Origin of the sequence: Lutibacter sp. (assembly GCF_021647475.1) — a bacterium.
Classification (GTDB): Bacteria; Bacteroidota; Bacteroidia; order Flavobacteriales; family Flavobacteriaceae; genus Lutibacter.
This window is the reverse complement of the sequence record NZ_JAKIUR010000005.1, coordinates 1-91,126: the sequence shown is the minus strand read 5'-3', so window position 1 is coordinate 91,126 and position 91,126 is coordinate 1. Positions and strand designations below refer to the sequence as shown.

Genomic DNA, 91,126 nt, shown 5'->3' with positions numbered 1-91,126 from the left:
ATTTTGTTTTAGGATTAATCGTTCTCAATTTAAGGAAAACATATTTCATAAAACAATTAGTAGAATGGTAGAAAGTAAACCTATTTACCAAAATCAAATAAAACAGATACTAAGTGTATAACTCAATAAATTTAAATCTAATGTATTAAAAAAAGCAGCCAATTGGCTGCTTTTTTTAATACTCTAATTTCCTTAAATAATTTATTTTAGACTTCCAAATTTCTAAATTAGATTTATAATTATTAATATCTTTTCTAACCTTTTTAACTAAAGGATTATCTTCAGTTACATTAGAAATAAACCCTAAATTATTTTCAAGCTGTTGAATTTCTCTAACAGTTTCATCTATTTTTTTTCTAATAAATAATTGCTCTGAATCTAATTTTCTATAATTATTTTGTTCTAAATAACCATTAATTAAGTTTTTAAACTTAATCATTTCTATTTCTGTTTTATCTAATTTATCAGAAGATTGAATAATTTTATCTAACAACTTATTAAATTTAACTTCAATATGTTTCATTTCATAAGGCACTCTACCCAAAGTTCTCCATTCATCCACATATTTTGTAACAGTTTCCAAAGTGAATTCAGTTTTATTATCCACTTCCAATTTTAATTGAGCATACATTTCCTTTTTCTTATTAAAAACTTCAATTTGCTCTTTATTACCTTCATTTTGTTTGTTATGTAACCTATCAAAATAATAATTACAAGTATCTTTAAATTCTTTCCAAAGTTTATCAGAATATTTTCTAGGAACGTGGCCTATATTTTTCCAATCGGCTTGAATTTTCTTAAAAATATCCGTAGCTACATCCCAGTCATCACTATCTTTTATAGATATTGCTTGTTCAATTAGTAGCTTTTTTTTGTTTAAGTTTTCAAGTTGTTCTTTTTTAACTTCTTTAAAATAGGTGTTTTTTTCTGCATTAAATTTCTTAGTTGCAGTTTTAAATTTTTCCCAAATTAAATTACTTTTATTTCTGGGAACTTGTCCTATACTAAAAAATTTATTTCTTAGCTTTTCAATTTCATTAATGCTTTTTTGCCAATCAGATCTATTAGCATTTTTTGAAGTATCTACTAATTCTATTTCAGAGATAACTGCTAATTTTTTATCGATATTTTCTTCAAATTTAGATTTCAATTCTTTATAAAACTCATGTCTTTTATTATGAATTTTATTGGTTGCTTCACTAAATTTATTCCAAACTTCATCTCTGTATTCTCTGGCAACAGGCCCAACTTCTTCTTTCCAAAGTTTATGTAACGTTTGCAATTCTTTAAAAGCAAAGGAAACGTCTTCTAATTTTGTTAGTTCTTCAGCTTTGCTAATTAATTTTAATTTTTCTTCTAAATTATGTTTAAAATCTAAATCTCTTAAATCATTATTTAAATGTAGTAAATCATAAAAACGTTCGGTATGATGATAATAAGTACGCCAAGTATCATTATACTTTGCTTTAGGAATTGGACCTGTGGCTCTCCATGTGTTTCTAATTCCTTCAAACTTTTTATACATTGTAGCTCCATCAGCATTTTCAATTAATTGTTTTAATGCTTCTATTAAATTCAGTTTAGCTTCTAAATTTTGATTTAATTGTTGCTCTTGATTTTTATAAAACTCATTTCGTTTTACTTTATAATCATAAAGAATACTATTGTAGGTTGATTTTAAAGGAAATTCTAATTTAAAATCTATACTTTCTCCTCCTTCACTAATAAATTTTTCCTTTTCATTTTTTAGTATTTCTCCAAACTTAACATTAAAAGCAGTTTTAATTTTATTGACATTGTCATTAATAGATTGTATTGGGTTTTTTTCAATTAAATTTCTTAATTCATCAACTAATTCTTCTAAGCTAAAATCATTATAATTTTTCATTTGAACAGACTCAACCTTTTCTTTTTCAGCTTCTTCTGCTACTTTATTTTCTATTTCATCAATTGCTTTATTTGACGATAGTTCTACATCATCATTTTTAACAGATGTAGCTTCAATATTTTCCTCAACTACTTCTTTTTCAGCTTCTTGATTTTCAGGTAATTCAATTTTATTCTCACTAGGTGTTTCTTCTATACTATCCACAGTATTTTTAGAAGATTCTTCCTCAACGTTTTCAATAGATTCGGAATGTTTTTCCTCTTTAATTTCTATTTTTTTTTCAGTTTGTTTAGGTGTTGATTCAATTTCATTTTCGCCGGTACTATTTTCTTTATTTTCTAACATATAAAAATGTTTAAGGTTCGTTTTTATGCATTTTAAACTAAATACTTACTTATTTTATAAAAAATACATTTTTTATAAGATGAATACTTTAATAAAAAGTTGCGTAAATTTAAGCAATTCTTTTTATGAATTCCATATTTCCCAAGATTTTTCTGCTTGTAATTGAAGCATTTCTAATCCGTTTTTAACTACTGCACCTTGCTTTTTAGCAGCCTTTAAAAAAGCAGTTTCTTCTGGATTGTATATTAAATCAAAAGCTATGTGGTTTTTGGTAATAAATTGATAAGGAATTTGTGGTTTTTCAGTAATATTTGGTGAAGTTCCAACTGGTGTACAATTAATTATGATTAAATGAGTTTCTATTAGTTCTTTATTTAAATCGCTATATAAAATTCCCAGATTATTATTTCTGGAAACAAATTTAAAAGCAATATCCATTTGTTTTAAGGCATAAGCAATTGCTTTAGAAGCTCCACCAGTTCCTAAAATTAAAGCCTTTTTTGATGCAGCATTTAATAAAGGACGAATAGATTTTGAAAATCCATAAGTATCTGTATTATAGCCAATTAACTTATTATTGTTTGTTATTTTTATAGTATTTACTGCTCCAATTTCTTTTGCTTCATCACTAATATCATCTAAATATTTAATAATACTTTGTTTATACGGGATGGTAACATTTAAACCTCTAAAATCATCTTCTCTATGATATAAAAGAAATGGAAATTCTTCAATTTCAGGGATATCAAAATTATAGTAATTAAGATTTTTTAACTTTAATTTTTCAAATTTTTCTGTGAAATACTTTTTAGAAAAGGAATAGGAAATGTTTTTCCCTATTAATCCAAATTTGGTGCGTTTATTCATCAATATATTCTTTTTGTTTTGTGCCATATTTATCTATTAACAAAATTACTCCAGCTCCCAATAAAATATAAAAAATAGCAATCAAAGTTTGCGAATCGGAAAAATTAGGTAAATATCTTTCAAAATTCTGAATTACTTTATTTCCGTTTGCATCCAATAAAAATTCTCCATTAAAAACTTTGTAAATTTCCTTTTTCCAAGGCCAAACTATTCCTAATGAACCCGTTATAAAACCAATTATTATAGCAATTACTAATTGATGCCAACGCTTTAATACGTAACCTAATATATGCGAAATAAAAACAAGCCCAAATGCTGACCCAGCGGTAAAAGTAGCTATGATTTTTAAGTAATGTAATTGTTCAATATTATCAATAAAACTAAAATCTCCAGTAACAATTTGTGTTAACGTTTTTAGTAAAACATTTACTGATTCAACAAGCAATAACACATAATTACCCATTAAAATTAAAATAAATGATCCAGACAACCCAGGCAAAGTCATTCCTGAAACGCCTATAATACCGCATAAAAATACAAACCAAAGATTATCATTTTCAGTAGCTGGACTCATAAAACTAATAAGCAAACCTACGGTTGCTCCAAAAACAATTCCTAGAATATTTCTTAATCTCCAATCATTAAAACCTTTTGATATATAATATATTGATCCTAATATCATTCCAAAAAAAGCACTCCAAACATATAATTCATAATTTCTTAATAAATAATCTAGTACAATTGAAAAACTAAAATAGCTAAACATACTGCCTCCTAAAACCAATAGTAAAAAAGTAGCGTTTACATAGTTATAAAAGCTTTTAAATCTGCCATTTATGAGTAATAAAAATGCTTTGTAGTTAATTTTTCGGAAAGAATATATAAGCTCTTCATAAAAGCCTAAAACGAAAGAAACCATACCACCAGAAACACCGGGAACTTTATTTGCAGCACCCATTGTTAATCCTTTAATAAAAAGGAAAAATTTATCGAGTAAACTTCTTTCTTTTCGTACCATAATTTTTCTATTTCTTCATCGAAAAATTTGCTACTTTTTCTAATAGAATTATAACAACAAACCCAATTACTGCCAAAAGTATTGCCCAAAACAATTCAGGATTTCCTTGATATGAATTAGGGAATACACTAACTTCTTTTATAACTACTAATTTTTCATCAAATAGTTTAGTTTCTAATACATTTTTCCAAGGCCAAATTTTATTTAAGGAACCCAATATAAATCCTGTTAAAACGGCTAACGTACTATTTTTATAATGTGTAAACAACCATTTTAAAATATTTGAAAAAGTAAGTAACCCAACAACAGCACCAGCTGCTACAATTCCTAAAAGTTTAATATCTTTATTATGTACGGCATCTAATACCGGTTTATACGCCCCTAAAAGCACTAAGATAAATGCCCCAGAAATACCTGGCAATATCATTGCACAAATTGCTAAAGCACCGGCTAAAAACATAAATAAAGGGGAAGAATTTTGAGTAATTAAAGGTTGCAATGTAGTAATGTAAAATGCTAAAACTGCTCCTATAATTAATGCAATTATTACCAGTGGACTCCATTTTGTTATTTGTTTCCCTACATACAAAATACTTGCTAAAACTAAACCAAAAAAGAACGACCAAACCATTACCGGTTTATGCTCTAATAACCAAGAAATTAATTTTGCCAACGAAATAATGCTAATAAAAATTCCAGATAAAAGTGCTACTAAAAAATTCCCATTTATAGCTTTCCAAACTCCTTTAATTCCATCCGATTTTAATGTTTTTATCGTTTGCCAATTTATAGCACTTATAGAAGTAAGTAGTTCTTCATAAATTCCTGAAATAAAGGCAATTGTACCTCCAGAAACTCCTGGAACTACGTCTGCAGCTCCCATTGCAATTCCTTTTAAAGTAATAATTAAGTAGTGTTTTAATTTTCTCTGTTGCATTTGTTAAGGTTAAATCTCGGACAAATGTACTATAATTACAGGTAAGATTTTTTAAAGTTTTTGATAATGCTTTGTGCTTCTGTTAATTTAAAAACATCAGGAAATAATTCTTTTAAAGTAGATTGATATTCAAAATCTATTTCTAAAGCCATTTGTAAATGTATTTTGCCTTTTTCTTTATTTCCAAATTTATAAAACAATCCACAAAATCGGTATTCAATTTCCGCAAAATTTTGATAAAATACACTTGCTTTGTGCAAGGTAATTAAGGCTTCTTCAAAATCTCCAATAAAACATTGCGTATCACAGAGTCCAACCCAAATTACTAAATCATTATCTTCTAATCTTAAACATTCGTAAAATGCTTTAATTACTTCTTCATAAAAAGAAAGTTTTAGATTTATTTCAGCATATTTTCTCCAATACAAACTATTTTGCTCATCAATTTCAATTGCTTTTTTTACAAAATATAATGCTTTTTGATATTGTTTTTGGTCAATATAATTATCTGTAATTGCAATCCATCCTTTATCTAGTAATGGATCTTCATGTACTGCTTTTTTATAAAATTGAATTGCTAATGAAGTTTTTCCTAAGTTATTATAACACTCACCAATTCTTAAAAAAGCAAATGAAGTTGGGTCATCAAGTTCTAAAGTGGTAGTATAATTTTCAATAGCTTCTTCAAAACGCATTAATTTTTCTAAAGTTTTAGCTTTTTCTAAAAATCCTCCAACAAAATATTCATCAATTAAAACGGCATAATCAAATGCTTTTAATGCTTCTTCATATTTTTCTAAAATATAAAATTGCCTTCCTAATTGATGCCAAGCAACTTCACAATATGGATCTTTATTAATATAATTATTTAAAAAAGAAACAGCTTCATTGTGTTTGTTTTCCATATCAAAGCAATAAATAACATTGTATAATGAAGAATAATCTTCAAAATCAACTTCTAAACACTTTGCAAAATTAAATCTGGCATCATCAAAATTATCTAAAAATAGATATTCCATACCAATAATTGCATAAATATCAGCTTCATCATCTGTAAAAACTAGGGCAGATTTTAATAAATTAATGGCTTGTAAATGCTCATTTTTTTTAGATAAAATATTTGCTTGCTGAACATAAACCTCTTCATTGTTAGGTTCTATAGCGTTAAGTGTATTTAACAAATTTGATGCTTTCTCTAATTCTCCATCAAACACCAAAACCTCAGATTTAAGTAATTTTAAATTTATGGAATTAGGATGTTGTTGTAATCCTAAATTTATCGCTTTTTTTGCTAAAGCATTTTTACCCATTTCTAAATAATAATGTATAATTTCCTCAAATTCAATAGAATCAAAAAAATAAACACTATTTGTTTTTAGCATAGATTCAAACTTTGATAAAGGCAAATTTTCTTCTTTTGGAGTTAAAGACATAGTAAGAGCTATTAGATACTCATAGAATAAAAGTACATGAACTAATGTTACCTAATTTAATTATACCTTATTTTTTTTAACAATTTAATTAACAAAATACTGTATATTTGTATTCCAAACAATGTTTGGTAAACCCATGAGTAAAAAATTATTACTTACTGAAAAAGAAATTCACATCATTTTACAAAGATTGGCCTGTCAATTAGTTGAAAATCATCAAGATTTTAAAACTACTGTTTTAATTGGTATTCAACCTAGAGGAATTTTTTTAGTAAACCGTTTAGTGCAAATTTTAAAAGATGAATATCAACTCTCAGATATAAAAGTTGGTCAATTAGACATTACCTTTTATAGAGATGATTTTAGGCGAAGAGAAGATCCAATAGCCGCAAACACCACCAATATAAATTTTATTGTTGAAAATAAAAACGTGGTTTTAATTGATGACGTACTATTTTCTGGAAGAAGTATTAGAGCTGCCTTAACTGCAATTCAATCTTTTGGAAGACCTTCTTCCATTGAATTATTGGTGTTAATCGATAGAAGATTTAGCCGACATTTACCTATTCAACCAGATTATAGAGGAAGACAAGTAGATGTTATTAACAAAGAAAAAGTTATGGTAAACTGGAAAGAAAAAGACAAAAAAGATGCAGTTTACATTATAAATAATTAAAAAATGAATCAGTTAAGTGTACAACATCTTATAGGAATAAAGCATCTAAAAAAGTCGGATATTGATTTAATTTTTAAAACTGCTGATCATTTTAAAGAAGTTATCAATCGCCCAATAAAAAAAGTTCCTTCTTTAAGAGATATTACTATTGCCAATTTATTTTTTGAAAATAGTACGCGAACCAAACTATCCTTTGAATTAGCAGAAAAAAGATTATCCGCAGATATCATTAATTTTTCAGCAAGCCAATCATCCGTTAAAAAAGGAGAAACTTTAATTGATACCGCTAATAATATTTTATCTATGAAAGTAGATATTATTGTAATGAGGCATCCTAGTGTTGGAGCTTGTGATTTTTTATCGAAACACGTAAATGCAAAAATTGTAAATGCAGGTGATGGAACTCATGAACATCCTACCCAAGCATTATTAGATTCGTTTTCCATCCGAGAAAAATTAGGAGAAGTAAAAGGTAAAAAAATAGTAATAATAGGCGATATATTACATTCTCGTGTAGCCTTATCAAATATTTACGCATTAAAATTACAAGGAGCAGAAGTAATGGTTTGTGGGCCAAAAACATTAATTCCAAAATATATTGAAAGCCTTGGCGTAATTGTTGAAACAAATCTAAAAAAAGCATTAAACTGGTGTGATGTTGCAAATGTTTTAAGAGTTCAAAATGAACGAATGGACATAAATTATTTTCCATCTACCAGAGAATATACTCAACTTTTTGGCATTAATAAAACCTTATTAAATTCATTAGATAAAAAAATTGTAATTATGCATCCAGGACCGATAAATCGTGGTGTAGAAATCACCAGTGATGTTGCAGATGCCGACCAATCTATTATTTTAAATCAAGTTGAAAATGGAGTTGCTGTTAGAATGGCTGTTATTTATTTATTAGCACAACAAATAAAACAATAATTGTAAATGAAAATTACTAAAACCAAAAAATACACACTTATAAAACCCAGCTCAGAAGTATTTTCTGAGTTTTTAAAAAAATTAAATCTTGAAGAAAATTCGTTAAAAAATGAGCATTTAATTATTGATATTTCAGAAATATTTAACATTGATTCTATAAATTTAAATGTATTTTTACCTATTAGCAAACAACATAAGCAAAATGGCACAAGTTTTGTGATTATTTTTAAAGAAACTTTTGAAGAAGATTTGTTAGATGAAATGGATATTGTTCCAACATTTACAGAAGCATTAGACATTATTGAAATGGATACTATTTCAAGGGATTTAGGATTTTAAAAAGATATATTTATTGATGAAAAAATTACTTTTACTACTTTTTTTTATAGTTTTTACTGCTTCTTTTGCACAGCAAAAAGAAAAGAATGCCATTTTTAAAAATGACATGACTTCATCAATTTCAAATATTACCGCTTATCCAAATCCGTTTTCTGAAAACACCAGAATTAGTTTTATATCAATTCGAAAACAATCCATTGATTTTTCAGTTAAAAATCTTCTTGGGAAAACCATTTTTAATCAAGCTTTTGAAGCAAAAAAAGGACTTAATTCTTTTATATTTAATAGAAATAAATTTGTTAGAGGAATGTACATTTATACCATACAAACTAATACTGAAGTTATTTCAAAAAGATTAATTATTAGATGAGTATTGATGTTACTATTTTAGGATGTCATTCTGCAACTCCTAGAGAAAATGCACATCCAACAGCTCAAATTGTAACCATTAAAAATCATACTTTTTTAGTGGACTGTGGAGAAGGAACACAAGTTCAACTCAGAAAATACAAAGTGAAATTTAATAAAATTAAGCACATTTTTATTTCTCATTTACACGGCGATCATTTTTATGGTTTAGTAGGATTAATTTCAACTTTTAGATTATTAAATCGTGAAACTGAATTACATATTTATGCACCAAAAGGATTAAAAGAAATTATTACACTTCAATTAAAAGTATCAAAATCATGGACACAATATCCACTTTATTTTCATGAATTGAATGCTGCCAAAAGCAAAATCATTTTTGAAGATGAAAAAGTAATGGTTAGCACTGTTCCTTTAAGTCATAGAATTTATACTAATGGTTTCCTATTCAAAGAAAAAATAGGCGAACGAAAATTAAATATAAACGCCATTGCTAACTATCCTGATATTAAAATATGTGATTATCAAAATTTAAAAAACGGAAGAGATTTTAAGTTAGAAAATGGTAAAATTCTTGAAAACAAAAAAGTAACTTTAAATCCACCAAAACCTTTAAGTTATGCTTTTTGCAGTGATACTGAATATCTTCCGGAAATTACTCCAATTATCAATAAAGTAGATGGTTTATATCATGAATCCACTTTTTTAAATGATAAAGAAAACTTGGCAAAAACCACCAAACATTCCACAGCTCAACAAGCAGCAACAATTGCTAAAATGGCAAACGTAAAGCAGCTCATTATTGGTCATTTTAGTAGTCGATATAAAACTAAAGATACTTTTTTAACTGAAGCACAAAATATTTTCAAAAATACTGTTTTAGCCGAGGAAGGAAAAACATTTAAAATTATTTAAATAGTTAAAAAAATGAGTAGTCATTTTGACAAACAAGCTAAAGAATGGGACAACGATCCAACTAAAATTTTAAGAGCAAAAAAAGTTGCCTCTGAAATTAAAGCATTTTTAAAACCCAATAAAAAAGAAAAAGCACTTGAATTTGGTTGTGGAACAGGATTATTGAGTTATCAATTAAAAGATGATTTTAAATCCATTATCCTTACAGATACTTCAAAAGGAATGATAGATGTTTTACAACAAAAAATAAAAAAAGAACATATTTCTAATTTTCATCCTAAATTAATTAATCTTTTAGAGAAAAAATTACCAGAAAATAATTTCGACGTAATTTATACGATGATGACTTTACATCATATTTTAGATGTTCCAAAAATTTTAAACATTTTCAGTTCATTATTAAAAAATAACGGACTTTTATGTATTGCAGATTTGGTAAAAGAAGATGGCTCTTTTCATGCTAATCATTCTAATTTTGAAGGACATAATGGTTTTGATAAAGATGAATTAAGCACACTATTAGAAGCTAACGGATTTATTGTTGAATATTACAATATCTACTTTGAAATTGAAAAAAAATTAGCTGATGGCATTAAAAAGTATCCTTTATTTATTATGATTTGTAAAAAAATATCCTAATGAAAACCTTTAATAAATACTTATTTACTTTATTAATTTTAATCAATTTTAGTGAACTTTCATTTTCTCAAACCACAAAAATATTAACTTTTAATATTAGATATGATAACCCTAATGACCTTGAAAATAGCTGGAACAATAGAAAGGAAAAATTAGTAAATCTTCTTAGAAATTATGAACCAGTTATTTTTGGAATTCAAGAAGGACTTCCAAATCAAGTTGCATATATTGACAGTTCTCTAATTAACTACAACTATATTGGAAATGGCAGAGATGGTAATAACAAAGGAGAATACAGTGCTTTATTTTACAACAAAACCAAATATTTAGTATTAGAATCTAAAACCTTTTGGCTTTCAAAAACTCCTGATTTTGTTTCTAAAGGTTGGGATGCTGCTTTACCAAGAATTTGTACTTATGGACTTTTTAAAAACTTAAAAACAAATAGAAAAATTTGGATTTTTAATGCACATTTTGACCATATTGGTGAAATTGCACGAGAGAATTCAGCAAAATTAATTGTAAAAAAAATTCATGAAGTAAATACTGAAAATTATCCAATTGTTTTAATGGGAGATTTTAATGCAACGCCAAATAAGAAACCAATTTTATATTTAAAAACACAATTAGATGATGCTTTGGCTATTTCAAAAAAACCATTGTACGGTCCAATAGGAACTTTTAACGGTTTTAACAAAAAACCTACTGTTAGAAAAATTGATTATTTTTTTACTTCTAATTTAAAAGTATTATCATACATTCATATAGATGATCGATTGAACAACAATAATTACATCTCTGATCATTTTCCAGTTTTAATAATCGTTAGTAATAAAGAATAAAATGATGGAAGATTTATATAAAAATCTAATTGTCAACGTACTAGCCGTAAGTTAACTATAAACTAAACGTCTATTATATTACAACTAAAAAAAATTATTGGTAATTATTTAAATTAAATTAACCAAAAAATCTTAAAAAAAAGCCTCTAAATTTACATTTTAGAGGCTTTTTAAATTTTAAAAATAAATTTTAACTACCAACGAATAATAACACTTCCCCAAGTAAATCCACTACCAAAAGCAGCTAAAACAACAATATCATTATCTTTAACTTTACCTTGTTCCCAAGCTTCAGTTAATGCAATGGCAATAGAGGCAGCCGTTGTATTTCCATATTTCATAATGTTATTATAAACCTCATCATCAGATAACCTAAGTTTCTTTTGCACAAACTGTGAAATTCTAAGGTTTGCTTGATGAGGAATAAACATATTAATATCTTCAGCACTTAAATTATTGGCTTGTAAACCTTCACTAATAACTTCAATAAAACGAACTACCGCATGTTTAAACACAAATGTTCCATTCATATAAGGGAAATAAGATTCATCATTTTTATCGTTAGCTTCCATAATTTCAGGAACCCAATGCCTAATACTTGGTGCTAAAACGGTTAATTCTTCTGCGTGTTTTCCTTCGGAATGTAAATGTGTAGATAAAATTCCTTTAGTATTATCTTCTGTTCTTGAAATTACGGCAGCTCCTGCTCCATCCCCAAAAATTACGGTAACACCTCTACCTCTAGTAGTTTTATCTAATCCACCAGAATGGAATTCTGCACCAACAACCAACACATTTTTATAGTCTCCAGTTTTTACAAACTTATCGGCAACAGACAAGGCATAAATAAAACCTGAACACTGATTTCTAACATCTAATGCTCCAACAGTTTTTAAGCCTAACATTTCCTGAATTTGAACTCCACAACCTGGAAAATAATAATCGGGACTTAAAGTAGCAAAAACTACAAATTCGATATCTTCACTTGTTAATCCAGCTCTTTCAATTGCAATTCTAGCAGCTTTTGCACCCATAACCGCAGAAGTATCTTCGCTTCCTTCTTTTATCCATCTCCGTTCTTTAATACCAGTTCTTTCCTGAATCCAAGCATCATTAGTATCCATCATTTTGGATAGGTCATCGTTAGTTACAACATTATCAGGAACGTAGTATCCCAGTCCAGTTATTTTAGAATTGTACATATTATATTTTTTATGAATTTTATCAAACATAATAAAAAGTATATATTCCTACAACTAATCTATTACTAATTCCTAAATTTGGTTAATAACTTTTATATAAAAATTGACGAAATCGCAAACTTCACATTTAGCCTAACCTCTTTAAATATTGAGAAAACACTGTATTAAAATAAGATAATGGAGTTTCTATTTAACTAATACCATTCCATAATTTCAGTTAAAGATTTTCTATGAATATCTGGCACATAAGTTTTATCTGACTCATATCCAACAGGTAACAACAAAAAAGCACGTTCATTATCTGGGCGATTTAATATTTTTTCTAAAAAACGCATAGGACTTGGTGTATGCGTAAGTGTAACTAAACCAGCATTATGAATGGCTGAAATTAAAAACCCACAAGCCAAACCAACTGATTCATTTACATAATAATTTTGATGTTTTTTACCGTCTTTATCATACTCAAAAGGACGTTTAAAAACTACTATTAAATACGGTGCAACTTCTAAAAATTCTTTATTTGTATCAGTTCCTAAATGTTTTAAATCTTCTAACCATTCATCACTCATTCTTTCATTATAACTTCTTTTTTCTTCTTCTTCTGCAGCAATTCTAATTTTTTTCTTTAAACCTGCATTTTCAACTACACAAAAAGTCCAAGGTTGTTTATTGGCTCCTGATGGAGCAGTTCCTGCCGTTTTAATAATATTTTCTATAACTTCCTTATGAATTTTTTTATCAGAAAAAGTTCTAACCGACCTTCTTTTATTTAAATTTTTGAAATAATTTAAACTTTGCGTTAACATTTTATCTTCAGAAATGGCATATTGTTTATACCTAATATGTTTGTAACCCTCAATTAAAATATAATCGTCGTTTTTCATAAATATTAAATTAATTTTTAAAAGTACTAAAATTCTTTAAATGCTTTTGGATAAATAAACTTTCTCTTATTTACTGTCAGTTTGTCATTTTAAATAGTTTGGTATTTTTTTTGACAATAGGTAAGCATTAAATCATAAAAAAAATAAAAATATGGCAACTGGAAATATTAATGTAACGGCTGAAAATATTTTTCCCATTATAAAAAAATTCTTGTATTCTGATCACGAAATATTTTTACGTGAACTAATTTCGAATGCAACCGATGCAACTTTAAAATTAAAACATTTATCAACTTTAGGTGAAATTAAAGGTGATATTGGAGAACCAATGATTGAAGTTAAAGTTGATAAAAAGAAAAAAGAAATTAGAATTATTGACCAAGGTGTTGGTATGACTGGTGAAGAGGTTGAAAAATACATCAACCAAGTCGCATTTTCTGGAGCAGAAGAATTTGTAGAAAAATACAAAGATAAAGTAGAAGATTCAGGAATTATTGGTCATTTTGGCTTAGGTTTTTACTCTTCCTTTATGGTTGCAGATAAAGTAGAAATATTTACTAAATCATTTCAAAAAGATGCTAAAGCAGTTCGATGGGAATGTGATGGAAGTCCAAAATATACTTTGGAAGAAATTGATAGAAAAGAAAGAGGAACAGAAATTGTTTTACATATTGATGAAGACTCTAAAGACTTTTTAGAAGATTCAAAAATTACTGAACTTCTAAAAAAATATAATAAGTTTATGCCAATTCCAATTAAATTTGGAACTCGTGAAGAAACTTTACCATTACCAAAAGATGCCAAGGAAGGTACTGAACCTGAAAAAATTACGGTAGATAATCTTATAAATAATCCTACACCTGCTTGGACCAAAAATCCTAAAGATTTAAAAGATGAAGATTATAAATCTTTTTACAGAGAATTGTATCCAATGCAGTTTGAAGAACCATTATTTCACATTCATTTGAATGTTGATTATCCTTTTCATTTAACAGGTATTTTATACTTTCCTAAATTAAGTAAAAATTTAGATCCTACAAAAGACAGAATTCAACTCTATCAAAGTCAAGTATTTGTAACTGATAATGTGGAAGGTATTGTACCAGACTTTTTACAAATGTTGCGTGGTGTAATTGATTCACCTGACATTCCTTTAAATGTATCTCGTTCTTATTTACAATCTGATGCAGCGGTTAAAAAGATTTCAAGTTATATTACTCGTAAAGTTGCAGATAAATTAACCAACTTATTCAAAAAAGACCGCAAAGCTTTTGAAGAAAAATGGGATGATATTAAAATTATTATTGAGTATGGAATGCTTTCTGAAGATAAATTTTTTGAAAAATCTGACAAATTTGCTTTGTACCCAACTGTTGATAAAGAATATTTAACTTGGGCAGAATTAGAAGAAAAAATTAAACCAATTCAAACGGATAAAGATAATAAATTAGTAGTTTTATACGCTTCTGATGTTAAAACACAACACAGCTATATAAATGCCGCTAAAGAAAAAGGATACACCGTTTTATTATTAGATTCTCCAATTGTATCTCATTTATTACAAAAATTAGAAGGAGCTAAAAAAGACGTTCAATTTGTTCGTGTAGATGCAGATCACGTTGATAATTTAATTAAAAAAGATGAAAATAAAATTAGTAAACTTTCTGATGAAGAAAAAGAAAAACTAAAACCAATTATTGAAGAAGTAATTCCAAAAGAAACCTATACTGTTCAAATGGAAGCTATGGATTCTAATGCTAATCCGTTTATTATTACACAACCTGAATTTATGCGACGTATGAAAGAAATGCAAGCTTCTGGTGGTGGTGGAATGATGGGAATGGGAAATTTTCCAGATATGTATAATTTAGTCATAAATACTAATAATGATTTGGTAAGTGAAATTTTAAACACCAAAACTAAAAAGAAACAAGAACGTTTAATACAACAAGCTTTTGATTTGGCAAAACTTTCTCAAGGACTTTTACAAGGAGAAGAATTAACAAATTTTATAAAACGTAGTTTTGAAATGGTGAAGTAAATCACCAAATCGTAAAAATAATCACCAAATCGTAAAAACTTTTCAAAAATCCTTAGCTTTCGCTAAGGATTTTTCTGTTTTATGATACTTATCATAACTTTATTTTATTTTCTATAGTAACTTTAAATTATCCTCAGCAAATAATTTCTTTAAAAATTTAAGTTATGCTAAAAAAAATACTCTTTATTTTAATGCTTTTTCCGTATGCACTATTATCTCAAACAATTTATGTAGATCAAAATGCAACAGGAAATAACAACGGAACTGATTGGCTAAATGCCTATACCGATTTACAAATTGCTATTACTAATATTGGGACAAATACTACAATAAATGTAGCGCAAGGAACCTACTATCCAACAGCTACAACTGACAGAGCATTTTATTTTAGTATTCCTTCAGGAGTTAAAGTATATGGAGGTTTTCCAACTGGAGGTGGAACTAGAGATCTAGATTTATATTCTACTATTTTAAGTGGTGATATTGGTACAATTGGAGTTAACACTGATAATTCATACCATGTAGTTTATTTCCTTAATACAATTTCAAGTACTGAAATGGATGGTTTTATTATTGAAAAGGGGTATGCTAATGGTAGCGGTTCTAATGAAAGTAATGGTGGTGGTATTTTAATATTAACTGCAGATTCCGGGGATTCTAATGCATATATTAGAAATTGTACCATACGCGATAATTATGCTGTTGGAGAAGGTGGTGGAATATATGTTTACAAAAGAGCTGAAATATACAATTGTAAAATCTATTCTAATCAAGTAACTAGTTCAGGTGGTGGCATTTCTATAAGTACAAGCGGGAGAATCTACAATTCATATATAGTTAACAACAAAAGTGTAGATTTTGGTGGTGGTCTAAAAATTACAGGTATTAATACTGCTCCAAAAGCAATAAATTGTGTCATCGCTAATAATGAATGTGAGAATTATGGAGCAGGAGCTTATTTAAGTGAAGGTTCTCTTAACAATTGTACCATTGTAAACAATGGAGGCAATGGAGTGCATTTTGGCTCTTATGGCAGTACTTATAATGGTATTATTTGGGGAAATAGTACGTATCAATCAACTCATGTAGCATCAAGTAATTCTCACCTAGTTGAAAACAATTGTATTCAAGATATTTCAACAATGGGAACCAATATTGGTATTTCAAGCACTAATAACGGAGCCATATATGGCGAAAATTATCCGAGATTTACCAAACCAACTTCTTTTAAAGGTAATGCAACTACGTCAGCTGAATTAGATGAAATATTAAATGCTAATTGGTCTATAAATCCGCAATCCGCAGCTATTGATTTTGGAGATAATTCTTCATATCCAACTACAACAGACACACCCACTGTAGATATTATTGGCAGCAACAGAACCATTAATACAACTATGGATGCTGGTGCACACGAAGCCTTAACCAATATAATTACCAACCAAGCTGCCAACCAGCAACCCACTTCTGCCACTTTAAATGGCGAAGTACTTTTTGCAGAAACTGGAAATACCATTACACGAGGGTTTGTATATGCAACCACACCAAATTTTGATGTAACCACTGCAACTAGTACAACCAATTCAGGTACTGGTTTAGGAATTTACACCGATAATATTACCGGTTTAACCGAAAATCAAATGTATTATTACAAAACTTGGGTGCAATTTGACGGCGTTAAATACTATGGAAACGAAGTAAGTTTTAAAGCTAGCAATTTAATTGCGTACTACCCATTTAACGGTAATGCCAATGACGAAAGTGGTAATGTAAATAACGGCATCGTAAACGGTGCCACTTTAACTACTGATAAATCTGGAAACGCCGATAGTGCCTACTCTTTTAATGGAATTAGCGATTTTATACAAGTACCAAACAGTAACTCTCTTGATATTTACAATAGTGATCTTTCAATATCAATGTGGTTGTATAATGATAATCCATTAACTGATAATACATGGAAAGGTATTTCTAAAGGCGGTTGGGGTACAAACGCTGGTTACGAATTAATATTTACTAATGAACCCGCAAACGCAAATGGTATATTAGCTTTAACAATTGGCAGCAGTGGTAATAATTTCCATTCATTTAACGATTACAATAATCAATGGGTTATGTTAACAGGAACTTATGATAATAGTAATGGGACAAAAAAAATATTTATAAATGGTATAGAACAAACAACAGTTATTCAAGATAGTGATTTTTTAAAATCAAGTCCTAACGATATCTATATTGGTAGACGTGATCCTTCCAATATTATTTATTCAGGTTTTGTGAAGGGAAAGATGGATGATATAAGAATCTATAACGCTGCTCTAACTGCCTCAGAAGTTTTAGCTTTATACACTGCTGAAACTCTTGCTGTTGCAACTGAAAAACTTAATACAAACCTAGGTTTTTATGTAAACAACAACACATTGTATTTTAAAAACACTCAAAATTTAAATAATATTAAAAATATTATTGTTTTTAATATGCTAGGGCAAAAGGTTTACCAAACTGATATTATTACCAACAAAATATTATTTAACAGCTTAAAAACAGGTGTTTATATTCTTAAGGTCGAAAATAAAAATGGTAAGTACAACACCTTAAAATTTATAATTTTTTAAAACTCTACAATCATGAAAAAAATACAACTTTTAGTAACTTTTTTGATGTTTCCTTTGTTCTTTTATGCACAATCTAGTTTGGTTGCTTATTATCCTTTTAATGGAAATGCAAACGACTTAAGTGGAAACGCAAATAACGGCACCGTAAATGGAGCTACATTAACAACCGATAGATTTGGTGTTGCAAATAGTGCTTATTATTTTGATGGTAGTAGTAATTATATTTCTATTACTGATAATCCAAATATCAATATTCAAACTGGTGAATCTTTTACAATTTCTTATTGGTGTAAATACGATGCACAAAACAATGCCACCTACCTTATTTCAAAATACAAAGGTTCATATGGGGAACCAAGTTATGCTTTAGGGGCAGGCTCTGGAGATCTTCCTTATAGCTGGTTCGAATTTACTGTCGGAAACGGAATTGAAAACAGGGGAGCAATTCATTTATATGATACTAATTGGCACAATATTACTACTGTTTTTAAAAGTGGAGTTAGTATCACAATTTATGTTGATGGAGTTTTAGATATTTCAAAATCAACAACTTATACAGGAAGTATTATAAACTCAAGAAATTTAACTATTGGCAGTGGTTCAAACATTGCACAATTTTATAAAGGTGCAATAGACGATATTAAAATTTATAAAAAAGCTTTATCCTTACAAGAAATTCAAAATGAAATTAACGGATTGGTAGCCTACTACCCTTTTAATGGAAACGCTAATGATGAAAGTGGTTCTGAAAATAATGGAACAGTACACGGTGCTACATTAACAACCGACAGATTTGGAATTGCTAACAGCGCGTATCATTTTAATGGAGTTGATAATGATATTCAATGTTTATTTCCTGGTCCTTTAGGCGGTGCTGATAGAACCATTTCTTTTTGGGCTAAAACCAATGTTCTTCTAACTACAAATTATGGAAATGTTGTCTTAAGTTATGGTATTTCCCCAACTAGTTTTGATTATGGAGCAAGATTTGATATTAGCATAAACTCAAAAGCACGTGGCTTAGCCGTAGGTTTAGGTGGCGGCGAATTAAATAAAGCATTTGATAATAGCGATGGAAACTGGCATTATTATACCGTGGTTTTTGACAATACAATTGGAGCTAATTTAACTAATATTTTATTTTATGGTGATGGCAATAAATTAACAACAACAGCTGCTTTTAACGGTGCTGATAATAATATTCATACAAGCAATCAATACCCAATTTATATTGGTATGTTATATGCTTATGGCAGATATTTTAATGGAGATATTGATGAAGTAAAAGTGTACAACAAAGCCTTAACCGAAACAGAAATTAAAAATGATTATAAAACCTTAATAGCTTACTATCCATTTAACGGAAATGCCAATGATGAAAGTGGAAACAACCTAAACGGAACCGTAAGTGGAGCAACCCTTTCATCTGATAGATTCGGAAACTCTGATAGTGCTTATAGTTTTGATGGAAATGATATCATTACTATTGCCCATGATGATATTTTAAATTGTAGTAATGAATTAAGCATTTCAGTATGGGTAAAACCAAACTCACTTCAAAATGCCATGATTTTAGGTAAATCTAATTATACCTCCAATACTAATTATTTGTTAAGAGCTAAATCGACAGGGTATATACAATTTGAATATAAGAACTTTGCCAATTCAAATAGTTTACCACTTATAGTGAATGATTGGAATCATATAGTAGTAGTTTCTAATACTGATGATTCTAAACAAGTGTATGTTAATGGGGTATTAGCTACACATACAACAGTTACTAGCCCATATGGATTAGTTACAAATGACCTTACCATTGGAGCAAGATATAGAGCCGAATTTTTTAATGGAAGTATTGATGATTTGAGAATTTATAAAGCTGCACTTACAGAATCTGATGTTTTAGCACTATACAATAATAACTCATTGGACATTGCAGATAATCAATTGAAACAAGCCAATACTTTTTATGTTTCTAAAAACACATTGTATTTTAAAAACACCCAAAATTTGAATGACATTAAAAATATTGAAATCTATAATTTATTAGGTCAAAAAGTATTTACAACTTCAAAAATTAAAAGACAAATACCAATTACCAATCTTCAAAAAGGAATGTATATTTTAAAAGTAGAAGATAAAAATAGTAATTATAATACTTTAAAATTTTTAAGCTATTAAACCTGAGTTCAATATAAGGATTTAGTTGTTCAAAACGCTATTCTCGATACCATTTTCTATTGAAAATTACTCGAATTGACGTGTTTTGTTTACAAATTACGTCAGATTGAGTGAAATTCTGAAAGAATTTTGTATCGAAATCAAGTAATTTGTTTACATCGAACTCAGGTTATTAGCTTACTTTAACAAACAATTAATAAAAAGTCTCAACAACCATTGAGACTTTTTTTAGTATTTTTACTTCCTATTAAAATTATTGGCACTTTTTTTGTAATTAAGTTCCATATAAAAAGTTATATGATACAAAAATTAATACTTACTATTATTTTAACTTGTACTTCCATTGCTTCATTTTCGCAATCGGATAGTACACATACCATAAATAATGAAGTTGGTGTAACCACCTCAACCAATCAATTAAAAGCTAATTCCTCAAATACTAGAGTTAATCCTAATACAAACTACAATATTAATAGCAACAAGCAGCTAAATACCGATGCTATTAATCAGAATTTGAAAAAATATTCAAATAATAATCACCAAAGTATTTTATTAGAAAATCGACCAGAAGACAAAGATATTATTGGGGTTAGATATTGGAATAATAAAGATGTTACCCATAAAAGTTTAGCCAGCACTTTTGGTTTAGGTACTGTTACCACTAGAAGTAGAACCGTTAAAATTGAAACACGAGATCATAGTTATGTAGATGGAGACCGGATTAAAGTTTACTTAAACCAACAAGTTATAAGTGACAACATTGGGCTAAAAAGCAATTATTTTGTATTGTATGTTAAACTAAAAGATGGTTATAACCGAATAGATTTTCAAGCTTTAAATCAAGGTTTTTCAGGTCCAAATACTGCTGAATTTAGTGTTTATGATGAAAATGGAAATTTATTATCTGATAAAGAATGGAATTTGACCACTGGGCAAACTGCCACTTTAGGTATTATTAAACAAAACTAATGATTTTAGCAGCCTCAGGAATCATTCTTCAAAACAAGAAAATTTTATTACTTCAACGTTCAAATTATACTCAAAATCATCCTAAATATTGGGGTTGTCCTGGCGGAAGAGCTGAAAAAGGAGAAACGGCTGAACAAAATGTAATTAGAGAAGTTAAAGAAGAATGCAATTTAGATTTTACCCCAACTTCTATTTTAAAAACAGGTATTTGGCAAAACCGAAAATATTTTCGTTTTCTAGGAAATTGGACTGGAAAAATTAAAATTCAAGAATTGGAAGTGATGGATTTTAATTGGTTTACTTACCAAAAAGCTATAAAACTAAAACTTTCATTTGACTACAAAGAAGTACTTGAACTTTTGTGTCAAAATCAATTATTAAAATACAGTTAATTGATTATCAGTATATTATATTTAACACGTTGTGCATTATGATAAAATTTCGTCAATTCGAGTGAATTTTAGCCTTTTTAGGCTTAAAATTAGTATCGAGAATAGGTTTTTCAGTTAAAAACAACCGTTCTCAATACCATTTTTTATCAAAAAATACCTGCCTTGCCGTCAGGCAGGCAGGCTTGAATTGACCTAATAGTATGTTTAAAGAATCAAAATGCACAACGAGTTATATTTAACAAATTTTTAGCGATTTTAATCCTGATAAAATGTAACTTTAAACAGAAACAACCGTACAAATAGCACATTTGGATTTTTCCCAACTCAAAATCTAACCTTTAAAAACCAAAAGAGCTCTTTTTTTTCCAACGCTCCAAGAACTCCGAAAAAAATATCTATCTTTGAAAAATAATTCCAAAATAAAAATTCAAAATGGAAAAATTTGGAGAGTTAATACGAAAACATAGAGAAAAAAAAGGACTACCACTCCGAAAAGTTGCAGCTGAATTGGATGTGGATACTTCAATATTGAGCAAAATTGAGCGTTCAGAAAGGTTTGCAACTTCTGACCTCATTCCTATTCTATCCAAACAATTAAACATTGATTTTAAAAAACTGCAAATTCTCTACTTGACCGAGAAAATAAAAGCAGAATATAATAATGAACCTTATCTGCTTGAAAGCCTAAAACAAATTATTAAATCGAAATAACTATGGAGTGCGAAATCAAAATAAAAGACAACAAAATCTTTGCTCCTTTAAAGGATAAATGGTTAGTAAAAACTCCTGAAGAAGAAGTAAGACAAAAATACATTTGCAATCTAATAAATCACTATAGTTTTTCATTAGAACAAATGAAACAAGAAGTAACGGTTAGTAATTCTTCAAGAGGACAAGGACGAGCACAAGCCGATATTGTGGTTTGGAAAAACAAGGAAGATAAAAATGAGGATAATAGCCCTGTTATTGTGGTTGAGTGTAAAGCCGAAAACATCACCATTCGTGAAGAAGATTGTTTTCAAGGTTCAAATTATGCTTCTTGGGCAGGTGCCGACTTTTTTGTTACCACAAACTTAAAAGAAACCAGAGTTTTTAAAGTTGTAAAGGGGAAAATTCCAAAGCGACTGGAAGAAATTATTGACATTCCTGATGCAAAAATTGTAAACAACGAAAAGAAAATAAACGAACTTTTAAAACAAACAAAAGCCTTTACAAGAGATGAGTTTTCAAGAGTGTTATTGCAGTGTCATAACATTATTAGAAATAACGACAAACTTTCTCCAGAAGCCGCTTTTGACGAAATAAGCAAAGTTTTATTTATTAAAATTCGTTATGAAAGAGATAATAATGAAGCTCAAATATTTTCAAAAAAACGATTCGTTGAAAATCGAAAAAATTACCACAAGTTAAATTCAGAAATGGGAGTAACAGATGCAAAACCATTTTACCAACAACTTTTTGAAAAAACAAAACAAGATTTTGAAAAGGATGACTTATTTGCTCAAAATGAAACATTACGAATTAGAGAAAATAGTTTTGAAGCTATTGTAGAAAAATTAGAAAAATACAATCTTTCTACAACCTCTGATGATGTAAAAGGTATTGCTTTTGAAAAATTTCTAGGTAAAACATTTAGAGGAGAATTAGGACAGTTTTTTACACCAAGAACAATCGTTGACTTTATGGTAGAAGTTCTCGACCCACAAGAAGGCGAAATTATTTGCGACCCCGCTTGTGGCTCTGGTGGCTTTTTAATAAAAGCCTTTGAATATGTTCGTTATAAAATAGAGCAAGAAATACAAGAACAAAAAAATTTAATCAGAAAAACATATTATAATGAAGAATATGATAAATGTTCGGAGGACAATAAAGCTATAGTTCAATTAAAAGTTGATGATTTACTTCAAAAATTAGAAAAAGAATTAGATATTAATAATCCTAAAAGTAGGATAAGGGAATTATCTTATGATTGTATTTTCGGTACAGATGCCAACCCGCGAATGAGCCGTACTGCAAAAATGAATATGATTATGCACGGAGACGGACACGGTGGCGTTCATCATAATGATGGTTTACTAAATGTAAACGGAGTTTTTGAAAATCGTTTTGATATTATCCTTACAAATCCGCCCTTTGGTTCTCGTGTTGAAAAAAGTTTAAAAATTACAGAAGCCGACAAATACACCGACGAAAAACGTATTGCAATGTACAAAAAGCGTTACGGAAAAGAATACGAAAAGGCAATGCGACAAATTACTGATAATATTGGCGAACCACTTTTGAGTTTATACGAAACTGGCAAAATGAGCACGCTTACCGAAGTGCTTTTTATTGAACGCAGTTTGCGTTTGCTAAAACCAGGCGGAAGAATGGGAATTGTGTTACCAGAAGGTGTTTTAAACAATAGCAACTTACAAAAAATTAGATATTTTGTAGAAAGTAAAGCTAAAATTATACTAATAACTTCCATACCACAAGACGTATTTATTGCAAGTGGTGCAACCGTAAAACCAAGTTTATTATTTTTCAAAAAATTTACAGAAGAAGAAGCAAAACAATGGGCAACAATAGCAAGCAAAGCAAAAAAGGATATTGAAAAAAAATACGAACCACAAACGAAACCAATTAATGAGAAATTAGCTTTAAGAGGAAAAGAAGCACCAAAAGCAGTCGAAAAAAAGAAATTGCGAAAAGAACTTAAAACCTTACAAGAAAGAATTGCTACAGAAATTAAGGCACAGATAAAAAATGACTTCGATTATCAAATACCAATTGCAGAAGTTGAAAAAGCTGGAATTAGTACAACTGGTTCAAAAATTGAAAATGAGTTAGAACCATTAGCTAAAGAATTTAAAACTTATAGAGAAACCAATCATTTATGGAAAGGAAAATTTGACGAGATAAAATATGATGTAGATAATGAAGGTAATTTTTACCGACAATTATTAATTGGTGCCGAACAAATTGCACAAGAACCTGAGGTGTTTTATGGTAAATAGTATGAAAATATTAAAAACAATCCCATATTCAGAATTTTATATGTGGGACGTTAAAAGATTTGTTAAATCAAACATTTCTTCTAAATATAATATTGTTGAATTGTCAAATTATATAACAGAAAGAAGTGAGAAAACAAAACTTTTTAATTTTCCTGATAAAGAATTTGGCATATTAGGTGTAAATAATAAAGTCGGGCTTTTTGATGCTTACAAAGAGTTTGGAAAGAATATTAACCAATCCTATAAACGTGTTGAAAATCAAGACTTAGCTTACAATCCTTATCGTGTTAATGTAGGTTCAATTGGTTGGAAAACGGAAAAGCAGAAAAATGATTTTATTAGTCCAGCTTATGTGGTTTTTGAAACACAAAAGGACTTGTCTTCAGAATTCTTGTACAGAATGTTCAAAACGGATATATTCAATCAAATTATACGAGATAATACAACTGGTTCTGTTCGTCAAAATTTAAAATTTGATACCCTTTCTAAAATCAAAATCCCGCTTCCACCACTTGCAGAACAAAACCGTATAGTTTCCAATTACAACAGCAAAATAAAATTAGCAAATGACCAAGAACAAAAAGCCAAACAATTGGAACAGGAAATTGAGGAGTACTTGTTTGATGTGTTGGGAATTGAAAAATTGGAGGAAAAGGAAAATGTAAAAGGTTTGCAGTTTGTGCAATTTAAAGAAATTGAAATATGGTCTATTTGGAATATAAATACTGCATACAAATCGAGAATTTTTCCAAATATTAGTTTAGGAAAAATCTTATCTTTTAAAAGTGGAGAATTTTTACCAAAAAAATTTCAAATAAAAGGCGAATATAAAGTTTATGGTGGAAATGGTTTAAATGGATATCATAATGAATTCATTCACCAAGGAAAAAGGATTATAATTGGTAGAGTTGGTGAATATTGTGGAAATGTTCATTTAGTAGATGGTAAATATTGGGTTACAGATAATGCTTTTTTAACAGATAAATTAAACGATAAATTTGAAATCTATTTTTTAAGCATTGTTTTGAGTTTTATTGATTTGAATAGGTATAAAGTTTTGTCGGCACAGCCTTCAATATCTCAACAAAATCTTATAAATGTACCTGTTCCCCTTCCTCCATTAAAAATCCAAACCCAAATTACTAATCATATTTCAGACTTAAAGCAACAAATCAAAGATTTACAAAAACAAGCCAAAGAAAATAGAGTAAAGGCAATACAGGAGTTTGAGGAGGAAATATTTAGTTAGTATGAAAATAAATATTTTGAAAATTTCAAGGTTCTTATTGATAAAGTAATTAAAAATCAGAAAGAATTTAGAATAAAAGCAATTATCTTTATTTAATATTAACCAAATACTTTAATCAAATTAAAATCATCCATTCACATATTGTACCAAAAGGAATTAGCAACATTAGATTGCAAGATTATGCTCCAAAAATATTTTACAATTACATTCCTTCTAATAGTGGCGTAAAAAAAGCCATAAAACGCGGTCAAATTCTGGTAGATAGTAACAAAGGGAAAACAGCAACTTGGATTAACGGTGGTCAAGTTTTAGAATTGCTCGAAAATACACAAACCATTCCAAAAATATTTGAATGTAAATTACCTGTTATTTTTGAAGATGATTTTATGGCAGTAATTAATAAACCTGCTGGATTAACTGTTAGCGGAAACCAATACAAAACTGTTGCCAATGCCTTACCTTTTAATTTAAGTAAAAGTCAGCAACAAGATGCTTTACAATTCCCAATGCCTGTTCATAGAATTGATAATCAAACTTCAGGAATTTTATTAATTGCTAAAACAAAAACAGCACAAATTGAATTAGGTAAACAATTTGAGAATAGTACTATCCAAAAAATATATTACACCATTGTTATTGGCAAAACACATTCCCATCAAAAAATTGAAATTCCAATAGAAGCTAAAACTGCAATTACCAATTTCAAAATTATTAAAACAGTAAAATCATTGAAATTCAAAGAATTAAGTTATTTAAAAGTTACTCCAAAAACAGGGAGAACACATCAAATAAGAATTCATTTAGCAGCTATAAATCATCCTATTTTAGGCGATAAACTATATGGAAATCCTAAACTTAATCACAAAGGAAAAGGATTGTTTTTATGTGCTTCCGAAATTCAATTTTTACATCCTAAAACTTTTAAAACTATCCATTTAAAAATAGATACTCCTCACAAATTTGAATCTATGTTAGTTAGAGAAAAAAGAAGATGGAATACTTATAATTTAACTAAATAAATCATTTAAAACTTTAGCTAAACGAATACCTCCTTTTTGTAATTGAGAACGTACAATTCCGAAATTATCATACATATAACGATATTTTAAATTCTCTCCTACTTTTGCAGAACCATATACTTTTATTGCTAATTGATGAGTATCATTAACCCAATCTACAATAGTTCCTTTTTGTATTGCTTTTACTTGATTTTTGGTTATTTCATCAGCATTATTAGCCATTTCTGAATAAGACATTTTATAAAAATCTATCATTTTAGCATCCCAAACAGCATGTAAATTAGTTCCACGCCCAAACCATTGTACTTGAATCATATTACCTCCTTTATCCTCTTTTCTACCCACATGTAAAGGCTGATGCATATCTCCAATAAAATGTACCAATAATTTTAAATAAAACGCTTTATCCGCTTTAGAACTATTTTTATCTAAAATTACAGCTTTACATTTTGCAATTCCTGTAACCAAATCTCCTTTAGGATTTTTAACAGAATGCTGATAATCAACATTAAAAGGCATATTTACATAATGCCACGTATAAAATTTTCCGTAACGTTTATCCGATTTTATAGCATCTGCAAAATTAGCAACTTCTGCTAAACTTTGTCCATCTAATAATTCTGCTATTTTATGCTTTGTTTTATTTTTTAAATATTTATTGGCTATTTGACCAATTGTTCTGTGTCCTGTTTTCCCCCAATTAATATTATCTGCTTTTACTAAAGAAAAAGACATTAATAAAATGCCTAATACTAAACCTATTTTTGTGGTTTTCATTCTATTTTAATTTTAGACAAAGTTACTAAGTTATTTTGTTAAATATTTGGTAAAATCAAAATATGTTTTTATATATTTGTAATATCATTTTAATATCATTTTAAATTATAAATTATGACACAAGAAAAAATAATAAAAGTTTCGAATGGCTATTTTATGTTATTTGTATTAATACTGCTTATAGCAGGAGGTGTTTATTGTATAATTAACTCATCTACATGGATTTTAATATTTGTTTTACTATTTCTCATTACCGTTCCCGGATTCTTTTTAGTAAACCCAAACACCTCAAAAGTTTTATTGCTTTTTGGTAAATATATTGGTACCGTTAAAGAAAATGGATTTTATTGGGCAAATCCGTTATACCGAAAAAGAGGAATTTCATTACGGGCAAGCAATTTTGATAGTGAACGAGTAAAAGTGAATGATAAACTAGGAAATCCTATTATGATTAGCACCATTTTAGTTTGGAAAGTAAGTGATACTTTTAAGGCTGCCTTTGATGTTGATAATTACGAAAATTTTGTTCGCGTACAATCTGATGCTGCTGTTCGAAAATTGGCAAGTTTATATCCGTATGATAATTTTGAAGATGAGGGTATGAAAGAAGAAATTACACTTAGAGCAAGTGTAAACGAAGTAAGTGAAGCCTTAGAAAAAGAACTTTCAGAACGTTTAGATATGGCAGGAATTGAAGTTTTAGAAGCTAGAATAGGTTATTTAGCTTACGCACAGGAAATTGCAGGTGCTATGTTAAAACGCCAACAAGCAACAGCCATTGTAGCTGCGCGACATAAAATTGTACAAGGAGCTGTAAGTATGGTAGAAATGGCTTTAGAAGAATTAAGCAAAAAGAATATTATTGAATTAGATGAAGAACGAAAAGCTGCCATGGTAAGTAATTTAATGGTAGTGCTTTGTTCTGATAAAGACACAATACCTGTTGTAAACACCGGCACTTTAAATCATTAAAAAAATGACACAAGTAGTCTTCATTATTTTAGTTTTGTTTTTAAAATTAGCAGCTATATTAAGTTTTTAACAAATTTATTATGAAAGAATACAAAATAGTAAAACCAGAAAGCAATTGGGTATCTAAAGACAACGTTTTTGAAGATCTATTTAACAAATATGCTTCACAAGGATGGAGAGTTATAAGTGTTGCCTTTGATCAAGGTGGACACATTCGAAAAGCAGTGCTTGAACGAGATAAAAATAGAACCTATTAATGTATATCCGTTTTGTGTCATATTTCATATTTGTACGTCATGCTGAACTTGTTTCAGCATCTCATAGTTTTTACTAATCACCGATTTATATTGATGATGCCCTGAAACAAGTCCGACTGCTGCTGGCAGGTTCAGGGTAACGAACATTTTATGATTAATTACGGACAATCAAACCTATTAAAAAGCTATATGAAAGTTTTTAAAGAAGTTCAAAAATTTACACAACCATGGATTTTAATAGTTTTAGCTATTTCTTTGGTGATTTCTGTAAATCCAATCATTAAAAATTGGAATATTATAGCGAACCAATCTATTTTAAAAAGCATTTCTTTTTTTAGTGGTACAATTATAATTTTTTTGGTTATCATTTTTCTACTTAAAATAAAACTAATTACTAAAATAGATGAGAGAGGTATTCACTATCAGTTTTTTCCAATTAACTTAAATCTTAAATGTATTTCTTGGGAAACTATTAATAGTTGCTCTATTAGAAAATACAATGCTATTACAGAATATGGCGGTTGGGGTTTACGATTTAGTTTTAGAAAAAATATTGGACGAGCTTTCACCACAAAAGGAGCTATTGGTTTACAATTAGTTTTAAAAAATGGCAAAAGATTATTAATTGGAACTCAAAAAAGATATGAATTGGAAAAAACCCTTTTAAATTATCAATATAAAATAATATGAAGATTAAATTTTTAATCATACTTGCTTTCTTTATTTCACAAATTAGTTTCTCTCAAAAAGCAACCTATCAAAAAAGTGAATTAGATATTCCAACCAAAACCGAAACTATTTTTGGAACATTATTAACACCAAATTCCATAAACAAACCTCCTTTGGTTATTATCATTCCAGGTTCTGGACCAACAGATAGAAACGGAAATAATGCAATGATGAAAAACAATGGAGTTAAGTATTTAGCAGAAGCTTTAAGCAATCAAAAAATAGCAACGTATAGATATGATAAAAGCGTACTAAAATTTACTAAAAAAGATAGTTTAAAAATAAAAGCATTAACCTTTAAAACTTTTATTAATGAAGCCAAATCTGTGATTGAATACTTTAAAAATACCAAAAAATATTCAAAAATAATAGTTGCAGGTCACAGTCAAGGTAGTTTAGTAGGTATGGTAGCTGCTCAAAATAATGCCGATGCTTTTATTTCTTTGGAAGGTGCTGGCAGACCTATTGATGAAATTTTAGTAGAACAAATTGAAAAACAAGCTCCTTTTTTAAAAGACGAAACTGCTAGAGTTTTAACTGAATTAAAAAAAGGTAAGTTGGTTACTGACTATAATCCAATGCTAGCCAGTTTATTTAACAAAACCGTACAACCTTTTTTAATTTCCTGGATGAAATACAATCCACAAAATGAAATTAAAAAATTAAAAATTCCTATACTTATTATTCAAGGAACAAAAGACATTCAAGTTAAAATAGAGGATGCGGAATTGTTACACAAAGCAAATCCTAAATCTAAATTAGAACTTATAGAAAATATGAATCATATTTTTAAAGAAATAAATGGAGGTGATAATGAAAATATGCAATCGTATTCCAATCCTAATTTACCAGTAATGCCAGAACTAACAACCAGTATTGTTAATTTTATAAAAACCTTAAATTAAACAAATGGCAAAGAAAAAAGCATTTGCATTACGAATCAATGAAGATTTGCTTAAAGCTGTTGAAAAATGGGCTTCTGATGAATTTAGATCTACTAACGGACAGTTAGAATGGATGCTAAATAAATGCCTAAAAGATGCAAATCGTTTACCAAAAAATAAAAACACCAAAGAAGAAGATGTTTGAAGTTAAAAATTTAACGCACCAAAATCCACTATTAAATAAACTAATAATTAGTAATGATACTTTGCATTTAAAAAGTATTATTTATCCTAATTTAGGAGCATCATTACAACAACTAAATTTAAATAATAAGGCAATACTTAATGGTATTACTGATGATGAAAATGGAATAGAAACTTACAAAAACATGTTCAATTCCGCTTTTTTATTTCCTTTTCCTAACAGAATAGAGCAAGGAAAGTATTCTTTTGAAGACGAAAATTATCAATTATCATGTAACGAATCAACATTAAATAATGCAATTCACGGACATATTTATAATAAATCTTTCAAAATTGAAAATATAGAAACTTCAGAAACTAAAGCTTCTATTATATTAAATTATGATTATAAAGGCAACATAGACGGATTTCCTTTTCCTTATAAATTAAGCATCATTTATAAATTTGAAAGAAATAGAATTACTATAACTTTTAAAGTGCTAAATACAGGTGAACAATTATTTCCCTTTGGAATTGGTTGGCATCCTTATTTTAATTCTAATAATTTAGCAGAAAGTGTGTTAAATTTTAAAGGAAAATTTCAATATAAATTATCAGATAAAATGATACCAATTTCCAAACATCAGTTTCCCTTTAAAGCACCTCTTAAAATAAATGATATCTCTTTAGATGATTGTTTTATCTTAGAAAAACCAAAGATTAATTTAGCTACAAAAACTACCCATTTAGAAATTAATTTTAAATCTGTTTCCGAAACAAATTATCTCCAAATTTATACCCCAGAGAATAGAAAAAGTATCGCTATTGAACCTATGACTTGTGCTCCAAATTGTTTTAATAGCAAAGATGGATTGCTAAAATTAGCTCCAAATAAAACTTTTAACTGGTTTATTACTTTAAATTATGATTTAAAATGAAAAGAGGCTGTCTAAAAAGTTAAATTTTCGTCAACCTGAACCTGCCAGCAGCAGGCGGGCTTGTTTCAGGTTCTCATAACAACAGGTAATCAGTTGGATGATATTCTGAATTAAATTCAGAATGACTATTTTCAAAACTTTTTAAACAGCCTTATTATTTAATGAGTTACTTTTTGTTTCGGATGTACTAAAGTCATTTCATCAATTAAATTGGTGGCTCCTGCATATTTATCAATGATAAATAAAACATAACGAATATCAACCATTATGTTTCGGCAAATAGCTGCATCGTAATTATAATCGCTCATAGTTCCTTCCCAAACTCTGTCAAAATTAAGTCCTATCAAATTACCTTTAGCATCAATTGCTGGGCTACCAGAATTACCTCCTGTAGTATGATTAGTTCCTAAAAAATCGACTGGCATTTTTCCATTTTCGCCATATTGTCCAAAATTTTTAGATTTATATAATTGTTGCAATTTTTTGGAAACATCAAACTCGTAATCACCAGGAATATATTTTTCCATAACTCCTTTTAAATGACTTACTGGCTCATAATAAACAGCATCTCTAGGCGAGTAACCTTTTACTTGTCCATACGTTACGCGTAATGTTCCGTTAGCATCAGGAAAAAATCGTTTATTTGGAAAAACTTGCATTAAAGCTTTCATATATTCTTTTTGAACCGCAGTGATTTTTAAATTTAGTTGTTGATAGGTTGGTTCAATAGTATTGTAAAATAGGGTATGTAATTCTTTACCAAAAACATAGGCACTATCTTCATTTAATTTTTTTATTACTTCTTCCGGACTTCCTGTTAGTAATTCTTCTGCACCTTTTAAACTTGTTAATTTTGTAGTGGCATAAATGGCTGTTGCTAAAGTAGCCATATCATTTTGTTTTATATTGTCTGGTACATATTCCGCAGGGACATTTTTTGCATATAAACCAACCAATTTTTCAAAAACAGGTTTATCTACTTCAGCACTATAATTTTTGTATTTCCCCTTAAAACTTTTTAAAACTGACGCTCTTCTTCTTTCAAAAGCGGCAACTCCTCCTCTATTGTACGCTTGTTCTAATTGAAATGCTTTAAAAGTACTATTCAATAATTCTACATTTCTATAAGCTACTTCAATCCAATAATCACGAGCCAAAGCAACTTTTTCAATCTCTTTATATAACTGTTCGAAATCTGATAAAATAGATTTATAACCAACTAAATCCTTTGCCTTAACTTCTTTAGAAAATTCTTTTTCTAAAGCTTGTTTTTTTTCAATTCCTTTAGATTTTTTGATTCCTTGATCTTCACCAATCCATTTTTTCCAATAATTAGCAATACTTGCATATTTTGATGCGTATTTTATTTTGATGCTTTCATCTTTTCGCATAAAACTATCTACAATTTTTAAAGCATTAGCTCTAATTTTAATTTTAGCAGGATTCAATACATTCACAATTTGATTAACCGCAACCGAAGGCAAATATTCATTAGTACGTCCTGGAAAACCAAAAACCAAAGTAAAATCTCCTTCTTTTACACCATCTAAAGAAATTGGTAAATAATGTTTTGGCTTATATGGAACGTTGTTTTCGGAATATTCCGCAGGTTTATTTTCTGCATTGGCATAAATTCTAAATATTGAGAAATCTCCAGTATGCCTAGGCCACATCCAATTATCAGTATCTGCCCCAAATTTCCCAATAGAAGATGGCGGAGCACCAACTAAACGAATATCTTTAAAAACTTCAGTAACTATTAATAGATATTGATTGCCTTTATAAAACGATTTTACATAGGCATTTTGCCAAGTTTCTTTTTGTGCATTTTTAGCAATTTTTAAAATATTCTGTTGAATTTGTTTTGTTTTAGAAGCTTCATCCATAGTATCAGAAACTCCATTAAAAACAGCTTTGGTAACATCATCCATTCTAACAATAAAAGTTACAGTCATTCCAGGATTTGATAATTCTTCACTTTTATTCATCGCCCAAAAACCATTTTTTAAATAATCATGATTTACTGATGAATGTGATTGAATTGCACCATAACCACAATGATGATTAGTTAACAACAATCCGCTAGGTGAAATTACTTCGGAAGTACATCCGCCATTAAAAAGAACCACAGCATCTTTTAAACTAGATTTGTTTACACTATAAATATCTTCGGCAGTCATTTTGCTGCCTAATTGTTGCATTTCACTTTCATTCATTCCTGCCAATAAAGAAGGAATCCACATGCCTCCTTGAATGTCTTTTGTATTTTTTAATACTATTTTTGTTGATTTTGGAGCTTCTATTTGTGAAGTTTTTTGTACTGTTTTGCACGATACTACTAAAAATATCAATAAAAAGCTTAGTCTAAAATATTTCATTTTTTATTTATTTATAGAACAAATATAAGCAACAGAAACCACTTTTTTTAGTTCAAAATTCATAAAAACATGTAAATTAGCCAAAACTCAAAAAACCATATGGATACAACACCGTTAATAACTCAAGATACCATTGCATTTGGTATTATAATGTTTACTTTAGGCTTTGTTTTTTACACCTCTGACAGTGAAAATAAAAACTGGAAAAAGTTTTACAAATTTGTACCTGCTTTATTAATGGCATATTTATTACCTGCAATTTTCACTTCAGTAGGCATTATTTCTCCAGAATGGGAAACCGTAAATAGTTCAGGCGAAATAGTAGAACATTCCTCAAAACTATATTACATAGCTAGTAGATTTCTATTACCAGCAGCATTGGTTTTAATGACCTTAAGTATAGATTTAAAATCGTTATTTAATTTAGGCCCAAAGGCACTAATTATGTTTTTAACAGGAACTGTTGGAATAATAATTGGAGGACCAATAGCCATTTGGCTAATCTCATTTATATCACCAGAAACGGTTGGTGGCGTTGGTCCAAATGCTGTTTGGCGTGGATTAGCAACTTTAGCCGGAAGCTGGATTGGCGGTGGTGCTAACCAAGCGGCAATGTTAGAAATTTACGAGTACAATCCTAAAAAATACGGTGGAATGGTGTTAGTAGATATTGTAGTAGCAAATTTATGGATGGCAATTATTTTAATTGGAGTTGGCAAAACTAAAAAAATTGATAAATGGCTTAAAGCAGATACCTCTGCTATTGAAAAACTAAAAGAAAAAGTAGCTTCATTTTCTTCAAAAATAAATAGAAATCCATCGCTAACCGATTTAATTGTAATTTTAGCCATTGCATTTACTGCTGTTGGATTTTCACATTTTGGAGCAAATGAAATTTCCTCTTATTTAAAAAATACTTTTGAAGCTGTCAGAGATAAAAGCTCAGCCTTATCTTCTTTTGGCTCTCAATTTTTTTGGATGATAAGTATTGCCACTGCTATAGGTATTATTTTATCATTTACTAAATTTAAACTATACGAAGGAGCTGGAGCCAGTAAAATTGGTAGCATATTTATCTACATATTAGTTGCAACCATTGGAATGAAAATGGATTTGGGTAAAATATTTGATAATCCCGGAATTATTTTTATCGGGTTGGTTTGGATGACCATTCATGCCGTTTTATTAATAACCGTTGCTAAACTTATAAAAGCACCCTTTTTCTTTTTAGCAGTTGGTAGCCAAGCCAATGTTGGCGGTGCTGCATCTGCACCTATTGTTGCAGCAGCATTTCATCCTTCACTAGCAACTGTTGGAGTTTTATTAGCAGTTTTTGGTTATGTAATTGGAACGTATGGTGCTATGTTGACAGCCGAATTAATGCGAATTGTTGCTACTTAAAAATTTCAAAAACCAAATAAAAATTAGATATTTGTAGTATAAAATTTTAGATATGAAAAAAGTAGTTGTTAGTATTTTTGTAGTTGTTTTATTGATTTCTTGTAATCAAAAAAAACAAGGAAATATGTTAGTTCATGGAACTATTAGTGGACTTAAAAAAGGAACTGTTTATCTTCAAAAGTTAAAAGATACAGCACTTATTTCTGTTGATTCTGTTAGTTTAAATGGAATAAACACATTCACATTAACCGATAATGTAAAAAGTCCCGAAATATATAACCTTACTTTGAATGAAAAACCCGAAGAAAAAATTTATTTTTTTGGGGAAAAAGGTGAAATTACTATAACTACCAAACTTTCAAAATTTGAAGTTGGAGCAAAAATTACTGGTTCAAAAAATCAAGATTTATTAGAAGAACATAAAGCAATGCTCAAAAAATTTAATGATAAACAATTAGATTTAATAAAAGAAAAGTTTGATGCTCAAAAAAATAATGATTCCGAATTGTTAGCTATAATTGAAAAGGAAGAGCAAAATTTAATAAAACGAAAATATTTGTATACCACAAATTTTGCCATTCAACATAGTAAATTTGAAGTAGCACCTTATATTGCTTTAACTGATTTGTACTATGCCAACATTAAGCTTCTAGATACCGTAAATAATTCATTATCTAAAAAAATCAAAAAATCTAAATACGGAATAGAATTATCAAAATTTATTGATAATATAAAGAAAACTGAAAAGTAAAATTTCATTTTACGAAACTATTTTCAATTTAATCTTTCCTTTAATATTCGTGTAACAAAATAAGCTAATAAGCTACTTATTAGTTGAAATCAACAACTTGTGACCAAAGACCTTGAACATAAATTTATAACTGAATTTAAAGAAAATCAGAATATAGTACATAAAGTATGTAGAATATATACCGATAATCAAGAGGCACATAATGATTTGTTTCAGGAAATTACTATTCAACTTTGGAAAGCTTATCCCAAATTTAGAGGTGAAGCAAAACTAAGTACTTGGATGTACCGGATTGGTTTAAATACTGCCATTACTTTATTTAGAAAATCTAAAAGAAGCATTAAAACACAAGATTTTGATTCGGTTATCTATAAAATTGAATCTTCTGATTATGATGATACTGAAGAAGAACAACTTAAGTTAATGTACAAAGCCATTCGTCAATTATCTGATATTGATAAAGGACTTATCTTTTTGTATTTAGAAGATAAAAATTACAAAGAAATATCCGAAACCTTAGGAATTTCTGAAGTAAATGCACGCGTTAAAATGAGCCGAATTAAAACTCGATTAAAAAAAATATTAAATCCGTAAGTTATGGATGAATTAGAATTATTAAAGAAAGATTGGAAAAAGCAAGAAGGAAATTTTAAAGAATTATCTTATAATGAAATTTATAAAATAATTCAAAAAAAATCTTCTTCTGTTGTAAAATGGATTTTTATTATTTGTCTAGCCGAATTTCTATTTTGGGGAGTTGTTAGCCTTTTTATTCCTGATAGTATTTATGATATTTATAAAAAACTTGATTTAAATTTTATTTTAAATATAAGTTATGTTTTAAATTATATAATTGTTTTTGTTTTTCTATATCTATTTTATAAAAATTACAAAGCCATTTCTGTTACTGATAGTACTAAAATGTTGATGGAAAATATTATTAAAACAAGGAGAACAGTTAAATATTATGTGTATATAAACGTTTTTTTAGCTGCCATTTTTTCTATCATATTAAATTACTCAATGGTTATTAAAGGTTTTAAAACTATTAATATTAGTGAGACAGCTCAAGCAAATCTAAATATCACTTCATTAGACTATACTACACTAGCAATCAGCTTAATAAGCTTTATTTTAACTATTCTTTTAATTTGGGGATATTATAAACTTATCTATGGATTTTTACTTAGAAAACTTACTAAAAATTATAAAGAATTAAAATCATTAGAATTTTAAATTATAAAAGGATTTGTTTTAAAGTAACAAAAATAAAGTCATTACGAAACTTTAAAAAAGTTGAAGTAATCTTGTTTCTTTAAAATGAGATAACCACGTCGTCAGCACTCCTCGTTATGACGTTTTATACATCATTTACATCATAAGTGCTAGATTAAAAATCATGAATTTCTTTTAAATCCTATTATCTCCATCTAACAAATCCCCTATTCCACCTAATATACTACCTTCACCTCTTCGTTTGTTTCCAGTTTGAGGAGCTAATGCTAACACTCTGGAAGCTAACCTACTAAATGGTAACGACTGAATATAAACAGTACCTGGTCCTGTAAGTTTTGCAAAAAATAATCCTTCTCCTCCAAATATGGTATTTTTAATTCCGCCTATAAATTCTATATCATAATCTATATCTTTTGTAAAACCAACTATACAACCCGTATCTACTTTTAAAATTTCACCAGCCTGTAATTCTTTTTTTGACATATTACCTCCGGCATGAACAAAAGCCAAACCGTCTCCTTCTAATTTTTCCATGATAAAACCTTCGCCACCAAACAAACCTCGTCCTAATTTTTTAGAAAACTCAATACCTACTGAAACTCCTTTTGCTGCACATAAAAATGCATCTTTCTGACAAATAAATTTACCATTTACTTCACTTAAATCAATAGGAATAATTTTACCGGGATAAGGTGCTGCAAAGGAAACTTTCTTTTTACCAGAACCTTCATTTGTAAAAAGCGTCATAAACAAACCTTCGCCTGTTAATAATCGTTTTCCTGCAGAAAATAATTTTCCCATAATTCCTGTATCTTTATTTGCTCCATCACCAAATATGGTATTCATTACAATTCCTTCATTCATCATCATAAAACCACCAGATTCTGCCACTACACTTTCCTGTGGATCTAATTCTATTTCCACAAATTGCATTTCTTCTCCGTGAATGTAATAATCTATTTCGTGTGCATTCATAATTAAGTTATTTTTTAGTTCTAAGTCTAACACTCCATTCAAATTCATAAGCAGAAACCTGATCTCCTTTTTCATCAATTCCAACAGATTTCATAGTAATGGTTTGTCCTTCACCAGTTTCAATTGTATTTTTTAGAGCTTCATCAATTAAATTACCATTATTACAAGTAAATGTAATAAGTCCTGTAGCTTTTTTTGTAAATGTACTTTTATTACTAGTGACTAACATAGAAATTGGCTTGCCACTTTCCTTAATTTTTTTAATAACCAAAGCACCTGTGCTTAATTCTGCTGCCATAGATTGAACCGCAAAATACATAGATTTAAATGGATTTTGGTTTATCCATCTATGCTTAACTTTTACTATTGCTAAATCATTATTCAATTCCTTTAATTTAACTCCACATAAATAAGCCGATGGTAATTTAAATATCAAAAACCTATTCATTTCCTTTACTGTTACACTCATATTTTAATTAATTATTGGCAACAAGTTACTTAAAATATAGTTATCAAAAATTATTATTATTTGTTAAAATTATGTTAATATTTAGTACTATGTGTTGCATACTACTATCTTTTATCTATATATTTGCATAGTATAATAATAAGCATAACCATATTATGATAACCACTAAAAATACAAGTACTGCTTTTTTAATACATATATCTGCATTTGCAAGCTATGTTTTCCCATTTGGCGGAGTAATTGCTCCGTTAATAATTTGGCAGGTAAAAAAGGATGAAAGTTCTTATATAGATGAACAAGGTAAAGAAGCAGTAAACTTTAATTTAAGCTTTGCACTATATTCATTTGTTATTGGTTTAAGTGCTATTTCAAGCTTCTTTTTCCATTTTCCAAATTTTATTGGACTATTTGGAAGCGTGTCTTTAGTAGCAATTATTGCTATAATTAGATTCATTCTAATTGTAATGGCTGCCATTAAAGTAAATAATAATGAATATTTTAAATATCCGTTAACCATACAATTTATTAAATAACCCAATGCTTTTAATCTAAAAATTACCATTTATGAAGATAGAAAACACAAAAGCACAAATGCGAAAAGGCGTTTTAGAGTATTGCATTTTATCGTTACTACAAAACGATGATGCATACACTTCTGAAATACTTTCGCAATTAAAAGATGCAAAATTAATAGTTGTGGAAGGAACCATTTATCCGCTACTAACACGCCTAAAAAATGCAGGTTTGTTAAGTTATCGATGGGAAGAATCTACTTCTGGTCCACCACGTAAATACTACGCTTTAACCGAAACAGGTAAACTGTTTTTAAAAGAATTAAACACTACCTGGAGCGATTTAGTAACAGCCGTAAATTTAGTAACTACCCATAAATCAACAAAAAAATGAACAAGACAATAAATATAAATTTAGGAGGTATCTTTTTTCATATTGATGAAGTAGCATATCAAAAACTAAAACGCTATTTAGATGCCATTAGAAAATCATTAAGTGATGACCCACAAGGAAGAGATGAAATCATTACTGACATTGAGCACAGAATTGGAGAAATACTTTCTGAAAGAATTACCAATGACAGGCAAGTAGTTAATGAAAATGATATTGATGAGATTACTAAAATAATGGGGAAACCTGAAGATTATTTAGTAGATGAAGAACTGTTTAATGATGAACCTAAGGCAAGGAAAAGCATCAGCACAAAAAAATTATTTAGAGATGGAGATGATAAATTTTTAGGTGGAGTTTGCTCAGGATTAGCTCATTACGTAGGTATTGATGTTATTTGGATGCGTATTATTTGGTTGGTGCTTTTATTTGGATTTGGTATTGGTTTTTTAGTTTATCCATTATTGTGGATATTAATTCCACAAGCTGAAACCACTGCCGAAAAACTTCAAATGAAAGGCGAACCTGTTAATATTGATAATATTGAACGTAAAATTAGAGAAGAATTAAGTAACGTAACCTCTAAAGTAAAAGATGGAGTAAATAATGTTGCAGAAACTGTTAAAAGTTCCGAATTTCAAAATAAGGCAAAGTCCGGATTTCAAGATTTAGTTGATACTTTAGGCAAAATAATTCTTGCTATTTTGCAAGTAATAGGGAAATTTATAGGTGCAATTTTAATACTAATTGCTGTCTTAACTTTATTAGGTCTAATATTTGGGGCGTTTTCTTGGGGTAGCTTTGAAGTATTAGGTTTTAGAGAAGGATTTGTTCATTATCCAGAATTTATTTACAATCATATTTTACCACCTTGGTTACTAATTATTTTTATTTTTATTGCAATAGGTATTCCATTTGTAGTGTTGTTTATGCTAGGTTTAAAAATACTTTCTAATAATATAAAATCATTTAGCACTACTACAAAATTATCATTATTAGGTGTATGGATTATTGCTTTATTAGGTTTAGGTTTTGCTGCTATTAACTTTGCCACACAAACCTCATCTAACGGTGTTTTTAATACTACCAAAGAAATAAATATTACCGCTCAAGATACTTTAAAGGTTAAAATAATTGCCGATGAAAATTTATCTAACAAGCGAGAATTTCGTAAAAGATACGATACCGAAATAGTGTATGACAATACCATTCAAAAATTATATTCCACTAAAATTAATGTAGATATAAAACCAACGGATAACAATACGGGTTATTTAAAAATTAGAAAAAGTTCCGAAGGAAATAATCGATTAAACGCAAATAACACTGCTGAAAGTATTGAATATCAATTTGAACTAACCAACAACAACCTACTATTAAATGGATATTTTTTAAGTGATATAGAAAATCAATTAAAAAGCCAAGAAGTTGATATCACCATTTATTTACCCGTAAATTCTATTCTATATTTAGATAAATCTACTCGTACTTTTTTAGATGATGTAGATAATATTCAAAATATTTATGATGGTGATATGCCAAAACATTATTATAAAATGCAAGAAGATGGCTTAAAATGTTTAGACTGTGACCCTAGTATTTTTAGTGAATCCTATAGAAATAAAGAAAATCATTTTAAATTAAATATTGATGAGAATGGCGTTAAAATAAAAGTTAAAAATGGAGCAAAAAAGGCTAATATTAAAATTGATGAACATGGTATAATTATAAATTAAAAAGCCAAACAATAATTTAAGAATTAACCTATAAACAATTTATTTGTATATCCGCAAAAGTTCATAAATTTATAAAGTACGTCATTCTGAACTTGTTTCAGAATCTCATAACACTTGTATTGTAAATCAACATAATAAGGCGAGACTCTGAAATAAACTTGCCTGCTGGCAAGCAGGTTCAGGGCGACGTATTAACTATATAATTAAAAACGGACATACAATACTATTTATATAAAACAAATGAAAAAATTACTTTTATTAATCTTATTTATATTTTGTATTAACCTTTCACAAGCACAAAATACATTTACTGCAATTGTAAAAGACAAACAAACTAATGAACCTTTATTTGGTGCTGATTGTATTCTAAAGGAAACTAGTAAAGGTTCAAGTGCAAATATGGATGGTGAAATAACCATCCAAGGTATTAATAATGGAAAACAAATCTTTCTTTTCTCCTATATAGGATATCAAACCGTTGAAAAAGAATTAAATTTTCCTTTGCAAGATAGTTCTCCTATTATTATATATCTTAAACAAAATCAGACTCTAAAAACCATAACTGTATATTCTACTAGAACAAATAATAGAATTGAAGAAATTCCTACAAAAGTTGAAGTTCTAGGACAAGAAGAAGTTATAGAAGAAACAGCAATAAACCCTGGAAATATTTCTAAATTATTAGGAGAAACTTCAGGAATACAAGTACAACATACTTCTGCAATTTCAGGTAATGTAAGTTTCCGTATTCAAGGTTTACCAGGAAAATACACGCAGCTTTTACAAGATGGTTTTCCAATGTATGGAGGATTTTCATCAGGATTAAGCTTATTACAAATTCCTCCGTTAGATTTACAACAAGTTGAAATAGTAAAAGGTTCTGCCTCTACACTTTATGGAGGTGATGCCATTGCTGGAATAGTAAATTTAATAACAAAAAAACCCAAAAGAAAGTCTGTATTTTCAATATTATTTAACCAAACACATAAAGGGGGTCAAGATATTAGCTCTTTTTATTCAGGTAAAAAAGGAAAATTTGGAATTACATTTTTAGCAAGTAGTAATACACAAAAAGCAAAAGATATAAACGGTAATAATTTTACAGATATACCAAAATATAATAGAGCTGTTATTTCTCCTAAAATATTTTATGATTTCAATAAAAATAATCACCTACTTGTTGGATTATCAAGTGTAATAGAAGATAGAATTGGTGGAAATTTTAATACTGTAAATGATAATTCTAGTAACAATAATTTATTTTTTGAAGAAAATAAAACTAAAAGGATAAATACTTCTCTTAAATTTGAAAGTGAAAATAAGTCTGGAAACATTTTCACCGTAAAAGCATCCTTTGGTAATTTTAATCGAAAAATGAAAACCAATACAAATCGTTTTAATGGAATTCAAAATACAATATTTACCGAGTTGTCTTATTACACAAATTCAACTAAACACAAATGGGTTAATGGCTTAAATTATTATTCTGATAAATTTAATCAAAGTCAGCCAACTACCAATTTACTAAATTACAAACACCAAACTATAGGTTTATTTTCGCAAGATAATTGGCATATTTCTAAAAAATTATTTTTAGAGCCTGGTATTCGTTATGATTATAATTACACCTACGGTAGTTTTTTTCTTCCTAGGTTGGCTATGATGTATCATTTTTCAGATACTTTTTTTACACGATTTAGTGTAGGATTAGGGTATAAACTTCCTACTCCTTTTACGGATGATGCTGAAAGAACAAGATATCAAAACATTCAAATGCCAAACAATTTACAAGTAGAAAAATCTAATGGTGTAAATCTTGATTTTAATTATAAAACGCTATTATTTGATGAACTGAATTTAAGTATTAATCAATCCTTTTTTATTACGAAAATTAATAAACCAATAATTGCAGCTAATAATTTACTTCAAAATCAAATTGTTAGTTATAAAAATGCAAACGGTAATATTTTAAGTAAAGGATTAAATACAAATATTAGTCTTAGATTAGATGAATTAGTTTTATATGTTGATTATACTTATTTAAAAGTTAAAAAATCATATGATTTTAACAAACCATTAGAATTAACACCTCAAAATAAAATAACATCAACTCTTGCTTATGAAGATGAAGATGAAGGTTGGAAAACTGGTTTAGAAGCATTTTATTTTGGTAACCAATATCTTGAAAATGGAAATAAAACACCAAATTATTGGTTACTTGGTGCATCGGCACAAAAAACAATAGGACATTTTACAGTTGCTTTAAATATTGAAAATATATTAGATATTAGACAAACTCGATATGAAAATATTGTAAACGGACCACTAAACAACCCAAATTTCAATGAATTATATGCTCCTTTAGATGGAGTTATTGGAAATATGGTACTAAAATTCACTCTATAAAAAAAACAGTTCATCAAATTTAATCAACAATTCAATCCAATAAAATTTTAATATATCAACAAGATATTTACTTTTAAATCATTAAAAACTCAACAAATGAAAACAATAACTAAAATCACAACTTTACTTGTAGTGCTAATTATTACAACTTCATGTTTTATGGATGGCATTATGGGCATTAAAGGTAACCGAAATGTAATCAGTGAAAGCCGAAATATTAGCTCAAAATTTAATGAAATTGATATTCAACAAGGAATAAACTTATTCCTAACTCAAGGAAATTCAACTACTTTAAAAGTTGAAGCCGATGAAAACATTATGGATTTATTAATAACTAAAGTAGAAAACAATCAGTTAAAAATATATTTCAAAAAAAATGTTTACAAAGCAAAAGCACGAAACGTTTATTTAACCACAAATGAAATTTCAAGTATTGAAGCCTCTAGTGGATCTTCAGTAAAAACCGAAAATACCTGGCAAATCCCTTCTTTAAAAATAAATACAAGTAGTGGCAGTTCAGTTAAAATTCATGTAAAAGCTGATGATATTTCAAGTTCATCATCTAGTGGATCAACATTACGAATATATGGTAAAACAAATAAATTTTCAGCAAAGGCAAGTAGTGGTAGCTCTATTAATGCCAATAAATTAATGAGTATGGATGTGTTGGCAAAAGCTAGTAGTGGTGCAAACGTAACTGTTAATGTTTCAGGAAAATTAACAGCAAAAGCAAGTAGCGGTGGCAGCGTTGATTATGAAGGAAATCCTACTGAAATTAATAAAGACACCTCTTCTGGAGGTAATGTATCAGGAAGCTAATTCCAATTTATATATTTAAATTGTTAAAGCCAGTTCAACAAGTTTGAGCTGGTTTTTTTTAGAACTATTTAATTTTGTTTAAGTTAATTAATTTGTTAAATAATGATTCCAACCACTATTATTAATATAAAGTTACCTATTTTTGTAGTTATTTTAGATTAAATTTATAAATATGCCTCAAAAAAATAAAGATCCGCACACGTTTCATATTCCTGTAATGGGTTTAGCTTTTACCATTGATAGCCCAATTAAAATAGCTAAGTATGGAATTTCTTCTGTAATTTCTATTGTAGATGATATTTTAATTGAAAAAATGAATGAATTTTATACTAAAAAATTTAAGCTTCCTTTTAATTCAATTTCTAATAAAATAGAAGATTATAGAGCTAAAAGAATTACATCATATTTAAATACTGTTGACACTATAGTAAAGCAAAAATTTGAAGAATTAAAAACTAGTTTTGTCGAAAAAAGCAGTGAATTTGAAAAATACTTAGACTTATTGCCTGATTTTTCAAAAGTAAAAAAAGATTTTGTCACCTATTTTGAAACTAATGATTTCAAATCAAATATCTCAAAATGGATTCAAAATAATTTAACACCTGGAAGTATAGATGTTAATATTATGACCAAGCTTGATAAATTAAATTATTCCAAAGGTAAAAAATTACCAACCGAATTTAACGATGCTCATGCAGCTTTAAGAGGTTTTGCTAATAGTAATTTACACTCATCTGTTGTTCTTTCAGCAGGAATGAATCCTAGATTATATAGTTATTTTGAAAATTTTCAAGATTTTTTCCCTACCAAAGAAAATAGTTTAAACAAAAAAATAATTTTAAAAGTTAGTGATTACAGATCGGCTATTATTCAAGGTAAATTTTTAGCCAAAAAAGGATTATGGGTTTCTGAATACAGAATAGAATCTGGACTTAATTGTGGCGGACATGCTTTTGCTTCAGATGGTTATTTAATGGGTCCAATTTTAGAAGAATTTAAAACCAATAAGGATAGTTTAATTGCTGAAGTTCATTCTATTTTAGTTACTGCTTTAAAAAATAAAGGAAAGCATTTTCCTGAAATCCCATTAGAATTAAATATTACTGTTCAAGGTGGAGTTGGCACTTCAGAAGAACATGAATTTTTATTAAATAATTATAACATTGATTCCGTAGGTTGGGGTTCTCCTTTTTTATTGGTTCCAGAAGCAACAACCGTAGATTCGCCAACCATAAAAAAATTAGAAAAAGCTACTGAAAAAGATTTATATTTAAGTGATATTTCTCCATTAGGGGTGCCATTTAATAGCTTAAAAGGAAATACTAATGAATTAATTAGAGATCATAAAATTGCTAATAATAAAGCAGGAAGTTCCTGTCCTAAAAAGTTTTTATCATCAAATACTGATTATTCAGAAAAAGCAATTTGTACTGCTTCAAGAAAATATCAAACAATAAAATTAAATGAGTTAAAATCTAAAAACTTAAATTCCGAAGAACATACTACAAATGAACAAGGTATTACTGTAAAATCTTGCTTATGTGAAGGATTAGCAAATGCAGCTTTAATAAATAATAATATTCAACAAAAAGGTGAAAATAATGGTGTTGCTGTTTGCCCTGGACCAAATATGGCTTATTTTTCAAAAGAAATTTCTTTAAAAGAAATGATTGATCATATTTATGGAAAGGTAAATGTAATTGCTACCAATAATCGACCTCATATGTTTATTAAAGAATTATCGCTTTATATTGATTATTTTTCAAATAAAGTAAATGAAGCAAAGGACTCATTTACCATAAAACAAGAAAAATATCTTACAAATTTTCAAAACAATTTGAATGATGGTATTACGTATTACCAAAATTTATTTTCAAATTTCGACTCTAATAAAGCAACCTTACTTTTGGAATTAAATGTTTTGAAAAAAGATTTATTTAATATAAGAATACCCATTTTAGTTAAAGCATAAAAAAGAGGCTATTTAAAAAGTTCTAAAAACCGTCATTCTGAATTCAATTCAGAATCTTATCTTACTGATTATCAATTATTATAAGAACCTGAAACAAGTTCAGGTTGACTGAAAATTCACTTTTTAAATAGCCTCTTTTTTAAAGTATTTTTGAGCCGCATTTAAAATCTGAAAGTGTTTTATTTTCTAATATTTTTAAAGTACTGTCTCTAACTTCTGCCATTAAAATATTTAAACTACATTCCTCTTCACTTGTACAATCATCACAACGTTCATAATGGTTTAAACTTACGCAAGGTAACATTGCAATAGGACCTTCTAAAATTCTTATTAGTTCAGATACTTTTATATTATCAGGATTTTTTTGTAAAAAGTAACCTCCTCCTTTTCCTTTTTTAGAATCAAGAATCTCACTTTTTTTTAAACTTAATAATATACTTTCTAAAAATTTCTGAGGAATATTTTCAGCATTGGCAATTTCAGCAATTAATATTGGAGTATTATCCTCCTTATTGGCTAAATAACTCAACGCCTTTAATCCATATTTTGTCTTTTTTGAAAGCATGTTTTAAAAATAGTAAATTTAAATGATATTATTTTCGAATACAAAAAACATTTTAGATTAAAAAAATTAATTTAACAAAAAATAATAGCCTTTTCAACCCTTTTAAATTGGCTGTTTTTTAAGTGTAATTTCTATCAATTCAGGCAACTAACCAATATTTTTAACCTAAATAATTGAAAGTAAAATTGCACTAAAACTTATTCGTTACTATTTAAAAAAATTAAAAAAATAAGTATACATTTGTGTTCAAAATTTATTGAATAAATGAATAAACTTGCAGTTATAGCTCTTGGTGGCAATGCCATTCTTAGAAGCGATCAAAAAGGAACTATTCAAGAACAAGACATCAATGTTATGGATTCTCTTGAAAATATTGTTTTTATGATAAAAGGAGGTTATAATATTATTTTATCTCATGGAAATGGTCCTCAAGTAGGTAATATTGTAATGAGAAATGATGCTGGAGAACAAGTTTACAACATAGCACAAATGCCTTTAGATATTTGTGTAGCAGATTCGCAAGGAGGCATAGGCTATATGATTGAAAGAAATCTAAGAAACCTGCTAAAAAAACACGGTTTAAAAAGAGATGTGGTAACATTAGTTTCCCAAGTTCTTGTAGATAAAAATGATCCTGCTATTAATAATCCAAGCAAAAGAATTGGAAAACTATATTCTAAGGAAAAAGCTATGGAATTAACAAAATCAAAAGGATGGTTGTTTAAAGATTCTCCTAAAAAAAAGGGTTCGGTTCGTAGAGTAGTTGCTTCACCAAGACCTATAGAAATATTTAACAGAGATTCTATTGCACGACTAGCAAAAGAGGGTGTAATTGTTATTACAGTTGGCGGTGGCGGAGTTCCAGTTTATAAAGATGAATCGGGAATGTTACAACCCGTTGAAGGAGTTATAGATAAAGATATGGCTTCTTCTGTTTTAGCACAAAAAATTGGTGCAGATGAATTTTATATTCTAACAGATGTGCCTTTTGTTTATATGAATTATGGAAAAGAAAATCAAGAAATTCTTGAATTTTTAGATGAAACCGATACGTTAAAATATTTAGAATCAGGGCAATTTAGTGAAGGTAGTATGCAACCTAAAATTAAAGCAGCTCTTGAATTTGTTCAAAACGGAGGTGAAAAAAGCATCATAACAGAATCTAGGAAACTTGAAGACAAAAGCTTTGGTACAAAAATTACCTTAAAATATGAGTAAAAAACCTATGTATTAATCGAATAATTATTATAAATCTTATGAACAAATCAGAAAAAAAATCAATCAAAAAAGGCCTAAAGGGTAAACATTTACTAACCTTATTAGATTTTTCAAAAGACGAAATAAAATATCTTTTATCTTTATCTGCTAAGTTAAAAAAAGACAAGAAAAAAGGGAAGTTAAAGAAAATATTCAAAGGAAAAAATGTTGCCTTAATTTTTGAAAAAGCTTCAACTAGAACAAGATGTGCTTTTGAAGTTGCTACACACGATCTTGGTGGTAGCACAACATACCTTGGACCTACAGGTTCGCAAATGGGTAAAAAAGAAACTATTGAAGATACCGCTAGGGTTCTTGGAAGAATGTTTGATGGCATTGAATATAGAGGTTTTGGACAAGAAATTGTTGAGTCTTTAGCAAAAAACGCAGGTGTAACGGTTTGGAATGGTTTAACCAATGAATACCATCCTACTCAAGTATTGGCGGATCTTTTGACTATGAAAGAACATAGCGATAAAAAATTTGAAGATATAAAATACGCATATCTTGGTGATGCAAGAAATAATATGGGGAATTCTTTACTAATAATAGGAGCAAAAATGGGTATGGATGTTAGAATTGCTGCTCCAACTGAAGTTCAACCAGAAAAAAGTTTATTAGAAAAAGTAAATAATATTGCTAAGGATTCGGGTGCAAAAATATTAATTACTGAAGATGTTGCTGAAGCCGTTAATAATTGTGATTTTATTATTACTGATGTTTGGGTATCTATGGGAGAAGCTGATGAAGTTTGGGAAAAGAGAATTAAACTATTGAAACCTTACCAAGTTAATAAAAAAGTAATGGAATTGGCCAATAATAAAAATGTGAAATTTATGCATTGTTTACCTGCTTTTCATAACAAAAAAACAACTGTTGGAGAAGAAATATTTACCAAATTTGGATTGGATGGATTGGAAGTAACTGAAGAAGTTTTCGAATCTGATAAATCGATTGTTTTTGATGAAGCAGAAAACAGAATGCATACCATAAAAGCCATAATGGTTGCAACTATATAAGATAAAATAGTTAAAATAAAAAAGGGTGATTTTTAATCACCCTTTTTTATTTTTCGAAGTATCAATTTTTCAAACGATTTAATTGTTTCGCCAATAATAGAAGCTCATGACATAATTAGTTCATCAGTAATTACTAATAGAGATGTAAATCAAATAATATCTCCATGAATTGGTTTTGTCAATAAACCATTCTCTTTTAATTTAACGCAAACATCCCAAGCATTTTTACCATTCTTTTATTACAATCGCATTAAGTAATCCTTTACCACGTAAAACCGTAATCATATCAGAATCTCCTATCCTAATCTCTTATTAATGGCAAGGTTGAACACCGCAATAATCCTTCCTGCTTAGCAATTTCTGCATAGGGAATTTCTTCTACAATAAATCCATTTGCTCTTAACCAATTATTTAGCCTAGTGAAATTTTGTTCAGAAATAATTACTTTTTCAGAAATTGAAAACACATTAGAATTCATATTGTACATTTCATCTTTGGTAATTTCAAAAATATTATTTTTTCCAAAAAAAGAAACTAGATAATTATAATCCTCTTCTAATAGAAATCCATTTTTATGAAGTATGGCTTTATCTTTTCCTATGGGTTGAAAACAACAATCTAAATGCAATGCATTTTCTTTTGGATTTGTTGATTTACGTAATTCAAAAGATTTCACTTTTTTGTTTGGAAACTTTTTTATAAAATAATCTACCGCCGCTTTATTAGTACGAGCTGTAATTTGATTTGGGTAATCTTCAGCAGTATAAGTCCCAATAAATAAATGTTTATTCCAAGGCATCACATCTCCTCCTTCAACATGAACTTCTTCTGGAAGTGTTATTATTTTAGATGGATTTATCTGATTTAAAACATGATTAATAGCTTGTAATTCATTAATTCTATCAGGTAAAATATTAGATTTAAAGAATAAATCATCTATTACAAAACCAATATCACGAGTAAAAATTTGGTTTACATTTTTCAATACTTTTGGACGATAAACTTTAATATCATATTTTAAAAGAACCGCATTAAAAGCATCCATTTCGGCAATCATATCTTTTTCAATAGGATAAGTTCCTGCTAAAACATGTAGTTTTGATTTAGGATCATAACAATCTTCGGGTTTTGGAGTAGAACCATTATTATTGGCAACACCTAATATTACCGATTTTAAACGTGAAGTTTCGTTTTTTATATTTAATGGGATTTTCATATTTTTTTAAATCAACTTAAAAATAAATATTAATTTAAAAAAGCCAACTTCCATTGACTTTTTTATCCTTGCTATCTGTTTTTTATCGAAGTATATTTTCTTAAATTTTCACCAACATATAGTTGACGAGGACGGCCAATTGGCTCATGATTTAAACGCATTTCTCTCCATTGAGCAATCCAACCTGGCAAACGACCAATAGCAAACATTACTGTAAACATTTCAGATGGAATACCTAATGCTCTATAAATAATTCCTGAGTAGAAATCAACATTTGGATATAATTTTCTACTTACAAAGTATTCATCTTTTAAAGCAACTTCTTCTAAATGTCTTGCTATTTTTAGTGCAGGATCTTCAATATTTAAATCTTTTAAAACCTCATCAGCATAAGATTTGATAATACGAGCTCTTGGATCGAAATTTTTATAAACTCTATGTCCAAATCCCATTAATCGGAATGGATCATTTTTGTCTTTAGCCTTTAATATAAATTTTTCAACATCACCACCATCTTTTTCAATTTGTTCTAACATTTCGATAACAGCTTGGTTTGCACCTCCGTGTAATCTTCCCCATAATGCAGAAACGCCAGCTGAAACAGAAGCAAATAAACCAGCTTCAGAAGATCCTACGATCCTAACTGTTGAAGTAGAACAATTTTGTTCATGATCTTCATGAAGAATTAAAAGTTTGTCTAAAGCCTCTACCGTTATGGAATTCATTATATATTTTTTAGTAGGAATTTTAAATAACATTTGCATAATATTAGCAATATAATCAAGGGAATTATCAGCATAATTTAAAGGTGTTCCTCTATTAATACTATGTGCCCAAGCCGCTAAAACAGGAAATTTACCTAACAATTTAACAATTGCATTATACATATCCTTTTCACTACTAATATCCACTGTAATAGGATTAAATGCAGTAAGTGCACTTGTAAGTGACGATAACATACCCATAGGATGTGCCACTTTAGGAAAGCCACTTATTATATTTTTCATTTCCTCATTTAACAATGATTCTGCTTTAATATCATTTTCAAATTTTTCAAACTGTTTTTTAGTAGGTAATTCTCCAAAAATGATTAAAAAAGCAACTTCTAAGAAATTAGAGTTTTCAGCCAAATCTTCAATAGCATAACCTCTATAACGCAATATACCTTCTTCTCCATTTAAAAAGGTAATAGCACTTTTACAAGATCCTGTATTTTTAAATCCAGAATCTAAAGTTATAATTCCGTTTGTACTACTTCTTAACGATTTAATATCAATAGAAACTTCATTTTCAGTACCTCTTATAATAGGAAACTCAAATTTTTTGCCGTCTATTTCTAATGTTGCTTTATCACTCATCTCTACCATTTATTTGAAATTAAAATTTACACGAAAGTACAAAATTTAAAGGGTCTTTTAAAATAATACTTTTACTATAAATAACCCGTTGTGCATTATAACTTTTTAAACTTACTGTTACGTCAGTTCGAGTAATTTTTGATAAAAAATTGTATCGAGAACGACTGTTTTTAAATAAAAAACCTATTCTCGATACTAATTTTAAGCCTAAAAAGGCTAAAATTCACTCGAATTGACGAAATTTTATCATAATGCACAACGGGTTATGAATATAAAAAAAACACCACTTAAAGTGGTGTTTTTATAATGAATAGAAATAAGCTTAATTGGCTTTAACCATATCTTCAATCATTTTTGTAGTTAATGATTTTGGTCTTTCTAAGGAATAACCTAAGGCTCTATCCCAAATAATATTTGATAATACACCTATGGAACGTCCAATAGCAAACAATACCGTGTAAAAATCGAATTGAGTAACACCATAATGCCATTGAACAACTCCAGATTGAGCATCTACATTTGGCCATGGGTTTTTAGCTTTACCTTGCTCTCTTAAAATATCTGGAACAACTTTGTATAAAGCATCTACATATTTAAATAATTCATCTTCAGGTAAGTGTTTCAAGCAGAATTCACGTTGAACCGCATATCTAGGGTCTGTTTTACGCAAAACCGCATGTCCATAACCTGGAATTACTTGTCCACTATTTAAAGTATCCCAAACATATTTTTTCATTTCTTCTTCAGATGGTAATTTTCCTCCCATTTGCTTTCTTAAACCTTGAAGCCAACGAAGTACTTCTTGATTAGCTAAACCGTGTAATGGGCCTGCTAAACCATTAATCATTGCTGAATTAGCATAATAAACGTCAGACAATGAACTGGCAACTAAATGAGCTGTATGTGCACTAACATTTCCACTTTCATGATCTGCATGAATAATAAAATACATTCTAGAAACATCATCATAAGGTTTATCTTTACCCATCATATAAGCAAAATTTGCACCTAAATCTAAAGTTGGATCTGCATAACGATGTCCTTTTTCAGGATGATATAGTTTATTATAAATATAAGCTCCAATTAAAGGCATTTTAGCTAATAAGTTAGTGGAATCTTCATAAGTTGCATCCCAATAATCCATTTTACTCATCCCTTGTTTGTATTTTACATTAAAAAGAGATTCTCTTTCTAAACTCATAACTGCAGCAGATAAAATTGCCATTGGACTACTTTCACTTGGAAAAGCATCAATTACGTCTCTAACGTATTGAGGAATTGTTCTTCTATTATTAAAATCAATCATCAATTCTTCCACTTCTTTTTGTGTTGGAATTTCTCCTGTTAATAATAAATAATATAATCCTTCAACATAAGGCATTTCAGCTCCTTTTGGTTTTGGTAATTTTTCTAAAACTTCAGGTAACGTATAACCACGATATCGAATACCTTCCATAGGGTCTAAATACGAAATATCAGTAACTAAACTTTTAATTCCTCTCATTCCTCCTATAATTTGTGAAACTTTAACTTGGTCAATAACTCTATCACCAAATTCCTTAACTAACCTAGTAGTTTTTGGACGTTGAATTTGAATTTTTTCATACAATTTATCTTTTAAAGCGCTCATGATTATGTTTATTTTATGTTATTTTTATTCAATCTTCTCAAAGTTAAGAAGTTATAGCGTCGAAAAAGATGATAAATATCATAAAGTTACTTTAATTTTAGTAACTTTTGATACTGATAAACTCCATATTTTTTTGTAAATAAGAAAGCCAACATTTTAAAATGTTGGCTTTTTAAAAAATTTATAATTACCTGAATATTAGAATTTAAACGCTTTTCTTTGAGGAAAAAATGCAGTATCTCCTAATTCTTCTTCAATTCTGAGTAACTGATTGTATTTTGAAATTCTATCCGTCCTTGAAGCCGAACCTGTTTTAATTTGACCAGTATTTAAGGCTACTGCTAAATCTGCAATTGTGGTATCTTCTGTTTCTCCTGACCTATGAGAAATAACGCAGGTGTATCCTGCATTATGAGCCATATTAATAGCTGAAATAGTTTCCGTTAATGTACCAATTTGGTTTAATTTAATTAAAATGGAGTTTGCAGAACCTTCTTTAATACCCCGAGCCAAACGTTCAACATTTGTCACAAAAATATCATCACCCACAATTTGAATTTTATTCCCTAAAACTTTATTTTGTAATTTCCATCCTTCCCAATCGTCTTCAGCCATACCATCTTCAATAGAAATTATTGGATATTTAGAAACCAAATAGTCTAAATATTCAACTTGTTCAGCTGCATTTCTAACAGCTCCTTTTTCACCTTCAAATTTTCTATAATCATATTTACCATCAATGTAAAATTCGGAAGATGCAGGATCCAATGCAATCATAACTTCTTCTCCAGCTTTATAACCAGCTTTGGTTATCGCTTTTATAATGGTTTCTAATGCATCTTCAATACCTTCAAAATTTGGTGCAAAACCACCTTCATCACCAACAGCTGTACTTAATCCTCTATCTTTTAATACTTTTTTAAGATTATGAAAAATTTCTGTACCCATTTTAATTGCCTGAGTGAAATTTTTAGCCATCACTGGCATAATCATAAATTCTTGAAAAGCTATTGGAGCATCAGAATGTGAACCACCATTTACAATATTCATCATTGGAACTGGTAATGTATTTGCACTTACTCCACCAATATATCTATATAAAGGTAAGTTAAGTTCATTAGCTGCGGCTTTTGCAACAGCAAGAGAAACTCCTAAAATAGCATTAGCTCCTAATTTAGCTTTATTAGGTGTACCATCTAATTCAATTAGAAAATTATCGATTTCATTTTGTTCAAAAACTGAATAACCAACAACTTCTGGAGCAATAATAGTATTTACATTATTTACAGCGGTTAAAACACCTTTACCCATATAATCACTTCCTCCATCTCTAAGTTCTACTGCTTCATGTTCACCAGTTGAAGCACCCGATGGTACTGCTGCTCTACCTAAAACTCCGTTTTCAGTTATCACATCAACTTCAACAGTTGGATTTCCTCTTGAATCAAAAATTTGACGTGCATGAACACTTAATATTATACTCATTTTTTTATATTTTAAAATTATTTTTCTTTGATTCAAAATTACAAAATAAGTCTTAATTAGGCTTTATTATTAAAATGATTATACGATAACGTTTTCGAATTTTTATTCAATAATAAATCTATAAAATTCAAAAACTAATTATTTTGAATTTTTAAAGGCAGTAATATTTTCAATAAATTGATCAAATAAATAAGAAGAATCATGTGGACCTGGATTAGCTTCAGGATGATATTGCACTGAAAAACAATTTTTGTGTTTCATTTTCATTCCTGATAAAGTATTATCATTTAAATGAATATGAGTTATTTCAAAATCTTTGTTGTTTTCAACTTCTTCTTTATTTACAACAAAACCATGATTTTGAGAAGTTATTTCTCCTTTTCCAGTACTTAAATTTTGTACAGGATGATTTATTCCTCTATGCCCATTATGCATTTTATATGTTGAAATACCGTTTGCCAAAGCAATTATTTGATGTCCTAAACAAATACCAAAAAGTGGCAAGTTTCTTTTAATTATTTCTCTTGTTAGTTTTTGAGCTTCTTTTAATGGAGTTGGGTCACCAGGTCCATTAGATAAAAAATAACCATCTGGCTTAAACGATTCTAATTCTTTAAAAGTGGCATTGTACGGAAATACTTTAATATAGCAATCTCTGGTTGCCAAATTTTTTAAAATACTTTTTTTTATACCAATATCAAGAGCAGCAATTTTATAGGCTGCATTTTTATTTCCAAAAAAGTAAGTTTTTTTTGTAGAAACTTTTGAAGCCAGTTCTAAACCTTCCATAGAGGGAACATTTTTTAGTTCTTCTTTTAATTTTTGAATATCAGTTTCTGTTGAAATTACTGCATTCATAGCTCCTTTATCTCTAATATATCTAACAACAGCACGTGTATCTACATTTTCAATTGCCATTACTTGCTGATTTTTAAGATAATTTTCAAGAGAATCGTCAGAATCATCTCTTGAATTAGAATAGCTAAAATTTTTACAAACTAAACCCGCTATTTTGACAGAATCAGATTCACTTTCATCATTATTAACGCCGTAATTACCTATATGAGCATTAGTTGTAAGCAGTATTTGTCCAAAATAAGAAGGATCTGTAAACACTTCTTGATAACCAGTAACACCAGTATTAAAACAAATTTCGCCAAATGCAGTTCCATTCATTCCAATAGATCTACCTTCAAAAATAGTTCCGTCCGCTAACAATAAAACAGCTTTTGTATGTTGTTTGTATTTCATATATTATCAAAAAATATTATTCATTTTTATAAAGTATTTAACTTAATTTGCCTGAATTATTTAACAAAAACTTAAATATTTTAATAACATCCTTAAGACTTCTATAAGATAATTTATTTTTTTTAACAAACTGAATAAGTTTTTCTCTTTCTAATTTATCATCAAATAAACTAATTATATTTTTTTTATTTAATTCTATCTTTTTAAATTTATTGTTTATTTTAACAAGATACTTGTAAGACAATAAAGCTTTAGACTTACCTACCGAACCATCTATTCTATTTTCTATTCCTTTTTGATATGTAATATCATGTTTTTTTAGAAATAAAAAATTACCTTTTTCAAATAAGACTTCATAAAAAGAATTACCTATTTTTTTAAATAACAAATTATTGATAAAAACAGAATCAATTTCAGAATTTTTAAATGAAAAATACTTTTTCCTACTAATTCTACTTTCAAAAGAATTAGTTGTGATATCAAAATTTATATTTGAAAGTAGATATCTTTTATTATTAACAAATAAAATTCCATTATTATTCCATTTTTGAAAAATGTATAAATCTCTATTTTTATCTTTTATACTACCAATAAACTCAATTCCTTCGTTTGTGATTAATCTACTTTCAATACGTTTAATTGAAATTCTTTGTGCATTTGAGTTGTTATATAAAAAACATAATATAATAACTAATTTTAATCCTTTTTTCATATTAATTCTTTACGTTATAATAAAAAAAGGATAAGCTAAAACTTAGCTTATCCTTTTTTTATGAGTTAATAATTAACATTAATTATCTTCCTTTTCTTCAACAGTAGTTTCAACTTTAGCTTCGGTAGATTTTGATTTACCTCTACGAGTTGTTTTCTTTTTCTTTTTACTGTTTGGATTGTAAGTGGTGTTATAATCTACCAATTCAACCATCGCCATTGGTGCATTATCTCCTTGGCGATTACCTAATTTAATAATTCGTAAATATCCACCTGGACGATCTGCTACTTTTACTGAAACTTCTTTAAATAATTCGGTAACAGCATATTTATTTCTTAAATAACTAAATACAACTCTACGATTGTGTGTAGTATCTTCTTTTGATTTTGTAATCAATGGTTCGGCATAAACTCTTAAAGCTTTCGCTTTAGCAACAGTTGTATTAATACGTTTATGTTCTATTAAAGAACAAGCCATATTAGCTAACATAGCTTTTCTATGAGCAGTTTGCCTTCCTAAGTGATTAAATTTCTTTCCGTGTCTCATCTCTTATGCTTTGTTAATTAAAACTTTCGTTTTAAATTAATCTTTATCTAATTTATATTTGCCTAAATCCATTCCAAAATTTAAACCTTTATTATGAACTAATTCATCAAGTTCTGTTAAAGATTTTTTTCCAAAATTACGGAACTTCATTAAGTCATTTTTATTGAAGGATACCAAATCTCCTAAAGTATCAACCTCAGCAGCTTTTAAACAGTTTAATGCTCTAACTGATAAATCCATATCTACCAATTTAGTTTTAAGTAATTGACGCATATGCAATGATTCTTCATCATATGTTTCAGTTTGAGCTATTTCATCAGCTTCTAAAGTAATACGTTCATCAGAGAATAACATAAAATGATGAATTAATATTTTAGCTGCTTCTGTTAATGCATCTTTAGGAGTTATTGAACCGTCGGTAGTAATATCAAAAATTAATTTTTCATAATCTGTTTTTTGTTCTACACGAAAGTTTTCAATAGCATATTTTACATTTTTTATTGGTGTGTAAATTGAATCTGTAAAAATAGTACCTAAGGCTACTCCTGATTTTTTATTTTCTTCTGCAAGAACAAATCCTCTTCCTTTTTCAATGGTAATTTCAAAATCTAGTTTAACAGATTTCTCCATATTACAAATTACCAAATCATGGTTTAACACTTGGAAACCAGAAATAAATTTTTGCAAATCACCTGCAGTTAATTGCTCTTGATTTGTAACAGAAATATTTACAGTTTCTCTATCAGAGTCTTCAATTTGTTTTTTAAAACGAATTTGTTTTAAGTTCAAAATAATTTCAGTAACATCTTCAACAACTCCTTTAATTGTTGAAAACTCATGTTCTATACCTTCAACACGAAGAGACGTTATTGCAAATCCTTCTAATGAAGATAATAACACTCTTCTTAAAGCATTACCAACAGTTAAACCAAAACCTGGTTCTAAGGGTCTGAATTCAAATCTACCTTCAAAATCGGTAGAATCAATCATAATTACTTTATCGGGCTTTTGAAAATTTAAAATTGCCATAATTGAATTGGTATCTTTAAAATTATTTAGAGTATAACTCTACGATTAATTGTTCTTTAATATTTTCTGGAATTTGGATTCTTTCAGGTACACTAACAAAGTTTCCTTGTTTAGTTTCTGAGTTCCAAGTTAACCATTCATAAACGTCAGATCTATTTGCTAGTGAATCTTCAATAGCAACTAACGATTTTGATTTTTCTCTTACTCCAACTACATCACCTGCTTTTAAAGAAAATGATGGGATATTTACAATCCCTCCATTAACTGTAATATGACGATGAGAAACGAATTGACGTGCAGCACTTCTGCTTGGTGCAATACCTAAACGATACACAACATTGTCTAAACGAGATTCACAAAGTTGTAATAAAATTTCACCTGTAATTCCTTTACTACTAGATGCTTTTTTGAATAAGTTAGAAAATTGTCTTTCTAATATACCATAAGTATATTTAGCTTTTTGTTTTTCGGATAACTGGATTGCGTATTCAGATTTTTTCCCTCTACGCCTATTGTTCCCATGTTGCCCTGGAGGATAATTTCTTTTTTCAAAAGCTTTATCATCTCCAAATATTGCTTCGCCAAACTTACGAGCAATTTTAGTTTTTGGTCCTGTATATCTTGCCATTTTTTATTATTAATGATAGGGATTATGAATTAAGGCTATCCTTCGATAATCAACAAATCCTATCGGTTAAAATTTAATTATACTCTTCTTCTTTTTGGAGGTCTACATCCATTATGTGGCATTGGAGTAACATCAATAATTTCAGTTACTTCAATTCCTGCATTATGAATTGATCTTATTGCAGATTCTCTACCGTTTCCTGGTCCTTTCACATACACTTTAACTTTTCTCATACCCGCTTCGTGTGCTACTTTAGCACAATCTTCCGCTGCTAATTGAGCTGCATAAGGTGTATTTTTTTTAGAACCTCTAAAACCCATTTTTCCTGCTGAAGACCAAGATATTACTTCTCCTTTTTTATTAGTAAGAGAAATAATAATATTGTTAAATGAAGCGGTAACATGTGCTTGACCTACTGCCTCAACAATAACCTTACGTTTTTTTGAACTAGATTTCGCCATTTTTTTTAGTTATTATTTAGTTGCTTTTTTCTTATTAGCTACAGTTTTACGTTTACCTTTTCTGGTTCTAGAATTATTTTTAGTTCTTTGACCTCTTAATGGTAAACCTGATCTGTGACGAATTCCTCTGTAACATCCAATATCCATTAAACGTTTAATGTTTAATTGAATTTCTGAACGTAATTCACCTTCAATTTTAAAAGAACCCACTTGCTCTCTTATGTTATGAATTTCATCATCATTCCAATCTTGAACTTTGGTGTTTTCATCAACTTTTGCTTCAGCTAAAATTTCTTTAGCTCTACTTTTTCCAATTCCAAAAATATAGGTTAATGCTATAACCCCTCGTTTATTTTTTGGAATATCAATACCTGCTATTCTTGCCATAATTATCCTTGTCTTTGTTTAAATCTAGGATTCTTTTTATTGATTACATATAATCTGCCTTTTCTACGCACAATTTTGCACTCGGCACTTCTCTTTTTTACTGATGTTCTAACTTTCATCGGTTTAATACTTTAATATCTGTAAGTAATTCTTGCTTTTGATAAATCATACGGACTCATTTCTAACTTCACTTTATCACCAGGTAATAATTTAATATAATGCATACGCATTTTACCTGAAATATGTGCAGTTACCACATGTCCGTTTTCCAACTCTACACGAAACATTGCATTAGACAAAGCTTCTGTTATTGTTCCATCTTGTTGTATGGCGGGTTGTTTTGCCATTATATTGCTGATTTTCGTTTAGTTCCTTTTTTCATTAATCCATCGTAATGACGGTTTAATAAATGAGAATTAATTTGTTGAATGGTATCAATGGCAACTCCTACCATAATTAACAATGATGTTCCACCATAAAATAACGCCCAAGAATGTGTTAATCCAAAATTAATAACAATAGAGGGCAAAATTGCAACCAATGCTAAAAATATTGATCCTGGGAATGTTATTAATGATAAAATACGATCTAATAAATCAGCAGTATCTTTTCCTGGTCTAATTCCAGGAATAAATCCACCACTTCTTTTTAAATCATCTGCCATTTTATTAGTTGGAATTGTAATTGCAGTGTAAAAATAGCTAAAAACTATTATTAAAAATGCAAACAAAAGATTATACCATACTCCAAACATATTTCCAAATTCTATTCCTATAGACTTAAAAATTTGATTATCTGATCTGGCCAATAATGCAGGAGCAAACATAATTGCTTGTGCAAAAATAATTGGCATTACACCAGAAGCATTTAATTGTAATGGAATATAGTCTCTAGCACCTGCAATACTTTTAATATTACCAGCAACAGATTTTCGAGCATATTGTACTGAAATTTTACGAACAGCAGTAACCAAATAAACACAAACCATAATTACTAAGAACCAAACTACAATTTCAATTAAAATCATAATTAATCCACCGTTTGAAGCAGTAATTTTTGAAACAGCTTCTTGTGTAAATGCACTTGGAAGACGAGCAATAATACCAATCATAATTAATAACGAAATACCATTACCAATACCTTTATCAGTAATTTTTTCACCAAGCCACATTGCAAAAATAGTACCCGCAGTTAATACCACCATAGAGGTTAACCAAAACATAGTTCCACTAATATAAAATGCTGATGATGGAATTAATTGATATATATTTGTAATATAAGCTGGTCCTTGAACCATAGTAATTGCTATAGTTAACCAGCGTGTAATTTGATTGATTTTTTTTCTACCGCTTTCCCCATCTTTTTGCAGTTTTTGTAAATAAGGAACCGCAATTCCCATTAACTGTACCACAATAGATGCTGAAATGTAGGGCATAATACCTAAAGCTACCACTGAGGCTTTTGAAAAAGCTCCACCAGTAAACATGTCTAATAAACCTAAAATACCACCACCACTCGTTTGATTATGCAAAGCTGCTTGTGCAACCGCAACATCAATACCTGGTAATGGAATTTGAGCAGCAAAACGATAAATTGCCATAAAGCCAAGTGTTAATAGAATTTTATTTCTAAGTTCTTCTATTTTCCAAATGTCTTGTATGGTTTGAATTAATTTTTTCATTTCGTTTTATTAATTATATCGTTTCAGCTGTACCTCCTGCATTTTCAATAGCTACTTTTGCAGTTGCAGTATATTTATGAACAGTTATATTCAATTTTGCTTTAAGCTCTCCGTTACCTAATATTTTTACTAAATCATTTTTGCGTGCTAAACGATTTTCTACTAATACGTCTAATGTAATAGTATCCTTTACTTTTTTAGCGTCAACTAATTCTTGAAGTTTATTCAAATTTACACCAACATATTCTTTTCGATTTATGTTTTTAAATCCAAATTTAGGAACACGTCTTTGTAAAGGCATTTGACCTCCTTCAAAACCTACTTTTCTTGAATAACCAGATCTAGATTTAGCTCCTTTATGTCCACGAGTTGCAGTTCCACCTTTTCCTGATCCTTGTCCTCTACCAATTCGTTTTCCTTGTGTTTTAACTGAACCTTTAGCAGGTTGTAAGTTATTTAATATCATTGCTTTATAAATTATTATTTAATTTCTTCAACAGAAACTAAGTGTTTAATTTTATTTACCATTCCAAGGATTGAAGGAGTAGCTTCGTGCTCAACAACTTGATCCATTTTATGTAAACCTAGTGCTTCCAAAGTTCTTTTTTGATTCTTTGGACGTCTAATTTTACTTCTAACTTGTGTTACTTTTATTTTTGCCATTGTACTTCCTGTTTTAACCATTAAACACTTTTTCTAAAGAAATACCTCTTTCTTTAGCAATCATACTAGCACTTCTAAGTTGTAATAATGCATCAAAAGTTGCTTTTACAACATTATGAGGATTTGATGAACCTTGTGATTTTGAAAGTACATCATGAACTCCTACAGACTCCAATACGGAACGAACTGCTCCACCTGCTATAACTCCGGTACCGTTTGAAGCTGGTTTTAAAAATACTCGTGCTCCACCAAACTTACCTTTTTGTTCGTGAGGTAATGTTTTGTTAAAAATAGGAATTCTAACTAAGTTTTTCTTTGCGTCTTCTATTGCTTTTGCAATTGCTGAAGCAACATCTTTTGATTTACCTAATCCATGTCCAACTACACCATTTCCATCTCCAACTACAACAATAGCTGAAAATCCAAATGCTCTACCACCTTTAGTTACTTTAGTAACTCTTTGAACACCTACTAAATGATCTTGTAGTTCTAAACCGCTAGGTTTTACTCTTTCTACGTTTTTGTATTTATGATACATATTCTAAAATTTTAAACCTGCTTCTCTTGCAGAGTCTGCTAGAGCTTTAACTCTACCGTGATACAAAAATCCATTTCTATCAAATGCAATAGTTTCAATTCCAGTTTTAATTGCTTTTTCAGCAACTGATTTACCAACTAATTTGGCAATTTCTGATTTTGATCCTTTTGATTCAATTTCTTTATCTCTTGATGAAACTGATACTAATGTTGTACCACTCTTGTCATCAACTAATTGAGCATAAATTTCTTTATTACTTCTAAACACAGATAATCTTGGTTTAGTTGCAGTTCCAAAAACTACTTTTCTAATTCTGTGTTTTATTCTTTGTCTTCTTTCAAGCTTTGATAATGCCATAATACTATAACTTATTATGCAGATTTACCTGCTTTTCTTCTTAATATTTCTCCTACAAATTTAACTCCTTTTCCTTTGTAAGGTTCAGGTTTACGGAAAGCTCTGATTTTTGCCGCAACTGCACCTACTAATTGTTTATCAAACGAAATTAATTTAATTATTGGATTTTTACCTTTTTTAGAAATTGTTTCAACTTTAACTTCTGGAGCTATGTCTAAAACAATATTATGAGAATAACCAAGGGCTAAATCTAATACTTGACCTTGATTTGATGCTCTATAACCAACACCAACAAGTTCCAATTCTTTAGTCCAGCCTTTTGATACACCAATAATCATATTATTAATTAACGCTCTATATAAACCATGTTTTGCTTTATGGTTTTTACTTTCAGATGGACGTTTTAAAACTATTTTTCCATCAACAAGCTCAATAGCAATATCGTCTTTAATTTCTTGTGATAATTCTCCTAACTTACCTTTTATTGTAACTACATTGTTATTAATTTCAAATGTAACTCCTTCTGGTAAAGTAACTGGATTATTTCCTATTCTTGACATCTTTGTTTAGCTTATTTATTAATATACAAAACATAATACTTCTCCACCTACGTGTTGTTGACGTGCTTGTTTGCTTGTCATCACACCTTTTGAAGTAGATACTATTGCTATGCCTAATCCATTTAACACTCGTGGCAACTCATCAGCACCAAAATATTTTCGTAATCCTGGTGTACTAACTCTTTGTAATTTTTTTATTACGGAAGCCTTTGTTTCTCTATTGTATTTTAAAGCTATTTTAATTGTTCCTTGAATATTATTATCTTCAAATTTATAGCTTAAAATGTAACCTTGATCAAATAAAATCTTGGTGATTTCTTTTTTAATTTTTGAAGCCGGAATTTTAACAACTCTGTGCCCTGCCATAATTGCATTTCTAACTCGTGTTAGATAATCTGCGATTGGATCTGTAATCATATTTATTAATTTGCGGTTTTGGTTTTCAATAATTTAATTGAACCTAAAACCAATTTATAATTTTACCAACTAGCTTTTCTAACTCCTGGTATTAGCCCTTGGTTAGCCATTTCACGGAAAGTTACACGTGAAATACCAAATTGCCTCATATAACCTTTTGGTCTTCCTGTTAATTTACATCGATTATGTAAACGAACTGGTGATGCATTTTTTGGTAGTTTTTGTAAACCTTCAAAATCTCCTGCTTCTTTTAAAGCTTTTCTTTTTTTAGCATATTTTTCTACTATCTTTCTTCTCTTAACCTCTCGGGCTTTCATTGATTCTTTAGCCATTTCTTATTTTTTTTTAAATGGTAAACCTAATTCACTTAATAATGATTTGGCTTCCTTATCAGTATTTGCTGATGTTACAAATGTAATATCCATACCTCCAATTTTATGCACTTTATCAATATCAATTTCAGGAAAAATAATTTGTTCTGTTATACCTAAATTATAATTTCCTCTGCCATCAAAACCATTAGCTTTAATTCCACTAAAATCTCTTACTCGTGGTAAAGCGGTTGTTACAAATTTATCTAAAAAGTCAAACATTTTATCACCTCTAAGCGTAACTTTTGCCCCAATTGGCATTCCTTTACGAAGTTTAAAGGTGGCAACATCTTTTTTAGATATTGTTGATATTGCTTGTTGTCCAGAAATATTGGTTAATTCTTCAACAGCATAATCAACTAATTTCTTATCAGCCACTGCAGCACCAACTCCTTTACTAATTACTATTTTTTGTAATTTAGGAACTTGCATTACATTTTTATAACTGAATTCTTCCATTAGAGCTTTAATAACTCTAGTTTTATATTCTTCTTTAAGTCTTGGTGTATAAGCCATATCTAAATTACTTTATCAGATTTTTTTGAAACCCTAACTTTTTTACCATCTTCCACTCTGTATTTAACTTTTGTGGTTTCTCCATTTTCAACTAACATTAAGTTAGAAATGTGGATAGAAGCTTCTTTTTTTACAATTCCACCTTGTGGATTTTGAGCACTTGGTTTAGTATGTTTTGATATTAAATTTACACCTTCAACAATGGCTCTATTTTTATCAATAAAAACTTCTACTACTTTACCTTGTTCACCTTTATGGTCTCCTGCCATAACTTTAACAATATCTCCTGATTTTATCTTTAACTTCATTTTCTTACTGTTTTATTAAAGCACTTCAGGTGCTAATGATACAATTTTCATAAATTGTTTTTCACGAAGTTCTCTAGCAACAGGTCCAAAAACACGTGTTCCTTTCATTTCACCAGAAGTAGCATCTAACAACACGCATGCATTGTCATCAAATCTAATATAAGATCCATCTTTTCTTCTAATTTCTTTCTTCGTTCTAACAACAACTGCTTTAGAAACTTGTCCTTTTTTAACGGTTCCATTTGGTGTAGCATCTTTAATAGATACAACTATTTTATCACCAATGGAAGCATAACGTTTTTTTGTACCTCCTAAAACGCGGATAATCAAAACCTCTTTAGCTCCTGTATTATCAGCCACTCTTATTCTTGATTCTGTTTGTAACATAATTATTTAGCTCTTTCTAGGATTTCTACTAATCTCCAACGTTTAGATTTACTCATTGGACGAGTTTCCATTATTTTAACAGTATCACCAATATTGCAATCATTTTTCTCATCGTGAGCCACATATTTTTTAGTGCTTAACACGAATTTTCCGTACATAGGATGTTTCACTTTTTTAACTTCAGCAACAACAATAGATTTTTCCATTTTATTACTTGAAACTACACCTATTCTTTCTTTTCTAAGATTTCTTTTTTCCATCTTTTACTTCTGAATACAATTATTGTAATTCTCTTTTAGTTAATTCTGTAGCAACTCTGGCTACATTTCTTCTAAGGACTCTCAATTGCATTGGAACTTCCAATGGTGAAATTGTATGAGCCATTTTTAGATCAATATAACTTTTCTTTAAACTTCCAAGTTTATCTTGTAACTCTTCCGTTGATAATTGTTTAATTTCTGATTGTTTCATTTTCTTAATCGGTTATTAAGCGTTATCAAAATCTCTAGCTATTATAAACTTTGTTTTCACAGGAAGTTTTTGTGCCGCTAAACGTAAAGCTTCTTTTGCTATATCTATTGATACTCCACCTACTTCAAATAGAATTCTTCCTGGTTTAACTACGGCAACAAAATATTCAGGAGCCCCTTTACCTTTACCCATACGTACTTCTAATGGTTTTTTGGTAATTGGCTTATCTGGAAATATTTTAATCCATAATTGACCTTCTCTTTTCATATGTCTAGTAGCTGCAATACGAGCTGCTTCTATTTGTCGAGATGTAAGTAAGTTTTGCTCTAAAGATTTGATACCAAACATTCCGTTAGAAAGTCGGTGTCCTCTATTTGAGTTTCCATTCATATTCCCCTTCCCCTTCTGTACTTTACGATATTTTACTCTCTTTGGCTGTAACATTTTACCTTCTAAATTTTAAAAATTTATTTTCTTCTACGAGGAGCTTGAGATCGTCTTGAGTTTCCTCTACCTCTATCTGATTTACCTTGTTTTTTAGATAAACCAACTAATGGTGATAATTCTCTCTTACCATAAACCTCGCCTTTCATAATCCATACTTTAACACCTAATCGACCGTAGGTAGTATGAGCTTCAACAAGTGCGTAATCAATATCTGCTCTAAAAGTTGAAAGAGGAATTCTTCCATCTTTATAGTGCTCTGAACGTGCCATTTCTGCACCATTTAAACGACCTGATATTTGAACTTTAATACCTTCAGCATTCATTCTCATAGTTGCAGTGATAGCCATTTTAATTGCTCTTCTATATGAAATTCTATTTTCAATTTGACGAGCAATACTTGAAGCTACTAAACGTGCATCTAATTCTGGACGTTTAATTTCAAAAATATTAATTTGTACTTCTTTTCCTGTAATTTTTTTAAGTTCTTCTTTTAACTTGTCTACCTCTTGACCACCTTTACCGATAATAATACCAGGTCTAGCAGTAGTGATAGTAACGGTTACAAGTTTAAGTGTACGCTCAATAATTACAGATGAAACACTTGCTTTAAATAATCGAGCATAAATATACCTTCTTATTTTATCATCTTCAGCAATTTTATCTCCGTAGTTTCTTCCTCCATACCAGTTAGATTCCCATCCTCTGATAATTCCTATTCGGTTTCCTATTGGATTTGTTTTTTGTCCCATTTCTACTTCTGATTAATTGCTAACATTTTTACTTCCTAAGATTAAGGTTACATGATTAGAACGTTTTCTAATTCTGTGTGCTCTACCTTGTGGAGCTGGTCTTAATCTTTTTAACATACTTGCACTATCTACAAAAATTTCTTTAACAAAAAGTCCTGCATCCTCAATATTTGAATCTTCATTTTTCGCTTGCCAATTTGCAATAGCACTTAATAATAATTTTTCAAGATTAATAGATGCTTCTTTAACATTAAATTTCAAAACTTGAAGTGCTTTTTCAACTTCAACTCCTCTAATTAAATCTGCAACCAAACGCATTTTTCTTGGTGATGTAGGACAACCTGTAAGCTTAGCAAAAGCTAATTGCTTTTTCTCCTCTTTTATTTGATTTGCTCTTATTTTTTTTCGAACTCCCATGATTTCCTACTATTTTTTGCCTTTATTTTTAGCACCAGCGTGTCCTCTATACGAACGTGTTGGTGAAAATTCCCCTAATTTATGACCTACCATGTTTTCTGTAACATAAACTGGTACAAACTGACGACCGTTATGAACAGCAATTGTTTGTCCTACAAAATCTGGAGTAATCATTGAGGCTCTTGACCATGTTTTGATTACTGATTTTTTTCCTGACTCTATATTTCTTTGAACTTTTTTATCAAGTTTATAAAAAACGTAAGGTCCTTTTTTTAATGAACGTGCCATATCTTAATTATTTTTTTCTACGTTCTATAATATATTTATTACTCGCTTTAACTTTAGATCTAGTTTTGAATCCTTTTGCAGGAATTCCATTTCTTGATCTTGGATGTCCTCCAGAAGAACGACCTTCTCCACCACCCATTGGATGATCTACAGGATTCATTACAACTGCTCTAGTTCTAGGTCTTCTACCTAACCAACGAGATCTACCAGCTTTACCTGAAACTAATAATTGATGATCAGAGTTTGACACCGCTCCAATAGTTGCCACACATGTAACTAAAATTAATCTAGTTTCACCTGAAGGCAATTTAATAGTTGCGTATTTTCCATCTCTTGCCATTAATTGAGCAAACGAACCAGCACTACGAGCAATAACTGCTCCTTGACCTGGATGTAACTCAATACAAGAAATTGTGGTTCCTAAAGGAATTTTGCTCAACAACATTGTATTTCCCACATCAGGAGTAGCTCCTTCACCTGAAATCACTTGTTGACCAACTTTTAAACCCGCTTGTGCTATTATGTATCTTTTAGCTCCATCTACATAATGTAAAAGAGCTATAAACGCAGTACGATTTGGATCGTACTCTATACTTTTAATAGTTGCAGGAACACCGTTTTTATCTCTTTTAAAATCGATAATACGATATTGTTTTTTATGACCACCACCTATGTAGCGCATAGTCATTTTCCCTCTGTTGTTTCGACCTCCAGATCTTTTATTCGGAGCTAATAAACTTTTCTCCGGCTTATCAGTAGTAATAGTGTCGAAGCCATTTACTACTCTAAAACGCTGACCTGGTGTTATTGGTTTTAATTTTCTAACTGACATTTTATCTTTTCTTAGATATTGCTATAAAAATCAATATTATCTCCTTCTGCTAACTGAACTATTGCTTTTTTATATCCACCAACTTTAGCTTGAACAACACCATTTTTAGTGTATTTAGACTTTCTTTGCATTGGATAATTCATAGTTTTCACACTTTCAATTGCAACCCCATAAACTTCTTCTATGGCATTTCTAATTTCAAGCTTGTTCGCTTTTTTATCAACTACAAATGCATAACGATTAAATAATTCGCTATCACTTGTTGCTTTTTCTGTTATAATAGGTTTAATTAAAATACTCATTTTGGGTTACCTATTTAGTTAAATTAGATTCAATTCCTTCTAAAGAACTTTCGGAAAAAATTATTTTATTTGCATTTAACAATTCGTAAGTACTTAATCCTGTATTCATTACAATTTTAACACTTTTTAAATTGCGCGATGACAAATATACATTATTATTTGGTTCAGCCAACACAAATAATGATTTTTTGTTTTCTACTCCTAAAGCCTTTAAAACACTAGTAATATTTTTAGTTTTTGGAGCTTCAAAACTGAAATCTTCTACTACTAAAATATTGTTCTCTTTTGCTTGAATACTTAAGGCAGATCTACGAGCTAATCTTTTTAAATTTTTATTTAATTTAAAAGAGTAATCTCTAGGTCTTGGGCCAAAAACTCGACCTCCACCTCTAAATATAGGAGATTTAATACTACCTGCTCTAGCGGTACCAGTACCTTTTTGTTTTTTAATTTTTCGAGTACTACCTGAAATATCAGCTCTTTCTTTAGCTTTATGAGTTCCTTGTCGTTTATTAGCTAAATATTGTTTTACATCTAAGTAAACGGCATGATTATTTGGTTCAATATTATATACAGTATCAGAAAGTTCAACTTTTCTTCCTGTATCTTTTCCTTGTATGTCTAAAACTGCTACTTTCATTATTTCTGAATAATTACATAAGCGTTTTTATGACCAGGAATTGCTCCTTTAACCACAAGTAGATTCTTTTCAGCAACTACTTTTAAAACTCTTAAATTTTGAACTGTAACTTTGCTTCCTCCCATTCTTCCTGCCATTCGCATTCCTTTGAATACTCTAGCTGGATAAGATGCTGCACCAATTGACCCTGGTGCTCTTAAACGGTTATGTTGGCCGTGAGTTGCTTGGCCTACACCAGCAAATCCGTGACGTTTAACTACCCCTTGAAAACCTTTACCTTTTGAAGTTGCTGATACATCAACAAATTCTCCTTCAGTAAAAAGTTCAACAGTTATTTGATCTCCTAATTTGTGTTCCTCATCAAAACCTTGAAATTCGACAACTTTTCTTTTAGCATTGGTTCCGGCCTTTTTAAAGTGACCATCTAAAGCTTTATTTGAGCTTTTTGCTTTTTTGTCATCGAAACCAAGTTGAAGGGCTTTATACCCATCTACTTCTTCGGTTCTGACTTGGGTAACTACACAAGGACCTGCTTCTATAACGGTACATGGTATGTTTTTACCACTTTCGTCATATAAACTGGTCATTCCGATTTTTCTTCCTATTAACCCAGACATGTTTATTAATTAATTAATTTATTATTATTCTATTTTTATTTCAAAAAAACAGGGTCAAAAATACTTCAACCCTGAATGTATTCTTACGTTTTTCCTTCGTCAATCGCTCCGGACAAGTCACCGAAATTTCAATTTCGATGTTTAAAGTACTTAAACTTTAATTTCTACTTCAACTCCACTTGGCAATTCCAATTTCATTAAAGCATCAATTGTTTTTGATGATGAACTATAAATGTCTAACAAACGTTTATAAGCACATAATTGAAATTGTTCTCTAGATTTTTTATTTACGTGTGGTGAACGTAATACAGTAAAAATCTTTTTATGAGTTGGTAAAGGAATTGGTCCGGTTACCACTGCTCCTGTACTTTTTACTGTTTTTACAATTTTTTCAGCAGATTTATCTACTAAATTGTAATCGTATGATTTTAATTTTATTCTAATTTTTTGACTCATCGTTAATAATTTAGAGATTAACCTTTTGCTTTTGCTATTACTTCTTCAGCTATATTTGATGGTGTTTCAGCATAATGTGAAAATTCCATTGATGATGTAGCTCTACCAGATGATAATGTTCTTAATGTTGTAACATAACCAAACATTTCAGATAAAGGAACGGTTGCTTTTACAACTTTGGCTCCAGATCTATCATCCATTGCATGAACTTGACCTCTTCTACGGTTTAAATCACCTACAATATCACCCATATTTATTTCAGGAGTAACAACTTCTAACTTCATAATTGGCTCAAGAATAACCGCCTTCGCAGCTTTTGCTGCTGCTTTGTATCCCATTTTTGCAGCTAATTCAAAAGATAATTGATCAGAATCCACTGCGTGGAAAGAACCATCATATAAAGTTATCTTCATACTATCCATTTCGTAACCTGCTAAAGGTCCGTTTTTCATTGCAGCCTTAAATCCTTTTTCAATAGAAGGAATAAATTCTTTTGGCACATTACCACCTTTAATCTTATTCTCAAATACTAATCCAGTTTCTTCACCTTCAACAGGCTCCATAATAAACTTGATATCAGCAAATTTACCACGTCCACCAGATTGCTTTTTATAAACTTCACGATGATCTGTTTTTGCAGTAATTGCTTCTTTATATTCAACTTGTGGTTGACCTTCATTCACTTCAACTTTAAATTCTCGTTTTAAACGATCAACTAAAATTTCAAGGTGTAATTCACCCATTCCAGAAATAATTGTTTGACCAGAAGCTTCATCGGTTTTAACCACAAATGTTGGATCTTCTTCAGCTAATTTATTTAAAGCCATTCCTAACTTATCAACATCAGCTTTAGTTTTTGGCTCAACAGCAATACCAATTACTGGCTCAGGAAATGTCATAGATTCTAAAACAATAGGATGTTTTAAATCGGACATTGTATCTCCTGTTTTAATATCTTTAAACCCTACTGCAGCTCCAATATCACCCGCTTCAATTCTTGAAATTGGTTCTTGTTTATTAGAGTGCATTTGGTATATTCTTGAAATACGTTCTTTTTTACCTGAACGTACATTTAACACATAAGAACCTGCATCTAAATATCCTGAATAGGCTCTAAAAAATGCCAACCTACCCACAAATGGATCCGTTGCAATTTTAAAAGCTAATGCCGAAAAAGGTTCGTTTACATTAGGTTTTCTAAAAGCTGGTTCTCCAGAATCTGGATCGACACCTTCAATTGCCTCAATATCAAGTGGTGATGGTAAATATCTCATTACCGCATCTAACATCGTTTGAACTCCTTTATTTTTAAAGGCTGAACCACACAACATTGGAATAATAGACATATCAATAGTTGCAGCACGTAATGCAGCAATTATTTCGTCTTCAGTAATTGAATCTTCATCTTCAAAGAATTTTTCTAATAATTCTTCATCATATTCAGCTACAGCTTCTACTAATTCTGCACGACGCGTATTAACTTCATCAACTAATTCTTCAGGGATTTCAATTTCCTCAAAGGTCATTCCCATATCTTCCTCATTCCAAATAATTGCTTTCTTTGAAATTAGATCAACTACTCCCTTAAACTCATCTTCATCTCCAATTGGAATTTGCAAGGGGACAGGGTTCCCTCCTAACATTTCTTTAACTTGCGTACAAACATTAAAAAAATCGGAACCTTGACGATCCATTTTGTTTACAAATCCAATTCTTGGTACTTTATATTTATCTGCTTGTCTCCAAACCGTTTCAGATTGAGGTTCAACACCATCAACGGCACTAAACAAAGCTACCATACCATCTAAAACTCTTAAAGAACGTTCAACTTCTACTGTGAAATCAACGTGACCAGGAGTGTCAATAATATTAACATTATATTTTTGACCTCTATAAGGCCAAATGCAATGAGTTGCAGCTGAAGTAATGGTAATTCCTCTTTCTTGCTCTTGTGCCATCCAGTCCATTGTAGCAGCGCCATCATGAACTTCACCTATTTTATGTGAAACACCGGTGTAATATAAAATTCGCTCGGTACAAGTAGTTTTACCTGCATCAATATGAGCCGCAATTCCTATATTTCTTGTATATTTTAAATCTCTTGCCATTTTCTTACTTCATTTAAAATCTAAGGTGGGAGAATGCTTTATTAGCGTCAGCCATTTTATGCACATCTACTCTTTTCTTAACTGCAGCACCTTCTTCTTTTGCAGCAGCAAGTATTTCAGCACCTAAACGCTGAGCCATAGATTTTTCATTTCTTTTTCTTGAATAGGTAATTAGCCATTTAATAGCAATAGAAACTTTTCTATCTGGTCTAATTTGTGCTGGTATTTGAAATGTAGCTCCACCAATTCTTCTACTTCTAACTTCTACTTGTGGCATTACATTACTTAAAGCATCTTTCCAAATTTCAAGGCTTGATTTTTCTTCGTCTTGTTTTTTCTGTTCTACAATATCCAATGCATCATAGAATACTTTAAAAGCTACTGATTTTTTACCATCCCACATTAAGTTGTTCACAAAACGCGTTACTAACTGATCATTAAATTTTGGATCTGGTAAAAGAACTCTTTTTTTCGCTTTCCTTTTTCTCATCTCTTTACATTAAAGTTTTTAAATTACTTTTTTGGGGCTTTTGTACCATATTTAGATCGACGTTGAGTTCTTCCTTCAACACCTGCTGTATCTAATGCTCCACGAACAATATGATACCTAACTCCTGGTAAATCTTTAACCCTTCCACCTCTAACTAATACTATCGAATGCTCTTGTAAATTATGTCCTTCACCCGGAATGTAGGCATTTACTTCATTACCATTTGTTAACCTTACCCTTGCTACTTTACGCATTGCTGAGTTTGGTTTTTTTGGTGTTGTAGTATATACACGTGTACACACTCCTCGTCTTTGAGGACAAGAATTTAAAGCAGCCGATTTACTCTTCTTAGTTATTTTGGTTCTTCCTTTTCGTACTAATTGCGAAATTGTTGGCATACTAAAATTTTGTTATTAATTACTTTTAAATTTATTTAGCTCTTTTCTAAGAGTTTGCAAATCTACAAATAAATTCTTGTTTATCAAACCTGTAATTATTTTATTTTTTATTAAAATTGCACCATATTATTATAGTATATTCACAATCTAATTTTTAAACTATTGAAAAGCACTTTAAATTTAATATTGATCATAATATTCTTTGTGTTTTTTGGAGAAATAAATGCACAACAATTTCATTTAAACGTAACAACCAAAGATAGTTTGAATTTAATTGTTTTAAACAAAATTCATTTTAATAAAACACATTTAAATCGTCAAAGTGTTCTTAATGAAGTGAAAAATATTTCGACATTATTAGCTAAAATTGGTTACCTAAATAATTCATACGCATTAAAAGAAAAAGATACCTTATTTGATTGTATTTACACGCTAAATAAAAAATTTGATTTCATTCGGGTTTATTTCGATAAAAAATTTGATGTTACATCTTTAAGTAAATTCAAAAATATTAAAATTAAAGATACGTATTTTGAAGTTTCAACAGATTATATAGAGACCACCTTAAATTCTATTATATACTTTTATGAAATTAATGGGTTTACCTTTACTTCTATCTATTTGGATGACATAAAAGAAAAAGGAAATACCTTAGTTGCCAGTTTAATTATTAAAACTTCTAAAAAAAGAAATATTACAAACGTAATTATTAAAGGATATCCTAATTTCCCAAAAAAATACCTTAGTCATTTTGTTGGAATTAAAAATAATACTCTTTTTAATACTAAAAAATTAGCATTAATTAATGATAGATTAAACCAAATCCCTTTTATAACTCAAATTAAAAAGCCTGCAGTTTTATTTAACAAAGATTCTACTTCAATATTTTTATATCTTAAAAAAAAATCTAATAATTCTTTTGATGGTATTGTAGGGTTTTCAAACAAACCGTCTAGTAATAAAATTCAGCTTAACGGATATTTAGATTTAAATTTGAACAATATTTTTAATAATGGTGAACGTTTAAAATTAAATTGGAAGAGTTTTCAAAAAGCAAGCAAATCACTCAATATTGAATTTAAAGCACCTTATATTTTTAATACCTCTATTACTCCAAAATTTGAATTTTCAATTTACAAACAAGACTCTACGTATTTGAATTCTAAAACTACCTTTCAATTATTATATGAAATTAACCGGAATAATAGTTTTACATTAATATATAGTGGTGAAAAATCAAATTTAACTCAATCATTTTCCACAAATAACAATCTTGCCGATTTTAATAATAATTACTATGGCATTTCCTATTCCTACTTTAAAAGAACATCTTTTAATTATTTTATTCCATTCAAATTTTCAATTGCAACAGATTTTTTAATTGGCAATCGGAAAATAACTACAAAAAAAGACAACCAAACAAAATTAAAAATAAAAGGCACTTACTTAATTGAATTTAACTTAAAAAACAGCCTCCTTTTTAAAACTGAAAATGCATGGTTAAATTCTAATAATTATTATCAAAATGAATTGTATAGAATTGGAGGCGTTAATACTATTCTGGGGTTTGATGAACAAAGTATTTTCACTTCAAAGTATAGTTTATCTTCCTTAGAATATTATTACACCTTAAACAAAAAAAACGCCATATATACTATAACAGATTTTGCTTTAACAGAAGATATTCAACAACTTTACCATAAATTTTATAGTATAGGTTTCGGATTAATCTTTAAAAACAAAGAAAACACTATAAATTTAAGCTATGCATTAGGTAAAAAAGACGAAAATTCATTTAATTTTAAAGATTCAAAGTTCCATTTTAAAATATCATACCCTTTTTAAGTAAATAACTAGTCTATTTTATGCAAATAATACACCACTAAAGTTAAAATTTAAGATTGTACCTAAGTATTATTAATAAACTAACCTTATTAGTGTTGATGTGGTAATTTTTAACATACTTTAAGACTTTAACACTAAAAAGTTTGGAATATTAACAAATTATTAAGATTTTTGACATAATTAATTCAAATAATTATATAATGAAAACAAAGTTTAATGGTTTTTTAACGCTATTACTAGCGTTTCTTGTTCAAATAACGTTTGCACAAGAAAAAACTGTAACTGGTGTGGTTTCCGATGCAAGTGGACCTTTACCAGGTGTTACAGTTATTATTAAAGGTACTAAAACCGGTACACAAACTGATTTTGATGGTAATTATTCAATTAAAGCTGAATCTGGAGCTGTGTTACAATATAGCTTTTTAGGAATGGCAACAATTGATAAAACTGTTGGAGCTTCTAATGTTATTAATGTCACTATGAAAGAAAGTGCCGAATCATTACAAGAAGTTGTGGTTACAGGTTTTGGACGTAAAGTTGAAAAAAGATCTGCAACATTTGCCGTACAAAAAGTTGGCGGTGATGAAATGAACAAAGCAAGAGAAGCTAATATTGTAAATTCACTTTCTGGTAAAATTGCTGGGGTACAAGTTACAAATAGTTCTGGTGCTGTTGGTTCTTCTTCAAGGGTTATTTTAAGGGGTGTTTCCTCTATTACAGGAAACAACCAACCTTTATATGTAGTGGATGGTGTTCCTTTAGAAAATGGCAACTACGGTAACTCTGGTAGCAGTGGTGGTGCTGATTTACCAAATGGAGTTTCAGATATTAATGCAGATGATATAGAATCTATATCTGTATTAAAAGGTCCTGCTGCTGCTGCACTTTATGGAGTTAGAGCTGCAAATGGGGTTATTCAAATAACTACCAAATCTGGTAAACAAGGTCAAGGATTAGGTATTACATTTAGTAATACTATGTCAGTTGAGACACCTTTATTATTACCTGATTATCAAAATTCTTATGGAGGTGGCGGTAATAATCTAGCTTATGAATGGATTGATGGGACCAATGGAAGCGGTGGAACAGATGAAAGTTGGGGACCTCCTTTAGATGTTGGCTTAAATTTTGTACAATGGCAATCGTATAAAGTAGGTGGAGCTCCATTACCTTGGGTTTCTCATCCTAATAATATTAAAGATTTTTACGATACTGGTGTTACCTTAAATAATAGTATTTCTTTTACAGGTGGTGCTGAAAATGTTGGTTATAGATTATCAGTTGGTTCAAGTAGCCAAACGGGTATGGTACCAAATACAGACTTAAGAAAATTTACTATAAGCGGTTCATCTAACTATACTATATCCGATAAATTAACTACTTCTGTAGATTTCAATTATACAAAATCTAAAAGTGATAACTTTGCTACGCAAGGATATAACAATGAAAACCCAGTACAACAATTTATTTGGTCTCAAAGACAAGTTGATTTTAATGCTTTAAAAGATTGGCAAAACCTTCCTCTTGCAGCTGTAGGAACAGCAGCAGAAGGAACGCCTTTAAACTGGAATACGGTTTTTCAAAATAATCCTTTTTGGGTGTTAGATACAAATACCAGACAATATGCTAGAGATAGAATTGTTGGAAATTTTGCATTAAATTACCAAATTAATGATCATTTTTCAGTTAATGCCAAAGTAGGTACTAACTTTTGGAATATGAGACAACATCACAGACAATCAATTGGTAGTAATAGTTCTCCTTTTGGTTTTTATTCTGAAACTGCTCGTACCTATACCGAAACTAATTCAACCGTTTCTGCTTCTTATACTACAAAAATTACCGAAGATTTAGGATTTGATTTTACGGTAGGTGAAAATGCGATGTATAGAAAATCAGAATTGAGTTATACTGCGGCTCAACAACTTCAATTACCTAACTTTTACAATGTAAGTAATTTAAGAGCTGGAAGTACTTATATAATTAATAATCAATTTTCTGAACAAAAAATTAATAGTATTTATGGTTATGGTAAATTTTCTTATAAAAATTATTTATTCCTAGAGTTTTCAGGAAGAAATGACTGGGCAAGTATATTACCAAGCAATAATAATAACTTCTTTTATCCTTCAGTTACAGCGAGTGCCGTAATTACTGATATGTTAAAAGTAGATAGTAATGTTTTATCTTTCTTAAAAGTTAGAGGTGGTTGGTCACAAGTAGGTGGTATTGGAGCTTTACAACCTTATCAATTAGAGCCTACTTATTCTTTATCTACTGAAACTTGGGGTGGTAATTCTGTTGCTTATTTACCTGGAACTTTAAATAATCCTAACATAAAATCTGAAACAACAACAGGTACTGAATATGGATTAGATATTAGATTGTTTGATAGCAAACTACGTTTTAATGCAACCTATTATGACCAAACAAGTAAAGATCTTGTAGTTCCTGTTCAAGTAACTGCAGCATCTGGGTACACAAGTGCTGTACAAAACGTTGGTAAAATGAATAATAAAGGTATTGAGTTACAATTAGGGACTACAATAGTAGATAAAGGAGACTTTAAATTTGATATGGATTTAAATTTTGCTAAAAACACTAATAAAGTAGAATCTTTAGGTGGTTTAGATGCTTTAGTACTTGGTGGACAATGGTCTATGACTTTAGAAGCTAGAGAAGGTCAACCTTATGGTTCTATTGTAGGAACTTATTTTGATAGAAGCCCATCTGGTGCTATCATTTTTGAAAATGGTTTGCCAACTAACGCTGATGGAACTAAAGTATTAGGTAACATTACTCCTGATTGGACTGGTGGTGCTAGCTTTACTTTTAGTTACAAAAACTTAAGTTTAAATGTATTAGCGGATGCTAAAATAGGTGGAGATGTGTATTCAATGACCACTACTTGGGGTAGATATGCTGGTACACTAGAAGAAACTTTAATTGGTAGAGAAACTGGTATTGTTGGTGATGGTGTAATGCTTGTCAATGGTAATTATGTTCCTAACAATGTAATAAGAACTGCTGAAGATTATAATAAAGCAGCTTATTCTAACAGTATTGTTGAAAGCTCAGTATTTGATGCTTCTTATGTGAAATTAAGACAAGTAATGTTGACCTATAGGTTACCTAAAAAATTAATTAGTAAAACACTTTTTACAGATATTAATTTTTCTTTAGTTGGTCGTAATTTAGCGATACTATATAAAAAGGTGCCTCATATTGATCCAGAAACTTCTTTTAGTGATACTAATGCACAACAAGGACAAGAATTTGGTCAATTGCCTTCTGCAAGAAGTATTGGTTTTAATTTACAATTAAAATTGTAGTATAAATTATTTAAAAACATTAAAAAAATGAAACAATTTAAAATTATAACAATTCTATTATTCAGCTTATTAATTTCAGTAAGTTGTGATAAAGGATTTGAGGATTTAAACATAGATCCGAACAACCCTGTAACGGTCCCTTCGGACTTATTAATACCAGGTGTTGTTAGAAGTGCCCAAAACGAATCCTACAGTACTTTTGTTGGTGGAGATATGGGAGCTTGTTGGTCACAACAATTTGCCAAAGTGCAATACAATGATGAAGCTAGGTATATTCCTAGACAAGGTGTAATAACTTCTCTTTGGGATAGATTTTATGCGGGTACGGATCTAAGTCAAGTTAATACAGGTGTAATTTCTGATGCTAATTCTATGTATAATTTAGCTGTAGCTGAAGGTAATAACAATATGATGGGTGTTGCATTAACCTTGCAAGCTTATGGTTTTGCATTTTTAACTGATGTTTATGGTGATATCCCTTTTTCTGAAGCTATAAAAGCTAATGAAGGTAATATTGCACCTGCTTATGATAAACAAGAAGATGTATATACGGGTATTTTAGCTATGCTTGATGATGCCATTGCAAAATTAGGCACTTCAGGAACTATTGATCCTACTAATGATATTTTATATAGTGGAGATGCTAGCTTGTGGAAAAAATTTGCAAGTTCTTTAAAATTCAGAGTATTAATGCGTGAGTCTGGACAAGTAGATGTTAGTGGAGCTTTACAAGCCTTAGTAAACGCTGGTAATTTATTTCAAAGTAATGCCGATGAAGCAAAATTAATTTATTTAAGTGCTGACCCAAGTGCTAATCCATTATATGAATCTATTGTATTTGGTACAAGAGGTGAATGGAAAGTAAATTCTGAAATAGTAGATCGATTAACTGCGGATAATGATCCAAGATTACCTGTTTATGCAGCATTAAATGATGCTGGTATCTATAGAGGAAAACCATCTGGTTTTAGAGATGTACCTAGTGATACGTATAATTATACTAATGTATCTGCACTAGGAGATTTTTATTTACGTCCTGAATTACCTGGGTACTTTATATCAAATGCACAATTAAAATTCTTAATGGCTGAAGCTGCACAACACAATTGGATTAATTTAGATGCAGGAACTTTATTTAAAGAAGCCATTACTGCTTCTTTAGATTTTAACGAAGTGCCAGCTGCTGATGCATCTGCATTTTTAGCAACTCAAAATTTAGAATCTAACAATGCAAATGCTCTTAAACAAATTGCAACTCAAGAATGGATTGCATTATATTCACAAGGTGTAGAATCTTGGAACGAATGGAGAAGAACTGGTTATCCAGTTTTAGCACCTGCTGCAGAAGCTGCATTCAACCAAATTCCATCACGTTATAATTATCCTACTACGGAGTATTCTATCAATAAAGCAAATGTTGAAGCTGCGGTAGCTACCCAAGGTACAGATGATTTAAAGACACCAATTTGGTGGATGGGTGGTAATCAATAATATTAATAAAATAAACATATAATTATGAAAAAAATATTTAAACTGTTTGCTTTAATCTCATTATTATTTATATACTCTTGTAATGATAATACTGCTTTTGATACAACAGACCAATTAACTGGAACTGCCAGTGAAGGAGGAGCTATTGTATCAATAAATACAAACTCTGATGGTAAACTTTTAGGAGCACCATCTTCTTCAGATTTAACAACTGCTACAGTTGCTTTTTCAGACAACTTTCTACAATTAGGAGTAATGTTAATGTCTGGGGGACAAAATGTAAGTAGTTATGAAATCATGAAATCTTTAAATGGTGGTACTGAAGTATCAGCCGTGACTAGTAGTACTTTACCAATTTCATTAGACTATACAACTCTTAACGAATATCTTGATGGCTTAGGTAAATCTCCTGCAGATTTACGAATAGGTGATGTAATTACTTTTAGAACTAAAATAACTAAAACCGATGGTTCAGTTTATTTTGCAGGTCCAAATGAAGGAAGTTTTAATGTTACTATAAATTGTTCAGCAGATTTATCAGGGACTTATTTAGTAACTAATGATGCTTGTGCACCTTCCTTTACTACAACTATTACTGCCAATCCTGATGGAACTTGGCATATAGCAGATGGTGATGGTGGATTTTTAGATCGTTGTACTTCGAACTCAACATTAGTAAATTGGGCTAATATTACCGTTGTATGTGGTGAAGTATTACCTACTGGAGATTTAAACTTTGGTAGTGCTAATAGTGGTTACGACATTGGTGAAATTAGTGGAGGAGCTTGGGATGGAGGAACTGGAATATTAACAATGTCTCATACTCAAACTCTCACTACTAATTGGCCTGCTACTTGGACTTCTACGTACACAAGACAATAAACTATAAAAATAAAAAGATGAAAATAAAAACTATAAAAAGGTTCTTAATGTTTTTAGCATTAAGTACTATAATTATTAGCTGTAATAAAAAGGAGTACACTGGCGAAAGCCAATTGGTACCATCATCTCCTACGCTAACAACATCGCTAGACTTTACAAGTCCGGTAACCTTAGTTGAAGATGATTCAGAATATACGTATACAGTTACGTTAAGTGAACCTCAAATTGTAGATGTAAAATTACATGTGCAACAAGTTGGAGGTTCTGCTAGTGCAGATGACTATGAAATGACTACTACGTTAGTAATCCCTGCAGGTTATACAACTGCAACTGGTAGTATTAAAATACTTACTGATGATTTAGTTGAGGATACAGAAACTTTAAAACTTCAAATTGGAGATGAAAGAGTTGCAAATGCATCTTTTTCACCTGTTGATGTTGATTTTAATATTTTAAATTATACTTCTGGAGATTTAACTATTGATATGAGTTGGGATATGGCTACAGCTACAACAGATAATTCAGGTGAAGCTATTAGTCCAACAGATTTTGCAGATATGAGATTGTTAATTACAGATGGACCAAATAACACAAATATTCTTGGTAGTGCTGATGGTGGTAGTTTTGAAACTTTTGTTTTGCCTGGTGGTGCACCTGACGGAGATTATTATGTCGTTGCAGACTTTTACGATGCTAACGCTGATATAGTTAGAGATTTAAATTTAAATTTAGAATTTAATCAACCAGGTGTTATAAATGGGGAAAGTTTCTCATTCCCTAATGCAATTAACAATGAAAGTCTTTGTCCTAATAATTATTTTGTTTTAACAAAAATTACAAAAGTTGGACAAAACTATACCTTTGAAAATATAGCCAAACCAAACTTTTCAAGTACAAGCTATACTGGAGATGATGCTGGTTACCCTAATGAAGTAATAACAGGTGCAGATTGTGATGGTTTAACAATTTCCGGTATTGCAGCTGGTTGGTTTCCTGGCTACTGGAACGAAATTGTTACTGATGCTGGTACTGTATATTATACCGTTGACAGTAATGGTGTAGTTGACATACCTCAACAATATCTATATTCAACTACTTGGAATGGTAGTCCACAACCAAGTTATGATATTGTAGGTTCTGGAACTTATGATGCTGCTACTGGAGTGTTAGTTCTACAGTACAAACTAATTCAAGCTGGTGCTGATGTAATTGTTGATTATGGTTTAACAGGAGATTATCCTGATGGTTATTTCCATGCTACATTAACAGCAAACTAGTAATTTAAAACCTTATAATACTAAAAAACCACCCAAAAATGGGTGGTTTTTTTATGGTATAAATTAGTTACTAATTGTATCTAATTTAATTAACGAATAATAATAATAACCTGAGTTCGATGTAAGAAAATAAATACCGGGTTGAAAATCAACAAGCTACGTCATTGCGATGAATGAAGCAAAGCGAAATGAGGAAGCAATCTTACTAAAAATAGAGAGATTGCTTCAAATTATGCACTACCGTTTATAATTTTTGCAATGACGTTATAATCTTCAGCTGTTTTTATGGTAAACTTTAAGTCGAACTTAGTTTTTATCCTAACCTTTGTCTAGTCGCTTCATATAAAAAAGCACCACAAGCAACCGAAACATTTAAAGATTCAATTTCTCCTAATAGAGGTAATTTAGCTTTTTTATCTACCATTTTTAAAATAGAAGGATGTACACCTCTATCCTCTGAACCCATAATAATAGCCGTAGGAATTTTTAAATCTATTTCGTAAATTAAGGTTTCTGTTTTCTCAGTTGCCGCCACTAATTGAATATCCGCAGCTTGAAATTGAAAAATAGCATCTTTAATATGGTTTACTTTACATATAGGAACTTTAAAAGCAGCCCCTGCCGATGTTTTAATGGTATCTGCACTAATAGGAGCGTTCCCTTGATTAGGAATTATTATTCCATTAACACCAGTACATTCTGCGGTTCTAATTATTGCACCAAAATTTCGTACATCCGAAATTCTATCTAACAGTAAAAATAAAGGAGTAGTGGTTTTTTCTAAAGTAGTAGTAATTAAATTATCTAAATCAATAAATTCAATAGGTGAAATTTGAGCAACAACTCCTTGGTGATTGCTATATTTTGAAAGTCGATCTAGCTTTTCAACGGGAACATAACTCGTTGCAATTCCTTCTTTTTTTATTAAAGCGTTTAATTCTGAAAATAAGTTTCCACTTAAATTCTTTTGTAAATAAATTTTACTAATGGTTTTGCCAGCATTTATAGCTTCTATAATTGCTCTTATCCCAAATATTTTAGAGGTTTCATTTTCCATTTTGTAAAGGTACTAATAATGTGGAATGATTTTTGTATCTTGTTAAAGATAAAATTGTTAATTTAAAATATATATTATGAAAAAAATAGTACTCTTAAGTTTAGTGTTTAGTTTTACACAATTATTTTCGCAACAAAACAATCAAGTTATTAATACTGATTACCTCTCTAAAGTTGATAGAGGTAATGTAATTATCACTAAAAATCCCAATATTAAGGGTAGCCCATTTCTTTTTAAGGTATGGAATTCTGGGATGCTAGTTTTAAACGATAGTGTATTTTCCAAACAAGATTATTTAAAATATGATGCTTATAAAGACGAATTATTTATTAAAAATAAAGGTGAAATTATTGAAATATTAGATAATGATGTTACAGGGTTTTCTGTCTTAGATTACAATAAAAAATTAAAACATTATTTTGTAAAATTGTTAAGTAATAATTTCAAAGAAAAAGGTAAAGATGGTTTTTATGAAATAGTTTCTAATTTACAAAATACAAACTACCTTATTAAAAAAGATGGAAAAATAATTTATGATCCAAATAGGAGCAAAGGAAGTCAGACTATTAATAATTATCCATTAGAATTTAGAGATGCTATTACCTATTATATTAAAAATGATAAAGGGTTATATGTTAAAGTTAGATTAAACAAAAGGGATATTAAAGCTGTATTAAATAAGCATAATAAGTTAGTAAATAACTTTATTAAAACCAATAGAATTAAATTTAGTAAAGAAAGGGATATTGTTAGATTAGCTAATTATTACTATTCATTATAAGAATAAATAGTCACTTTTTCAAAAAATTATGTGTACACATAAACAGGAGGGTTTTACTTTTTAGTTAAAGTTGAACCCTTTTTTCTGAATATCCATAATCTAGCATATTGTCCGTTACCTTGAACTTGTTTTATAGTATAACTTTCTATCCCTATAAATATGGATTATTAAATGGGAATGAGATGCTGAAACAATATTTCGACGCCGCTCATTGTAATATCTTCAGCATGATGTTGTTTATTATGGATACAAATTAAGGATAATCAGTTTTTTTAATAAGGTTATATTAACTGAATCCGTTGTGCATTATGATAAAATTTCGTTGATTCGAGTGAATTTTAGCCTTTTTAGGCTTAAAATTAATATCGAGAATAGGTTTTTCAGTTAAAAACAACCATTCTCAATACAATTTTTTATCAAAGATTACTCGAATTAACCTAATTTATAGTATAACTTTCTATCCAATAAATATGGATTATTAAATGACAATGAAATCCTGAAACAAATTCAGTATGACGTTGTTTATTAACCTGAGTTCGACCTAAGGATTTACTTTAAATAACTAAAAATCAAAATGTCATTGCGAAAATTATAAATGTAGTGCCATAATTTGAAGTAATCTTTTCATAAAAATGAGATTGCTTCCTCATTTCGCTTTGCTTCATTCATCGCAATGACGTAGCTTGTTGATTTTCAACTCGGTATTTATTTTCTTATATCGAACTCAAGTTCAAGGATTAAAATTCACTTGAATTGACAAAATTTCATCAAAACATACCATATTTTTTACTCTTCTTCTTTACTATTTTCTTCGGTTTGCTCAATAAAATTTCCGTTTTCATCAAACTGATTTTCAAAAGCTTCATTTTTTGAAAAAATAAATTGTTCTGGTTGCGGTCCTTGTTTTTTAAATAAATAAGCAAATAATAAACCCATCAAAAATCCTGATAAATGACCTTCCCAAGATATTGCTTCTTCAACCGGAAAAACGTACCAAATTAAACTTCCATACAAAAAAACGACCACTAATGATAATGCTATTAAGCGATAATGTTTTCTAAAAATTCCACTAAAAAAAATAAAGCTCACTAAAAAATACACTACTCCACTTGCACCAATATGATAGGCTGGTCTTGCAAATATCCAAGTTAAAAATCCTGTTAAAAATATTCCTATCAAAAGTACTTTTGTTGCTATTTTTTTATAGAAGAAATACAAACTACCTAGCATTACTGCTAACGGAATACTATTATTAAAAATATGCGAAACCGAACCGTGAATAAAAGGAGAAAAAATAATACCTCGCAAACCTTTAAAAGTTCGTGGATAAATGCCATATTTATTAAAATTGAATCCGTAATTAATTTCAATAAAATAAACTGCCCAAATAATAACAATAACTGAAATTGGAACAACCAACGTTAATTTATCTATTTCAGCTTTTCTATTTTTCATGGTATAAAAATACAAATTGGAATGATTTATTCTTGTTTTTTTTGTTAAAATTATGAATGTTACTTTGCGTTAGGGATAGAAGAGATATCCTTTTTTAGAACTAAAAAAGATTTAACGAATAGCCCGCCACAAATGCAATGCAGTGGAACGCCCAAAACTTTATTTTTATTTGTATTTTTACCGTATGAAAGTACCTTTAGCGGAACGAATTAGACCAAAAACTTTAGATGATTATATAAGTCAGCAACATTTAGTTGGTGCAAAAGGTGCACTTACACAGCCTATTAAACGTGGTATTATTCCTTCATTGATATTGTGGGGACCTCCGGGAATTGGCAAAACTACGTTGGCAAATATTATTGCCAAAGAATCGGATCGGCCATTTTATACTTTAAGTGCCATTAGTAGTGGTGTTAAAGATGTTAGGGATGTTATTAATAGAGCCAAACAAAATGACGGTTTATTTACTACAAAAAATCCGATTTTATTTATTGATGAAATTCATAGGTTTAGCAAATCGCAACAAGATTCACTATTAGGTGCCGTTGAAAAAGGTTGGATAACGTTAATTGGTGCTACTACTGAAAATCCTAGTTTTGAAGTTATTCCTGCATTATTATCACGCTGTCAGGTTTATATATTAAATGCTTTTTCTAAAACAGATTTACAACAATTATTGCAACGTGCTTTAAAAGAAGATGCTTTTATTGCATCAAAAGATATTGAAATAAAAGAATCTGAAGCTTTACTCAAAATTTCAGGAGGTGATGCTAGAAAATTATTAAATATTTTTGAGCTAATTGTTAATTCTGAAGATGAACCTATTGTTATTACTAATGATTTAGTGTTGTCTAAAATTCAAAAAAATACCGTTTTATATGATAAAGCTGGTGAGCAACATTATGATATTATTTCAGCATTTATAAAATCAATTAGAGGAAGTGACCCAAATGCAGCGGTTTACTGGTTAGCTAGAATGATTGAAGGCGGTGAAGATGTTAAATTTATTGCTAGAAGGTTGCTTCTTTTAGCTTCGGAAGATATTGGAAATGCGAATCCGACTGCCTTAATTATGGCAAATAATACATTTCAGGCTGTTACTACCATTGGTTTCCCTGAATCACGAATTATTTTAAGTCAGTGTGCTATTTATTTAGCAAGTTCTCCTAAAAGTAATGCCAGTTATGAAGCCATTAAAAATGCTCAAAAATTAGTTCAGGAAACAGGAGATTTATCTGTTCCATTATCTTTACGAAATGCTCCTACTAAATTGATGAAGGAATTAAATTATGGTAAAGATTATAAATATGCTCATAGTTTTGATAATAATTTTGTGGAACAAGAATTTTTGCCAGATGAAATTGCTTCTACTAAATTATTTGAACCTGGAATCAATTCCAGAGAAAACGCTATGCGAGAATTTTTAAAAAAACGATGGAATAATAAATATGATTATTAGTTAACCCGTTGTACATTAATGATAAAATTTCGTCAATTCGAGTGAATTTTAGCCTTTTTAGGCTTAAAATTAGTATCGAGAATAGGTTTTTTATTTAAAAACAGCCGTTCTCGATACAATTTTTTATCAAAAATTACTCGAACGGACGTAACGTAAGTTTAAAAAGTTATAATACACAGCGGGTTAATTATTGTATATCTATTTTTAGGCCTATGGCTAACACGCCTTCCTGAACCTGCTTGCTGCAGGATGGCTTGTTTCAGGATATCATCAATATAAATTGGTGATTAGTAAAAACTATGAGATGCTGAAACAAGTTCAGCATGACGTATAAATATGACACAAAAACGGATATACATTTTAATTAACCAGCTTGTACTCTCTTACTCCTTTTTTTGTATCTATTTTTAAATTTCCTTGTTGTGTTAGTTGAAGTAATTGAGGTTGTTTAAAAGCTACCCATTTAATAATAAAAATACCTGGTTTTGAGGTTTTATACACTTTGGCTATTTCAAAATTTTCATCACCACTTAGCATTTTGAAATTATCACTGTTTTTAGTTAACGTACAAATTCCATAATCACCAATTTGATATTTTCCTGCTAATTCAAACTTATTAACGGCAACTGCAACTGCTTCTTTTTTTTTAGCTACCTTTTGTTGTACTGCAACTTTTGGAGTAATTTTTTGTACAACCTGTTTTTTTACAACTTCTTTTTTTATAGGTTTAGCAACAATGTTATTTTGAATTTTTATTGGTTTATAATGATAATTAGCATTTTCAATATCTCTAAAAGCAGCTCTAATTGCTTCATTATAGGCCTGCCTATAATCTTTTAATCTAGATTTTCCTTGACGAGTTGTAAACACCACATTATTATTACAATCTACCAATTCTATAGTAACTCTTGTGCTCAAAAAAGTAGGACTATTTATCATTCGTGTTGTTAATGCATTACACCTATTTTTTGCTAAATCATTAGGAAAAGATTCATTGATTAAATAAGTTGTAAAACCAGCTTTATTAAATAAAAATTTAGTTAAAGAATTTATTTGGTGAATATCAGGTGATCGTTGAAATTCAAATTGAGCAGGAACTAATATATATTTATAATTGTTTAATTTACTTTGTGAAAATGTAACTGTAGTAAAAAATATAGCAAATATTAAACTTAATTTTTTCATTTGTGATTTGATTTTTAGTAAAAGTACTAAATTTTCTTATTAAAAATGAAGTTAATTCCTAATTGAACATTTACACTTTTGGCATTATAGACGTTGGCTAAACTTATTAAATTATCGGCAGCTAAATACATATTAAATGCTCCAAAATGAGAAGAAATACCTAGGCCAACGTTGGTAAACGAAAAAGGATCAGCAGTATAAGTTAGTTTGGTTTGTAAATGTTTATTTATTCTTCTTTCATAAAACAAAGTAGCAGCTAAATAAGAGTGCACAGCACCAACAGTAGAAAATAATTGTAATCCCATTTTATCTGTATAAGTTTCTAATTCTTTTGAAAAATGGCAATCATCATAATATGGTCTTCCAAAAGCATACGTAACACTTCCGTTTAGTTTAATAGGACGCAAAGATGAATATTTACTGTAAATAGTATCCATAACTATCTGATTATCAAAATCATCTTTTAAATTTTGCCAATAATTTTGTGGATTTGCAGGATCAAAATTTACTTGAATTCCTTCTATTTCATAACTTCCTTTTACACTATACGATTCCACATTTTGCTTGTAGTTTATAAATCCGAAATCTAAAATACTTCCGGTTACTGTCCAATGTTTCTTAGGGTGATAGGTAAAACCAGCGTCAATTCCTATGCCTAAATTACCACCAAATAATAATTTTTTTTGGATATACGATTGCGTAATTACATCATTATTATCAAAAAATACTCCTGAAGTTTGCAACAGAAAATTAACATTATCAATATGTTGTTTATAGATATTGTTAGTTCCATTTTCCAAATATAATGCTCCTGTACTTTGCTTTGATTTAGCATTAAACACACTGGAATAAATTTTAAACCGTCCGCCAACTTGCCACTTTTTATTAATTTTTTTGGACAATCCGACATGTAAAACACTTAACAACTCTGCCCTAGCAGCCATCTTTTTTATAGAATAATGCCTACCGATTACTGAATTTCCTTCGTAAAACAAATCAACTATATCACGAGGTATTTTAACTAAAGTATTAAATTCTTCATAAAAACCAAAAGATAAATAACTGTTGTCTTTTAATCGATATCCTGCATTTAGTATTTCTAATTGTTGATTTGCTTCAAAAAATTCGGCTTTCCCGAATTTATTAACTGTTTTTCTTATTTTATCATTTATAGGTACACCATCATTTGCAAATATATCATAGGCTGAAAAGCCTGTAAATCCACCTTGAAAAGAAATTTGAGAAAGTAAAGGAAAACCAATATGAGATTGGTTGTAAACCTCAGCTCCTGGATTTAACAGTAAGGTTTGTGGTAAATTATTAAAATTGTAAAGTATTTGCTTGTTTTGAGCAATACTTTGTACACTTATAAATAAAAACAGATATATTATTTTTCTCATATCTTTCTGTAATTATAATATAATTTAACAGCTGATTTTAAGTTCAAATTGGCGGTTTCAGTTCCGTTAAGCGTACTTCCAGTACTTGGTTCTAATGTTACCAAAAAACCAAAAAATTGAGTATTATTTAAAACATTAATATCTTCTGGTGGAATTTCTAAAATAAAAGTAGTTTCACCTGAATTTGGAGATACATGAACCGTTGGTTGAAGTGTATAAATTAACTGACCTGCATCATCTAAAAAATTAAAGTCAAAATTAAAAGATCGATTAAAAGAATTTGTAATAATAAGCGTAAACTCAACCTTTTCTAAATATTTAATAGTTGTTTTATCAATTGGTGCCTCAATTAAATCTGTGGTATAGGTAATTTCATTATTAAAAATATCTAAAAATTTAACTGCAGTAAAATCTGCATAAACTAAAGTAGAAATGTATGTTGCATGAATACTTGCATCATCAACTTGATTAAAATCTACCTCTTTTGTGCAACTTGTGAAAGTTACAAAAATAGTTAAAATTGATATGTAATATTTGGGTTTCATATTAATACTTTTATGTATATCCGTTTTGTGTCATATTTCATATTTATACGTCATGCTAAACTTGTTTCAGCATCTCATAGTTTTTACTAATCACCGATTTATATTGATGAGACCCTGAAACAGGTTCAGGGTGACGAACATTTTATAATTAATTACGGATAATCAAAATACTTTTTTATTTATTTACTTTTATAAACCCGTTGTGCATTATGATAAAATTTCGTCAATTCGAGTGAATTTTAGCCTTTTTAGGCTTAAAATTAGTATCGAGAATAGGTTTTTTATTTAAAAACAGCCGTTCTCGATACAATTTTTTATCAAA

General features: G+C 29.4%; 96 protein-coding genes and 1 pseudogene. 42 read left to right on the top strand and 55 right to left on the bottom strand.

The genetic code is table 11. The annotated features are described in order from the left end of the window. Positions 1–121, top strand: a pseudogene (locus tag L3J60_RS02440) (IS1595 family transposase); the annotation flags it as partial. A gap of 54 nt (positions 122–175) precedes the next feature. Here the strand turns inward: L3J60_RS02440 and L3J60_RS02435 are convergent. From L3J60_RS02435 to L3J60_RS02415, 5 genes are all read right to left on the bottom strand, one after another. Next, entirely contained in the window at positions 176–2,233 is a 2,058-nt protein-coding gene (locus tag L3J60_RS02435; protein WP_291973890.1) for a DUF349 domain-containing protein, read from the bottom strand. 123 nt (positions 2,234–2,356) lie between these two features. Then, positions 2,357–3,100 (bottom strand): shikimate dehydrogenase, encoded by a 744-nt coding sequence (locus L3J60_RS02430; protein ID WP_291973889.1) that lies wholly within the window; start codon positions 3,098–3,100, stop codon positions 2,357–2,359. Further along, entirely contained in the window at positions 3,093–4,118 is a 1,026-nt protein-coding gene (locus L3J60_RS02425) for a DUF368 domain-containing protein (RefSeq protein ID WP_291973888.1), read from the bottom strand. Before L3J60_RS02425 ends, L3J60_RS02430 begins: the two co-directional genes overlap by 8 nt. Positions 4,119–4,125: 7 nt before the next feature. Beyond that, the gene (locus L3J60_RS02420; RefSeq protein WP_291973887.1) at positions 4,126–5,055 is read right to left on the bottom strand and encodes a DUF368 domain-containing protein; all 930 of its coding nucleotides are present in this window, start codon (positions 5,053–5,055) and stop codon (positions 4,126–4,128) included. Positions 5,056–5,090: 35 nt separating this feature from the next. Further along, positions 5,091–6,488, bottom strand: a complete 1,398-nt coding sequence (locus L3J60_RS02415; RefSeq protein ID WP_291973886.1) for a tetratricopeptide repeat protein — start codon at positions 6,486–6,488, stop codon at positions 5,091–5,093. Positions 6,489–6,624: 136 nt separating this feature from the next. Here L3J60_RS02415 and pyrR point away from each other — a divergent pair, with 136 nt between their 5' ends. Genes pyrR through L3J60_RS02380 form a run of 7 tightly spaced genes read left to right on the top strand, consistent with a single transcriptional unit; the run spans position 6,625 to position 11,201 of the window. After that, positions 6,625–7,164: a bifunctional pyr operon transcriptional regulator/uracil phosphoribosyltransferase PyrR gene (pyrR, locus tag L3J60_RS02410; protein ID WP_291973894.1), complete on the top strand. Its 540-nt coding sequence runs from the start codon at positions 6,625–6,627 to the stop codon at positions 7,162–7,164. A 3-nt stretch (positions 7,165–7,167) separates the two neighbouring features. Beyond that, positions 7,168–8,097, top strand: coding sequence for an aspartate carbamoyltransferase catalytic subunit (locus L3J60_RS02405; RefSeq protein WP_291973885.1), 930 nt, complete (start codon positions 7,168–7,170; stop codon positions 8,095–8,097). Positions 8,098–8,103: 6 nt separating this feature from the next. Beyond that, entirely contained in the window at positions 8,104–8,436 is a 333-nt protein-coding gene (locus tag L3J60_RS02400) for a hypothetical protein (protein ID WP_291973884.1), read from the top strand. Positions 8,437–8,452: 16 nt separating this feature from the next. Then, positions 8,453–8,806 (top strand): T9SS type A sorting domain-containing protein, encoded by a 354-nt coding sequence (locus tag L3J60_RS02395; RefSeq protein WP_291973883.1) that lies wholly within the window; start codon positions 8,453–8,455, stop codon positions 8,804–8,806. Further along, on the top strand, positions 8,803–9,720 hold the full coding sequence (locus L3J60_RS02390) for a ribonuclease Z (RefSeq protein ID WP_291973882.1): 918 nt from the start codon (positions 8,803–8,805) through the stop codon (positions 9,718–9,720). Before L3J60_RS02395 ends, L3J60_RS02390 begins: the two co-directional genes overlap by 4 nt. A 12-nt stretch (positions 9,721–9,732) precedes the next feature. Further along, positions 9,733–10,359: a class I SAM-dependent methyltransferase gene (locus L3J60_RS02385; protein WP_291973881.1), complete on the top strand. Its 627-nt coding sequence runs from the start codon at positions 9,733–9,735 to the stop codon at positions 10,357–10,359. After that, positions 10,359–11,201 carry an endonuclease/exonuclease/phosphatase family protein gene (locus L3J60_RS02380; protein WP_291973880.1) on the top strand — a complete coding sequence of 281 codons (843 nt, stop codon included), beginning with the start codon at positions 10,359–10,361 and terminating at the stop codon, positions 11,199–11,201. The genes L3J60_RS02385 and L3J60_RS02380 overlap by 1 nt, the downstream gene beginning before the upstream one ends. Positions 11,202–11,395: 194 nt before the next feature. On the opposite strand, the gene L3J60_RS02375 is transcribed toward L3J60_RS02380, so the two are convergent. Together L3J60_RS02375 and L3J60_RS02370 are read right to left on the bottom strand one after the other, a co-directional pair. Next, positions 11,396–12,403 (bottom strand): beta-ketoacyl-ACP synthase III, encoded by a 1,008-nt coding sequence (locus L3J60_RS02375; protein WP_291973893.1) that lies wholly within the window; start codon positions 12,401–12,403, stop codon positions 11,396–11,398. Positions 12,404–12,597: 194 nt separating this feature from the next. Further along, positions 12,598–13,287: a nitroreductase family protein gene (locus L3J60_RS02370; RefSeq protein ID WP_291973879.1), complete on the bottom strand. Its 690-nt coding sequence runs from the start codon at positions 13,285–13,287 to the stop codon at positions 12,598–12,600. Between the two features lie 151 nt (positions 13,288–13,438). Between L3J60_RS02370 and htpG the strand changes: the two genes are divergently transcribed. The 9 genes from htpG to L3J60_RS02325 all read left to right on the top strand — a co-directional run bounded on the left by htpG (position 13,439) and on the right by L3J60_RS02325 (position 26,752). Continuing rightward, positions 13,439–15,328, top strand: coding sequence for a molecular chaperone HtpG (gene htpG, locus L3J60_RS02365; protein WP_291973878.1), 1,890 nt, complete (start codon positions 13,439–13,441; stop codon positions 15,326–15,328). Positions 15,329–15,492: 164 nt separating this feature from the next. Beyond that, positions 15,493–17,943: a LamG-like jellyroll fold domain-containing protein gene (locus L3J60_RS02360; RefSeq protein ID WP_291973877.1), complete on the top strand. Its 2,451-nt coding sequence runs from the start codon at positions 15,493–15,495 to the stop codon at positions 17,941–17,943. Between the two features lie 12 nt (positions 17,944–17,955). Next, positions 17,956–20,124, top strand: a complete 2,169-nt coding sequence (locus L3J60_RS02355) for a LamG-like jellyroll fold domain-containing protein (protein WP_291973876.1) — start codon at positions 17,956–17,958, stop codon at positions 20,122–20,124. 297 nt (positions 20,125–20,421) lie between these two features. Then, positions 20,422–21,093 carry a hypothetical protein gene (locus tag L3J60_RS02350; RefSeq protein WP_291973875.1) on the top strand — a complete coding sequence of 224 codons (672 nt, stop codon included), beginning with the start codon at positions 20,422–20,424 and terminating at the stop codon, positions 21,091–21,093. Continuing rightward, positions 21,093–21,485 (top strand): NUDIX hydrolase, encoded by a 393-nt coding sequence (locus L3J60_RS02345; protein ID WP_291973874.1) that lies wholly within the window; start codon positions 21,093–21,095, stop codon positions 21,483–21,485. Before L3J60_RS02350 ends, L3J60_RS02345 begins: the two co-directional genes overlap by 1 nt. 432 nt (positions 21,486–21,917) lie before the next feature. Beyond that, the gene (locus L3J60_RS02340; protein ID WP_291973873.1) at positions 21,918–22,196 is read left to right on the top strand and encodes a helix-turn-helix transcriptional regulator; all 279 of its coding nucleotides are present in this window, start codon (positions 21,918–21,920) and stop codon (positions 22,194–22,196) included. A gap of 2 nt (positions 22,197–22,198) precedes the next feature. After that, positions 22,199–24,484: an N-6 DNA methylase gene (locus L3J60_RS02335; RefSeq protein WP_291973872.1), complete on the top strand. Its 2,286-nt coding sequence runs from the start codon at positions 22,199–22,201 to the stop codon at positions 24,482–24,484. A gap of 1 nt (position 24,485) precedes the next feature. Next, positions 24,486–25,733 carry a restriction endonuclease subunit S gene (locus tag L3J60_RS02330; RefSeq protein WP_291973871.1) on the top strand — a complete coding sequence of 416 codons (1,248 nt, stop codon included), beginning with the start codon at positions 24,486–24,488 and terminating at the stop codon, positions 25,731–25,733. A gap of 170 nt (positions 25,734–25,903) precedes the next feature. After that, the gene (locus L3J60_RS02325) at positions 25,904–26,752 is read left to right on the top strand and encodes an RluA family pseudouridine synthase (protein ID WP_291973870.1); all 849 of its coding nucleotides are present in this window, start codon (positions 25,904–25,906) and stop codon (positions 26,750–26,752) included. On the opposite strand, the gene L3J60_RS02320 is transcribed toward L3J60_RS02325, so the two are convergent. Beyond that, entirely contained in the window at positions 26,741–27,529 is a 789-nt protein-coding gene (locus tag L3J60_RS02320; RefSeq protein WP_291973869.1) for a S1/P1 nuclease, read from the bottom strand. The two genes, L3J60_RS02325 and L3J60_RS02320, sit on opposite strands and share 12 nt — an antisense overlap. A 114-nt stretch (positions 27,530–27,643) precedes the next feature. On the opposite strand from L3J60_RS02320, the gene L3J60_RS02315 reads away from it, so the two are divergent. The 6 genes from L3J60_RS02315 (at position 27,644) to L3J60_RS02290 (ending at position 31,492) form a co-directional block, all read left to right on the top strand. Then, the gene (locus tag L3J60_RS02315) at positions 27,644–28,501 is read left to right on the top strand and encodes an SPFH domain-containing protein (protein ID WP_291973868.1); all 858 of its coding nucleotides are present in this window, start codon (positions 27,644–27,646) and stop codon (positions 28,499–28,501) included. Positions 28,502–28,581: 80 nt separating this feature from the next. Further along, positions 28,582–28,758 carry a DUF4177 domain-containing protein gene (locus L3J60_RS02310; protein ID WP_291973867.1) on the top strand — a complete coding sequence of 59 codons (177 nt, stop codon included), beginning with the start codon at positions 28,582–28,584 and terminating at the stop codon, positions 28,756–28,758. Between the two features lie 189 nt (positions 28,759–28,947). Next, positions 28,948–29,448 (top strand): hypothetical protein, encoded by a 501-nt coding sequence (locus L3J60_RS02305; protein ID WP_291973866.1) that lies wholly within the window; start codon positions 28,948–28,950, stop codon positions 29,446–29,448. Further along, a complete protein-coding gene (locus L3J60_RS02300) occupies positions 29,445–30,392 on the top strand; it encodes an alpha/beta hydrolase (RefSeq protein ID WP_291973865.1) in 948 nt (315 codons plus the stop codon). The genes L3J60_RS02305 and L3J60_RS02300 overlap by 4 nt, the downstream gene beginning before the upstream one ends. A 4-nt stretch (positions 30,393–30,396) precedes the next feature. Beyond that, a complete protein-coding gene (locus L3J60_RS02295) occupies positions 30,397–30,576 on the top strand; it encodes an Arc family DNA binding domain-containing protein (protein WP_291973864.1) in 180 nt (59 codons plus the stop codon). Further along, on the top strand, positions 30,569–31,492 hold the full coding sequence (locus L3J60_RS02290) for an aldose 1-epimerase (protein ID WP_291973863.1): 924 nt from the start codon (positions 30,569–30,571) through the stop codon (positions 31,490–31,492). The genes L3J60_RS02295 and L3J60_RS02290 overlap by 8 nt, the downstream gene beginning before the upstream one ends. Positions 31,493–31,650: 158 nt before the next feature. Here the strand turns inward: L3J60_RS02290 and L3J60_RS02285 are convergent, their stop codons facing one another. After that, positions 31,651–33,870 carry a S46 family peptidase gene (locus tag L3J60_RS02285; protein ID WP_291973862.1) on the bottom strand — a complete coding sequence of 740 codons (2,220 nt, stop codon included), beginning with the start codon at positions 33,868–33,870 and terminating at the stop codon, positions 31,651–31,653. A gap of 99 nt (positions 33,871–33,969) precedes the next feature. Here L3J60_RS02285 and L3J60_RS02280 point away from each other — a divergent pair, with 99 nt between their 5' ends. The 4 genes from L3J60_RS02280 (at position 33,970) to L3J60_RS02265 (ending at position 37,258) form a co-directional block, all read left to right on the top strand. Next, positions 33,970–35,271: a DUF819 family protein gene (locus L3J60_RS02280; protein ID WP_291973861.1), complete on the top strand. Its 1,302-nt coding sequence runs from the start codon at positions 33,970–33,972 to the stop codon at positions 35,269–35,271. 52 nt (positions 35,272–35,323) lie between these two features. After that, positions 35,324–36,022 carry a DUF4369 domain-containing protein gene (locus L3J60_RS02275; protein WP_291973860.1) on the top strand — a complete coding sequence of 233 codons (699 nt, stop codon included), beginning with the start codon at positions 35,324–35,326 and terminating at the stop codon, positions 36,020–36,022. Between the two features lie 99 nt (positions 36,023–36,121). Continuing rightward, positions 36,122–36,616, top strand: coding sequence for a sigma-70 family RNA polymerase sigma factor (locus L3J60_RS02270; RefSeq protein WP_291973859.1), 495 nt, complete (start codon positions 36,122–36,124; stop codon positions 36,614–36,616). Between the two features lie 3 nt (positions 36,617–36,619). After that, positions 36,620–37,258 carry a hypothetical protein gene (locus tag L3J60_RS02265; RefSeq protein ID WP_291973858.1) on the top strand — a complete coding sequence of 213 codons (639 nt, stop codon included), beginning with the start codon at positions 36,620–36,622 and terminating at the stop codon, positions 37,256–37,258. A gap of 174 nt (positions 37,259–37,432) precedes the next feature. Here the strand turns inward: L3J60_RS02265 and L3J60_RS02260 are convergent, their stop codons facing one another. Further along, positions 37,433–38,233 (bottom strand): TIGR00266 family protein, encoded by an 801-nt coding sequence (locus L3J60_RS02260; RefSeq protein WP_291973857.1) that lies wholly within the window; start codon positions 38,231–38,233, stop codon positions 37,433–37,435. Between the two features lie 7 nt (positions 38,234–38,240). After that, entirely contained in the window at positions 38,241–38,702 is a 462-nt protein-coding gene (locus L3J60_RS02255) for a DUF4442 domain-containing protein (protein WP_291973856.1), read from the bottom strand. Positions 38,703–38,857: 155 nt separating this feature from the next. Here L3J60_RS02255 and L3J60_RS02250 point away from each other — a divergent pair, with 155 nt between their 5' ends. The 6 genes from L3J60_RS02250 (at position 38,858) to L3J60_RS02225 (ending at position 46,538) form a co-directional block, all read left to right on the top strand. Next, positions 38,858–39,235 carry a DUF4870 domain-containing protein gene (locus L3J60_RS02250; protein WP_291973855.1) on the top strand — a complete coding sequence of 126 codons (378 nt, stop codon included), beginning with the start codon at positions 38,858–38,860 and terminating at the stop codon, positions 39,233–39,235. Positions 39,236–39,266: 31 nt separating this feature from the next. After that, positions 39,267–39,608 carry a PadR family transcriptional regulator gene (locus tag L3J60_RS02245; protein ID WP_291973854.1) on the top strand — a complete coding sequence of 114 codons (342 nt, stop codon included), beginning with the start codon at positions 39,267–39,269 and terminating at the stop codon, positions 39,606–39,608. After that, the gene (locus tag L3J60_RS02240; protein ID WP_291973853.1) at positions 39,605–41,341 is read left to right on the top strand and encodes a PspC domain-containing protein; all 1,737 of its coding nucleotides are present in this window, start codon (positions 39,605–39,607) and stop codon (positions 41,339–41,341) included. Before L3J60_RS02245 ends, L3J60_RS02240 begins: the two co-directional genes overlap by 4 nt. A 240-nt stretch (positions 41,342–41,581) precedes the next feature. Continuing rightward, positions 41,582–43,747, top strand: a complete 2,166-nt coding sequence (locus L3J60_RS02235) for a TonB-dependent receptor (protein WP_291973852.1) — start codon at positions 41,582–41,584, stop codon at positions 43,745–43,747. A 96-nt stretch (positions 43,748–43,843) separates the two neighbouring features. Continuing rightward, positions 43,844–44,566, top strand: a complete 723-nt coding sequence (locus L3J60_RS02230; RefSeq protein WP_291973851.1) for a head GIN domain-containing protein — start codon at positions 43,844–43,846, stop codon at positions 44,564–44,566. A gap of 172 nt (positions 44,567–44,738) precedes the next feature. Further along, on the top strand, positions 44,739–46,538 hold the full coding sequence (locus tag L3J60_RS02225) for a hypothetical protein (protein ID WP_291973850.1): 1,800 nt from the start codon (positions 44,739–44,741) through the stop codon (positions 46,536–46,538). A 139-nt stretch (positions 46,539–46,677) separates the two neighbouring features. Here the strand turns inward: L3J60_RS02225 and L3J60_RS02220 are convergent, their stop codons facing one another. Continuing rightward, the gene (locus L3J60_RS02220) at positions 46,678–47,103 is read right to left on the bottom strand and encodes an Rrf2 family transcriptional regulator (RefSeq protein ID WP_291973849.1); all 426 of its coding nucleotides are present in this window, start codon (positions 47,101–47,103) and stop codon (positions 46,678–46,680) included. 264 nt (positions 47,104–47,367) lie between these two features. Here L3J60_RS02220 and L3J60_RS02215 point away from each other — a divergent pair, with 264 nt between their 5' ends. After that, entirely contained in the window at positions 47,368–48,321 is a 954-nt protein-coding gene (locus L3J60_RS02215; protein WP_291973848.1) for a carbamate kinase, read from the top strand. 62 nt (positions 48,322–48,383) lie between these two features. Next, a complete protein-coding gene (gene argF, locus L3J60_RS02210) occupies positions 48,384–49,379 on the top strand; it encodes an ornithine carbamoyltransferase (RefSeq protein WP_291973892.1) in 996 nt (331 codons plus the stop codon). Positions 49,380–49,680: 301 nt separating this feature from the next. On the opposite strand, the gene L3J60_RS02205 is transcribed toward argF, so the two are convergent. The 38 genes from L3J60_RS02205 to rpsL all read right to left on the bottom strand — a co-directional run bounded on the left by L3J60_RS02205 (position 49,681) and on the right by rpsL (position 74,095). Continuing rightward, positions 49,681–50,595, bottom strand: a complete 915-nt coding sequence (locus L3J60_RS02205) for a dimethylarginine dimethylaminohydrolase family protein (RefSeq protein WP_291973847.1) — start codon at positions 50,593–50,595, stop codon at positions 49,681–49,683. A 71-nt stretch (positions 50,596–50,666) separates the two neighbouring features. Next, entirely contained in the window at positions 50,667–51,953 is a 1,287-nt protein-coding gene (locus L3J60_RS02200; protein WP_291973891.1) for a citrate synthase, read from the bottom strand. A gap of 322 nt (positions 51,954–52,275) precedes the next feature. After that, positions 52,276–53,583, bottom strand: coding sequence for a citrate (Si)-synthase (locus tag L3J60_RS02195; RefSeq protein WP_291973846.1), 1,308 nt, complete (start codon positions 53,581–53,583; stop codon positions 52,276–52,278). A 198-nt stretch (positions 53,584–53,781) separates the two neighbouring features. After that, positions 53,782–55,068: a phosphopyruvate hydratase gene (gene eno / locus L3J60_RS02190; protein WP_291973845.1), complete on the bottom strand. Its 1,287-nt coding sequence runs from the start codon at positions 55,066–55,068 to the stop codon at positions 53,782–53,784. Positions 55,069–55,206: 138 nt separating this feature from the next. Next, positions 55,207–56,319: a glutamine-hydrolyzing carbamoyl-phosphate synthase small subunit gene (gene carA / locus L3J60_RS02185; RefSeq protein ID WP_291973844.1), complete on the bottom strand. Its 1,113-nt coding sequence runs from the start codon at positions 56,317–56,319 to the stop codon at positions 55,207–55,209. Positions 56,320–56,356: 37 nt separating this feature from the next. Continuing rightward, positions 56,357–57,031: a hypothetical protein gene (locus L3J60_RS02180; RefSeq protein WP_291973843.1), complete on the bottom strand. Its 675-nt coding sequence runs from the start codon at positions 57,029–57,031 to the stop codon at positions 56,357–56,359. 78 nt (positions 57,032–57,109) lie between these two features. Then, a complete protein-coding gene (gene rplQ / locus L3J60_RS02175) occupies positions 57,110–57,577 on the bottom strand; it encodes a 50S ribosomal protein L17 (protein ID WP_291973842.1) in 468 nt (155 codons plus the stop codon). 36 nt (positions 57,578–57,613) lie between these two features. After that, the gene (locus L3J60_RS02170) at positions 57,614–58,606 is read right to left on the bottom strand and encodes a DNA-directed RNA polymerase subunit alpha (RefSeq protein WP_291973841.1); all 993 of its coding nucleotides are present in this window, start codon (positions 58,604–58,606) and stop codon (positions 57,614–57,616) included. Between the two features lie 22 nt (positions 58,607–58,628). Further along, a complete protein-coding gene (gene rpsD / locus L3J60_RS02165; protein ID WP_291973840.1) occupies positions 58,629–59,234 on the bottom strand; it encodes a 30S ribosomal protein S4 in 606 nt (201 codons plus the stop codon). 77 nt (positions 59,235–59,311) lie between these two features. Next, a complete protein-coding gene (gene rpsK / locus L3J60_RS02160; RefSeq protein WP_291973839.1) occupies positions 59,312–59,695 on the bottom strand; it encodes a 30S ribosomal protein S11 in 384 nt (127 codons plus the stop codon). Positions 59,696–59,707: 12 nt separating this feature from the next. Next, complete coding sequence (rpsM, locus tag L3J60_RS02155) at positions 59,708–60,082, bottom strand: 30S ribosomal protein S13 (RefSeq protein ID WP_291973838.1); 375 nt, start codon at positions 60,080–60,082, stop codon at positions 59,708–59,710. A gap of 2 nt (positions 60,083–60,084) precedes the next feature. Then, positions 60,085–60,201, bottom strand: a complete 117-nt coding sequence (gene ykgO / locus L3J60_RS02150) for a type B 50S ribosomal protein L36 (protein ID WP_081932050.1) — start codon at positions 60,199–60,201, stop codon at positions 60,085–60,087. Between the two features lie 12 nt (positions 60,202–60,213). Then, positions 60,214–60,429 (bottom strand): translation initiation factor IF-1, encoded by a 216-nt coding sequence (infA, locus tag L3J60_RS02145; RefSeq protein ID WP_028887454.1) that lies wholly within the window; start codon positions 60,427–60,429, stop codon positions 60,214–60,216. After that, on the bottom strand, positions 60,429–61,763 hold the full coding sequence (gene secY, locus L3J60_RS02140; protein WP_291973837.1) for a preprotein translocase subunit SecY: 1,335 nt from the start codon (positions 61,761–61,763) through the stop codon (positions 60,429–60,431). The genes infA and secY overlap by 1 nt, the downstream gene beginning before the upstream one ends. Positions 61,764–61,776: 13 nt before the next feature. Further along, entirely contained in the window at positions 61,777–62,229 is a 453-nt protein-coding gene (gene rplO / locus L3J60_RS02135) for a 50S ribosomal protein L15 (RefSeq protein WP_291973836.1), read from the bottom strand. A gap of 14 nt (positions 62,230–62,243) precedes the next feature. Further along, positions 62,244–62,426, bottom strand: coding sequence for a 50S ribosomal protein L30 (gene rpmD, locus L3J60_RS02130; RefSeq protein ID WP_291973835.1), 183 nt, complete (start codon positions 62,424–62,426; stop codon positions 62,244–62,246). 13 nt (positions 62,427–62,439) lie between these two features. Further along, positions 62,440–62,964 (bottom strand): 30S ribosomal protein S5, encoded by a 525-nt coding sequence (gene rpsE, locus L3J60_RS02125; RefSeq protein WP_291973834.1) that lies wholly within the window; start codon positions 62,962–62,964, stop codon positions 62,440–62,442. Between the two features lie 3 nt (positions 62,965–62,967). Beyond that, positions 62,968–63,321: a 50S ribosomal protein L18 gene (gene rplR, locus L3J60_RS02120; RefSeq protein WP_291973833.1), complete on the bottom strand. Its 354-nt coding sequence runs from the start codon at positions 63,319–63,321 to the stop codon at positions 62,968–62,970. Between the two features lie 14 nt (positions 63,322–63,335). Further along, positions 63,336–63,881, bottom strand: coding sequence for a 50S ribosomal protein L6 (gene rplF / locus L3J60_RS02115; RefSeq protein WP_291973832.1), 546 nt, complete (start codon positions 63,879–63,881; stop codon positions 63,336–63,338). An 18-nt stretch (positions 63,882–63,899) separates the two neighbouring features. Beyond that, on the bottom strand, positions 63,900–64,298 hold the full coding sequence (gene rpsH / locus L3J60_RS02110) for a 30S ribosomal protein S8 (protein ID WP_291973831.1): 399 nt from the start codon (positions 64,296–64,298) through the stop codon (positions 63,900–63,902). Between the two features lie 62 nt (positions 64,299–64,360). Then, on the bottom strand, positions 64,361–64,630 hold the full coding sequence (gene rpsN / locus L3J60_RS02105; RefSeq protein WP_291973830.1) for a 30S ribosomal protein S14: 270 nt from the start codon (positions 64,628–64,630) through the stop codon (positions 64,361–64,363). 3 nt (positions 64,631–64,633) lie between these two features. After that, a complete protein-coding gene (rplE, locus tag L3J60_RS02100) occupies positions 64,634–65,185 on the bottom strand; it encodes a 50S ribosomal protein L5 (protein ID WP_291973829.1) in 552 nt (183 codons plus the stop codon). A 2-nt stretch (positions 65,186–65,187) separates the two neighbouring features. Next, on the bottom strand, positions 65,188–65,493 hold the full coding sequence (gene rplX / locus L3J60_RS02095; protein WP_291973828.1) for a 50S ribosomal protein L24: 306 nt from the start codon (positions 65,491–65,493) through the stop codon (positions 65,188–65,190). A 15-nt stretch (positions 65,494–65,508) separates the two neighbouring features. Next, positions 65,509–65,880 carry a 50S ribosomal protein L14 gene (rplN, locus tag L3J60_RS02090; RefSeq protein WP_291973827.1) on the bottom strand — a complete coding sequence of 124 codons (372 nt, stop codon included), beginning with the start codon at positions 65,878–65,880 and terminating at the stop codon, positions 65,509–65,511. A gap of 2 nt (positions 65,881–65,882) precedes the next feature. Further along, on the bottom strand, positions 65,883–66,140 hold the full coding sequence (gene rpsQ, locus L3J60_RS02085) for a 30S ribosomal protein S17 (protein WP_291973826.1): 258 nt from the start codon (positions 66,138–66,140) through the stop codon (positions 65,883–65,885). 19 nt (positions 66,141–66,159) lie between these two features. After that, positions 66,160–66,351, bottom strand: coding sequence for a 50S ribosomal protein L29 (gene rpmC / locus L3J60_RS02080; RefSeq protein WP_291973825.1), 192 nt, complete (start codon positions 66,349–66,351; stop codon positions 66,160–66,162). 15 nt (positions 66,352–66,366) lie between these two features. Beyond that, positions 66,367–66,795, bottom strand: a complete 429-nt coding sequence (gene rplP / locus L3J60_RS02075) for a 50S ribosomal protein L16 (protein WP_291973824.1) — start codon at positions 66,793–66,795, stop codon at positions 66,367–66,369. A 23-nt stretch (positions 66,796–66,818) separates the two neighbouring features. Further along, positions 66,819–67,547: a 30S ribosomal protein S3 gene (gene rpsC / locus L3J60_RS02070; protein ID WP_291973823.1), complete on the bottom strand. Its 729-nt coding sequence runs from the start codon at positions 67,545–67,547 to the stop codon at positions 66,819–66,821. Positions 67,548–67,559: 12 nt separating this feature from the next. After that, positions 67,560–67,964, bottom strand: coding sequence for a 50S ribosomal protein L22 (rplV, locus tag L3J60_RS02065; RefSeq protein WP_291973822.1), 405 nt, complete (start codon positions 67,962–67,964; stop codon positions 67,560–67,562). Between the two features lie 9 nt (positions 67,965–67,973). Continuing rightward, entirely contained in the window at positions 67,974–68,252 is a 279-nt protein-coding gene (rpsS, locus tag L3J60_RS02060) for a 30S ribosomal protein S19 (RefSeq protein WP_291973821.1), read from the bottom strand. Between the two features lie 7 nt (positions 68,253–68,259). After that, positions 68,260–69,084 carry a 50S ribosomal protein L2 gene (gene rplB / locus L3J60_RS02055; RefSeq protein ID WP_291973820.1) on the bottom strand — a complete coding sequence of 275 codons (825 nt, stop codon included), beginning with the start codon at positions 69,082–69,084 and terminating at the stop codon, positions 68,260–68,262. Positions 69,085–69,095: 11 nt separating this feature from the next. Then, positions 69,096–69,386, bottom strand: a complete 291-nt coding sequence (gene rplW, locus L3J60_RS02050) for a 50S ribosomal protein L23 (RefSeq protein ID WP_291973819.1) — start codon at positions 69,384–69,386, stop codon at positions 69,096–69,098. Positions 69,387–69,396: 10 nt separating this feature from the next. Then, on the bottom strand, positions 69,397–70,026 hold the full coding sequence (rplD, locus tag L3J60_RS02045) for a 50S ribosomal protein L4 (RefSeq protein WP_291973818.1): 630 nt from the start codon (positions 70,024–70,026) through the stop codon (positions 69,397–69,399). Beyond that, a complete protein-coding gene (rplC, locus tag L3J60_RS02040; RefSeq protein ID WP_291973817.1) occupies positions 70,026–70,643 on the bottom strand; it encodes a 50S ribosomal protein L3 in 618 nt (205 codons plus the stop codon). Before rplC ends, rplD begins: the two co-directional genes overlap by 1 nt. Before the next feature lie 150 nt (positions 70,644–70,793). Then, positions 70,794–71,099 carry a 30S ribosomal protein S10 gene (gene rpsJ / locus L3J60_RS02035; RefSeq protein ID WP_291973816.1) on the bottom strand — a complete coding sequence of 102 codons (306 nt, stop codon included), beginning with the start codon at positions 71,097–71,099 and terminating at the stop codon, positions 70,794–70,796. Positions 71,100–71,116: 17 nt separating this feature from the next. After that, positions 71,117–73,207, bottom strand: coding sequence for an elongation factor G (gene fusA / locus L3J60_RS02030; protein ID WP_291973815.1), 2,091 nt, complete (start codon positions 73,205–73,207; stop codon positions 71,117–71,119). Between the two features lie 13 nt (positions 73,208–73,220). After that, on the bottom strand, positions 73,221–73,697 hold the full coding sequence (rpsG, locus tag L3J60_RS02025) for a 30S ribosomal protein S7 (protein ID WP_291973814.1): 477 nt from the start codon (positions 73,695–73,697) through the stop codon (positions 73,221–73,223). Between the two features lie 23 nt (positions 73,698–73,720). Continuing rightward, a complete protein-coding gene (rpsL, locus tag L3J60_RS02020; RefSeq protein ID WP_291973813.1) occupies positions 73,721–74,095 on the bottom strand; it encodes a 30S ribosomal protein S12 in 375 nt (124 codons plus the stop codon). Positions 74,096–74,281: 186 nt separating this feature from the next. Here rpsL and L3J60_RS02015 point away from each other — a divergent pair, with 186 nt between their 5' ends. The 5 genes from L3J60_RS02015 (at position 74,282) to L3J60_RS01995 (ending at position 82,922) form a co-directional block, all read left to right on the top strand. Beyond that, entirely contained in the window at positions 74,282–75,940 is a 1,659-nt protein-coding gene (locus L3J60_RS02015; RefSeq protein ID WP_291973812.1) for a hypothetical protein, read from the top strand. A 200-nt stretch (positions 75,941–76,140) separates the two neighbouring features. Continuing rightward, positions 76,141–79,272, top strand: a complete 3,132-nt coding sequence (locus tag L3J60_RS02010) for a SusC/RagA family TonB-linked outer membrane protein (RefSeq protein WP_291973811.1) — start codon at positions 76,141–76,143, stop codon at positions 79,270–79,272. A 27-nt stretch (positions 79,273–79,299) separates the two neighbouring features. Further along, a complete protein-coding gene (locus tag L3J60_RS02005) occupies positions 79,300–80,763 on the top strand; it encodes a SusD/RagB family nutrient-binding outer membrane lipoprotein (RefSeq protein WP_291973810.1) in 1,464 nt (487 codons plus the stop codon). Positions 80,764–80,787: 24 nt separating this feature from the next. Next, entirely contained in the window at positions 80,788–81,645 is an 858-nt protein-coding gene (locus tag L3J60_RS02000; protein ID WP_291973809.1) for a hypothetical protein, read from the top strand. Between the two features lie 47 nt (positions 81,646–81,692). Continuing rightward, complete coding sequence (locus tag L3J60_RS01995; protein WP_291973808.1) at positions 81,693–82,922, top strand: hypothetical protein; 1,230 nt, start codon at positions 81,693–81,695, stop codon at positions 82,920–82,922. A 313-nt stretch (positions 82,923–83,235) separates the two neighbouring features. Here the strand turns inward: L3J60_RS01995 and rlmB are convergent, their stop codons facing one another. Further along, complete coding sequence (gene rlmB / locus L3J60_RS01990; RefSeq protein ID WP_291973807.1) at positions 83,236–83,979, bottom strand: 23S rRNA (guanosine(2251)-2'-O)-methyltransferase RlmB; 744 nt, start codon at positions 83,977–83,979, stop codon at positions 83,236–83,238. A gap of 76 nt (positions 83,980–84,055) precedes the next feature. On the opposite strand from rlmB, the gene L3J60_RS01985 reads away from it, so the two are divergent. Then, positions 84,056–84,760 carry a hypothetical protein gene (locus L3J60_RS01985; protein WP_291973806.1) on the top strand — a complete coding sequence of 235 codons (705 nt, stop codon included), beginning with the start codon at positions 84,056–84,058 and terminating at the stop codon, positions 84,758–84,760. Between the two features lie 786 nt (positions 84,761–85,546). Here the strand turns inward: L3J60_RS01985 and L3J60_RS01980 are convergent. Continuing rightward, positions 85,547–86,215, bottom strand: coding sequence for a rhomboid family intramembrane serine protease (locus L3J60_RS01980; RefSeq protein WP_291973805.1), 669 nt, complete (start codon positions 86,213–86,215; stop codon positions 85,547–85,549). 184 nt (positions 86,216–86,399) lie between these two features. Here L3J60_RS01980 and L3J60_RS01975 point away from each other — a divergent pair, with 184 nt between their 5' ends. Then, a complete protein-coding gene (locus L3J60_RS01975) occupies positions 86,400–87,674 on the top strand; it encodes a replication-associated recombination protein A (RefSeq protein ID WP_291973804.1) in 1,275 nt (424 codons plus the stop codon). Between the two features lie 360 nt (positions 87,675–88,034). Here the strand turns inward: L3J60_RS01975 and L3J60_RS01970 are convergent, their stop codons facing one another. Genes L3J60_RS01970 through L3J60_RS01960 form a run of 3 tightly spaced genes read right to left on the bottom strand, consistent with a single transcriptional unit; the run spans position 88,035 to position 90,804 of the window. Then, positions 88,035–88,859 carry a hypothetical protein gene (locus tag L3J60_RS01970; RefSeq protein WP_291973803.1) on the bottom strand — a complete coding sequence of 275 codons (825 nt, stop codon included), beginning with the start codon at positions 88,857–88,859 and terminating at the stop codon, positions 88,035–88,037. Positions 88,860–88,885: 26 nt separating this feature from the next. Next, positions 88,886–90,259 carry a DUF5723 family protein gene (locus tag L3J60_RS01965; protein WP_291973802.1) on the bottom strand — a complete coding sequence of 458 codons (1,374 nt, stop codon included), beginning with the start codon at positions 90,257–90,259 and terminating at the stop codon, positions 88,886–88,888. Continuing rightward, positions 90,256–90,804 carry a hypothetical protein gene (locus L3J60_RS01960; RefSeq protein ID WP_291973801.1) on the bottom strand — a complete coding sequence of 183 codons (549 nt, stop codon included), beginning with the start codon at positions 90,802–90,804 and terminating at the stop codon, positions 90,256–90,258. The genes L3J60_RS01965 and L3J60_RS01960 overlap by 4 nt, the downstream gene beginning before the upstream one ends. Positions 90,805–91,126 lie beyond the last annotated feature (322 nt).

Bases quoted from the DNA above. Each gene is read 5' to 3' on its own strand.
- L3J60_RS02435 (WP_291973890.1), bottom strand. From the start codon at position 2,233: ATGTTAGAAAATAAAGAAAATAGTACCGGCGAAAATGAAATTGAATCA.
- L3J60_RS02430 (WP_291973889.1), bottom strand. From the start codon at position 3,100: ATGAATAAACGCACCAAATTTGGATTAATAGGGAAAAACATTTCCTAT.
- L3J60_RS02425 (WP_291973888.1), bottom strand. From the start codon at position 4,118: ATGGTACGAAAAGAAAGAAGTTTACTCGATAAATTTTTCCTTTTTATT.
- L3J60_RS02420 (WP_291973887.1), bottom strand. From the start codon at position 5,055: ATGCAACAGAGAAAATTAAAACACTACTTAATTATTACTTTAAAAGGA.
- L3J60_RS02415 (WP_291973886.1), bottom strand. From the start codon at position 6,488: ATGTCTTTAACTCCAAAAGAAGAAAATTTGCCTTTATCAAAGTTTGAA.
- pyrR (WP_291973894.1), top strand. From the start codon at position 6,625: ATGAGTAAAAAATTATTACTTACTGAAAAAGAAATTCACATCATTTTA.
- L3J60_RS02405 (WP_291973885.1), top strand. From the start codon at position 7,168: ATGAATCAGTTAAGTGTACAACATCTTATAGGAATAAAGCATCTAAAA.
- L3J60_RS02400 (WP_291973884.1), top strand. From the start codon at position 8,104: ATGAAAATTACTAAAACCAAAAAATACACACTTATAAAACCCAGCTCA.
- L3J60_RS02395 (WP_291973883.1), top strand. From the start codon at position 8,453: ATGAAAAAATTACTTTTACTACTTTTTTTTATAGTTTTTACTGCTTCT.
- L3J60_RS02390 (WP_291973882.1), top strand. From the start codon at position 8,803: ATGAGTATTGATGTTACTATTTTAGGATGTCATTCTGCAACTCCTAGA.
- L3J60_RS02385 (WP_291973881.1), top strand. From the start codon at position 9,733: ATGAGTAGTCATTTTGACAAACAAGCTAAAGAATGGGACAACGATCCA.
- L3J60_RS02380 (WP_291973880.1), top strand. From the start codon at position 10,359: ATGAAAACCTTTAATAAATACTTATTTACTTTATTAATTTTAATCAAT.
- L3J60_RS02375 (WP_291973893.1), bottom strand. From the start codon at position 12,403: ATGTACAATTCTAAAATAACTGGACTGGGATACTACGTTCCTGATAAT.
- L3J60_RS02370 (WP_291973879.1), bottom strand. From the start codon at position 13,287: ATGAAAAACGACGATTATATTTTAATTGAGGGTTACAAACATATTAGG.
- htpG (WP_291973878.1), top strand. From the start codon at position 13,439: ATGGCAACTGGAAATATTAATGTAACGGCTGAAAATATTTTTCCCATT.
- L3J60_RS02360 (WP_291973877.1), top strand. From the start codon at position 15,493: ATGCTAAAAAAAATACTCTTTATTTTAATGCTTTTTCCGTATGCACTA.
- L3J60_RS02355 (WP_291973876.1), top strand. From the start codon at position 17,956: ATGAAAAAAATACAACTTTTAGTAACTTTTTTGATGTTTCCTTTGTTC.
- L3J60_RS02350 (WP_291973875.1), top strand. From the start codon at position 20,422: ATGATACAAAAATTAATACTTACTATTATTTTAACTTGTACTTCCATT.
- L3J60_RS02345 (WP_291973874.1), top strand. From the start codon at position 21,093: ATGATTTTAGCAGCCTCAGGAATCATTCTTCAAAACAAGAAAATTTTA.
- L3J60_RS02340 (WP_291973873.1), top strand. From the start codon at position 21,918: ATGGAAAAATTTGGAGAGTTAATACGAAAACATAGAGAAAAAAAAGGA.
- L3J60_RS02335 (WP_291973872.1), top strand. From the start codon at position 22,199: ATGGAGTGCGAAATCAAAATAAAAGACAACAAAATCTTTGCTCCTTTA.
- L3J60_RS02330 (WP_291973871.1), top strand. From the start codon at position 24,486: ATGAAAATATTAAAAACAATCCCATATTCAGAATTTTATATGTGGGAC.
- L3J60_RS02320 (WP_291973869.1), bottom strand. From the start codon at position 27,529: ATGAAAACCACAAAAATAGGTTTAGTATTAGGCATTTTATTAATGTCT.
- L3J60_RS02315 (WP_291973868.1), top strand. From the start codon at position 27,644: ATGACACAAGAAAAAATAATAAAAGTTTCGAATGGCTATTTTATGTTA.
- L3J60_RS02310 (WP_291973867.1), top strand. From the start codon at position 28,582: ATGAAAGAATACAAAATAGTAAAACCAGAAAGCAATTGGGTATCTAAA.
- L3J60_RS02305 (WP_291973866.1), top strand. From the start codon at position 28,948: ATGAAAGTTTTTAAAGAAGTTCAAAAATTTACACAACCATGGATTTTA.
- L3J60_RS02300 (WP_291973865.1), top strand. From the start codon at position 29,445: ATGAAGATTAAATTTTTAATCATACTTGCTTTCTTTATTTCACAAATT.
- L3J60_RS02295 (WP_291973864.1), top strand. From the start codon at position 30,397: ATGGCAAAGAAAAAAGCATTTGCATTACGAATCAATGAAGATTTGCTT.
- L3J60_RS02290 (WP_291973863.1), top strand. From the start codon at position 30,569: ATGTTTGAAGTTAAAAATTTAACGCACCAAAATCCACTATTAAATAAA.
- L3J60_RS02285 (WP_291973862.1), bottom strand. From the start codon at position 33,870: ATGAAATATTTTAGACTAAGCTTTTTATTGATATTTTTAGTAGTATCG.
- L3J60_RS02280 (WP_291973861.1), top strand. From the start codon at position 33,970: ATGGATACAACACCGTTAATAACTCAAGATACCATTGCATTTGGTATT.
- L3J60_RS02275 (WP_291973860.1), top strand. From the start codon at position 35,324: ATGAAAAAAGTAGTTGTTAGTATTTTTGTAGTTGTTTTATTGATTTCT.
- L3J60_RS02265 (WP_291973858.1), top strand. From the start codon at position 36,620: ATGGATGAATTAGAATTATTAAAGAAAGATTGGAAAAAGCAAGAAGGA.
- L3J60_RS02260 (WP_291973857.1), bottom strand. From the start codon at position 38,233: ATGAATGCACACGAAATAGATTATTACATTCACGGAGAAGAAATGCAA.
- L3J60_RS02255 (WP_291973856.1), bottom strand. From the start codon at position 38,702: ATGAGTGTAACAGTAAAGGAAATGAATAGGTTTTTGATATTTAAATTA.
- L3J60_RS02250 (WP_291973855.1), top strand. From the start codon at position 38,858: ATGATAACCACTAAAAATACAAGTACTGCTTTTTTAATACATATATCT.
- L3J60_RS02245 (WP_291973854.1), top strand. From the start codon at position 39,267: ATGAAGATAGAAAACACAAAAGCACAAATGCGAAAAGGCGTTTTAGAG.
- L3J60_RS02240 (WP_291973853.1), top strand. From the start codon at position 39,605: ATGAACAAGACAATAAATATAAATTTAGGAGGTATCTTTTTTCATATT.
- L3J60_RS02235 (WP_291973852.1), top strand. From the start codon at position 41,582: ATGAAAAAATTACTTTTATTAATCTTATTTATATTTTGTATTAACCTT.
- L3J60_RS02230 (WP_291973851.1), top strand. From the start codon at position 43,844: ATGAAAACAATAACTAAAATCACAACTTTACTTGTAGTGCTAATTATT.
- L3J60_RS02225 (WP_291973850.1), top strand. From the start codon at position 44,739: ATGCCTCAAAAAAATAAAGATCCGCACACGTTTCATATTCCTGTAATG.
- L3J60_RS02220 (WP_291973849.1), bottom strand. From the start codon at position 47,103: ATGCTTTCAAAAAAGACAAAATATGGATTAAAGGCGTTGAGTTATTTA.
- L3J60_RS02215 (WP_291973848.1), top strand. From the start codon at position 47,368: ATGAATAAACTTGCAGTTATAGCTCTTGGTGGCAATGCCATTCTTAGA.
- L3J60_RS02205 (WP_291973847.1), bottom strand. From the start codon at position 50,595: ATGAAAATCCCATTAAATATAAAAAACGAAACTTCACGTTTAAAATCG.
- L3J60_RS02200 (WP_291973891.1), bottom strand. From the start codon at position 51,953: ATGAGTGATAAAGCAACATTAGAAATAGACGGCAAAAAATTTGAGTTT.
- L3J60_RS02195 (WP_291973846.1), bottom strand. From the start codon at position 53,583: ATGAGCGCTTTAAAAGATAAATTGTATGAAAAAATTCAAATTCAACGT.
- eno (WP_291973845.1), bottom strand. From the start codon at position 55,068: ATGAGTATAATATTAAGTGTTCATGCACGTCAAATTTTTGATTCAAGA.
- carA (WP_291973844.1), bottom strand. From the start codon at position 56,319: ATGAAATACAAACAACATACAAAAGCTGTTTTATTGTTAGCGGACGGA.
- L3J60_RS02180 (WP_291973843.1), bottom strand. From the start codon at position 57,031: ATGAAAAAAGGATTAAAATTAGTTATTATATTATGTTTTTTATATAAC.
- rplQ (WP_291973842.1), bottom strand. From the start codon at position 57,577: ATGAGACACGGAAAGAAATTTAATCACTTAGGAAGGCAAACTGCTCAT.
- L3J60_RS02170 (WP_291973841.1), bottom strand. From the start codon at position 58,606: ATGGCAATTTTAAATTTTCAAAAGCCCGATAAAGTAATTATGATTGAT.
- rpsD (WP_291973840.1), bottom strand. From the start codon at position 59,234: ATGGCAAGATATACAGGACCAAAAACTAAAATTGCTCGTAAGTTTGGC.
- rpsK (WP_291973839.1), bottom strand. From the start codon at position 59,695: ATGGCGAAATCTAGTTCAAAAAAACGTAAGGTTATTGTTGAGGCAGTA.
- rpsM (WP_291973838.1), bottom strand. From the start codon at position 60,082: ATGGCAAGAATAGCAGGTATTGATATTCCAAAAAATAAACGAGGGGTT.
- ykgO (WP_081932050.1), bottom strand. From the start codon at position 60,201: ATGAAAGTTAGAACATCAGTAAAAAAGAGAAGTGCCGAGTGCAAAATT.
- infA (WP_028887454.1), bottom strand. From the start codon at position 60,429: ATGGCAAAACAACCCGCCATACAACAAGATGGAACAATAACAGAAGCT.
- secY (WP_291973837.1), bottom strand. From the start codon at position 61,763: ATGAAAAAATTAATTCAAACCATACAAGACATTTGGAAAATAGAAGAA.
- rplO (WP_291973836.1), bottom strand. From the start codon at position 62,229: ATGATATTAAATAACTTACAACCTGCTAAAGGTTCAGTTAAAACACAA.
- rpmD (WP_291973835.1), bottom strand. From the start codon at position 62,426: ATGGCAAAAATAAAAGTAACACAAGTTAGAAGTAAAATTAGACGTCCA.
- rpsE (WP_291973834.1), bottom strand. From the start codon at position 62,964: ATGTATCATAAATACAAAAACGTAGAAAGAGTAAAACCTAGCGGTTTA.
- rplR (WP_291973833.1), bottom strand. From the start codon at position 63,321: ATGGCATTATCAAAGCTTGAAAGAAGACAAAGAATAAAACACAGAATT.
- rplF (WP_291973832.1), bottom strand. From the start codon at position 63,881: ATGTCAAGAATAGGAAATAATCCAGTTACTTTACCAGAAGGAGTTACA.
- rpsH (WP_291973831.1), bottom strand. From the start codon at position 64,298: ATGATTACAGATCCAATCGCAGATTATCTAACACGAGTTAGAAATGCA.
- rpsN (WP_291973830.1), bottom strand. From the start codon at position 64,630: ATGGCTAAAGAATCAATGAAAGCCCGAGAGGTTAAGAGAAGAAAGATA.
- rplE (WP_291973829.1), bottom strand. From the start codon at position 65,185: ATGGCTTATACACCAAGACTTAAAGAAGAATATAAAACTAGAGTTATT.
- rplX (WP_291973828.1), bottom strand. From the start codon at position 65,493: ATGAAGTTAAAGATAAAATCAGGAGATATTGTTAAAGTTATGGCAGGA.
- rplN (WP_291973827.1), bottom strand. From the start codon at position 65,880: ATGTTACAAACAGAATCAAGAATAAGAGTGGCTGATAATACAGGAGCT.
- rpsQ (WP_291973826.1), bottom strand. From the start codon at position 66,140: ATGGAAAAAAGAAATCTTAGAAAAGAAAGAATAGGTGTAGTTTCAAGT.
- rpmC (WP_291973825.1), bottom strand. From the start codon at position 66,351: ATGAAACAATCAGAAATTAAACAATTATCAACGGAAGAGTTACAAGAT.
- rplP (WP_291973824.1), bottom strand. From the start codon at position 66,795: ATGTTACAGCCAAAGAGAGTAAAATATCGTAAAGTACAGAAGGGGAAG.
- rpsC (WP_291973823.1), bottom strand. From the start codon at position 67,547: ATGGGACAAAAAACAAATCCAATAGGAAACCGAATAGGAATTATCAGA.
- rplV (WP_291973822.1), bottom strand. From the start codon at position 67,964: ATGGGAGTTCGAAAAAAAATAAGAGCAAATCAAATAAAAGAGGAGAAA.
- rpsS (WP_291973821.1), bottom strand. From the start codon at position 68,252: ATGGCACGTTCATTAAAAAAAGGACCTTACGTTTTTTATAAACTTGAT.
- rplB (WP_291973820.1), bottom strand. From the start codon at position 69,084: ATGTCAGTTAGAAAATTAAAACCAATAACACCAGGTCAGCGTTTTAGA.
- rplW (WP_291973819.1), bottom strand. From the start codon at position 69,386: ATGAGTATTTTAATTAAACCTATTATAACAGAAAAAGCAACAAGTGAT.
- rplD (WP_291973818.1), bottom strand. From the start codon at position 70,026: ATGAAAGTAGCAGTTTTAGACATACAAGGAAAAGATACAGGAAGAAAA.
- rplC (WP_291973817.1), bottom strand. From the start codon at position 70,643: ATGTCTGGGTTAATAGGAAGAAAAATCGGAATGACCAGTTTATATGAC.
- rpsJ (WP_291973816.1), bottom strand. From the start codon at position 71,099: ATGAGTCAAAAAATTAGAATAAAATTAAAATCATACGATTACAATTTA.
- fusA (WP_291973815.1), bottom strand. From the start codon at position 73,207: ATGGCAAGAGATTTAAAATATACAAGAAATATAGGAATTGCGGCTCAT.
- rpsG (WP_291973814.1), bottom strand. From the start codon at position 73,697: ATGAGAAAAAGGAAAGCGAAAAAAAGAGTTCTTTTACCAGATCCAAAA.
- rpsL (WP_291973813.1), bottom strand. From the start codon at position 74,095: ATGCCAACAATTTCGCAATTAGTACGAAAAGGAAGAACCAAAATAACT.
- L3J60_RS02010 (WP_291973811.1), top strand. From the start codon at position 76,141: ATGAAAACAAAGTTTAATGGTTTTTTAACGCTATTACTAGCGTTTCTT.
- L3J60_RS02005 (WP_291973810.1), top strand. From the start codon at position 79,300: ATGAAACAATTTAAAATTATAACAATTCTATTATTCAGCTTATTAATT.
- L3J60_RS02000 (WP_291973809.1), top strand. From the start codon at position 80,788: ATGAAAAAAATATTTAAACTGTTTGCTTTAATCTCATTATTATTTATA.
- L3J60_RS01995 (WP_291973808.1), top strand. From the start codon at position 81,693: ATGTTTTTAGCATTAAGTACTATAATTATTAGCTGTAATAAAAAGGAG.
- rlmB (WP_291973807.1), bottom strand. From the start codon at position 83,979: ATGGAAAATGAAACCTCTAAAATATTTGGGATAAGAGCAATTATAGAA.
- L3J60_RS01985 (WP_291973806.1), top strand. From the start codon at position 84,056: ATGAAAAAAATAGTACTCTTAAGTTTAGTGTTTAGTTTTACACAATTA.
- L3J60_RS01980 (WP_291973805.1), bottom strand. From the start codon at position 86,215: ATGAAAAATAGAAAAGCTGAAATAGATAAATTAACGTTGGTTGTTCCA.
- L3J60_RS01975 (WP_291973804.1), top strand. From the start codon at position 86,400: ATGAAAGTACCTTTAGCGGAACGAATTAGACCAAAAACTTTAGATGAT.
- L3J60_RS01970 (WP_291973803.1), bottom strand. From the start codon at position 88,859: ATGAAAAAATTAAGTTTAATATTTGCTATATTTTTTACTACAGTTACA.
- L3J60_RS01965 (WP_291973802.1), bottom strand. From the start codon at position 90,259: ATGAGAAAAATAATATATCTGTTTTTATTTATAAGTGTACAAAGTATT.
- L3J60_RS01960 (WP_291973801.1), bottom strand. From the start codon at position 90,804: ATGAAACCCAAATATTACATATCAATTTTAACTATTTTTGTAACTTTC.